The sequence below is a fragment of the Erythrobacter sp. YT30 genome (genome assembly GCF_001542875.1).
Classification (GTDB): Bacteria; Pseudomonadota; Alphaproteobacteria; order Sphingomonadales; family Sphingomonadaceae; genus Erythrobacter.
The window spans coordinates 1-115,343 of the sequence record NZ_LMAF01000003.1 but is presented as its reverse complement, the minus strand read 5'-3'; the positions used below and the strand labels follow the sequence as shown (position 1 = coordinate 115,343).

Annotated in this window: 108 protein-coding genes and 1 riboswitch (1 of these 109 running past the window's edge); of the genes, 44 read left to right on the top strand and 64 right to left on the bottom strand. The window is 57.0% G+C overall.

Translation table 11 applies throughout. The annotated features are described in order from the left end of the window. The 29 genes from AUC45_RS14315 to AUC45_RS14175 form a co-directional block, all read right to left on the bottom strand. Positions 1-291: the start of an NAD(P)-dependent oxidoreductase gene (locus AUC45_RS14315; protein WP_233998876.1), read on the bottom strand. It extends 627 nt beyond the left edge of the window; the window shows 291 of its 918 coding nt (coding positions 1-291); the start codon lies at positions 289-291; its stop codon lies beyond the left edge, outside the window. After that, complete coding sequence (proB, locus tag AUC45_RS14310) at positions 288-1,409, bottom strand: glutamate 5-kinase (protein ID WP_067604143.1); 1,122 nt, start codon at positions 1,407-1,409, stop codon at positions 288-290. The genes AUC45_RS14315 and proB overlap by 4 nt, the downstream gene beginning before the upstream one ends. A 4-nt stretch (positions 1,410-1,413) precedes the next feature. After that, positions 1,414-2,475: a GTPase ObgE gene (obgE, locus tag AUC45_RS14305; protein WP_067604142.1), complete on the bottom strand. Its 1,062-nt coding sequence runs from the start codon at positions 2,473-2,475 to the stop codon at positions 1,414-1,416. Positions 2,476-2,515: 40 nt separating this feature from the next. Next, entirely contained in the window at positions 2,516-4,468 is a 1,953-nt protein-coding gene (locus tag AUC45_RS14300) for a TonB-dependent siderophore receptor (protein ID WP_067604553.1), read from the bottom strand. A 121-nt stretch (positions 4,469-4,589) separates the two neighbouring features. Next, positions 4,590-4,799, bottom strand: a riboswitch (cobalamin riboswitch). 30 nt (positions 4,800-4,829) lie between these two features. Beyond that, complete coding sequence (locus tag AUC45_RS14295) at positions 4,830-5,717, bottom strand: hypothetical protein (RefSeq protein ID WP_233998874.1); 888 nt, start codon at positions 5,715-5,717, stop codon at positions 4,830-4,832. A gap of 261 nt (positions 5,718-5,978) precedes the next feature. Next, positions 5,979-6,707, bottom strand: a complete 729-nt coding sequence (locus tag AUC45_RS14290) for a Bax inhibitor-1/YccA family protein (RefSeq protein WP_067604549.1) — start codon at positions 6,705-6,707, stop codon at positions 5,979-5,981. Between the two features lie 174 nt (positions 6,708-6,881). Beyond that, positions 6,882-7,685 (bottom strand): pyrroline-5-carboxylate reductase, encoded by an 804-nt coding sequence (locus tag AUC45_RS14285; RefSeq protein ID WP_067604548.1) that lies wholly within the window; start codon positions 7,683-7,685, stop codon positions 6,882-6,884. Positions 7,686-7,722: 37 nt separating this feature from the next. Then, positions 7,723-8,229 carry a YbjN domain-containing protein gene (locus tag AUC45_RS14280; protein ID WP_067604141.1) on the bottom strand — a complete coding sequence of 169 codons (507 nt, stop codon included), beginning with the start codon at positions 8,227-8,229 and terminating at the stop codon, positions 7,723-7,725. Positions 8,230-8,408: 179 nt separating this feature from the next. Continuing rightward, on the bottom strand, positions 8,409-9,878 hold the full coding sequence (locus AUC45_RS14275) for an SPOR domain-containing protein (protein ID WP_233998872.1): 1,470 nt from the start codon (positions 9,876-9,878) through the stop codon (positions 8,409-8,411). Between the two features lie 120 nt (positions 9,879-9,998). After that, positions 9,999-11,759: a cell division protein FtsZ gene (gene ftsZ, locus AUC45_RS14270; protein ID WP_067604140.1), complete on the bottom strand. Its 1,761-nt coding sequence runs from the start codon at positions 11,757-11,759 to the stop codon at positions 9,999-10,001. A gap of 186 nt (positions 11,760-11,945) precedes the next feature. Then, positions 11,946-13,322, bottom strand: coding sequence for a cell division protein FtsA (gene ftsA, locus AUC45_RS14265; protein ID WP_082701200.1), 1,377 nt, complete (start codon positions 13,320-13,322; stop codon positions 11,946-11,948). Continuing rightward, positions 13,319-14,227 (bottom strand): cell division protein FtsQ/DivIB, encoded by a 909-nt coding sequence (locus AUC45_RS14260; RefSeq protein WP_067604138.1) that lies wholly within the window; start codon positions 14,225-14,227, stop codon positions 13,319-13,321. The genes ftsA and AUC45_RS14260 overlap by 4 nt, the downstream gene beginning before the upstream one ends. Then, entirely contained in the window at positions 14,220-15,209 is a 990-nt protein-coding gene (locus AUC45_RS14255) for a D-alanine--D-alanine ligase (RefSeq protein ID WP_067604136.1), read from the bottom strand. The genes AUC45_RS14260 and AUC45_RS14255 overlap by 8 nt, the downstream gene beginning before the upstream one ends. Continuing rightward, complete coding sequence (gene murB, locus AUC45_RS14250) at positions 15,206-16,177, bottom strand: UDP-N-acetylmuramate dehydrogenase (RefSeq protein ID WP_197409601.1); 972 nt, start codon at positions 16,175-16,177, stop codon at positions 15,206-15,208. The genes AUC45_RS14255 and murB overlap by 4 nt, the downstream gene beginning before the upstream one ends. 2 nt (positions 16,178-16,179) lie before the next feature. Beyond that, positions 16,180-17,610, bottom strand: coding sequence for a UDP-N-acetylmuramate--L-alanine ligase (murC, locus tag AUC45_RS14245; protein WP_067604134.1), 1,431 nt, complete (start codon positions 17,608-17,610; stop codon positions 16,180-16,182). Then, positions 17,611-18,918: an undecaprenyldiphospho-muramoylpentapeptide beta-N-acetylglucosaminyltransferase gene (gene murG, locus AUC45_RS14240; RefSeq protein WP_067604132.1), complete on the bottom strand. Its 1,308-nt coding sequence runs from the start codon at positions 18,916-18,918 to the stop codon at positions 17,611-17,613. Beyond that, complete coding sequence (locus AUC45_RS14235) at positions 18,915-20,126, bottom strand: FtsW/RodA/SpoVE family cell cycle protein (RefSeq protein ID WP_067604130.1); 1,212 nt, start codon at positions 20,124-20,126, stop codon at positions 18,915-18,917. Before AUC45_RS14235 ends, murG begins: the two co-directional genes overlap by 4 nt. Then, positions 20,123-21,508 carry a UDP-N-acetylmuramoyl-L-alanine--D-glutamate ligase gene (murD, locus tag AUC45_RS14230; RefSeq protein WP_067604128.1) on the bottom strand — a complete coding sequence of 462 codons (1,386 nt, stop codon included), beginning with the start codon at positions 21,506-21,508 and terminating at the stop codon, positions 20,123-20,125. The genes AUC45_RS14235 and murD overlap by 4 nt, the downstream gene beginning before the upstream one ends. Before the next feature lie 10 nt (positions 21,509-21,518). Beyond that, on the bottom strand, positions 21,519-22,589 hold the full coding sequence (mraY, locus tag AUC45_RS14225; protein WP_067604126.1) for a phospho-N-acetylmuramoyl-pentapeptide-transferase: 1,071 nt from the start codon (positions 22,587-22,589) through the stop codon (positions 21,519-21,521). Positions 22,590-22,609: 20 nt separating this feature from the next. Beyond that, positions 22,610-24,082 carry a UDP-N-acetylmuramoyl-tripeptide--D-alanyl-D-alanine ligase gene (murF, locus tag AUC45_RS14220; RefSeq protein ID WP_369815254.1) on the bottom strand — a complete coding sequence of 491 codons (1,473 nt, stop codon included), beginning with the start codon at positions 24,080-24,082 and terminating at the stop codon, positions 22,610-22,612. Next, positions 24,079-25,599, bottom strand: coding sequence for a UDP-N-acetylmuramoyl-L-alanyl-D-glutamate--2,6-diaminopimelate ligase (locus tag AUC45_RS14215; RefSeq protein WP_067604124.1), 1,521 nt, complete (start codon positions 25,597-25,599; stop codon positions 24,079-24,081). Before AUC45_RS14215 ends, murF begins: the two co-directional genes overlap by 4 nt. After that, positions 25,596-27,317: a penicillin-binding protein 2 gene (locus tag AUC45_RS14210; RefSeq protein ID WP_067604122.1), complete on the bottom strand. Its 1,722-nt coding sequence runs from the start codon at positions 27,315-27,317 to the stop codon at positions 25,596-25,598. Before AUC45_RS14210 ends, AUC45_RS14215 begins: the two co-directional genes overlap by 4 nt. After that, the gene (locus tag AUC45_RS14205) at positions 27,314-27,901 is read right to left on the bottom strand and encodes a hypothetical protein (RefSeq protein WP_082701199.1); all 588 of its coding nucleotides are present in this window, start codon (positions 27,899-27,901) and stop codon (positions 27,314-27,316) included. Before AUC45_RS14205 ends, AUC45_RS14210 begins: the two co-directional genes overlap by 4 nt. Further along, a complete protein-coding gene (rsmH, locus tag AUC45_RS14200) occupies positions 27,898-28,848 on the bottom strand; it encodes a 16S rRNA (cytosine(1402)-N(4))-methyltransferase RsmH (protein WP_067604120.1) in 951 nt (316 codons plus the stop codon). Before rsmH ends, AUC45_RS14205 begins: the two co-directional genes overlap by 4 nt. Next, positions 28,845-29,354: a division/cell wall cluster transcriptional repressor MraZ gene (locus AUC45_RS14195; protein WP_067604118.1), complete on the bottom strand. Its 510-nt coding sequence runs from the start codon at positions 29,352-29,354 to the stop codon at positions 28,845-28,847. The genes rsmH and AUC45_RS14195 overlap by 4 nt, the downstream gene beginning before the upstream one ends. A 395-nt stretch (positions 29,355-29,749) precedes the next feature. Further along, positions 29,750-30,415 carry a hypothetical protein gene (locus AUC45_RS14190; protein ID WP_156423894.1) on the bottom strand — a complete coding sequence of 222 codons (666 nt, stop codon included), beginning with the start codon at positions 30,413-30,415 and terminating at the stop codon, positions 29,750-29,752. Positions 30,416-30,575: 160 nt separating this feature from the next. Continuing rightward, entirely contained in the window at positions 30,576-31,004 is a 429-nt protein-coding gene (locus AUC45_RS15925; RefSeq protein ID WP_197409600.1) for a hypothetical protein, read from the bottom strand. 39 nt (positions 31,005-31,043) lie between these two features. Then, on the bottom strand, positions 31,044-32,066 hold the full coding sequence (locus AUC45_RS14180; protein WP_067604114.1) for a cysteine synthase A: 1,023 nt from the start codon (positions 32,064-32,066) through the stop codon (positions 31,044-31,046). Between the two features lie 41 nt (positions 32,067-32,107). Next, complete coding sequence (locus AUC45_RS14175) at positions 32,108-32,425, bottom strand: 2Fe-2S iron-sulfur cluster-binding protein (protein WP_067604112.1); 318 nt, start codon at positions 32,423-32,425, stop codon at positions 32,108-32,110. Positions 32,426-32,545: 120 nt separating this feature from the next. Here AUC45_RS14175 and AUC45_RS14170 point away from each other — a divergent pair, with 120 nt between their 5' ends. From AUC45_RS14170 to AUC45_RS14160, 3 genes are all read left to right on the top strand, one after another. Next, the gene (locus tag AUC45_RS14170) at positions 32,546-33,163 is read left to right on the top strand and encodes a DNA-3-methyladenine glycosylase (protein ID WP_067604110.1); all 618 of its coding nucleotides are present in this window, start codon (positions 32,546-32,548) and stop codon (positions 33,161-33,163) included. A gap of 139 nt (positions 33,164-33,302) precedes the next feature. Then, on the top strand, positions 33,303-35,381 hold the full coding sequence (locus AUC45_RS14165) for a S9 family peptidase (RefSeq protein ID WP_082701198.1): 2,079 nt from the start codon (positions 33,303-33,305) through the stop codon (positions 35,379-35,381). 102 nt (positions 35,382-35,483) lie between these two features. After that, a complete protein-coding gene (locus AUC45_RS14160) occupies positions 35,484-36,299 on the top strand; it encodes an SDR family oxidoreductase (RefSeq protein WP_067604108.1) in 816 nt (271 codons plus the stop codon). A 14-nt stretch (positions 36,300-36,313) separates the two neighbouring features. On the opposite strand, the gene AUC45_RS14155 is transcribed toward AUC45_RS14160, so the two are convergent. Then, positions 36,314-36,613: a 4a-hydroxytetrahydrobiopterin dehydratase gene (locus tag AUC45_RS14155; protein WP_067604535.1), complete on the bottom strand. Its 300-nt coding sequence runs from the start codon at positions 36,611-36,613 to the stop codon at positions 36,314-36,316. 74 nt (positions 36,614-36,687) lie between these two features. Between AUC45_RS14155 and ccmA the strand changes: the two genes are divergently transcribed. The 3 genes from ccmA to AUC45_RS14140 are packed head-to-tail and all read left to right on the top strand — an operon-like array spanning position 36,688 to position 38,592. Then, positions 36,688-37,281, top strand: coding sequence for a heme ABC exporter ATP-binding protein CcmA (gene ccmA, locus AUC45_RS14150; RefSeq protein ID WP_067604107.1), 594 nt, complete (start codon positions 36,688-36,690; stop codon positions 37,279-37,281). After that, positions 37,278-37,928, top strand: a complete 651-nt coding sequence (locus AUC45_RS14145; RefSeq protein WP_067604105.1) for a heme exporter protein CcmB — start codon at positions 37,278-37,280, stop codon at positions 37,926-37,928. Before ccmA ends, AUC45_RS14145 begins: the two co-directional genes overlap by 4 nt. Before the next feature lies 1 nt (position 37,929). After that, on the top strand, positions 37,930-38,592 hold the full coding sequence (locus tag AUC45_RS14140) for a hypothetical protein (RefSeq protein WP_233998862.1): 663 nt from the start codon (positions 37,930-37,932) through the stop codon (positions 38,590-38,592). Positions 38,593-38,962: 370 nt separating this feature from the next. Here the strand turns inward: AUC45_RS14140 and map are convergent, their stop codons facing one another. After that, a complete protein-coding gene (map, locus tag AUC45_RS14135) occupies positions 38,963-39,790 on the bottom strand; it encodes a type I methionyl aminopeptidase (RefSeq protein ID WP_067604103.1) in 828 nt (275 codons plus the stop codon). A 115-nt stretch (positions 39,791-39,905) separates the two neighbouring features. Here map and AUC45_RS14130 point away from each other — a divergent pair, with 115 nt between their 5' ends. The 5 genes from AUC45_RS14130 (at position 39,906) to glnA (ending at position 44,670) form a co-directional block, all read left to right on the top strand. Further along, a complete protein-coding gene (locus tag AUC45_RS14130) occupies positions 39,906-41,288 on the top strand; it encodes a M17 family metallopeptidase (protein ID WP_067604101.1) in 1,383 nt (460 codons plus the stop codon). 94 nt (positions 41,289-41,382) lie between these two features. Then, positions 41,383-41,751, top strand: a complete 369-nt coding sequence (locus AUC45_RS14125; protein ID WP_067604531.1) for a hypothetical protein — start codon at positions 41,383-41,385, stop codon at positions 41,749-41,751. A 12-nt stretch (positions 41,752-41,763) separates the two neighbouring features. Beyond that, positions 41,764-42,687, top strand: a complete 924-nt coding sequence (gene argC, locus AUC45_RS14120; protein WP_067604099.1) for an N-acetyl-gamma-glutamyl-phosphate reductase — start codon at positions 41,764-41,766, stop codon at positions 42,685-42,687. Positions 42,688-42,853: 166 nt separating this feature from the next. Next, positions 42,854-43,192, top strand: coding sequence for a P-II family nitrogen regulator (locus tag AUC45_RS14115; RefSeq protein WP_067604529.1), 339 nt, complete (start codon positions 42,854-42,856; stop codon positions 43,190-43,192). A 68-nt stretch (positions 43,193-43,260) separates the two neighbouring features. Beyond that, the gene (gene glnA, locus AUC45_RS14110; RefSeq protein WP_067604097.1) at positions 43,261-44,670 is read left to right on the top strand and encodes a type I glutamate--ammonia ligase; all 1,410 of its coding nucleotides are present in this window, start codon (positions 43,261-43,263) and stop codon (positions 44,668-44,670) included. Positions 44,671-44,737: 67 nt separating this feature from the next. Here the strand turns inward: glnA and AUC45_RS14105 are convergent, their stop codons facing one another. After that, positions 44,738-46,663 carry a bifunctional diguanylate cyclase/phosphodiesterase gene (locus AUC45_RS14105; RefSeq protein WP_067604095.1) on the bottom strand — a complete coding sequence of 642 codons (1,926 nt, stop codon included), beginning with the start codon at positions 46,661-46,663 and terminating at the stop codon, positions 44,738-44,740. Between the two features lie 299 nt (positions 46,664-46,962). Between AUC45_RS14105 and AUC45_RS14100 the strand changes: the two genes are divergently transcribed. Further along, positions 46,963-47,706, top strand: coding sequence for a hypothetical protein (locus tag AUC45_RS14100; protein ID WP_067604093.1), 744 nt, complete (start codon positions 46,963-46,965; stop codon positions 47,704-47,706). Next, positions 47,703-48,341, top strand: coding sequence for a lysozyme (locus AUC45_RS14095; RefSeq protein ID WP_082701197.1), 639 nt, complete (start codon positions 47,703-47,705; stop codon positions 48,339-48,341). Before AUC45_RS14100 ends, AUC45_RS14095 begins: the two co-directional genes overlap by 4 nt. A gap of 18 nt (positions 48,342-48,359) precedes the next feature. Here AUC45_RS14095 and AUC45_RS14090 read toward each other — a convergent pair whose 3' ends face one another. Both AUC45_RS14090 and AUC45_RS14085 read right to left on the bottom strand, forming a co-directional pair. Further along, positions 48,360-49,214, bottom strand: coding sequence for an arginyltransferase (locus AUC45_RS14090; RefSeq protein ID WP_067604091.1), 855 nt, complete (start codon positions 49,212-49,214; stop codon positions 48,360-48,362). Positions 49,215-49,445: 231 nt separating this feature from the next. Beyond that, positions 49,446-50,711 carry a threonine ammonia-lyase gene (locus AUC45_RS14085; protein ID WP_067604089.1) on the bottom strand — a complete coding sequence of 422 codons (1,266 nt, stop codon included), beginning with the start codon at positions 50,709-50,711 and terminating at the stop codon, positions 49,446-49,448. An 86-nt stretch (positions 50,712-50,797) separates the two neighbouring features. Between AUC45_RS14085 and AUC45_RS14080 the strand changes: the two genes are divergently transcribed. The 3 genes from AUC45_RS14080 (at position 50,798) to AUC45_RS14070 (ending at position 53,976) form a co-directional block, all read left to right on the top strand. Further along, on the top strand, positions 50,798-51,703 hold the full coding sequence (locus tag AUC45_RS14080) for an NAD(P)-dependent oxidoreductase (protein ID WP_067604087.1): 906 nt from the start codon (positions 50,798-50,800) through the stop codon (positions 51,701-51,703). A 6-nt stretch (positions 51,704-51,709) separates the two neighbouring features. Continuing rightward, entirely contained in the window at positions 51,710-53,353 is a 1,644-nt protein-coding gene (locus tag AUC45_RS14075; protein WP_067604085.1) for an amidohydrolase, read from the top strand. A 404-nt stretch (positions 53,354-53,757) separates the two neighbouring features. Then, the gene (locus tag AUC45_RS14070) at positions 53,758-53,976 is read left to right on the top strand and encodes a hypothetical protein (protein WP_067604083.1); all 219 of its coding nucleotides are present in this window, start codon (positions 53,758-53,760) and stop codon (positions 53,974-53,976) included. Between the two features lie 152 nt (positions 53,977-54,128). Here AUC45_RS14070 and tatC read toward each other — a convergent pair whose 3' ends face one another. From tatC to AUC45_RS14025, 9 genes are all read right to left on the bottom strand, one after another. Continuing rightward, complete coding sequence (gene tatC / locus AUC45_RS14065) at positions 54,129-54,968, bottom strand: twin-arginine translocase subunit TatC (RefSeq protein WP_067604525.1); 840 nt, start codon at positions 54,966-54,968, stop codon at positions 54,129-54,131. A gap of 7 nt (positions 54,969-54,975) precedes the next feature. Next, positions 54,976-55,398 carry a Sec-independent protein translocase protein TatB gene (tatB, locus tag AUC45_RS14060; RefSeq protein ID WP_067604080.1) on the bottom strand — a complete coding sequence of 141 codons (423 nt, stop codon included), beginning with the start codon at positions 55,396-55,398 and terminating at the stop codon, positions 54,976-54,978. A 69-nt stretch (positions 55,399-55,467) separates the two neighbouring features. Beyond that, the gene (gene tatA, locus AUC45_RS14055; protein ID WP_067604078.1) at positions 55,468-55,716 is read right to left on the bottom strand and encodes a twin-arginine translocase TatA/TatE family subunit; all 249 of its coding nucleotides are present in this window, start codon (positions 55,714-55,716) and stop codon (positions 55,468-55,470) included. 75 nt (positions 55,717-55,791) lie between these two features. Next, the gene (gene scpB / locus AUC45_RS14050; RefSeq protein WP_067604076.1) at positions 55,792-56,481 is read right to left on the bottom strand and encodes an SMC-Scp complex subunit ScpB; all 690 of its coding nucleotides are present in this window, start codon (positions 56,479-56,481) and stop codon (positions 55,792-55,794) included. Positions 56,482-56,486: 5 nt separating this feature from the next. Then, positions 56,487-57,293: a ScpA family protein gene (locus AUC45_RS14045; RefSeq protein ID WP_082701218.1), complete on the bottom strand. Its 807-nt coding sequence runs from the start codon at positions 57,291-57,293 to the stop codon at positions 56,487-56,489. Positions 57,294-57,373: 80 nt separating this feature from the next. Next, positions 57,374-58,396 (bottom strand): beta-N-acetylhexosaminidase, encoded by a 1,023-nt coding sequence (nagZ, locus tag AUC45_RS14040; protein ID WP_067604074.1) that lies wholly within the window; start codon positions 58,394-58,396, stop codon positions 57,374-57,376. A 118-nt stretch (positions 58,397-58,514) separates the two neighbouring features. Continuing rightward, complete coding sequence (locus AUC45_RS14035; RefSeq protein WP_233998860.1) at positions 58,515-59,246, bottom strand: SPOR domain-containing protein; 732 nt, start codon at positions 59,244-59,246, stop codon at positions 58,515-58,517. 61 nt (positions 59,247-59,307) lie between these two features. Continuing rightward, positions 59,308-61,053, bottom strand: a complete 1,746-nt coding sequence (gene argS, locus AUC45_RS14030) for an arginine--tRNA ligase (protein ID WP_067604070.1) — start codon at positions 61,051-61,053, stop codon at positions 59,308-59,310. A 90-nt stretch (positions 61,054-61,143) separates the two neighbouring features. After that, a complete protein-coding gene (locus AUC45_RS14025) occupies positions 61,144-61,806 on the bottom strand; it encodes a hypothetical protein (protein ID WP_067604068.1) in 663 nt (220 codons plus the stop codon). A gap of 98 nt (positions 61,807-61,904) precedes the next feature. On the opposite strand from AUC45_RS14025, the gene ispH reads away from it, so the two are divergent. The 3 genes from ispH to rnhA are packed head-to-tail and all read left to right on the top strand — an operon-like array spanning position 61,905 to position 64,366. Beyond that, positions 61,905-62,885: a 4-hydroxy-3-methylbut-2-enyl diphosphate reductase gene (ispH, locus tag AUC45_RS14020; protein WP_067604066.1), complete on the top strand. Its 981-nt coding sequence runs from the start codon at positions 61,905-61,907 to the stop codon at positions 62,883-62,885. A gap of 22 nt (positions 62,886-62,907) precedes the next feature. Continuing rightward, positions 62,908-63,876 carry a homoserine kinase gene (locus AUC45_RS14015; protein WP_067604064.1) on the top strand — a complete coding sequence of 323 codons (969 nt, stop codon included), beginning with the start codon at positions 62,908-62,910 and terminating at the stop codon, positions 63,874-63,876. Positions 63,877-63,913: 37 nt separating this feature from the next. After that, positions 63,914-64,366 carry a ribonuclease HI gene (rnhA, locus tag AUC45_RS14010; RefSeq protein ID WP_067604521.1) on the top strand — a complete coding sequence of 151 codons (453 nt, stop codon included), beginning with the start codon at positions 63,914-63,916 and terminating at the stop codon, positions 64,364-64,366. Between the two features lie 68 nt (positions 64,367-64,434). On the opposite strand, the gene AUC45_RS15630 is transcribed toward rnhA, so the two are convergent. The 3 genes from AUC45_RS15630 to AUC45_RS14000 all read right to left on the bottom strand — a co-directional run bounded on the left by AUC45_RS15630 (position 64,435) and on the right by AUC45_RS14000 (position 66,841). Then, on the bottom strand, positions 64,435-64,611 hold the full coding sequence (locus AUC45_RS15630; RefSeq protein ID WP_082701195.1) for a YegP family protein: 177 nt from the start codon (positions 64,609-64,611) through the stop codon (positions 64,435-64,437). A gap of 65 nt (positions 64,612-64,676) precedes the next feature. Next, positions 64,677-65,813 (bottom strand): FAD-binding oxidoreductase, encoded by a 1,137-nt coding sequence (locus tag AUC45_RS14005; RefSeq protein WP_067604062.1) that lies wholly within the window; start codon positions 65,811-65,813, stop codon positions 64,677-64,679. After that, positions 65,810-66,841, bottom strand: a complete 1,032-nt coding sequence (locus AUC45_RS14000; RefSeq protein ID WP_082701194.1) for an alpha/beta fold hydrolase — start codon at positions 66,839-66,841, stop codon at positions 65,810-65,812. The genes AUC45_RS14005 and AUC45_RS14000 overlap by 4 nt, the downstream gene beginning before the upstream one ends. Positions 66,842-66,941: 100 nt before the next feature. Between AUC45_RS14000 and AUC45_RS13995 the strand changes: the two genes are divergently transcribed. From AUC45_RS13995 to AUC45_RS13965, 7 genes are all read left to right on the top strand, one after another. Then, the gene (locus tag AUC45_RS13995) at positions 66,942-67,445 is read left to right on the top strand and encodes a prepilin peptidase (protein WP_067604061.1); all 504 of its coding nucleotides are present in this window, start codon (positions 66,942-66,944) and stop codon (positions 67,443-67,445) included. A gap of 89 nt (positions 67,446-67,534) precedes the next feature. Continuing rightward, positions 67,535-68,659 (top strand): Flp pilus assembly protein CpaB, encoded by a 1,125-nt coding sequence (gene cpaB / locus AUC45_RS13990; protein ID WP_067604059.1) that lies wholly within the window; start codon positions 67,535-67,537, stop codon positions 68,657-68,659. Between the two features lie 79 nt (positions 68,660-68,738). After that, entirely contained in the window at positions 68,739-70,295 is a 1,557-nt protein-coding gene (locus AUC45_RS13985) for a type II and III secretion system protein family protein (protein ID WP_082701193.1), read from the top strand. Positions 70,296-70,312: 17 nt separating this feature from the next. After that, positions 70,313-70,963 carry a CpaD family pilus assembly protein gene (locus AUC45_RS13980; protein ID WP_067604055.1) on the top strand — a complete coding sequence of 217 codons (651 nt, stop codon included), beginning with the start codon at positions 70,313-70,315 and terminating at the stop codon, positions 70,961-70,963. 3 nt (positions 70,964-70,966) lie between these two features. Beyond that, positions 70,967-72,250 carry a pilus assembly protein CpaE gene (locus tag AUC45_RS13975; protein ID WP_067604053.1) on the top strand — a complete coding sequence of 428 codons (1,284 nt, stop codon included), beginning with the start codon at positions 70,967-70,969 and terminating at the stop codon, positions 72,248-72,250. Between the two features lie 119 nt (positions 72,251-72,369). Continuing rightward, positions 72,370-73,341, top strand: a complete 972-nt coding sequence (locus AUC45_RS13970) for a type II secretion system F family protein (protein WP_067604051.1) — start codon at positions 72,370-72,372, stop codon at positions 73,339-73,341. 17 nt (positions 73,342-73,358) lie between these two features. Next, positions 73,359-74,357 (top strand): type II secretion system F family protein, encoded by a 999-nt coding sequence (locus AUC45_RS13965; protein ID WP_067604049.1) that lies wholly within the window; start codon positions 73,359-73,361, stop codon positions 74,355-74,357. Between the two features lie 59 nt (positions 74,358-74,416). Here AUC45_RS13965 and AUC45_RS13960 read toward each other — a convergent pair whose 3' ends face one another. The 3 genes from AUC45_RS13960 to AUC45_RS13950 form a co-directional block, all read right to left on the bottom strand. Continuing rightward, on the bottom strand, positions 74,417-74,911 hold the full coding sequence (locus AUC45_RS13960) for a MarR family winged helix-turn-helix transcriptional regulator (RefSeq protein WP_369815253.1): 495 nt from the start codon (positions 74,909-74,911) through the stop codon (positions 74,417-74,419). A gap of 11 nt (positions 74,912-74,922) precedes the next feature. After that, a complete protein-coding gene (locus AUC45_RS13955; protein ID WP_067604047.1) occupies positions 74,923-75,795 on the bottom strand; it encodes a crotonase/enoyl-CoA hydratase family protein in 873 nt (290 codons plus the stop codon). 134 nt (positions 75,796-75,929) lie between these two features. Further along, positions 75,930-76,829, bottom strand: coding sequence for a LysR family transcriptional regulator (locus AUC45_RS13950; RefSeq protein ID WP_067604046.1), 900 nt, complete (start codon positions 76,827-76,829; stop codon positions 75,930-75,932). Positions 76,830-76,934: 105 nt separating this feature from the next. Here AUC45_RS13950 and AUC45_RS13945 point away from each other — a divergent pair, with 105 nt between their 5' ends. Further along, the gene (locus tag AUC45_RS13945; RefSeq protein ID WP_067604044.1) at positions 76,935-77,693 is read left to right on the top strand and encodes an SDR family NAD(P)-dependent oxidoreductase; all 759 of its coding nucleotides are present in this window, start codon (positions 76,935-76,937) and stop codon (positions 77,691-77,693) included. Positions 77,694-77,766: 73 nt separating this feature from the next. On the opposite strand, the gene AUC45_RS13940 is transcribed toward AUC45_RS13945, so the two are convergent. Together AUC45_RS13940 and AUC45_RS13935 are read right to left on the bottom strand one after the other, a co-directional pair. Beyond that, positions 77,767-78,552 carry an SDR family NAD(P)-dependent oxidoreductase gene (locus tag AUC45_RS13940; protein ID WP_067604042.1) on the bottom strand — a complete coding sequence of 262 codons (786 nt, stop codon included), beginning with the start codon at positions 78,550-78,552 and terminating at the stop codon, positions 77,767-77,769. Between the two features lie 30 nt (positions 78,553-78,582). Then, a complete protein-coding gene (locus AUC45_RS13935; RefSeq protein WP_067604040.1) occupies positions 78,583-79,752 on the bottom strand; it encodes an acetyl-CoA C-acetyltransferase in 1,170 nt (389 codons plus the stop codon). Positions 79,753-79,911: 159 nt separating this feature from the next. Between AUC45_RS13935 and AUC45_RS13930 the strand changes: the two genes are divergently transcribed. The 4 genes from AUC45_RS13930 to AUC45_RS13915 all read left to right on the top strand — a co-directional run bounded on the left by AUC45_RS13930 (position 79,912) and on the right by AUC45_RS13915 (position 86,040). Next, positions 79,912-81,345: a putative 2OG-Fe(II) oxygenase gene (locus AUC45_RS13930; protein ID WP_067604038.1), complete on the top strand. Its 1,434-nt coding sequence runs from the start codon at positions 79,912-79,914 to the stop codon at positions 81,343-81,345. A gap of 422 nt (positions 81,346-81,767) precedes the next feature. Further along, positions 81,768-84,887 (top strand): TonB-dependent siderophore receptor, encoded by a 3,120-nt coding sequence (locus AUC45_RS13925; RefSeq protein ID WP_067604036.1) that lies wholly within the window; start codon positions 81,768-81,770, stop codon positions 84,885-84,887. A 101-nt stretch (positions 84,888-84,988) separates the two neighbouring features. Next, positions 84,989-85,381, top strand: a complete 393-nt coding sequence (locus AUC45_RS13920) for a hypothetical protein (RefSeq protein WP_156423891.1) — start codon at positions 84,989-84,991, stop codon at positions 85,379-85,381. A 110-nt stretch (positions 85,382-85,491) separates the two neighbouring features. Then, positions 85,492-86,040, top strand: coding sequence for a hypothetical protein (locus AUC45_RS13915; protein WP_067604031.1), 549 nt, complete (start codon positions 85,492-85,494; stop codon positions 86,038-86,040). Positions 86,041-86,143: 103 nt separating this feature from the next. Here the strand turns inward: AUC45_RS13915 and AUC45_RS13910 are convergent, their stop codons facing one another. From AUC45_RS13910 to clpB, 3 genes are all read right to left on the bottom strand, one after another. Next, on the bottom strand, positions 86,144-88,177 hold the full coding sequence (locus AUC45_RS13910) for a S9 family peptidase (RefSeq protein WP_233998859.1): 2,034 nt from the start codon (positions 88,175-88,177) through the stop codon (positions 86,144-86,146). Between the two features lie 114 nt (positions 88,178-88,291). Beyond that, on the bottom strand, positions 88,292-91,690 hold the full coding sequence (locus AUC45_RS13905; RefSeq protein ID WP_067604513.1) for a TonB-dependent receptor domain-containing protein: 3,399 nt from the start codon (positions 91,688-91,690) through the stop codon (positions 88,292-88,294). A gap of 411 nt (positions 91,691-92,101) precedes the next feature. Then, complete coding sequence (gene clpB, locus AUC45_RS13900; RefSeq protein ID WP_067604029.1) at positions 92,102-94,678, bottom strand: ATP-dependent chaperone ClpB; 2,577 nt, start codon at positions 94,676-94,678, stop codon at positions 92,102-92,104. Positions 94,679-94,887: 209 nt separating this feature from the next. Here clpB and AUC45_RS13895 point away from each other — a divergent pair, with 209 nt between their 5' ends. The 7 genes from AUC45_RS13895 (at position 94,888) to AUC45_RS13865 (ending at position 103,048) form a co-directional block, all read left to right on the top strand. Continuing rightward, positions 94,888-97,131 (top strand): acylase, encoded by a 2,244-nt coding sequence (locus tag AUC45_RS13895; protein WP_067604511.1) that lies wholly within the window; start codon positions 94,888-94,890, stop codon positions 97,129-97,131. Between the two features lie 150 nt (positions 97,132-97,281). After that, on the top strand, positions 97,282-100,161 hold the full coding sequence (locus AUC45_RS13890) for a pitrilysin family protein (RefSeq protein WP_067604027.1): 2,880 nt from the start codon (positions 97,282-97,284) through the stop codon (positions 100,159-100,161). A 207-nt stretch (positions 100,162-100,368) separates the two neighbouring features. After that, positions 100,369-100,665, top strand: a complete 297-nt coding sequence (locus AUC45_RS13885; RefSeq protein ID WP_067604025.1) for a hypothetical protein — start codon at positions 100,369-100,371, stop codon at positions 100,663-100,665. Between the two features lie 112 nt (positions 100,666-100,777). Beyond that, positions 100,778-101,446 (top strand): hypothetical protein, encoded by a 669-nt coding sequence (locus AUC45_RS13880; protein ID WP_067604023.1) that lies wholly within the window; start codon positions 100,778-100,780, stop codon positions 101,444-101,446. Positions 101,447-101,603: 157 nt separating this feature from the next. Further along, positions 101,604-101,945 (top strand): helix-turn-helix transcriptional regulator, encoded by a 342-nt coding sequence (locus AUC45_RS13875; RefSeq protein ID WP_067604021.1) that lies wholly within the window; start codon positions 101,604-101,606, stop codon positions 101,943-101,945. Positions 101,946-101,947: 2 nt separating this feature from the next. Next, positions 101,948-102,484: an SRPBCC domain-containing protein gene (locus AUC45_RS13870; protein ID WP_067604018.1), complete on the top strand. Its 537-nt coding sequence runs from the start codon at positions 101,948-101,950 to the stop codon at positions 102,482-102,484. Positions 102,485-102,499: 15 nt separating this feature from the next. Next, positions 102,500-103,048: a DUF4287 domain-containing protein gene (locus tag AUC45_RS13865; protein ID WP_067604016.1), complete on the top strand. Its 549-nt coding sequence runs from the start codon at positions 102,500-102,502 to the stop codon at positions 103,046-103,048. Positions 103,049-103,051: 3 nt separating this feature from the next. On the opposite strand, the gene gatB is transcribed toward AUC45_RS13865, so the two are convergent. From gatB to rpsU, 6 genes are all read right to left on the bottom strand, one after another. Continuing rightward, positions 103,052-104,548 (bottom strand): Asp-tRNA(Asn)/Glu-tRNA(Gln) amidotransferase subunit GatB, encoded by a 1,497-nt coding sequence (gene gatB, locus AUC45_RS13860; protein WP_067604014.1) that lies wholly within the window; start codon positions 104,546-104,548, stop codon positions 103,052-103,054. Further along, positions 104,541-104,699: a hypothetical protein gene (locus tag AUC45_RS15800; RefSeq protein WP_156423890.1), complete on the bottom strand. Its 159-nt coding sequence runs from the start codon at positions 104,697-104,699 to the stop codon at positions 104,541-104,543. The genes gatB and AUC45_RS15800 overlap by 8 nt, the downstream gene beginning before the upstream one ends. A gap of 1 nt (position 104,700) precedes the next feature. Beyond that, on the bottom strand, positions 104,701-106,182 hold the full coding sequence (gene gatA / locus AUC45_RS13855) for an Asp-tRNA(Asn)/Glu-tRNA(Gln) amidotransferase subunit GatA (RefSeq protein ID WP_067604012.1): 1,482 nt from the start codon (positions 106,180-106,182) through the stop codon (positions 104,701-104,703). Between the two features lie 99 nt (positions 106,183-106,281). Beyond that, positions 106,282-106,584 carry an Asp-tRNA(Asn)/Glu-tRNA(Gln) amidotransferase subunit GatC gene (gene gatC, locus AUC45_RS13850; protein WP_067604010.1) on the bottom strand — a complete coding sequence of 101 codons (303 nt, stop codon included), beginning with the start codon at positions 106,582-106,584 and terminating at the stop codon, positions 106,282-106,284. Between the two features lie 16 nt (positions 106,585-106,600). Further along, positions 106,601-107,239 carry an FKBP-type peptidyl-prolyl cis-trans isomerase gene (locus AUC45_RS13845; RefSeq protein WP_067604008.1) on the bottom strand — a complete coding sequence of 213 codons (639 nt, stop codon included), beginning with the start codon at positions 107,237-107,239 and terminating at the stop codon, positions 106,601-106,603. A gap of 126 nt (positions 107,240-107,365) precedes the next feature. Next, positions 107,366-107,572, bottom strand: coding sequence for a 30S ribosomal protein S21 (rpsU, locus tag AUC45_RS13840; protein ID WP_006834591.1), 207 nt, complete (start codon positions 107,570-107,572; stop codon positions 107,366-107,368). Between the two features lie 211 nt (positions 107,573-107,783). Between rpsU and crcB the strand changes: the two genes are divergently transcribed. The 6 genes from crcB to AUC45_RS13810 are packed head-to-tail and all read left to right on the top strand — an operon-like array spanning position 107,784 to position 111,540. Further along, positions 107,784-108,191: a fluoride efflux transporter CrcB gene (gene crcB / locus AUC45_RS13835; protein WP_067604006.1), complete on the top strand. Its 408-nt coding sequence runs from the start codon at positions 107,784-107,786 to the stop codon at positions 108,189-108,191. Further along, positions 108,188-109,357 carry an RluA family pseudouridine synthase gene (locus AUC45_RS13830; RefSeq protein ID WP_067604004.1) on the top strand — a complete coding sequence of 390 codons (1,170 nt, stop codon included), beginning with the start codon at positions 108,188-108,190 and terminating at the stop codon, positions 109,355-109,357. The genes crcB and AUC45_RS13830 overlap by 4 nt, the downstream gene beginning before the upstream one ends. Then, positions 109,357-109,950, top strand: coding sequence for an FMN-binding negative transcriptional regulator (locus AUC45_RS13825; RefSeq protein ID WP_067604002.1), 594 nt, complete (start codon positions 109,357-109,359; stop codon positions 109,948-109,950). Before AUC45_RS13830 ends, AUC45_RS13825 begins: the two co-directional genes overlap by 1 nt. 2 nt (positions 109,951-109,952) lie before the next feature. Then, positions 109,953-110,615 carry an HAD-IA family hydrolase gene (locus AUC45_RS13820; protein ID WP_067604509.1) on the top strand — a complete coding sequence of 221 codons (663 nt, stop codon included), beginning with the start codon at positions 109,953-109,955 and terminating at the stop codon, positions 110,613-110,615. Further along, positions 110,612-110,845 carry a hypothetical protein gene (locus AUC45_RS13815; RefSeq protein ID WP_067604000.1) on the top strand — a complete coding sequence of 78 codons (234 nt, stop codon included), beginning with the start codon at positions 110,612-110,614 and terminating at the stop codon, positions 110,843-110,845. The genes AUC45_RS13820 and AUC45_RS13815 overlap by 4 nt, the downstream gene beginning before the upstream one ends. Beyond that, complete coding sequence (locus AUC45_RS13810) at positions 110,842-111,540, top strand: ATP12 family chaperone protein (RefSeq protein ID WP_067603999.1); 699 nt, start codon at positions 110,842-110,844, stop codon at positions 111,538-111,540. The genes AUC45_RS13815 and AUC45_RS13810 overlap by 4 nt, the downstream gene beginning before the upstream one ends. Before the next feature lie 20 nt (positions 111,541-111,560). Here AUC45_RS13810 and AUC45_RS13805 read toward each other — a convergent pair whose 3' ends face one another. The 4 genes from AUC45_RS13805 to AUC45_RS13790 form a co-directional block, all read right to left on the bottom strand. Next, entirely contained in the window at positions 111,561-112,187 is a 627-nt protein-coding gene (locus tag AUC45_RS13805) for an ABC-type transport auxiliary lipoprotein family protein (protein WP_067603997.1), read from the bottom strand. A 7-nt stretch (positions 112,188-112,194) separates the two neighbouring features. After that, positions 112,195-113,148: an MlaD family protein gene (locus tag AUC45_RS13800; protein ID WP_067603995.1), complete on the bottom strand. Its 954-nt coding sequence runs from the start codon at positions 113,146-113,148 to the stop codon at positions 112,195-112,197. 99 nt (positions 113,149-113,247) lie between these two features. Next, positions 113,248-114,078 (bottom strand): ABC transporter ATP-binding protein, encoded by an 831-nt coding sequence (locus tag AUC45_RS13795; RefSeq protein ID WP_067603992.1) that lies wholly within the window; start codon positions 114,076-114,078, stop codon positions 113,248-113,250. A 3-nt stretch (positions 114,079-114,081) separates the two neighbouring features. Further along, positions 114,082-115,194 carry an ABC transporter permease gene (locus tag AUC45_RS13790; RefSeq protein ID WP_067603990.1) on the bottom strand — a complete coding sequence of 371 codons (1,113 nt, stop codon included), beginning with the start codon at positions 115,192-115,194 and terminating at the stop codon, positions 114,082-114,084. Positions 115,195-115,343 lie beyond the last annotated feature (149 nt).

Genomic DNA, 115,343 nt, shown 5'->3' with positions numbered 1-115,343 from the left:
GGCGGCAATCACATTAGCCGTACCTGTGACATTGGCTTTTTCGAATTCGGTGACATCCGGCGTGTTGGTAAGGCCTGCAATATGGATGACCGCGTCCGCGCCTTTACACAAATTGGCCAGAGCTTCCTCATCCTCAAGAGTGCCCTTCACCCATTCAAGGCCCTCGCGCGCTGATTGATCGCGCCGGGTGAGGGCACGGACAGAATGGCCCATCTTCAAGGCGCGATCGATTACCGCGCTGCCCACAAATCCGGTTGCGCCTGTCACGGCGAGCACCTTCGCCTCGCTCACGCTCGCACCATATGATCGCGATGCACCACAGCTGCGCGAGGAGCATAGCCGAGCTTGGCTTCCTGATCGCCCTGGCTGAGCCCCAGAATGGCGCGACATTCGGCGGCGGAGTATTCCACCAGTCCCTGACCCAATCGCTCTCCTTTGGGACCATGGAGGCTGACCAGCGCGCCCCGTTCAAACTCGCCAGCGACTTCAATAAGTCCGGCTGCGAGCAGACTTGCGCCTTTGCCGAGCGCCGCGACACAGCCTTCGTCCACACTCAATACGCCCTCAGGCGCAAGCCGTCCGCCGAGCCAGCTTTTACGCGCGTTATCAGCGCGCACAGGCACGAAGATAGTGCCACGACCAGTAAGGCGCACAGTATGGATCGGGCGTTGCTCTATTCCATTGATGATAGCGAGCATGATCCCCGCTCGCTCCGCAATGCGCGCGGCTTGGAGCTTGGCTTTCATCCCACCAGAGCCGAGGCCGGATGATGACCCCTCGCTGGCCATAGCGATAATTTCAGGCGTTACGCCTTCAACCAATTCAATCAGCTGCGCGCCGTCTGCAGATGGATCGCGATCATAGAGGCCATCAACATCGGACAAGAGCAGGACAGCATCCGCCCCCGCAGCCTGCGCGACACGCGCCGCTAGGCGATCATTGTCGCCAAAGCGAATTTCCTCCGTGGCGACGCTGTCATTCTCGTTGACGACGGGAACCGCTCCCGTTTCCATCAACCGCTCGAGCGTTGCGGACGCGTTTAGGTAGCGACGACGGTCCTCCAGATCATCAAGCGTCACCAGCATCTGCGCTGCGATCAGTCCGTGACGGTCCAGCGCTCCTGCCCAAAGCTGCGCCAAAGCCACCTGTCCCACGGACGCTGCAGCCTGCGCATCTGCAAGGCTTGCTCTCCCACCATTCGGCAGACCCAAGCGAGCAGCACCCAGCGCAATCGCACCCGAGCTCACCAAGATGATCTCAGTGCCATTCTCGCGCAGATCCTTCAGATCAAGGGTCAGCGCATCGAGCCAGCTGCGCGCTGGCTGTCCATCATTGACGAGCAGAGCGCTGCCTATCTTGACCACCAGCCGCTTGGCATTGGAAACATCTCTGAGGGACGTAATTGTCATTGAATCAGATGGGAGACCATTCTGTGGCGCCATCCTCGTCTTCGTCTTCAACCTCCACCGTCTTGGTCTCGGTCGATGTCCGATCTGGAAGATACGAGAGAACTGCGTCCATCAGTGCGTCGATGCCTTCTCCGGTCGCGCCTGAGACGCTGAAGACCTTTTCGGCACCTGCGGCGATCAATTCTTTGGCAAACGCGTCACCCAATTCGGCATCGGCAAGATCGAGCTTATTCAGAGCGACGAGGCGGGGTTTATCTTCGAGCCCTGCCCCATAGGCAGATAGTTCTTCTTCGACGATACGCATTGCCTCAGCAGGATCATCGCCAGCGATATCAATGAGGTGGATGAGCACACGGCAGCGTTCGATATGGCCTAGGAACCTATCACCAATCCCAGCGCCATCAGCCGCGCCTTCGATAAGGCCCGGAATGTCGGCAAGGACAAATTCGCGCCCCTTGTGCCGCACCACGCCCAGCTTCGGGATAAGCGTTGTAAAGGCATAATGCCCGACCTTTGCACCCGCATTGGATACAGCGTTGATAAAGGTCGATTTGCCAGCATTGGGAAGACCCACCAGTCCTACATCGGCAAGCAGTTTTAGCCGCAGCCACACCCACATCTCTTCTGCCGGTTCACCTGGCTGATGTTGGCGGGGAGCGCGATTGGTAGCGGACTTATAGGACGCATTGCCGCGCCCACCCATTCCGCCTTCGAGCAGGACAACGCGCTGGCCCACTTCGGTAAAGTCGGCGAGCACCTCTTCCTTGTCCTCGGATAGGACCTGCGTGCCCACTGGCACTTTGATCACCAGATCGGGCGCGCCCGCGCCGGTGCGGTCTCGGCCTTGTCCGTGATTGCCGCGCTTCGCTTTGAAATGCTGAGCGTAGCGAAAATCGATTAAGGTGTTGAGGCCCTGCACCGCCTCAAACACGATATCGCCGCCCTTGCCGCCATTGCCGCCATCGGGTCCGCCATACTCTACGTATTTCTCACGCCGAAACGAGACGGCTCCGGGGCCGCCAGCGCCTGATCGGACGTAGATTTTCGCTTGGTCGAGGAAATGCATGACGCGGCATGTATGCATTTCCCCGCCAGAAAGCGAGAGCTTAGAACCCCGCTTGTATTCCAATCAGTGCGGTTCGTCCCGGCGAGACGAAGCTAAAGACCTGCTCATATTGCTCATCCAAGAGGTTTTCGACCCGTCCAAAAGCGCTAATCCCATTCGCGATTTCCACCCTCGCGTTGAAATTTACGAGCGTGTAGTCATCAAGCGTGGTCTGTGGCGCAGGGAAGGCTCCGGTGCTGAAATCGAGATCACGAGCGTCGCCATTATATCTAACTGCGAGATTGGCTGAAAAGCGTTCTTTTGGCTCGGTCCAATTGAGCACTGCGCTTGCAATATGGTCGGGGCGGCGCACTTCTTCCGTGCCATCCTCTTCAGCATCGAGATAGGTGTAGGCTCCATTGAATGAGAAGCCTGCACCCAAGTCTGCCGTCACTGCGACTTCTACACCCTGCTGTTTGCTTTCTGTGTCACGATTGCCGGGGGTTGCGATAAATGTTGGCGGCGGAAAGGTCGTGAAGATTTCATTGTCGAGCTCCGCATTGAAGTAGGTCACAGAGATAGTCGCGTTCCCGTCCGCAAAACTCTGGTCGACGCCGATTTCCCAGCTTATTGACTTCTCGGGCTGCAAGTCCGGATTGCCAAGAAACATGCCGTCGAAAAAGCCGAACAGCTCATTGAGCGTCGGGTTTTTAACGCCTGATCCCGCCGCTGCTCTTACCCTGGTCGTGTTGGTGAGGCTGTATCCCGCTCCAACCCGAAATGTCGTTGCATCTTGGAACCGGTCATTGATGTCATGGCGAATGGCTGCGGAGAAATCGAACTCGTCTCCAGCGTAACGGTATTCACCGACTAGGCCGACATTCTCGACCTCGTTGCGATCATTGAAAGTCAAGACGTTGTTAAAACCCTCCTCTTCGTAGTCAGCCGCAAAGGTGATGCTGTGATCGCTTCCACCGAAGTTGTAGGCGCTAACATAGGACGCCTTAAAGCGGTCACTTTCGGTTCCGCTTGGAAAGCCGGCAGGCTGCACCGTATCGCGATTGGCATCAGTTATCTGGGCTGAGAGATCATGCGTCCATGATCCGTTGAGCGCTTCGAAACGGGCGCCCACCAAGGCCGAAAACGACTCATTTTCAAAGCGTGTCCCAGGGCTGTCGATGACCAGTCCGAAGGTGGGACTACCGAACGTGAAGTCTTGCTCGTTAAAGCGACCTTCGGTGGACGTGTATCGGGCGACAGCGCGAATTGTGACGCCATCGGTTAGCTCTACCGATCCCTTGCCCGAAAGCGTCGCGCTTTCGCGCCCAATGTCACGGTTGCCACCGCGCGCATTGGGTTCACCGTCTGTGCTGACCACAACACCGGACAATGCGGCATCCCAGCCATCGCCGAGAAAGCCGGCGCGGGCGCCGACGTTGAAAGTGGCATTGGTGCCAGCTTCGAGAAATGCCGAAAGGCCCTCCAAGTCGCGACCGCTTGCGCTTTGATATGCGACAACGCCGCCAATCGCATCGTTACCGTAAAGCGCGGATTGGGGGCCGCGCAGCACTTCGAGGCGGCTGCCAATTTCAGCCTGCAATGTGCCAATGTCAAATTCACCGCTTCCGGGGTCAGATACTTCTATGCCATCGACTAGAACAAGCACATGATTGGCCTCAGTGCCGCGGAGGCGAATTTGGGTCTGACCGGGAGTGGATGCGACCGCTACACCGGGAACATCACGCAAGACGTCTTCGATATTGCGGATTTGGCGTTGCTGGATTTGTTGCGGGGTTACAATTGTCGCCGAACCCGTAAATGTAGATGTGCGAACTCCATTCTTAGCTCGATCCGCACTTACCAAAATAAGGTTGGGTGAGATTAGCGCCTGCAGCGAGACAGCCCCGCTGTCCGAACTTGCCGAGTCCTCGATTGTGTCATCCTGCGCCGCCAATGGCGCGCTCCAACCCAGCGCACATACAGCCGCGCCGCAAAGCAATTTTGTAAATCTCATTTCTCGGATCCCTTCCGATTCAAGCGTCAACAAACACGCCGCGCGGGTCCACACCCACGCGCCGCACCAAGTCGTCGCTCGAAACGAAGGTTATCCGCGCCTCCCCAATCCCTGAGAGCGGCCACAAGCGACACGCGCCGGTCGGTCTCCTGGCTTGCGGGTCAAAGCTTTTGCTTGCGCCTTCCCGGATGCCTCAAAAAGGCCCAGTGGCTGCGCGCCCCATTGGAACGCGCGCGAAACAATCACTCACCGCTTACAGTTGCAGGGACAGCTGCGGAATTGTGCCAAAGGCACGCACCACATTCCCGTTACCGGCGTGTGCCAATTCGCTTACGATTGGATTGGTTGTAGCGCAACCCGCCTACTGATTGTCCGATCCCTCAGTCGGAAGAGGCTGACTGACGGGCTGGGAGACAAACCGAGTGTCCGCTGGAATAACCGGAACTTGCGTGCCTGTCTGCGGCTCTGCAACAAAACCAGATGTAGCAGTTGGCGTCGATAGCGTGGCGCCAGGATCTGCCGTACCGGTGCCAACCGTAGGGACCTCTACGCCGCGCGAGCGTGCGTTTTGAACCGCGACCCATCCTGGTTGGGAAGGACCGTATTGCGCACCATATTCTGCGTCCCAGCTGGCAGATTTCTGCTGGTACGCCGCATAGTCGTTGAAGAAGATCTCGAACGCCCGCTCAAGCTGTACGAAGTTATCGCGCGCAAACTCAGCGGGATCGACATCCGGTGCAGCGAGAAAACGGTTGGAAATATCCAGAGTCTCGCGGCAGAACGCGCCCCGTGCAGGCGGCAACGCAAAGAAGTTATATACGCCCGTCATCTTGTCTTCGCGAGCCATGATGGCAGCGCGCCGACTTCCCGCCTGGCTGCGATACACCTTATCGATGCGATCGTTGATGCGCTTCAATGGTCGCGCGTACTTCTTGATGTAAAGCGAGTAGCCATCGGTGATTGGATCAAACTGCGCAGTCGAACAGTTAAGCGCAGCGACATTCCAGCCAGAGCGGAAATGCCACACCAATTCATCATCGCTAAGACCCCGGTTGACGGTCAAGCGGCGACCATCTGCGCCAAGGGATGGGATATTCATGACATAGGCAGCACCGCTTGGCGGGATAGGCCGATACGGCACAGCTTTCACAACCGGGGCTGGCGGTGGTGACGGAGGAGGAAGCGGCACGGGTGCTGCTGCACAAGCTGCAAGAGCAGTCGTGCCCGCGGCGACAAAAGTAATCTTCAAGCCCGTCGCTTTGGACGCTTGGTTGGCTTTCTTCGGATGAATGGCTGTGTGCTTGTACATACTCGGCGACCTCTGTTTCCCCACACCGCGAACCATGTCGGGTTTATCCTTTATAAAGGGTGAATCTGATTGTATTTCTGGCACGGTAATCACACGGCGAGCCAAATAAAATGCCCGGGCCTCGCATTTGGAGACCCGGGCATTCGATTTTCGGTAGAGTGTGTTTGAGCGGCGTCAGTCGCCGAGCTCCTTACCTATGGCTTACTCGCGGCTGCCCAGGAAGTTGAGCAGGAACATGAACATGTTCACGAAATCGAGGTACAGGTTCAGCGCGCCCATAATAACGGCTTTGCCCATGAACTCGGTTCCGCGCAGATACTGGTACTGGTTCTTCAGCTTCTGCGTGTCGTAGGCGGTAAGACCGGCAAAGATTAACACACCAAGGCCGCTGATCACGAAAGCAAGTTCGCTAGAGCCAATAAACCAGTTCGCAACGGATGCGACGATCAGGCCGATTACACCCATGATCAGGAAGCTGCCCCAACCGGAAATGTCTTTCTTCGTGGTGTAGCCCCACAGCGATAGACCGGCGAAAGCAGCGGCAGTCGCAAAGAATGTGGTCGCAATTGATTCATTAGTGAAGACGATGAAAATCGTCGACATCGAAATGCCCATAACCACCGCAAATGCCCAAAAGAGGATCTGCAGCGTCGCTTGGCTCATTTTGTTGAGGCCAAAGCTCATCGCCAGCACAAAGCCAAGCGGAGCAAGCATCACGACCCATTGCAGCGGATTGCCAACGAATGCGTAAGTGAGGCCGCTTTCGGCCATGCCGAGAGCCACGAAACCGGTAACAATGACCGCGGTGCACATGTAATTATAGATTGAGAGCATATACTTGCGCAGGCCCTCATCATAGCTGACAGCACCGCCAGTGCGCGGCACCGAGCCGAAGCCCTGTTGGCGCTGAGTCTCATTCCAATCAGACATTTGGATCCCTTTCTCCTGAAACGGAGTCTCCATAAAACAGCGCGAACGCCCGCGCCATGCTCCAGCAATATCGGTGGTTTGCATGCCAATTTCAAGCAAAACCGACAAGATTGCAGGTGATTTATTCAGCTATACTTACCCGAAAATTAACAAGTTACACCTGAGCAAATGAGTTCAGTTCCTGTCCGCCGACAATTCAGCACCGCGATCACGGGTTTTGCGCAAGGTTTCCGTCAAAAGCCTCTGTAGTGCAGCGTTCTCATCCAGCACGTTTAGTCCTTCGCGGGTCATTCCGCCAGGACTAGCCACTTTGTCTGCAAGCACTCTAGGTGTGTCGTCTGAAGCCGAGGCCAGGCTTGCTGCTCCCTCTACCATGGCAAGCGCAAGCGATTGAGCCTGCGTTTCGTCTAATCCCAATTCGCGTGCAGCACCGGCGAGCGCATCAATGAAACGATAGACAAAGCCCGGACCTGATCCTGCAAGTGCGGTGGCGAGATCATACTGGGCCTCATCGTGCAGCCACACCGCTTTGCCAAGTTGATCGAACAGGGAAAATGCAGCCGCTTTTCCATCATCATCCAGACCGCACTCAGCAAGAATCACCGGCGATTTGTTCACCCGGCTGGCAAGGTTCGGCATGACTCTCACATGGGCTGACGCTTTGGGAAAAGCTTCGCGCAATTGGGCAAGAGTTATGCCTGCGAGCAAGGAATAGACCGGAACCCTGTTCGAGAGTTCCTGAAGGTCAGCTGCGGCTTCACCCATCTGATGCGGCTTGAAACCCAGCATGATCGCACCGTGCGGTGCACTTGCTTCGGCATCGGCGATAGATGAGTAGACGCGAACACCTTTGGGCCCCTCTTTCGCCGAACGATTAAGGATGTTGAATTGCGATGGCGACGCTCCTGCAGCCAGCCAACCTGCCAGCATCGCGCCGCTCATATTGCCATAGCCGATAATGCACAAAGGTGCTTCCATCGCGACGAGTTCTCCAACGAAGATCAGTGAAAGAGTATCAAGCCTCGCCCATTGCATCGACCATCGCAGCCTGCAAAGCCTCGCGTGGTGATTTGTCTCCCCACAGCACGAATTGGAATGCAGGATAAAAACGGTCACACTCGTCTATAGCGCTTTCGACCAGAGCCTGAGCCTGCGTTAGGCTTAGCATCCCATCATCGCCAAGCAGAGCGCCGTGCCGATAAAGCAGCACGTCGCCGCTCGACCATATGTCAAAATGGCCGAGCCACATTTGCTCATTCGCGAGGCTCAGCAATTCAAACGCATCGGCACGTTTCTCCTCCGCGATCCGTATATCGGGAAGGCACAAGAATTGCAGAACATTATCGTTTGCCCGCCAAATCGCGCGCAATTGATACTTGGCCCAGCTGCCCTGCACTTCGCCAGACATTTCTTCATCGGAAACCGATTCGCATTCCCATCCACGCGCTTCGAATAGCGCGAGGAGCATCTCGAGCGGGGCGGCATCGTCGTGAGCGGTCTGCTGGTGCTCGCGCGGGTTCATGGTGAAACGATCCGGGGCTGGTTGGCTATGCGGCCTTGGGGGGTGCGACTTTTCATATATGTGCCGAATGAACCTCTCCCCTGTTCATTGGCAATGCGGCAAAGCGGAGCGGCTGGGGAGAATTGATTTTGCTTGTTAACACCCTGTGCAAACTTTGATTTGGACGAAAGGCGAAAGCTTCAATCGAGTGCTTCGATTTCCGCGCCTTCTGGGCTTGTAAATGTGAAGGTATCGAGGCCTTTGCCTTTCAAATCATTGACCATCGCGCGTGCCTTCGCAGCGTTTTCGACCGGACCAGCAAGCAATCGGTTTGCTTCGCCCCAAGGCGTTACGTGCGCCTCAAATGGACCGAGGATATCCGGTGCCTGCCGTTTGATGCGGCGCCAGTCGAATTTTAGCGCGGCCACATCTCGGCCCGTCGCCACCTGGACCCAGAATCGACGCGGCGTGGGAGGCGGTGGCGGCGCAGCCTCCTGTTCGCGCGGGATATCGATCGTGTCCAGATCAACCGCATCAGAACGTGCGATCCGTGTACCGCTTTTTTCACCTATATCGGCAAAAGCATCGGCCACGTTCGGTTTCTCCTCGACTGCAGTTTGTTGAGGAGCAGCGGGCACCACACGCGATGGTGACGTGGAATAGACGACAGTTGGGCCTGTTTGCTTAGGCGGAGCAGGATCGGTTTCACTATTCTGCCCCTGCGGCTGGGTGCCGAGCGGCGCTCCTGCGGGTGCGAGACGAGCATCCGCGCCCGATGCTAGAGCGGGCGGCGAAGCTGGCGCTGCGTCCGCAACCACTTCATTGCTGTTCAACTGATATTGGGCAATTTCGGGATCTTCTCTGCCAATATCGGCCGCTCGCGGAAAAATACCAAGGTTGGCAGCCGCCGCCTGCTGGGCGCGCGTCAGGCGCGGCATATAGGCAAGGTACGGTGTCAAACGGCTCGACATATCCCGCGGCATCACTTCATTTACGATCGCTGCCGCGCGCGACTGCTCGCCTAATATTGCAAGGCCGAAAGCACGCGCGCGAAACGCCGCTGGATCACTTTTTTCGAGCAGCGGCCTCAATGTCTTTTCAAACTCACTGGTATTGCCGGAAATCGCTTGGCTAATCGCGAGACGTCGCCGCGTTTCAGAATCGTCGCTGCGCACAGCCAATGCTTGAGCGTAGTATTTCTGCGCATTCGAAAAATCGCCGACAAGGTCGTAGGCAAGGCCCCTATCTCGGGCAATCCCGATACCGCCTGACACGTCTCCTAGTGCGGCGATCTGATCATAAAGCCTCAAGGCCTGCACAGGACGGCCTGACTGCAGGAAGACCGAGGCAATACCATATTTCACTCTGGGATCCTGCGGAGCGATATCCTCAGCACGCCCGTAAAAACCCATTGCCGCATCGAGATCGCTAACCGCTAAGGATGCCCGACCTGCTGCTAACAATGCTGACAGATCACGGGGCTGGCGTGCCAAGCGCCGCAATGCTGCGCCAAGGTCTTGCACTTCTTCGGAACCGAGAGATTGGACAACAGGACGCGAGACCATTTCTTGCGCTTCTGCATCGCCAATTGGCAGCCCGAAGGTGATTGTTAAAGCAAGTGCCGAGATCGACAGGGTTTTCGCGAGATTTGGATGAAAGATACTTTTCACAGATTGAACGTTAACCAGAAGCGCAAAAACATGACAGCAATAACGGCTGGTTGGTGCGCCGAAGCGCACCGCAGCTAAGTCAGTCTGAGCAGATGGCCGGCAACAGACCGACTTCTCCGATTACTGATTGTTTTGACGCCCTAGGAAGCGAGGGATGCTGAGAGCTGGTGCGTCATCACCGTCCTCGTCATCGTCATCCTTATCGTCGCTTCCGGAGCTTCGCGACAAGTTCGCCATGCGCTCAAACAGAGTGCTTCCGCCTGAGCTTCCACCATCGCTGCCGCTCGAATTTCCAGAGCCGCCCGATCCGGCGTCGCCGTCAGCCGAACCACTTGCCTCATCACCGCCGAGCAAACCCTTGCGGCGACTGCCATCTGCCTTCGCTTCAACGGGCTTGTCTTCGGCTGCAAGTCGATCCGCATCAGCAAGCACGTCGCTCGTCTCATCGCCATCATCAGCATCTGAGAATTCGGCATAGCTCTCGCTCAATTCGAGAGCATCATCGCCATCGTCTTCGTCAGTTTCCGACAAGCTTGCGTTTTCCCGCGGACCAAGATCATCTGTGTCATTCGCATTGAAGTCGTAAGCGTCATCGTCTGCGCCACGCAGGCCAGCAAGCGGATCGACGATCTCATCGACGTCGTCATCGTCTTCGCCCATTTCATCGTCTGACTGCATTCCAGTGAGATCAAAGGGCTCAACGCCGTCATCCATGTCGTTTACTGGATCAGCCTCAGCGGCGATTTCAACGTCATCACCGTCGGAGGCATCGCTGCCAAAGGTTAGAGGAGCAATCGCTGGCTCTTCGGCTTCTGCCTCGATCTCGTTGTCGCTTGGTAAATCAAGGACCGGTCGCTTGGGAGCGCGTGCCGTTGAAAAAGCATTGGTCACTGGCCGTTCGGCAGCAGTCGCAGAGCCTTGCTCGATGCCCGTTGCGACAACCGATACACGGATCTTGCCGTCGAGGTCGGGATTGAATGCGCTGCCCCAAATGATGTTCGCATCTTCGTCGACAAGCTCGCGGATGTGATTGGCCGCCTCGTCAACCTCAAGCAATTTCATGTCTTCGCCGCCGATAATCGAAATGATAACGCCGCGCGCGCCCTGCATGCTCACGCCATCAAGGAGCGGGTTTGCGATCGCTTGTTCAGCAGCTTCCAATGCTCGGCTTTCGCCCTGGCCTTCGCCCGTGCCCATCATTGCTTTGCCCATTTCACTCATCACAGAGCGGACATCGGCAAAGTCGAGATTGATAAGGCCCGGCATGACCATCAGATCGGTAATCGAGCGTACGCCCTGCTGAAGCACTTCATCGGCAAGCTCGAATGCCTCTTTGAAAGTGGTTTCTGCCTTTGCCACCAGGAAAAGGTTTTGGTTGGGGATGACGATCAGCGTATCGACGTGATCCTGAAGTTCGTTGATCCCGGCTTCTGCTGCGCGCATCCGGCGCGTTCCTTCGAACAGGAACGGCTTCGTCACGACGCCAACAGTTAGAATGCCCATATTGCGAGCGGTTTCGGCGATCACTGGTGCAGCGCCCGTACCCGTGCCGCCGCCCATACCAGCTGCGATAAAGACCATGTTTACGCCTTCTAGCGCCTCCTCGATCTGCTTTACCGTTTCTTCAGCCGCAGCCTTGCCCACTTCAGGACGAGCACCAGCACCAAGGCCTCCGGTGATATCCGGGCCAAGCTGGATGCGTTTATCCGCAGGACTGGAGCTTAATGCCTGTGCATCGGTGTTGGCGACGATAAAATCGACGCCTTCAATATCGGAAGCAATCATGTTGGCGATTGCATTGCCGCCAGCACCGCCAATCCCGATTACCGTAATTCGGGGACGCATATCGTCGCTTGCTGCTGGTCCAATTGTGATGCTCATTGCCTAATCCTCCGGATGCGCGCGCACCAAAGGGGCATGCGCTTTTTGCATCCTATTCTTTTCTGACACATTCTTGACTACGCGGTTATACCGTTAAAATCCTTATCCACAGCGGGGCTTATCCCCAATAGGCCACACGTGGTCTGATCCAAAGCGTCGCGATCCTAGCACCGAAAGCAAAGGATTTCAGAAATATTCCCGCAGCGCTCTGATCAGCCGACCGAATGCGAATGGACTGCTCTCATTGCGCCCTAGCTTATAGACGCTGCTGGGCTGTCCACGCATGGATCGGATATCGATCGGATCATCAGCAGCATACAAGCAAAGCCCGGCAAGTGTTGTAAAACCTGGTGTCGCATGCGCTTCCGGTAGCCCACGAAGCGAAGGCGCGCGACCAATCCTTACTGGCATGCCGAGCGCGCTCTGCGCAAAGTCGGCGAGGCCAGCCAATTCAGCACCGCCCCCGGTGAGGACGACCTGGCCAGACTGTGCGCCAGAAAAACCCAGTGACCTCAGAGCTTTGCCAATCTCATTGGTCAATTGCGAAAGGTTCTGCGTAACAACAGATACAAGCTCCGCACGCGCAATACGCGGCGTGTTGTCCGATCCGCGTGTCGCCTCGACAGAGGCTCCCGGCGCGGGCGTTTCTTGCCCTTCATCATTAGGGCCAAATAGCGGAATCATTTCGCGGTGATCGCTAGGGCTGGCCATGGCCGAACCAGACACGCATTTAAGTCTTTCTGCCTGAAATCTGCGAATACCAAAAGCGCTTGCCACAGCATCGGTTATGCTGCCTGAGCCCATTGGCACAGAGCGCAGGCCTAATAGCATGCCGCCTGCGAAAACCGAAACATTGGTCACGTCGCAGCCTATTTCGACGAGCGCGACACCTAAATCACGCTCTTCCTCATCAAGGCACGCGTAACCAGAAGCCAAAGGCGAAGCGACAACACCTTCCACTTCGAGATGCGCGCCCTGCACTGCTTCCATCAGATTGCGGACAGGCGGACCATCAGCGAGCGTGACATGAACATCGACGCCGAGGCGCTCTGCATGAAGCCCCCGTGGGTTCGCAACGCCGTGAGCGCCATCTAAAGTGTAATGTGCAGGCTGCGCGTGCAGGACTGTCCGGCCACGGGGCTCTATCGTGTCGCGCGCTGCGAACAGCAAATGATCCACATCATCTTCTTCAATGCGACGTCCGCCAATCTCTATCTCGACCTTAGAGACATCACTTGTGAGTCCAGCGCCCGCACAAGAAATCCAAACACTGTTGACGCTCATCCCGGCATTCTTTTCAGCCCGCTCCACCGCATCGCGAATGGCGTAAGTGGCGCTGCGCATATCGGTGACATAGCCGCGCTTCACCCCTTGCGCTGCGCGGTGGCCGGAACCTAGAACCAGCAAATCGCCGTTCTCAGTCTCACCGATGATCATCGCAGAGATGCGGAAAGAGCCGATATTTACGGCTCCAAAGACCTTGGCGAGGCGCGCCTTATGCGCCTGAGCTGCTGAAGGAGCCTTCGATTGGTGAGACGTCTTTTTCTTTGCCGTTCCGATCATGAGTCACCTTCTGGGGCAAGAATGGTCTCGCTGCGACCCGGCACTCGCATGTAGACGCGCGGAGGATTGCGCATATCAAAGCTTACGACTTTGCCGCCGATCAAGCGGTTCTGACCATCCATGCGCGCGAACTTGACGAGCGCGCTAGATGCAATCTCGTGGCCTTCGGGAAGAGCGACGACCTGATCCGTGTTGAAGGTGAGATTCCAACGCCTGTTGCCCACCCATTCGGCAGCAGTCACATGCGGACCCAGCGCAGGCGCAGCAGCCAGCAATTGATCTAGCGAGCTTACCTGAGCGGCGGAGCCTGGCCCCGAAATCTTGAGCATATCCTCAGCATCTGCCTGCGAAATTGGTTCCAGCTCGCGGCCTGTAGGGTCAATCAGCATCAGTCTGTCGGGCCGCACAAGAACGGCATGCGGTTTGCGCTCCACAATATCTATGACCAGTGTATCGGGCAGCTGAAGTGACACGCGCGCGTCCTTCACCCACGGCAGCTCAAGCAATTCTGTGCGAAGAGCTTCGATCTCGACATCAGGCATAGATCGACTTTGCTGACCCAACGCGCGAGCATAGACCTCGCGCTCATCCATGCGCTCTGTGCCCGTGACGCGGACATGGCGAACTTTGTACCCGGCATCAGATGCCATCACGGAAACGTGAGCCCGCGCCATCGCAGGAACACCTGCGAGATTGGCGATGAAGAGCGCAAGAGCGAGACCGCCGGCAATGATGCAGGCAAGCCAAATGCGGCTCCATTGCTCTTCAGTAAAGGGCAACACCCCCATCGCGGTATCGAGCACGCCTGCTGTCTTCGCCTTCGCACGTCGCGCATTGGCGCTGCGATTGCGCGATTGCGCAGCACGGCGCACGCCTTTGGATTTTGATCGGGTGATCTTAGCCATGGGCTGCCTCCTGCGATTGGACGTCTGTCTTGGCTGGTGAGTGGACGCGAAGAGCCTCTTGCACGATCATATGGACCAACTCAGCGTAATCGATACCGACATGCTTTGCCTGCTCAGGAACAAGGCTGAGCGGCGTCATGCCCGGCTGTGTGTTGGTTTCCAGCACGAACAGGCCGTCTTCGCCTTGCTCTTCATCCCAGCGATAGTCAGTCCGGCTGGTGCCATGACAACCTAGGATATTATGCGCCTTGATCGCATACTCTTCGCACAAAGCCGCGACATTGGGCGGGATCTGCGCGGGACACACGTGTTGGGTGCGGCCTTCTGTGTACTTGTGTTCGTAATCGTAGAAACCCGTCTCGATGATGAGTTCAGTAACGCCCAAAGCGCGCGGACCATCTACGCCATCAATCACTGCAGTGGTCAATTCGCGGCCCTTGATGAAAGGTTCGGCGAGAAGCTCTGCAAACTCTTGCCATGGCCCCTCAGCATCCCGGGCTATTGGATTGCCAACATTGGAGTCCTCCGTGATGATCGCCACGCCCACCGACGATCCTTCGTTGACCGGCTTCAGCACATAGGGGCGCGGCAGAGGATCGCGCTCGTAAAGCTCATCTGATGCGACAATCCGACCACCCGGCATAGGAATCCCGTGCGGGACCAACGCCTGCTTGGTGAGCTGCTTATCAATTGCGATCACGCTCGTAGCGAGACCTGAATGCGTATAAGGAATGCCCATCAGATCGAGCATTCCCTGGACGCTGCCATCTTCGCCAGGCACGCCATGAAGCGCGTTAAACACGACGTCGGGTTTGGTCTCTGCGATGCGCGCGGCCACATCACGGCACATATCAATCGGGGTGACGCGATAGCCCTTCATTTCAAGCGCATCGGCAACACCATTGCCGGACATAAGCGACACTTCGCGCTCATTCGCCCAACCGCCCATCAGAACTGCGACATGGGTGGGAGCAACGCTCATGGTCTGCCCACCCGCTTGATCTCCCATTCGAGCTGAATGCCTGAATTAGCGTAGACTTTCTCGCGCACAATTTCACCCAACTCTTCAATGTCGGTGCTGGTCGCATCGCCTGTGTTGATGAGGAAATTGCAGTGCTTTTCAGAAACCTGCGCACCGCCATGCTTGAACCCGCGAAGACCTGCGGCATCAATCAGCTTCCAAGACGAATGCCCTTCCGGGTTTTTGAAAGTGGAACCACCGGTCCGGCTGCCGATGGGCTGCGCGTCTTTGCGCTCGGATGAAATGCGGTCCATTTCAGCTTTGATCGTATCGGGATCACCGGGGAAGCCTTCGAACCGTGCAGCAACGACCGTCGCCCCGTCAGGCAATGCCGAGTGGCGATAGCTGTACTGAAGATCAGCGTTGCTGAGAGTGACGAACGATCCATCGGGCAGGATCACATCGCACTCGGTCAATACGTCACAGGTTTCGCGCCCGTAACAGCCGCCATTCATCTTAGTGACGCCGCCAACAGAGCCTGGAATGCCCGTGAAGAAAGCGAGCCCATCGATGCCAGCCTTCGCTGCCCGCCGCGCAACAATGCTGACGGGAGCAGCCGATCCGGCCTCTAATGTGGTTTCGCCAGTGGTCTCGACGTTCGAAAATTCCTTGCCCAGCTTCACGACTACGCCGGGTACGCCGCCATCGCGGATGATCATGTTTGAACCAACGCCGAGAGCCATCAGTGGCATGTTGCCATCCAGATGCGCGATAAAGGTTTTGAGATCTTCCAAATCAGCTGGCTCAAAAAGCCAATCGGCCTTGCCGCCTGTCTGAAACCAGACATGTTTTGCCAGCGGCGCCTCGCGCGTCAGCCGCCCCCGAATGCTCTCCACTGGAACCGGGGCACTGGCTTCGCCTTCGACATCACAATTGGGCGCCATGCCTGTGTCGCCTTGAAATACATCGCCGGGCTGATCGTGGGTCATTCTCATGCGGCCTTTAGTGAATCGACCGCGTTGCCAAGACCAGCCGCCCACTTGGTGATATCCCCCGCGCCGAGACATACGACGATATCTCCAGCTGCAATTTCATTTGCGAGTGTTGCGGCTAGGTCATTCTGGCTTTCGATTGTCGATGCAGAACGGTGTCCGCGCGATTTTAGCCCCGCAACCAACGCGGCGCTATCGACGCCCTCGATCGGATCTTCACCTGCCTCATAAACCGGGGTCACATAAACACTATCGGCATCGCTAAAGCATGACTGGAACTCATCCATCAGATCGGCAAGCCGGGTGTAACGATGCGGCTGAGCTACTGCGATGACGCGCCCCGACGTATCGGCAACAGCTTCTCTGGCTGCGGATAGGACTGCGGTGATTTCGACTGGGTGGTGCGCGTAATCGTCAATCACTGTGGCGGAGCCGCCCGCGCATGCAATTTCGCCAACCTTGGTAAAGCGCCGCCGAACGCCTCCGAAACTGCTAAAGCCGGTGCGGATCACATCGTCGCTACAACCCATTTCAATCGCAACTGCTATCGCAGCAAGCGCGTTCTGGACATTGTGGCGTCCAGGCATCGGCAGATGCACACCTTCGATCCGCCGATCTTCTTCACCGCGCTGGCGCACCATCACGTCAAACGTGTTGCCGCCGGCCGAGGACCGGATGTTGACCGCGCAAATATCGGCTTGGAGGGAAAAGCCGTAAGTCACAACCTTGCGATCGCGAACTTGGCCAATCACCGCCTGTACTTCTGGGTGATCAACGCAAAGGATCGCTGCGCCATAGAAGGGCACGTTTTGGATGAATTCAAGAAACGCCTTCTTCACCCCGTCGAAATCGCCGTAATGATCAAGGTGTTCGGGATCGATGTTGGTGACTACCGCGATTGTGCCATCGAGCCGCAAAAAGCTGCCATCACTCTCATCCGCCTCAACCACCATCCATTCGGAGTCGCCAAGACGCGCGTTTGAACCGTATTGCTCGATGATCCCGCCATTGATGACGGTCGGGTCGATCTCGCCTTTATCGAGCAAGGCCGCAATCATGCTCGTCGTCGTAGTCTTGCCATGCGTGCCAGCGACAGCAACTGTAGACTTAAGCCGCATCAATTCGGCAAGCATCTCCGCGCGGCGAACCACGGGAATACGATTTTCGAGCGCTGCTGCGACTTCGGGGTTTGTGCGGCGCACCGCAGAAGACGTAACGACAACCGCAGCACCTTCGACATTTTCCTTCTCATGCCCGATGTGCACAGAAATTCCACGCTTGCGCAGCCGTTCGACGCTTGGGCCTTCCGCGATATCAGAGCCTTGCACAGTATATCCGAGGTTGTGCATCACTTCGGCGATACCGGACATGCCGATACCGCCAATGCCGACAAAGTGGATGACGCCAATTTCGGTGCCGACGCCTCTCATTTATCGCGCTTCCTCGGTGGAAGCATCGCGTGCAGCCTTGCGCGTTGCGGGCTGAGTGGCAGCGCTTGTCTGTGCAGATCGCGGAGCCGTTTCGCCAACGCGGATCACATCCATCAGATCAATGCCGCCCATGCTTTCCACGAGATCAGCCAAATCCTTGGCCGCATCAGGCCTCCCGCAGTTCCACGCGGCATGCGCGGCATTGGCAAGGCTACCAGGGTTCTTGGCCATCGCCTGAATTTGGAGGCAGATATCCTTCGAAAGCTTGGCGAAAATCTCGCCCTGTTTTGCCATCAGCTTGTTTCCGTCTTCACCCATGGGACGCGGATCACTTACCGTTTCGGCGGGCTGACGGATCATGCGCGCTCCTCCCGCCTGCACCATTTCACGGGTGTTCGCAGCCTGGTGGTCATCGGTTGCAATCGGCAGAGGGATGAGGATCGCTGGGCGGCCCACAGCAGTCAGTTCTGCAATAGTGGAGGCGCCCGCGCGTCCTATGAACAGATGCGTATCGGCGAGCCGTTCGTGCATGTCCTCAAAATAGGTGCCGAGTTCGGCGGGGATGTCATGTTCTGCATAGCGTTCCCGGACCGCGTCCAGATCCTCAGCGCGGCATTGCTGCGTGATTTGAAGGCGTTTGCGCAAAGGTGGCGGAAGCATGGCGAGCCCGTCGGGCACGACTTCAGATAGAATGCGCGCGCCCTGACTGCCGCCAGTGATCAGCACCCGCAGCAGACCTTCTTCATGCAGCGCGGGGAATTCTTCCGCCCGCAGAGCAAGCACTTCCTCACGAACCGGGTTTCCAACAAGATGCGTTTTGTCGAGGTATTTGGGCTTCAGCCGATCAACATCGGGATAAGAAGTCGCAATCGCATACACCCGCCGGGCTAGCAACCGGTTCACCCGGCCCAGCACGGCGTTTTGTTCATGCACCACGCTCGGTACTTTGGCTGATGTGGCAGCCAATAACGCTGGCAGAGCCGGATAGCCTCCGAAACCCACAACAGCGGAAGGCTCAAAACTCTCAAACAAGCGCAGCGCCATTCGCCGCCCTTCGAGCACCGCGCGCACTCCGCCAATCCATTTCAATGGGTTCTTGCCAAAGCGGCCCGCAGGCAGAACGTGCGCAGTCAGGCCTTCGGGCTTTCCGGGAATGCTCGCACCGCGTTCATCCGTGATCAGCGCGACGTGATGTCCGCGTGCTTCCAATTCTGTGGCCAATGCGAATGCCGGAATAAGATGTCCACCCGTTCCGCCTGCGGCCAGCACGAAATGCCGACTTGAACCTGTCGGGGTTTCGCTGTTCATGCGCCCTCCTTGCGCTCAAAGAAATGCTTGAGCCCTTTTGTCTCGCGCTCAAGATAGGGATTGCGCCGCGTAATCGCGAGCAGCAACCCGAAGGTGAAGCATACGGCGAGCGTTGAGGAACCGCCATAGCTGATGAGCGGGAGCGTCATTCCCTTGGAGGGGAACAGTTGGAGATTGACGAGCATATTGATGAATGCCTGGCCACCGATCTGGGTGGCAAGGCCCACCCCGGCGAGCATCGCAAACAGATTATCCTCATCGACAAGGCGCAAGAGCACTCGTGTGAGGATGGCAAGGTACATCAGCACGACGAGCGCACAGATAATCAATCCAAACTCTTCGCCGATTACGGAAAAGATGTAATCAGTGTGCGCTTCTGGAAGGCTCATCTTGCGAATGCCCAGCCACAGCCCGCTTCCAGTCCACCCGCCCGCGAGCAAAGTTCGCTGGGCAAGATCTACCTGATCAAATGCCGTTCCTCCGCCAAGGAATGCATCAATGCGGTAGCGCGCATTGTCGTAGAAGAAATAGGCTGCGGTTATCAGTCCAATCCCGCTCGCCATCAGCGCGCCGATACGCGCAATCGAAACGCCCGAAAGGAGGATCATTACAAACCAGATGCCACCGAACAGGATTGTCGCGCCAAGGTTCGGCTGCAGCATCAAAAGCCCGGCAACCAAGACCATGATCGCACTCACAAAGGTAAGCACCGGCAGATCAGGATCGCGCAAGCGCAGGCTCATGATCCAGGCGAGGATCACGACAAAGCCTGGCTTCAAGAATTCGCTTGGCTGCAGGGACATTCCCACTTCCAGCCACCGGCGCGAGCCGTTGCGTTCTTCCCCAAAGATCGGGACGAAGAAAAGCAAAATCAGCATTCCGACGCCCAGAATGATACCGATCCTGCGTGCCTCCTCACGGTTCAAAAAAGACACCGCTATCATCAACACTAGGCCAAGCGCCTGAAATACGATGTGGCGTTTAAAAAACGCGAATTCAGCAACTTCATATTGATCTGCAGCAGCTGGCGATGCGGCAGCAACTGCGACCGTGCCAAACCCCATCAACAACAAGACAAGAACGACCAATCCCTTGTCGATCTCACGCCACCATAGCCGTCCGCGATTGTTCCAGAACCTGCTAATGGACAGCCCTGCGTAATCGGATGGTTCGGCTGCAGGCGATGCAGGGGCTTTGAACGCGCTCATGCCGCTTCATCCTTCAATGTGTCTGCCGCACAGATATCGGGGCGATCAGCAAATACGCCGACCAACTGACGGAAGTGCTCGCCGCGCTTTTCGTAGTCGCGGAACTGATCAAAGCTTGCGCAGGCGGGCGAAAACAGCACCACGTCGCCAGGCCGAGCGGCATCGCGCGCGCGGCTGACGGCTTCGCTTACCAATTCGCAGCGCTCAACACTGGCATGCGGGCTGATCAAATCGGCGAACATCGGACCTGCCTCGCCCACGGTGTAGGCCGCTGCGATCATCCCGAGTTGCTGCGCGCAATCACCAAGCCCTTCCTCTTTCGCTAGACCGCCAACAATCCAATGCACGCGCGGCGTGCCTTCATTGATCGAAGGATCGGGAGGAAACGCTGCCAAAGCGGGCGCGGTCGATGCCGTGTTTGTCGCCTTGGAATCGTTGATGAAGAGAACGCCGTCCTCTTCGCAAACGATCTCCATCCTGTGAGGCAGGCTTTGGAAGCGCGGAAGAGCGTGCTGCCACTGCGCGGGCTTCACGCCCAATTCTTCGGCAATGGCTATAGCTACCGCCGCGTTTTCAAGATTGTGCGGTCCCTGCAGCGCTGGCCATTGCGGCTGATACTTGGCAATTTTTTCGAGATCGGCCGACACTACGCGCCCCGATGGACGGCGCTCTTTCTGCGTCTCGTAGATTGTGCCGACAGGTTCTTGCAGTAAACCGACCACCGCCAGGCCTGACGCCGACTGCATGTCAAAAAGTCGCTCTTTTGCGGCAGCGTATGCGGCAAAGCCATCATAGCGATCGAGATGATCGGGAGTAATATTGGTCAGCGCAGCTGCTTCGCAATCGAGATTGAAGGTGAGATCGATCTGATAGCTGGAAAGCTCGAGCACATAGACGCCCACGCCATTCTCGTTGGGAGCAAGCGGCTCCTGTCCCAAAATTGGATCACCGATATTGCCGCCCAAAACGCTGGGAATGCCTGCCATTTGCAGGATATGATGAACGAGCGCGACCGTCGTTGATTTGCCATTGGTGCCTGTCACGCCCACAACCTTGTGCGGCAGCAGCTCTGGCCGGGCGAGCGCAAACAGCTCGATATCACCGATAACGGGTACATCGAATTTGGCGGCATGTGCCGCGATGGGGTGCGTGTTCAGGGGCACGCCGGGCGACACGACGACACCTGCATAGCCAGTGAGATCAAGCTGGAGCGGATCGGCGAGTTCGCAGCGCCCTTCAAACGGCTCGCGCGCTATATCCTGCCTGTCCCATGCGGTGACCTTTGCGCCGCTTGCCAGCAAAGCCTCTACCGCTGCCGCGCCTGAACGCGCCAGGCCGAGTACGGCATAGCGTTTATCAGCAAAGGCACTGGCAGTGATCAATCCGTTTTCCCTATCTCAATTTCAGCGTGGCAAGCCCGATCAGTGCAAGGATGATGGCCACGATCCAGAACCGGATCACGACCTTGCTCTCGCTCCACCCGAGCTGTTCGAAATGGTGATGAATGGGCGCCATGCGGAACACGCGCTTGCCTGTCCGCTTGAACCAGAAAACCTGGATGATGACGCTCAAGGCTTCGAATACGAAAAGACCGCCGACAATTGCCAGCACAACTTCGTGGTGTGCGGCGACAGCAATAGCTCCCAATGCGCCGCCAAGTGCAAGTGACCCGGTATCGCCCATGAAAACAGCAGCAGGCGGCGCGTTGAACCACAGGAATGCGAGCCCCCCTCCCATGATTGCTGCGCAGAATATCGCCAGCTCACCCGCGCCCGGCACGTGCGGAATGCCAAGATATTCAGAAAAATCCGCGCGGCCGACGAGGTAGGAGATGATCGCGAATGTCCCCGCAGCGATGATAACCGGCATAATCGCTAGACCATCCAAACCGTCAGTGAGGTTCACCGCGTTGCCAGCGCCAACCATCACGAAGGCTGCAAAGACGTAGTAAGCTGGGCCAAGCGGTATCTCCACATCCGAAAAGAAAGGGATGTATAGGTTCGTGTTTATCTGGCTGACGATGATATAGCTCGCCACGCCAGCAACCACGAACTCCATCAGCAGGCGCACCTTGCCCGAAAGGCCAGCATGGCTGTTCTTCGTGACTTTGTCATAATCGTCGAGAAACCCGATGATTCCGAAGCCCAAAGTCACCGCGAGACAAGCCCATACAAATGGACTGCGCAGATCCATCCAGAGGGTTAGCGATAGTGTCAGCGCCACCAGGATCATCAAACCGCCCATAGTGGGCGTTCCCACTTTCGCGAGATGCGTTTGGGGGCCGTCTTCGCGAATTGGTTGCCCCTTGCCCTGCCGCACGCGCAGCATGTTGATGAATTTGGGGCCAATGATGAGTCCGAAAATCAGCGCTGTCATCAACGTCGCACCAGTGCGAAATGTCTGATAACGCACAAGATTGAAGATGCCTTCAAAGCCCATCCATTCGGCAAGGAGGTAAAGCATTCAGATCCCTCGGGCCGCGCTCATTTTTGCGCGCTCGTAAAGTGTGACACCAGCCGGCCAAGCCCCATGAAATTCGAACCTTTGACAAGAACGGCATCGCCTCCTGTCATGCCAAATTCTTCGAGTGCCAAGATTGCTTGATCAGCATCATCGCAATGCGTGAACGACGGGGCAAAGCCAAGCGAATCGGGGGTTCCTTTCCCCAATTGCGCTGCGAGGGCGCGCATGCCTTCTCCGACCAGAATTGCGTGATCAATCTTGGCTTCGGCCAAAGGAGCTGCAAGCTGGCGATGGAATTTGTCTGCAAAGTCGCCAAGCTCACCCATCGTGCCCAAAACGGCAATGCGGCGCGTGGCGGGGGTTTGTCCAAGGCTGGCGAGAGTTGCGCGCATGGATGCAGGGTTGGCATTGTAGCTTTCATCGATGAGCAACACTTTCCCACCATTCGCGGCAATCTGAAAGCGCGCTCCGCGGCCTTTCAAACCGCCCATTTCAGCCATTGCGAGGCCTGCGCTGGCGAGATCGCCGCCTGCTGCGCGCACGGCCACCATGACGCCGAGCGAGTTGCCGATCCAGTGTTCCCCGGGTTCGGCAATCGTGTAGCAGAGCCGCGTGTCACCAAGGTCGGTCGTGATCAGCGCGCCGCCATGCGGCTGGCGTATCGCATCAAGCAACCGAACGTCTGCGTTCTCGCTGCGCCCAAAGGTGACGGTTTTGACACCCAACGCGCGGGCATGACCGATCAGGCGATCAGCCATTTCCGTGTCAGCCGGGATTACCGCGGTGCCGCCATCAACGAGGCCGGTAAAGATCTGAGCTTTCTCATCCGCAATCGCCTCGATTGAGCCGAGATTTTCGATATGCGCAGGCGCAATCGTCGTGATGAGAGCGACATTCGGGCGGACATGCGCGGACAGAGGGGCAATTTCGCCAGCATGGTTCATTCCCATTTCGAACACGCCGTACCGAGCGCGCGCTGGCATGCGGGCCAGACTGAGCGGAACGCCGACATGATTGTTGTAGCTGCGGACAGAGCGATGCGCCGCGCCCCGACCTACGCGATCTAGACTGTTGAAGATCGCTTCCTTCACGCCCGTCTTTCCAACGGAACCAGTCACAGCAATTCGCACGGCATCGCTGCGGTCTCTTGCCGCGTGCGCCAAATCATGCAGCGCCTGTGTTGTATCCCTTACGAGGACATGCGGGAAATCGATGGGCCGATCGGTGATCGCAGCGACAGCACCCTTGGCAAAGGCTTGCGGAATAAACCGGTGCCCATCCATGGCATCGCCCTTGAGCGCCACAAACAGGTCGCCCGGACGCACATCGCGGCTGTCCATTTCGACACCGGCAGCCTGGAATTGATTACTAGCAACGCCGCCCGTCGCAGCCGAAATCGATGCCGCATCCCACAAGGCAAGCGGCAATGCATCGCGCGCATCGACCGGCCATGAATGCAAGGCGTGATGAAGCGAAGGTTGGATAGCGTTCACGAAAGAGCCTTTCCGGCCTCAGCGGCGCATTCGCGCGCCACCTGAACATCATCAAAGGCTAGCACTCGCATGTTTTCTCCTGACCCGATTATCTGGCCTTGTTCGTGGCCTTTGCCGGCGATGAGGACGATATCTGCCGCTTCTGCCGCTTCAATCGCAGCCGATACAGCACGGCGCCTGTCGCCAATATTACGAACGTCTGCGCCATCAATACCGAGCGCACCGCCCATGATCTCTCCGCGAATGTGAGATGGATCTTCGCCGCGCGGATTATCATCCGTAACAATAACAAGGTCCGCAGATTTGGCTGCAACTTCGCCCATGGGCGCACGCTTGCCGCTGTCTCTATCCCCACCGGCGCCGAACACAACGATCAGACGGCCACCTTTATCAGCATCGACATGAGGCCGAAGCGCCGCGATCGCCGCTTCCAACGCATCGGGCGTATGCGCGTAATCGATGTAAACTGGCGCCCCCTTTTGCGTGATCACGGCCCGCTCCAACCTACCTCGCACAGGCTGCAATCGAGAGAGCGCGTCAAACACTTGCGCCTTATTTGAGCCGGTCGCCAGAGCGAGCCCGGCAGCGCACATCGCGTTTGCCGCTTGGTAAGCTCCGATCAAAGGCAGTTTGACGGTGCTTTCTTCGCCTGAATGTTCGATCGTCAGTGTCTGACCCAGCTGGGTGGGAACGCGGTTGACGAGACGAAGGAATGGGTCAGCTCCATGCTGCGATGCTTCACCGACGACGTGCAATGGATTGCCACATTTTTGTGCGTGCTCAATCGCTTTCGCGGTCCATTCATTGCTGTCCGCACCCCGCCAGATGATGATCGGCGCACCCGGCTCAATGACTTCGTTAAACAGCCGCATCTTAGCCTCGAAATAGGCCTCCATCGTGCCATGATAGTCTAGGTGATCGCGGCTAAAATTGGTGAAGGCACACGCGCTTACCGGCACGCCTTCATTGCGGTACTGGGAGAGGCCATGGCTCGACGCTTCATAGGCGACATGTGTCACCCCTTCGCGCTTCAGTCCGCTCATATTGCTGAGGAATGTGACGATGTCCGGCGTCGTCAGCCCGGTCGAGACACTGCCGTCAGGTGTCGTCACGCCCAACGTTCCGATGCTGGCCGCACTTTCGCCGCACATCCGCCAGATCTGCCGGGTCATTTCTGCGGTGGACGTTTTGCCATTCGTGCCTGTTACGGCGACGATTGTTTCCGGCACTGGTGAGAAAAATCCGCTCGCAATCTGCGCAAATGTCTGGCGCGGCTCTTCGCTGGCGACGTGCAAAGCTCCCTCGACTTGAGCTTCAGCTCTGGCAACAACGGCGACGGCCCCGGACGTCACAGCATCCGCAATCACATCTTCTGCATTGAATTGTGCGCCGCGAAACGCGCCGAACACTGTGCCGGGTGCAACTTTGCGGTGATCAATCGCAAATCCCGTAACTTGCGTATCCCCTGCCCCATCGCTGCCTAACCCAGCCCGATCCATCAGCGCGGCAAGCTTCACTTGCGACCCTCCACCAGATAGCGAAGATCGGAGATGTCGACATCACGCCGCTCGTCTGGCCGCACGCCGAGAATGGGAGCGATCCGGGGCACCAGCCGCCCAACAATCGGCGCAGCGTTGAACGCAGCCGTCCGCTGGAAAGAGCTTGCCGCCGTCCCGCGCGGTTCATCGAGCACGATCACAATCACATATCGCGGCGCATCCATCGGGAACGCTGCGGCGAACGAAGCAATCAGCGATGTCTTGCGATATCCGCCCGCGCCCGCTTTTTCAGCCGAACCCGTTTTGCCGCCCACCCTGTATCCGGGGGCATCGGCATTGCGGCCAGTGCCGTACATCGAGATCATCCGCAGAAGCTGGCGCATGCGCGATGAGGTAGAGGATTTGAACACTCGGCGTCCGCGCGGCACGTCTTGCGGTTCCAGTTTGTGCAAGGTCGCTGGCCGCCAGATGCCACCATTCACCATAGCGGCATAGGCACTCGCCAAGTGCAGCGGCGTCACGGCAAGACCATGGCCATAGCTGACTGTCATGTTCGTGAGCTTGCTCCAGCGACCGCCCGGCCAAAGCGGCTGTCCTTTTGCAGGCAGTTCGATGTGCGGCCGTTGATCCATCCCCAGATCGATCATCGATTGGCGCAGCTTTTGTGCGCCAAGCTCATTCGCAACGCGCGCAGTCACCGTGTTTGACGAATACACCAGTGCTTGCGGCACGTTGAGCGTGTCACCCTTGGGCTTCAGATCGCGGATTTTGCGACCCGACATCTCGACAGTCGTCGCATTCCAGGGCTTGCCCATGTCCCGAACAACACCAGCATCAATGGCAGCAGCAATGCTGATCGGCTTGAAGGTGGAGCCGAGCTCATAAACCTGATTGGTCACACGATTCATCATGTTCGCCTGACCTTCGGCATCGATCCGGTTAGGATCAAAGTCGGGAAGCGAGGCGAGCGCCATTACTTCTCCCGTGTCGACATCAAGGATGATCCCAGCCGCGCCCAAAGCGTTGGTCGCAAGCATTCCGCGGCGCAACTCATCCTCGAGCGCACCTTGCGCGCGCACATCAATGGACAGCGCCACCGGTTCATGGCGCAAATCGGGATCCGCGAGCTGATCGTTGAGCACTTGCTCCATACCAAGCCGACCGCTCTTATCCGATGCCACGTATCCAAGTACATGCGAGGCAAGCGTTCCTTGCGGATAGTGTCGATCGGTTTCGCGCGGAATCTGGAGTGCAATCTCACCCAGCCCGTAAACCTTGTTCGCATCCTCGGGCAGGACCCTGCGGCGCAAGTATCCCGCCTTTCCGGCCTCAAGCCGGCGCACGGTCCGGCGCTCATTAAGATCGGGGAAAATCTCCTTGAGCGATGCAGCGACCTGTGCTGGTTCATTGATCAGCGGAGAGCCGCCATCACCCATCGCCTTGGGATCAAACCACAAGGCGTAAGCCGGAAAAGCGCGCGCCAATGGCTTTCCATTTCGATCAGTGATCTCACCGCGCGGAGGGAGCAATTGTTCCGCCAGGCTGGAGTGCGACTGAGTGTGCCCGCCAAACCCGAGATAAGCGATGCGTATCAAAGCGGCAGCGGCCACCAGTGTAAAGATTATCGCAATCCACAAGACACGCCAACGCGCGGTCAAAAGCGATTGATATCGCAAATGAACCAGCTGGACGCGGCCTGCCTCGATTGCTGGCCGAGGCGCTGCGAAAGCGCTCATTCGGCTACCTCGCCTGCCTGAGAGGAAGAACCATCGGCAGAACCGAAGTTCACCGCAAGCGGCGTCTGCGCATTGGCGGCGCGGATGGGTGACGCTTCAATAAGAAAATTGCCGAAAGCTTCCGTAAAAGCAGCGCCAGGATCAGCCTCTTCAACCGCGGCAGAAGCCAAGGTCACAGGTTCGCCCGAAACAGGCGACACCATTGGCCCAGTGTCAATCGGCTGCGCATCAAGCTCGCCCGTGTCGGCCCGCGCAACCCTGATCGGGCTGGGAGCATCAGGGCCAAGCGGCTGACCAAGGCTTGCAAGTTGGCGTTCGCTGTCAAAATACTGATCAGCGCGCGGTGCTTCGTATCCAAACTCGATGTGGTTCCAGTTGGAAAGCTGGCGCTGACTGGCCCTCGCCTGAAACTCGGTTTCCAGCATCAGGTTTTCGCGTTCCAGCGCGACAATCTGGCGTTCGGCAAGCAAGACTTCGCTTTTGACCGCGTGCGTGCTGAGGCTGAGCAGCGCAAACAGCCCAACGCACATCGCCAGTGCTGCAGCCCAGCCGATTTGGCGCTTGCGTGCATCTGTGACGATCATTGAACTGCTCCTTCGACTGGCGCGCTGGTGCGAATGGCGGTGCGCAGGATGGATGAGCGCGCGCGCGGATTGCGCTCGATCTCTGCGTCACTGGGGCGGATGGCTTTGGAAAGGCTGGTGAAAGTCGGCGCGGGACCGGGCTTTTCGCCTGGCAAATGGCGCGACACAGCGCGGCCCGCGCCTGATGCTTCACGAAGGAAACGTTTGACGATGCGATCTTCCAGACTGTGAAAGCTGACGACAGCAAGAACACCGCCTTCTTTCAAAAGAGCCTGCGCAGCTGCAAGGCCAGCGCGAAGCTCGCCCAGTTCGTCATTCACATGGATACGGACCGCCTGGAAACTGCGCGTTGCAGGGTCTTTCTTGTCGTGGGGCTTGTGACCCAAGGCGCGGCGCACCACGCGGGCAAATTCGCCGGTTGTCTCAAGCGGGCGCGCCGCCACAATCGCGCGGGCGACGCGGCGCGATTGGCGTTCTTCGCCGTATTCATAGAGGACATCGGCAATCGCTGCTTCATCGGCGGAATTAAGGAAATCTGCAGCGCTTTCACCCTCCTGGCTCATCCGCATGTCGAGCGGACCATCAGCCTGAAACGAGAAACCACGCTCGCCTTCATCAAGCTGCATGGACGAGACGCCAATATCCATCACCACAGCATCGACGTGGGGAACGCCAATCGCGGTAAGCTCGTCGCGCATTTCGGAAAAGCGATGAGGGTGAAGCGACAACTGTCCGTTCCACTTGGCGACTATAGCTTCGCCTGCCCGAATGGCATTGGGATCACGGTCAAAAGCATAAACCCGCGCACCTTTTTGGAGCAGCGCAGTTGAATAACCACCGGCACCAAAAGTCGCATCGACGACTGTCATGCCCGGCTGAGGCGCAATTGCAGCGATCACCTCATCTAAAAGCACCGGGACGTGCGGTTGCACTTGGGATGCGCTCATTTCGCACCTCCCTTCTTCGCAGCCTTCGCCTCAGCTTCTGCTATCAGATCTTCACAATCGGCCTGAAGGTCTTCCCATTCAGCGGGCATGTTCGCGAGCTCATCAGGTGCCCAGACGGTGAAAAAGCGTCCGCCGCCGTGAATGAAAATGCCATCTTCTATTCCAGCACGCCTGCGCAGCATGTCGGGCATGACGAAGCGGCCGCTGTCGTCAAAGGGGAGCTTCTTGTATCCGAAGAGGCGCAGGGCGCGCATTTCGCGATCGAAAGGCTGACCAGAAGCAACCGCGTTTTTCTCTTCACGGTCAAGCTGGTTTTCCAATTCATCGTGGCGAGACAGGCCAAAACCGACAAGACATTTCCAGCGATCATGTTTGGCGAGACAAAGGATTTTCTGCCCGCCAGAGCTTTCCTTCACCGCCTTGCGAAAGTCCGGAGGCAGGACAAAGCGGCCCTTATCGCCCGCGGGCGAATAGGCTTGACCACTGTATCCTCCAAAATCCGACACTCGAACTTGTCCCCGTATTCGCTCGTTCGGCTGCTTTTCGCGCGGCCCTTCTCTCCCTTCGACACGCCTTCCCCGTCGCCGCCCCCGCGCGAACGGGAGCAGCGCGCAAACCCTGAACGGGTGCGCACGGCAAACAGACATGTTTGATGGAACCCGGTATTATCCGGGAAGCAGGCGAGTGAAAAGGGGTTTTCACGGGAAATCACGGGATTAAATGGTAAATTATTGATTTACCTAGATTTCATCTTGTGAACATATCTCCACTATTCCCTCAAACATCCGAGTAATCCCGTAAATTCCCCGGATAATTCGCAATTTCGCAGCCTAATCCCGCTTCGAGTCTCTCAAGGAAACGCGATTTCCCGCACGCTTCCCGCAATATCCCCGAAGCCTGATCAGGGTGTCCGATCAAATGCATAGCCGAAAAGTGCCGTCATGGCTTCGAAATTCTCACCAGCCAATTCGCGATGTTCGAACAAAGCTGCGTCCCCAAGCAGAGTAACGCGCCCTTCCCCCACTTTGCACCGGGCGATGTGATCGTCAGCGGAAAGCTCGCACTGCGCTGCATCGGGATCGACACTGCTCCATTGCGAAGCGACTTCGATCGTGAGCGGCGTTCCCCCAAGATCGACAGTCGAGGTACCTTCCTCGATTGTAGACGGTTCGTCGAAGATCACTTCCAGGCCCCAACGCGCCACCACGGGCGGAATGGCGACAAGCGAGGTATCCATTGGGCGGCGTGGATCACCCAGAGCCAAATCATAGTGCCCTGTCAGCAACGGATCGACCAGAATGAGTGCCTCGCCACCCTCGCGCACCCATTCATCCAGCGCGACATTGTCGGACGGGGTCAGTGCGCGCGGTTGAATTATTGCTAGACGGTCAAGGCCTTCCAGGGGATCGGTAGCAGCAGCGCTTTCATCAGGCGCTGACAGCGTATCGAGCGGAAGTATCGCGTAGCAAGACGAAAGCGCTCCCGCTTGCCAAGGCGCATTTACTGCGCCGCTGGCGAAATCGGCGATATCGGCATCCAATGGCCAAAGCAGCGGAAGGCTTGTCACCAAGCCTAGCGAAGGCAGAGGCTCCGCAGCCTCACACATGACAGTTGTAGATGAACTTGCGCCTTCGGCATGATGCGCATCGTGTGAATGATCAGAAGCATTCGAACACCCAGCCGAACATCCCAACCAGAAAAAGGCCAGAAAAGCCTTTGAAATGAGATTATTGCGGCGGTTCATCCGGCTCGACGTCCGGCGTATCAGGAACCTTGCCGTCTTCTGCAAAAAGTGGGGCTTTCAGACCTCCATCGTCCTCAGTTTCTTCAGGTTCAGCCGGAATATCGGGAACAATGCCCGCATCTGCCAATGGGTCTACCTGCGAAGGCGCTTCGGTTGGTTCTGTCGTTGGGGCGGCATCGGGCACCACTGCCTGTTCCGCCAATTCAGCCTGCGTGCCGATAATACTCGCAAGACCCACAAGCAGGATCATCGTGCCTATCCCGAGCAGCCCGGCCTGCAGCCGCTGCATCGCCTGAGTGCGCGTCCCGCCAAGCGGCATTGTGCTGGGAGCAGAATTCTCCATGGCCGAAGCCTGTAGGTCGTCGCCCTGAATGTCAGCTAAATCGCCGCCGATAAGCTTCCGTTCTGCCATGACCTGTGCCTAACGCGCCACAGAGCGATTGTCGATGCACTAGGCCGATTGGGTTTGGGAAAGCCAATCGAACACGGGCAAATCCTTTGAAGCAAGCCATTCCGGATTGTAGAGCGTTGAAAGATATCGAAAGCCCGTATCGCAAAGGATTGTCGCGATCTGGGGCTTGTCGATGCCTTCGCTCACCAATTGCTTGCCCAGCGCTATTGCGCCAGCGATATTGATGCCGCTGGAAAGCCCGAGACAAAGCCCTTCTTCGCGCAGCAATTTTTCAACCCAGACAATCCCTTCCTCATCAGAAATTCGAAACTGCGTGTCGATGGGAGCATCTTCGAGATTGGCGGTAATTCGGCCCTGCCCGATCCCTTCCGCGACCGAGGAGCCTTCGCCTTTCAACTCACCATGGGCGTAGTAATTGTAGAGCGCAGCGCCATGCGGATCGGTCAGCGCGATGCGGATATCGGCATTCTTCTCTTTAAGCCCCATACCAACGCCGGCAATGGTTCCGCCTGTACCAGCCGCGCAGGTGAAGCCGTCGATATTGCCGCCTGTTTGCTCCCACAATTCCTGCGAAGTGCCTTCGATATGCGCGCGGCGATTGGCGACGTTATCGAATTGCCCGGCCCATATCGCGCCGTCTGTCTCCTCAGCCATGCGGCGCGAGACATGCTGAAAATGTGCAGGATCGGCGTATTTGGTTGGCGGGACGAGGACCAGCTGCGCCCCTAAAGCCCGCAGTGTATCCATTTTCTCTTTGGATTGGTTATCCGGCATCACGATGATCGTCTTGTACCCGAGCGCATTGGCAACCAATGCGATGCCAATACCGGTGTTCCCCGCGGTCCCTTCGATCACGGTTCCGCCCGGCTTCAAATCCCCGCGCGCTTCTGCATCGCGGATCATGTAAAGCGCCGCGCGATCTTTGACTGACGAGCCTGGATTGGCAAATTCGCATTTGCCCCAGATATCGCATCCAGCTTCTTCGCTTGGCCCTCTGAGCCGAACGAGCGGAGTGTTGCCGATCAGAGCGAGCGTATCGCCAAATGGTTGAGTGATGTTCATGAGGGCGGATTACGCGCTCAATACCGCCCCCGCAAACAACTTTAATCTTCAGGCGAGATAGTCACCTTCATGCCCGACAGTTCCTGCGTCAGCGGGATCTGACATGACAGCCGCGATGTTTCGTTGCGGTGATCGGAGGATTCGAGCAGATCGTCCTCGTCTTCGCTCATTTCTGGCAGCTTGTCCTTGAAGGCAGGATCGACATAGACGTGGCAAGTCGCGCACGAACAGCAGCCGCCGCACAGTGCCAGCAGCTCATCAAAGCCATTGTCGCGAACCGCTTCCATCACGGTGAGGCCATCTTCGACCTCGATCTCGCTTGTTTCCCCCTCGCGATTGGTGACGACCAGCTTCGGCATAGGTTTCCTAAATCCTTCTTGAAACGATTGAGCGCAAGACTCGATTGCCTTGCGCTCTTGGAATAATGCGCTGCTCAGCTAGGGAGTTCCTCAAAGAAGCGCAACCTAGAGGAATGAAGAGTGGGCCTGACTGCTGAGACGATCCGGCGCGAGATGGATGCGCTAGCAGCAAAGGACAAACGGGTGGGTGATGAACTGGCGCGCATCGGGTATCCGGAACCGCGCATCAGGGATCGAGGGTACAAAACCTTGCTGCGCACCATTGTCGGCCAACAGGTCTCCGTCGCAGCGGCAAGTTCAATGTGGAACAAGCTGGAAGCGGAATTGGGCGAGGATTTTACGCCCGCATGCTTGCTCAGCCGTGATTTCGACACGCTGCGCGCTTGTGGCCTGTCACGACAGAAACAGGGCTATGCGCGAAGCCTGTGCGAACTCGTTGAAGCGGGCGAAGTGGACTTTGAAGCGCTGCCATCGGGCGATGAAGACGCGATTGAAACACTCACTCAGATCAAGGGGATCGGACGCTGGTCGGCTGAAATCTATCTGCTCTTTGCCGAAGGGCGCACCGATATCTGGCCCGCAGGCGATCTGGCCGTTCAGGAGGGAGTGAAGCGCCTTTTAGAGCTCGACGAACGGCCTCAGGAAAAAGAAACCCGCACTCTCGGCGAGCAATGGCAGCCCCATCGCGGGGCCATGGCGATTTTCACATGGCATTTCTACGCTAACCCCGCGCTCTAATCTCGCAAGACCAACTGCTTATCCAGATCGATCAAACACGGTTGCGATACCGGGGTAATTGCGTATCACTTGCGCAATACACCGGAGGCATTCCCCGCCGCTTTCGGTTCAAACCTTGAATAGGAGAGGAACCCCGCCAATGTTTGGACTTTCAAAAACCGCTCGGCTGCTCGTCACAACCACGGCCGCTTGCGCCCTTGCGCTGCCCGGCATCGCAGCCGCAGACAATCACGCTCAATCAAACACCGGAGCATCGATGACAACGACTTCAGAAGCCGCACCCTTGATCCCGCGCGACGCGCTGTTCGGCAATCCGACCAAAGCACAAGGTCGCCTCAGCCCTGACGGGACCATGCTGAGTTGGCTCGCCCCCCATAACGATGTGCTCAATATCTGGGTCGCTCCGCGCGATGATATTGCGGCCGCCAAAGTCATCACCAATGCGGAAGATCGCCCCATTCGCGATCACTTCTGGTCGCCTGATGGCAAGAGTGTCGGGTACATTCAGGACAAAGGCGGCGATGAAAACTTCCTGCTCTACATGATCGATATTGCAAGCGGCGAAGAGAAGCTGATGACCCCGTTTGAAAACACGCGGGTGCAAATCGTCGGGGCATCGGAAACGATCAAGGACAAGCTGCTGATTGGCGTCAACAATCGCAACCCGCAGTTTCATGACGTGCATATGCTTGATCTCAACACGGGCGAGCTTGAGCTTGTCTATGAGAACGAAGGGTATGCCGGTTTCATGGCAGATGACACGCTGACCTTGCGCATGGCGTTTCGCCAGAATGCAGAAGGCGGCACAGACTACTTCAACGTGGTCGATGGCGAAGTTGAAGAAACAGCGTTCGAAACCACCGCAATGGAAGATTCGCTGACAACTTCTCCAGCTGGCTACACCACCGACGGCTCAATCCTTTATTGGCTCGACAGCCGTGGACGCAACACTGCAGCGCTGTTTGCGCAAGACACCGAAACGGGTGAGAAAACGCTGATCGCCGAGGATGCAAAAGCCGATTTGGGCGGGACAATGCGCGACACCAAGACAGGTGAAATCCAGGCCTATTCGGTCAATTATCTCAAGAACACATGGACCGCGATTGACGACGATATCGGAGCGTCGCTCGCATTCCTCGATGATAAGCTCGAAGGTGATTTCGGCGTTTCGAGCCGCACCGATGATGACAGTATGTGGATCGTCTGGAACGACCCTCTTACCGCTCCATCGCAGACCTTCATCTACGACCGGGAAGCAGAAACGCTCACCCCGTTCTACACCACGAGGCCAGAGCTTGAAGGCGCGCCTCTCCAGCCGATGCACCCGGTTGAAATCACCAGCCGCGATGGCTTGACGCTTCCTTCTTACCTCACTTTGCCGCCGGGCAGTGACAGCGATGGCGATGGTCGTCCTGATGAAGCCGTACCGATGGTCCTGCTTGTCCATGGCGGCCCGTGGGCGCGCGATGATTATGGCTTTTCCAGCGGCGTCCAATGGCTCGCGAACCGAGGCTATGCCGTGCTGCAAACGAACTTCCGTGGTTCAACAGGCTTTGGCAAAAACTTCCTAAATGCCGGTAACAAGGAATGGGGCCTGAAGATGCACGATGACCTGATCGATGCAACCGATTGGGCCATCGCCGAGGGCATCACCACTGGAGACCAGGTAGCAATCATGGGCGGTTCCTATGGCGGCTATGCGACCTTGGCTGGCCTGACTTTCACGCCTGAGAAATTCGCATGCGGTGTTGATATTGTTGGCCCGTCAAACCTCGAAACGCTGCTCGGCACCATTCCGCCATACTGGGCGCCGCTGGTGAAGATTTTCCATGAACGCATGGGCGATCCGAACACCGAAGAAGGCCTTGCTCTGCTGAAAGCAGCTAGCCCGCTTTATAAAGCGAACGAGATCACAAAGCCGCTTCTAATCCTGCAAGGCGCCAACGATCCGCGCGTGAAGCAATCGGAAAGCGATCAGATCGTAGGAGCCATGAAAGAGGCAGGTATTCCGGTGACTTATGTGTTGTATCCGGATGAAGGTCACGGCTTTGCAAAGCCCGTCAACAACATCGCCTACACCGCGATCACCGAGAACTTCCTAGCTACGTGCCTTGGCGGACGCAGCGAACCGATTGGCGATACGGTGTCCGAATCCACCGCCGAAATCCTTGAGGGCGCTGAGCACGTTCAAGGCTTGGAAGAAGCGCTGGGCGCATAATCCAGCCCACAACAAATCCAACTGACATGCGTGTCAGTGGCTGACAAAATGCGCGCGCGGGTCTATTGATCTGCGCGCGTAGTTTTTTGGGAGAGGGATCGTATGAGCGCACAAGAACAGCGCCGCGCTATTTTCATTTCGGGCGGTGCATCCGGCATTGGCCGCGCCATTGCGCGCCATTTCGCTGAGCGCGGCTGGTTTGTCGGGATTGGTGACGTCAACGAAGAAGGCATGGAAGATACGCTCGGTCTGATCGAGGGCGGCTTTAAATACATGCAAAAGCTCGATGTACGTGACCGGGACGAATGGGAAAATGTGCTCCAGGCTTTCTCCGTCGCTGCCGGCGGGGGCGTAGATGTCGTGGTCAACAATGCAGGCATCGGCACTGGCGGTCCGATCCACGAGCTTGGCGTTGACGAAATCGATCGCTGCGTCGACATCAACATTCGCGGCGTCCTTTATGGCGCGCAGGCTGCGTATCAACATCTCCTCAAAACCGCGCCCGGATCGTGCCTCGTGAACATTGCGAGCGCAGCTGGCATCGTCGGAGGATCGGGTATGAGCGTTTACAGCGCCAGCAAATTCGCCGTACGCGGTATTGCAGAGAGCCTCGATGCGGAATGGGCGCCTGACGGCATCAAGTCCTGTTCAATCTGCCCCAGCTTTATCGAAACCCCGCTCCTTGAAGGAACCGGGCATCGAAAATCCAACGAGTCTGTACGCTCCCGCGTTCAGGCTGCTGGCCTTGAAATCACGCCGGTCGAAGAAGTTGCGCAAACAGTTTGGGATGCGGTCCACGGCGATGAACTGCACTATCTGGTCGGCAAAACCGCCAAGAAGATCAGTTTTGCAAAGAAATGGATGCCGGGTCGCGTTCGCAAACAGCAGCGTCAGGCGGCGAGCCTTCTGGGACGATAAACGTCCGAGGCACTCTACTCGCCGACAAGCCTGTCCATCGCTTTCACCATGTTCACATCACGCTGCGACAAACCGTTCGCATCGTGTGTGGTGAGCGTCACTTCAACCTTGGCATAAACATTGAACCATTCGGGGTGGTGATCATGACTTTCCGCGATCAGGGCAACGCGGCTCATAAAGCCCCAGGCTTCCGAGAAGTTTTCAAACTGGAACGTCCGCGTCACTGCTTTGCCATCGCGCGCGCTTTTCCATTCAGGATGGTCCGATAAAAGGCGGGCGCGTTCATCATCACTGAGCTGGGTCACAGATACCATTGGGAATGCTCCTGTTTCGCCGCGCCAATCGTCGCGGTTGTTTGCAGCGATGCTTTTGCCTAACGCGCTTGGCGATGCAAGGCTCTTCGCCCCCTTCGCTGATCGCAAGCGATCTCGCCTCTCGGCGCGGGGACCGTGTGCTGTTTCGCGGGCTGTCAGTCGAACTTGGCCAAGGCGACGCGCTTCATGTGACGGGCGCAAATGGCTCGGGCAAGACTACACTCATGCGGACACTGGCAGGCTTGATGACGCCGTTTGAAGGGGGCGTTGAAACTGCAGGTGCGATAGGCCTTTTGGATGATCGCCCTGCACTAGATCCAGACCTGCCACTTGGGAAAGCGCTAGCATTCTGGGAGCGGGTGGATGGCTGCGCCGACCCAAATGCGACTGTCCAAAAACTCGGTTTGAGCACGCTTCTCGACGTGCCGATACAATACCTCTCAACGGGCCAGAAAAAGAGAGCCGCGCTTGCCAGTCTGCTCAATCGCAATGTGCCCATTTGGCTTCTGGATGAGCCCTTGAGCGGCCTCGATAAGGGCGCGATTGGACTGGTGAATGCGCTGATAGGTGAGCATTCGGCGTCGGGCGGGATTGCGGTCATCGCCTCGCATCAGGAACTCGCTATTGAAGGCATGAGGTCACTCGCAATCGAGGATTACGCACGATGATCGCGGCCCTCCTTCGCCGCGATCTCGCGCAGTTCTTTCCCTTCACGGGAAGCGGCGCGGCATTGCCATTGGTGTTCTTCCTCGCTGTCGCCATGCTTTACCCGTTCGCGGTTGGGCCCGATGCCAATGTGCTCACAAAGACCGGAGGCGGTGTTGTGTGGATTGCGGCCCTGCTCGCTGCCATTCTCCCGGTTGAAAAACTGGTGCGCGCCGATATCGAGCGGGGCATGTTCGACCAATTGCGGCTTCGCGGAATGGCGGAAGAAATGATGATGGCGGTGCGCCTTTTAGCGCATTGGTTGAGCTTTGGCCCACCGCTTATCCTGGCTGCCTTTCCGGCCGCCGCGCTGCTTGGCCTTGATGGACCGACACTCCATCTCATCCTGATCGGCCTGCTCGCCGGGACGCCCGGCCTTGCAGCCATCGGGCTGATAATTGCAGCTCTCACGGCAAGCCTTCGAGCTGGCGCTGCCCTGTCAGGCTTGCTGCTGATCCCCCTCGCCCTTCCCCTCCTCATTTTTGGAGCGGGCGCCTTGGCGAGGCAGGACGTCGCCAGCCTCGGCTTTGCAGGAGCGATCTCGCTCGGCCTCGTTGCCATCGCCCCCTTTGCCGCAGGCGCTGCTATCCGTGCAGCACGCGAAGTGTAGTATGCGGGCGCCCGAGAACCACCGCCGAGCCAACCTCTTGATGAGCCGGATCGCGCTTGGCCTGCTTGTCTTTACGATCATCGCATTTGGAATGAAGGCGTATTTCCATCCCGAAGTGCGCGTCCGCTACATCCCCATCGTCATTCTGCATGCAGGAGTTATGCTGACCTGGCTTGCGCTGCTTGTTATCCAGCCGCTGTTGATCGTGACCAAGCGCGTAAAATGGCACAGAACGCTGGGCGCAATCTCGCTTGGATTGGTCGGGGCAATGGTCGCATCGGGCGCCATTATCGCGGTCAATATCGGCCGCGAATTGGGGCGACCCGAAGTGACTGTGGTCAACATCGCAGCATTTGTGACCTTCTTGCCGCTTTATTTCCTCGCCGTGAACTATGCGCGTTCAAAGCGCGTCCACGAACACCGCCAAGCGATGCTGATCGCCACCTTGGCGCTGATGACACCAGCCTATGCGCGCGTGGTGCAAGTGATGGAATTACCCGATCCGGTCGCAATCGGCGTTCAAGTGCCGATCACCGTAGTGATTGCGTGCGCTTACGATTGGGTCGTCAAAGGCCACATCACCCGCGAGGTTATGTGGATGCTGGCATTTTCGGTGGCCGTCATTTTCGTGATGGTGGCGGTGTTGGCGATCTGGTTTTTGTAGCGAGCCGGGCCCAGTCTCGCTTTCCTACACCTTTTGCTATGGCTACCCAGCAGCCACAGCTCCAAGCCAAATTTGCAGAGCTTCAGACAGGCTCTTTTAAATCGTCGATCCCCATGTGCATCTGCGCCCTTTTCGCGTCTGTTCGCTTTCGCATGCAAGCGAACGACTGCCGCAACCCAAGCTCATTTTCCGGTGCGCGACCCGTGTCCGTCACCAGTCGAAATGAAGTCTATTGATCTGAAAAACAGCGATATTTCTGCTGTGACACAAGGTGACAGAGTGTAACCTTTGTCACCTTAGCATGACAAATTCTGTCCCATATCGAGACACTTTCACCAAGTTGAAAGCCGAGAAATCCCTGGCACAAATCTCAGCTGTAAGGCGGCTTGTGCCGTCCTGTCGGGCTCTTCGTGAAAATCTCGTTCCCGTCCTCGGTAATCGCGATTGAGTGCTCGAATTGCGCGGACAAAGACTTGTCCCGCGTCACTGCTGTCCAACCATCATTCAGCACTTTGGCCCAAGGCTTGCCGAGATTGATCATTGGTTCAATCGTGAAGAACATGCCCGGTTTCAATTCAGGCCCAGTACCCGCCTTTGCGGCGTGAACCACTTCAGGCGCGTCGTGGAACAACCGTCCCAGGCCGTGCCCGCAAAACTCGCGCACAACGCCATAACGGAACTGCTTTGCATGCGCCTCAATCGCTGCGCCGATATCGCCGAGACGAGCGCCCGGTTTTGCCGCTTCAATACCGAGCATCATGCACTCATAGGTCACATCAACCAGACGCTTTGCCTTGATTGACGGTTCGCCAGCAAAAAACATCCGGCTGGTGTCGCCGTGCCATCCATCGAGCAAGGAGGTGACATCGACATTCAGGATGTCGCCCTCTTTCAGCACCTTGTCCGACGGAATGCCGTGACAGATGACATGGTTGATCGAGATGCAGCTTGAATGGGTGTACCCGCGATAGCCAAGCGTTGCGGGAACAGCGCCCGCGTCCATCATCATTTCGCGAATGCGCGTGTCGATGCTTTCGGTGGTGACACCGGGCTGCACCCAATCGGCCACTTCATCAAGGATGCGCGCCGAAAGCTGGCCGGCGCGGCGCATGCCTTCGAAGCCTTCTTCGGTGTGCAGCTTGATTGTCCCGTCGCGGTAGACGGTGTCGTTGCTTTCTACGAGTTGGTATTCTTGCATGACCGATCAGATAGCGTGTCAAACGCCCAATTGCGAGGGGGCTTTGGTGCGCTTCGGCGTGAATTTGAGCGATTTGAAGCGTGACAAGCGCCGAGCGCGCATTAATTAGCCTCCCATGACTGACATAGCCGACCTGATCCAGCCCGATCGCGGGCAAGACGCCACGACAATCCACCTCGTTCCGCAAGCTGATTGCGATGAGTTTACAAAATCGCTTTCCGCAAGCCAGCGCGCGCAATTGTCGGCGCAGAAATTTGATGGCTCCCCCGGACAGGTCGCTATCATTGGTGACGGTGATGCGTTCATGGCTGCGGGCGGTGTTGCCAATGGCGAAAGCCTGTCGCCCTATTGCCTCGCGGCTCTGGCAGATCGATTGCCTGAGGGTACATATCGCCTCGCTGAAGGTGATCCGGGTGCGGCGATGTTTGGCTGGTTGACGGCGCAATACCGCTTCACCCGCTATCGCGATGAGGAAAAGCCCACCGGTCCGCGTGTCCTGCTGACCAAGCAGGTCGGCCAAATCGACGCGATCCGCGCCGAGGCCGAGGCGGAAATGTTGGTGCGTGATCTCGTCAACACTCCGGCAGAGGACATGGGGCCTGCCGCATTGCAGGCGGAATGCGAAAAGCTCGCCAAGGTGCATGGCGGCGAATTGAATGTCGTCAAAGGCGATGCGCTAGAACAGGGCTACCCCATGGTGCACGCCGTAGGCCGAGCTGCCGCGCGCCATCACGCACCGCGCATTATGCATCTCACATGGGGATCAGAAAATGATCCCGTGCTCGCGATTGTTGGCAAAGGCGTGTGCTTCGATTCCGGCGGCCTCGACATCAAACCGGCGGCAGGCATGCGGCTGATGAAAAAGGATATGGGAGGCGCAGCGCATGCGATCGCGCTTGCTGGGCTTATCATGAGTGCAGGCTTGAAAATCCGGCTTCACCTGCTGATCCCCGCGGTAGAGAATGCGATCTCCGGTCCCGCCTTCCGCCCAGGCGATGTCCTTTCCAGCCGAAAAGGCCTGTCGGTCGAGATACACAACACCGATGCTGAAGGGCGGTTGATCCTTGGCGATGCGTTGACTCGTGCAAGCGAGCAAGAACCAGATCTCATCATTGATTTCGCGACCCTCACAGGTGCGGCTCGGATCGCGTTAGGACCGGACTATGCGGCAATGATGGCGCGCAAAGACGACACCGCCAACGCGCTGATCGAAGCGGGCAAAGCCAATGGCGATGAACCCTGGCGCCTACCTTTGCCTGAAGCGTACCGCGAATACCTCAAGTCAGACATCGCTGATATCGTCAACGCGCAGTCTAATCCCTATGCCGGCGCGAGTGTCGCGGGACTGTTCCTCGATAAGTTTGTGTCGGATGGCACCGACTGGGTGCACTTCGACACGTTCGCCTGGCGTCCTTACGCAAAGCCTGGACGAGCAAAGGGCGGAACCGCCTATGGCCTGCGGGCAAGCTGGCATATGCTGAAAAGCCGGTACGGCTGATCCGTCCATCCTGAGGACAGACAAAGGCGCTTGCTTGCTCGCTCGCAACCATCTCGCTAAGCGCCGGGATGTGGGGGCGAAGGAAACGAAGAAAATGAGCGGCGCAAGCAGCCAAACGACATCGTATAGCGTCCCCAGCGGGGTCCTGGGTCTTAGGGGCCCCGTCGCGAAGCCTGCACCGGGCACCCTGCCTCTGCGCGGCGATCTTGCTCACATGGCTCTCGCCGGACGCCACTTGGCAGCGCATTATGTCATCCCGAATTCACGCACTGCAGGCGATGCAGGCGCGGACTTCTTAATGGCCCCGCGCGAAGATGCTGACATCGTCTTTTCCTTGAACGCTGGCGATCTGATCGAAGTGCTTGACACTGAAGGTGATTGGGCATGGGGCTGTATCGGTCCTGATGGACCAAGCGGCTATTGCAAGCTGAGTTCGCTTGCGCCGGAGGCGACTGACAGCTAGCCCGCTGCCATTATGGCGACACGCATCTTTATCGATGGAGCAGCGGGAACAACGGGTCTCGAAATTCGAGAACGGCTGGCAGGTCGCACCGAGTTCGAATTGGTCCTCCTGGACGATGATCGCCGCAAAGATGAATCGGCACGCAAGCAAGCTCTGCACGAAGCCGATATTGCGATCCTTTGCCTGCCCGACGAAGCAGCCCGCGATGCGGTGAAACTGGCCGAAGGATCGGGTACACGCATTATTGATGCGTCAAGCGCCCACCGGGTTGCCGATGGCTGGACTTACGGATTTCCCGAGATCATCGGAAACGAAAAGATCGCGAACGCACAACTTGTCAGCAATCCGGGATGCTATCCGACAGGCTTCCTTGCGCTGATTGCCCCTTTGGTCCGCGCTCGAGTAATCCCAGCCGATTGGCCTTACACAGTGAACGCGGTGAGCGGATATTCGGGTGGCGGCAAAGCTTTGATCGAGCGCTTCAAAAGCTCACCACAGATCGCGCATCGTTCCTACGGCCACGAATTGGCGCACAAGCATCGCCCGGAAATGAAGCTGCATGCGGGCCTCGATCACGGAGTTCTGTTCGCTCCAGCCGTTGTTCCTGCCTACCGCGGAATGCATGTCGAAGTGCCGCTTCATCTCGGCGCGATGGAGGGCGACCCAGAAGCCGACACTCTCAGGACGACACTGCAAGAACACTACGCCAATTCAAACATCGTCACGGTGGCAGATATCGCGCCGTCGGAATTGCTGCTCAACGATGACGCGGAAGCTTTTGACGGTATGACGTTGTACGTCTGCGGAAATGAAGGCGGATGGAACGCGCGTCTCATCGCCCGACTTGATAACCTGGGCAAAGGTGCAAGCGGGGCCGCAATTCAGAACCTCAACATCATGTGCGGCCTGCCAGAAACGACCGGTTTGCGGCTCTAACTTGCAAAATCTGCCTATAATTTAGGCAAATGGCCAAGTTGTGATGAGCGGTGTTGCACCTGCTAACACAATGTTGCTACTTCGCTAGGCACATTGAGCGATTCCTTTCGCGAAAGGAGTGGCTGGCACGCACAAAAAATCGGCGGGCCAATTTGCGGGGAATTACGTGAAAAAGATCGAAGCGATCATCAAACCTTTCAAACTCGACGAGGTGAAAGAAGCGCTGCATGAAATCGGAGTATCGGGCATCACTGTCACCGAAGCGCGCGGATTTGGCCGTCAGAAAGGCCACACGGAACTCTATCGCGGCGCAGAATACGTTGTCGACTTTCTACCAAAAGTGAAACTCGAAGTCGTCATTTCCGATGATCAGGCAGAGCGCGTGATTGAAGCTGTTGCCAATGCAGCGCAGACCGGACGCATTGGCGATGGAAAAATCTTCGTGAGCACGATCGATCAGGCTCTCCGCATCCGCACTGGCGAAACTGATGACGATGCAATCTAAAAGTTGAATTCCGTTCGCCCAATCCGGGCACCACCAACCTCTCAAACTACCAGCTGGAGAATACAAGAATGGCTAGCGCAAAAGACATTGTTAAACAGATCAAGGACGATGAGATCGAATGGGTCGATCTGCGCTTCACCGATCCCAAAGGCAAATGGCAGCACCTCACCATGGCATCGACCGCGATGGATGAAGATGCGCTCGAAGATGGCCTGATGTTCGATGGTTCTTCGATTGAGGGTTGGAAGACGATCAACGAATCCGACATGATCCTGAAGCCCGACATGGAAGCGACTTACGTCGATCCGTTCAGCGCAACGCCGATGCTTTCCATTTTTTGCGACATTGTGGAGCCGTCCGATGGCCAGCTTTACGGGCGCGACCCGCGCTCGACTGCAAAGCGCGCAGAAGCCTATCTGAAGTCGACCGGCATCGGTGACACAGTCTATGTTGGGCCTGAGCCTGAGTTTTTCATGTTCGATGATGTCCGTTTTGAAGACGGATATGCAGGCAGCGGATTTGCCATCGACGATATCGAATTGCCGACCAACACTGGCAAAGAATACGAGATGGGCAATATGGGCCACCGTCCACGCGAGAAAGGCGGATACTTCCCAGTAGCGCCTGTTGACAGCGCCATGGACATCCGGGGCGAAATGGTTGCGACCATGATGGAAATGGGCCTCAACATGGACAAGCACCACCACGAGGTGGCCGCTGCCCAGCACGAGCTCGGCATTACATTCAGCACGCTCACGAAAACGGCTGATCAGGTGCAGGTCTACAAATACGTCGTGCAGCAAGTTGCGCACGCTTATGGCAAGACAGCGACATTCATGCCTAAGCCAATCAAGGAAGATAACGGTTCGGGCATGCACACGCATATGTCGATCTGGAAAGGCGGCGATCCGACCTTTGCTGGCGATGAGTATGCCGGCCTTTCAGAGACATGCCTCCATTACATCGGTGGTGTCATCAAACACGCGAAAGCGATCAACGCATTCACCAATGCAACGACCAACAGCTACAAGCGTCTGGTCCCTGGTTTTGAGGCGCCAGTTCTACTCGCATACTCAGCACGCAACCGTTCAGCATCATGCCGTATCCCGTATGGCGCGGGCGAAAAAGCCAAACGCGTAGAATTCCGTTTCCCTGACGCGTTGGCGAACCCGTATCTCGCGTTCTCCGCCCTGCTCATGGCGGGCCTCGACGGGATCGAGAACAAGATCCACCCGGGCGATGCGATGGACAAGAACCTTTACGATCTGCCACCAGCAGAGCTTGCTGAGGTGCCAACCGTTTGCGGATCGCTTCGTGAAGCCTTGGAATCGCTGGAAGAAGATCACGAGTTCCTTCTCAAAGGCGACGTCTTCTCAATTGATCAGATTGAGGCCTATGCTGAGCTCAAATGGGAAGAGCAGCTGCGTCTTGAAACAACGCCAGCTCCGGTCGAGTTTGACATGTACTACAGCGCTTAAGCGCAATTCACCCCACCGGGGTTCTACAATAGAAAGGGCGGCTAACCGAGAGGTTGGCCGCCTTTTATTATGCTGTGCGCACGATGCTTTCGTCGGTGCCTCGCGAGATCAATTCCACAAGGTCTTCTGCCTTCATCGGTTTGGCGAACAGATATCCCTGGACCAATTCCGCCCCTGCACGCTTTGCCATGATCAGCGAGATTTCATCTTCCACGCCCTCAAGCAAGCAGTGCACACCCAACACGCGCGCCATGCCAACAAGCGAAGCGAGCACTTTTTCAGCCATGGGATCGCCCGGGTTTTCGACAAAGGATTTGTCGACTTTGAGCCGCTTAATCGGGAGAGAACGAAGATAGTTGAAGTTGGAATAGCCCGTTCCGAAATCATCAAGCGCGATTGAGAAGCCAAGGATTGACAAACGATCGAGATTGGCGGCCGCTTTCTGGATATCTGCCATCATTGCGGTTTCAGTTACCTCGAATTCAATCCGCGATGGATCAACTCCGTGCTCCCTGACAATCTCGATCACCGCATCGATCACGGGATCGGACAGCAGATCATGGCCTGAGAGGTTAATTGAAATCGGAATCGAGTGCTTCCAGGATGACAATTCGCAAAGCGCCTTTCTCACGACCACCAGAGTGATGTTCGCCACCAGTCCGCTTTCCTCCGCGATTTGGATGAAACGCTGCGGCGGGATGGGCCCAACTTCTGGATTGGTCCAGCGCGCCAACACTTCTGCGCCGACGACTTCGCTCGTACCCAGCTTGAATTGCGGCTGAAACACGACGCTAATCTCTTTTTCGAGATCGGCGCTGCGAAGTGCGTTCTCAATTCGAAAGCGGATTCCCGCTTGCTCTGCATAAACTTTGTTGAAAACTACAACCCGGTTTTTTCCCTGCTTCTTTGCGGCCATCAAAGCGTAATCGGCGTTGCTGATTTGGGATTCCACCCCTTGATCAGGATCGACATTTAGACAGCCAGCTGAGCATGAGATCAGGATCTGGCGCCCATCAACAAGATAGGGTTTCGCGATTTCGTTCAACAGAGATTTGCAGCGGTCAACAACCGAAGCCTCAGCGAGATCGCCAGATAGGATCATGTTGAATTCATCGCCGCCCATTCGGCTCACATGCGCATTACCTCCAGAAAAGCTTCGCAGGCGATCAGCGACAGCGACCAACAATTCATCTCCAACCAAATGCCCGTGGATGTCATTCACTGCCTTAAATCCATCCAGATCCAGCAGGATAAGCCATCCCGGGGCAGGTTTCCGATTTTCTTGTCCGCGGACCTGCTCATTGAACAAGGTGAAGAAGGCGCGTCTGTTGGGCAGTCCGGTAAGGCTGTCTGACAGCGATTCCTCACGCAGTTTCGCGCTCATATCTTCCGCATGAACTAGTCTCTCGCTCGCTTTGAGGTTTGCTTCGGCAATCCGAGCAATTGCTTTTCTCAAATAGAACGCGATCGCGAGCGAAGACGTCGCCGCTCCGAACGTCAGGAAACCATAAGCAGAAAGGGTTTCACTATCGAGACGACCGGCGAATGCCCCCATGGCAGCAAAGGCGAGAGCAATGGAAACCAGAGGTTGTCTGAAACTCGTGCTTGAGAGCGCAAACAACATCGACATGATGATGAAATAAGTCAGTTTCTCGGGCAGAAATCCTATGCTCAATGCAACGTAGACATTTGCGATCACTATAGAATTCATCGCAAGCAGCATGCACTCAATCGAAAAACCCGACACAGGGCCACGCATGCGCCACGCGAAGTAGCTGGCCAGTACAGTGGTGACGACTGTTAGCGATTGAAGACGAGTATAATCGGAACCAGCCTCCATGCTCAGCCAGTTCAGCGCCACCATGCACGCATAGTAGAAAGCGTACACTGTGAAATACCCAAACAGGATCGGGCGATAAATCTCGCGCACAGCCGCTTTGACTGATCTGGCTTCCGGCTCCAGATCAGCGCTTTTGGGCATCCCCCATTTCATGGTGTCGGCGTTAAAGCAGGCCGGTTAACAATCAGTATTCTCAACAGATTTGAGGATCAGTCATCTCCGCCTTCGACACGGCTCCCGGCGATATCATTTTCCTACTCGATCCTTTTCTGCCTAATACGTTGGCCCATCCCGCTTTGTCCTTTGTCGCGCCGGACATCGCATCTTGCCTTCGCCCATGTCTCATCGGGTAAAAAAGGCGTCGATCCGGAGAGGCATTGATCATGACAACAATCGCAGTGAAGCGAGCTTATTTCTATCGTTCATTCCAAGCTCTAGCTTCGATTTAGTCGATGGCCAGCACAGCTCCTTATGTCGGCCTGATGGATCGCATCGTCAGGCTGATTGACAAGCATCCGAGGCGTGCAGTTATTGCGCTCCCCGCTTTGGCAGCCGTGGCCTTTATGGCCTTCGTTTTCTGGCAAGGGCCAACCTTGATCGGCGCCCACGAAGCGCGAAAAGACCGCGAATTTCGCCAGGAAATTCTGCGCGAGGAACGCGAGAGGCGTGCCCAGGCTCACGCAATCGAGGTCGATGAGCTTGTCCGCCGGCGTTTGCTACATTTGCGACTGCGCTCCTCGTCTAGCCGCGCCGTAATCCGAGCATTGGTTTTCGATATCGATCATTCCGAACAAATTATCGGTATTGTTGATGTGTTTGAAAGCATGGATATCCGCACCGAAGAAACGGGCATCAGAACGCGACCTTTGCCGCTCAGCGCGATCCGCCGATCGCTCAATTACATGTTGGCGAGTGACATCCCACGCTGCATTGCGCGAAATGTCGAAGACCACGAAGACCCTGAGCTCAAAGCCTTTATGTACGCCGGAAACTTAAAAGCTTCGGTCGCATGTCCGCTCAAAACTCTCGATGGCCGACCGATCGGGCTTCTGGCCGTCAGTATCCGCACTTCTATTGAGGAGAACGATCTCGTTGAACCGATGACGCGGGATGCGGCTCTCGAATTGGGCGCTGTTTTGACTGAGGCGGCGTCATTCAAAGCAGTTATCAAAGGTAAGAAGGAAGCCATAGAATGAGCGCGAGAAAACAAGTCTTTAATGCCGTGCGCAAGATCATGGGCCGCGGCTTCAGACAGAACGAGATAGCAGAACTGGATGTCGCACTTGACGATGCTCTGGTCGAGCCCACGCAGCCAGTGGAGCAACAACCCGGAAGGTCTTGCGAAGGTCATGTGCGAGTGACGACGATTAGCGCCGCTGGCATCGATCTCATCAAGAGTTTCGAGGGATGCGCGCGGAGGCGCTCAGATGGCATGATCGAAGCCTACCCCGATCCGAGAACCGGCGGAGAACCGTGGACGATTGGCTGGGGTGCCACCGGGATGGGCCTCGACGGCCAGCGTATTGGTCCGGGCACGACCTGGTCACAAGAGCAATGCGATGTCCGCTTGGAGCAGGATTTGGTCCGCTACGCCTCAGATGTTGCGCGAGCCTTAGGCAATGCACCAGCCACGCAGACCCAATTCGATGCCATGGTCAGCTTTCATTACAACACCGGAGCTATTGGCCGGGCAACTCTCACGAAGAAGCATATTGCCCGCGACTACGCAGGCGCAGCGCGTGAGTTCGATCGTTGGAATAAGGCTGGCGGGCGAGTGCTTAATGGCCTTGTGCGCCGACGCGCTGCAGAGCGCAGGCTCTTCGAAAGTTAGCGCTTTAGAAAGCCTGCTTTAGTAAGTCTTGCTTGTTGTGAAAGGAGCAGGCTGGCCATCTTTGCTCAGCCCCTCTCCCAACGCATTTTGCTTTGATTTGCGCGGAGCTGTCGCCTCGGCGATCAGTTTGGATTGCTCTTCTTTCTCCATCCGCTGCCAGCCTTCACGTGTCAGCTTTTCAAGCGGACGATAGCGAACCTTATACTGCATGCGTGGAGAGCCATCGACCCAATAGCCGAGATAAACATAGGGAAGGCGATCGTGAGCCGCGCGGCGAATATGATCTAGGATGATAAAATTCCCAAGTCCGGCGCGCCCTTCGTGGGACGGGTCATAGAAGGAATAAATCATCGACAGGCCATCACCCTGACGATCTGTTAGACAAGCGCCGACCAGTTTGCCGGGCTCGCCATCTTCACCCGGTTCGCGGTATTCGACAAGAGTGCTGGTGACCGGCGTGTGTTCAACCATGTCGGCGTAATCGAGTTCATCCATCGCCGACATGCCGCCATCGGGATGCCGAACAGCGAGATAACGCGAGAGAAGATCAAACTGTTCTTCGGTGGCCCAAGGGCGGCATTCGGTCACCACCAGGTCCGAATTGCGTTTGATATCCCGTTTTTGAGTGCTTGATGCTCTGAATTCATTCGCCACCACGCGCACAGATACACAAGCTTGGCAATCCAAACAGCTTGGCCGGTAGGCGACAGTCTGACTGCGACGAAAGCCAATCCGGCCGAGCGCCTCGTTCAGCTGATCCGCATGCGCACCCTTCAATTCAGTGAAGACCTTGCGCTCTTGCTTACCCGGAAGATACGGGCACGGAGCAGGGCTTGTCACGAAAAAGCGGGGGAAGCGGATGGGGGCCGTCACGAGTTGAACGAGTTCCTGTGTTGCGAAAGAATCGCGGGTTCGTTGTTAAGCCAATGTTATGCCTTTTCGTTTGCGCGGGTAAAAGACCCTTAACCACGAAACACGGTAAATATTGTCTTACTTTACACAAGACTCGACCTTGTCCGCACCATTGCGGTGCAAAGCGGGACAGTCACAAACGCAATTCTGAATTCGCTATCCGCGAACATACTTAACAATCGCAATGGCGGATCAGTTGAGCTCGACCGATTCCACCGTGTAATTTTTGGCCCGCAATGCTTCGATCAGCCGCTCGACCTGGCTCGCATCGCGCGCCTCGCATTCGATATCGGTGATAAGGCCTTTCGCAGGCAGCGATGTAAAAATGCGCTGGTGATAGATTTCGATGATGTTGACATTGTGAGCATCAAACAGTCGCATGACCTTGAACAATGCGCCCGGCCGATCCTGTAAAGTCACCCGTAAGCGCGCAAGTCTGCCTTGCCGCGCCAGGTCACGCAGCAGCACGTTTGCGAGCAAACGCGTGTCGATATTGCCGCCACACAGCACCAGGCCAATTTTCTTGCCTTTAAAGCGGTCAGGATTTGAAAGGACAGCGGCAAGTCCCGCAGCACCCGCCCCTTCTACAACGGTCTTCTCGATCTGGAGCAGCAGCGAAACCGACTTTTCCAAGGCCGGTTCATCGACGAGAAGGATATCATCGACACGTTCGGCAATGACTTTTGCGGTGAAGGCTCCTGGCCGTTTGACCGCGATGCCTTCTGCCAAGGTGTCACCGCCGCAGTCCCGGTCTTCTCCCTTGATCCGCGAATACATGCTCGGGAACAGACCTGCTTGCACGCCGACCATTTCGATATCAGGATTGATGGCCCGCGCGACCGTCGCCATGCCCGAGATCAACCCGCCGCCGCCAATAGGTGTGACAAGGCAATCGAGATCAGGTTTCACATTGAGCATTTCAAGCGCGACCGTACCCTGCCCCGCTGCGATAAGCGGATCATCAAAGGGATGGATGAAAGTCAGCCCGCGCTCCTCTTCCAGTTGCCGCGCATAGGCATGAGCGTCATCGAACGTCTCCCCCTCGAGGACGACATTTCCGCCGACACTTTCGGTCTGCATCACTTTGACGGTAGGGGTGGTGCGAGGCATCACGATGGTCACCGGCACACCCAAACGCGTGCCATGGTACGAGAGCCCTTGGCTATGATTGCCAGCGGATGCCGCGATCACGCCGCGCTTCTTTTGCTCATCACTGAGGTGGAGGAGCGCATTCAACGCCCCACGTTCTTTATAGGCGGCCGTGAATTGGAGGTTTTCAAACTTCAGCCAGATATCCGCACCGGTGATCTCTGACAAAGTGATCGAATGCATCATCGGCGTGTTGACAACAGAGCCCCCAATCCGCTCAGCGGCATCGCGAACGTGATCGATCGTCAAGTCAGACGGGTTGGCCACGCTTTCGCGCGGCACGTTTCCAGCGGGCAGAGGTGCAGTCATATCGCCTCAGCGATTAGGCGTTCAAATCCGCAAGGGCAAACCCTATCCGTTGGCAACGCTCAGATTAGGCTTTAGGCATCACTCGCATGAGCGAAACCAAAACAGTGGCATTTATCGGACTTGGCGTATTGGGCGGGCCCATGACGGGACATCTGGCTCGCGCCGGCTTTGCCGTGCACGCTTACAATCGTTCACCTGAAAAGGCTGATTATTGGCGCGGCAAATGGGCCGAGCAGGCATTAGATGTCATTCTCCACCTCGACCCAGCAGCCACGGCTCAAAACGCCGACATCGTTTTCATCTGCGTTGGGAAAGACGAGGATGTTGAGGAGGTAGTTCGCGGCTCATCGGGCGTTTTCGAGAGGATGAAAGATGGCGCGATGCTGGTCGATCACACGACCACTTCAGCGACCCTAGCCCGTGATCTAGCCGAAGAATGCGAGAACCGCGGCTTCGATTGGCTGGATGCGCCAGTCAGCGGAGGACAGGCTGGCGCAGAAAACGGCCAGCTCGCAATTATGTGCGGTGGCAGTGTTGCCGCGATATCGCGCGCGCGACCGGTAATGGAAAGCTATGCCAAGGCGATCACGCATGTCGGCCCTGCGGGAGCCGGTCAGACTGCGAAGATGGCAAATCAAATGTGCATCGCGGGAATTCTGGGCGGCCTATCTGAAGCCGTCCGGCTGGCACAGGGCGCTGGGCTGGATCTCGATAAGACTTATAAGGCCATCTCAGGCGGTGCTGCGCAAAGCTGGCAAATGGACAATCGCTGGAAAACGATGACCGCCGATAAGTTTGATTTCGGGTTTGCCATCGACTGGATGCGCAAGGATTTGGGATACGCCCTGGATGAAGCCAGACGTCTTGGCCTGTCATCTCCCATCACGGCGCTAGTTGATCAATTCTATGCCGATGTTCAAGCGGCAGGCGGCAGTCGTTATGACACCAGCGGGCTGATCACCCGGCTATCCAAATCGACCAAACAGGACTGATATCACATGCAATTTCTGACGCGCGCTGCACTCTGTGCCTTGGCGCTTTCCGTCTCATTCCCCGCTTTGGCCGACACTTTAGTCGATAATGTCGATGGCATCACCGTCGATGATGCAGGTGAGATCAAGAGATTCACTGGAATTGTCTTCGACGATGAAGGCAGGATCACGCAAGTGCTAGAACGCGGAGATGACCGCCCAAGCACCGATTTCGCAGTCGATGGTGACGGTCGGGTCATGCTGCCCGGCATGATTGATGCGCATGTTCATGTGATGGATATAGGTTTCGCCGCGCTCACGCTGGATCTATCCGACACGACAAGCCTTGAGGGCGCCCTTGCAAAAATCAAGCAATTTGCTGAGGAAAATCCCGGACGACCGTGGATCTTGGGCCGCGGTTGGAATCAGGAGAAATGGGGCCTTGGCCGTTTTCCCACCGCTGCTGAACTAGACAGCGTCGTATCTGATCGTCCCGTGTGGCTGGAGCGAGCCGACAATCACGCAAACTGGGCCAACACAGTGGCGATGGATCGTGCAGGCATTAGCGCCGCGACGATGGATCCTGAAGGCGGAAAGGTCATCCGCGATGCCTCTGGCAATCCAAGTGGCGTTTTCGTCGACAACGCAATCGCGCTCGTCGGCGATAGCGTTCCAAAGCCCCGCCCTGCCGATCGCGACGCTGCATTTACAAAAGCACAAGAAGTGCTTCTGACGAATGGTATAACTGCCGTTGCCGACATGGGTACGCCGATGGAGGATTGGCAGACTTTCCGGCGCGCGGGCGATCTGGGCACACTCAATATTCGCATCATGTCCTACGCCGACAGCATTGAAGCAATGGAGTTGATTGGCGGTCCCGGTCCGACGCCGTGGCTATATGATGACAAGTTGCGGCTCGTGGGCGTCAAGCTGTACTTAGATGGAGCATTGGGCTCACGCGGTGCGGTGCTGAAAGAGCCCTATAGCGATGCGCCGAACACGCGCGGCCTCCCTCTTTTGACACCAGCACAACTTCGCAATCGAATGAGCCGCGCGGCGCTCGACAACTTTCAGACCGCAATCCACGCGATTGGCGATGCAGCAAACGCCGACGTATTGTTCGCGATCGAAGAATTGAATGAGACGTACAAGGGTGATCGTCGCTGGCGGATTGAGCATGCGCAAATCGTTGACCCTGCCGATCTGCAAAAGTTTGGCGAATACGGCATCATCGCCTCAATGCAGCCACTGCACCAAACCTCGGATCGAGAAATGGCTGAAGCGCGACTGGGTCCCAATCGCTTAGGCGGAGCCTATGCGTGGCGCAGTGTCCTCGAAGCAGGCGGACAGCTAGCCTTCGGATCAGATGCACCCGTTGAACCCGCCGATGCTTTTGCCGGAATTGCAGTTGCGATCAGCCGGGTGGATGAAAACGGGGAGCCCTTTGGCGGTTGGCGCGCAGAGGAGACGGTGAGCCGAGAAGACGCTCTACGTGCATTCACCGCTGACGCAGCATTTGCTGGCTTTGCAGAAGGTCGATTTGGACGATTAATAGTCGGCGAACGCGCCGATTTCCTCTTGGTTGACCGCGATCCGTTTCTCAGCTCCCCTGGCGAGATACGTGAGACCGAGATCGAGCAGGTATGGGTCGGGGGCAATCGGGTACGTTAGTGTTGCGAGAAACTTCACTTTTATCACGTCAATCAAGAGAAGTTGGTGATAAACCAACCATGCAACTCGTCTACGCAAGACCACGCATTACACTGTTTTATGTGGCGCCGTTCACCTTTTTGTCATACTTTTTATCAAAAGAGCGCGCTGGCGCTTGGTTAGTGAATGCCTAACAGTCATGATCTGGTGCAATTGATGCAATTGTGCAACTGCACAAAAAAAGGTTGCTGAAGGTTTGGCCTGTTAACTGTCTTCACGGACTCAGGTTGTATAGAGTATTGAAAACACACCGTCTTTTTGACAACCCTAGGGATGGTGCGTTACAAAAAGGGGGTTGTCACAATCGCTGGGCAAGTTTATTCGAAACCTGGCAACACAAAAACGATCTCATAGGAGACCACTAAATGAAGATCCGCAATCTCGCTCTGGCGACTGCAGCAGTTTCACTTGCTGCTACGCCGGCTATCGCAGAAGCCGCATTTGAGCGTTCGGCCGCACCGGTCGAAGGTGAAAGCGGTCTCGAAGGTTCTGGCATCATCATCGCCGTTCTGGCGGCTGCTGCTGTCATCGCCGGTATCGTCATCGTTGCAGACGATGATGATGATGAGGCTGTGAGCCCATAAGGGTTCTGAGATACACTCATTAAAAGAGGCTCCTTTTGGGGCCTCTTTTTTTGTCAACAATCCTGATCTGCAAGTGACAATCGTCGGTATAGCAAGCGGCAAATCGCTGACCTTGATAGGATATTGTGCGTTGAAACTATGGCCAGACCTGCTTAGTCAGGCAGCGCTCCCTCGCCAGGCTGCGCATCAGCCTCGTCGCCGCTGATCTGTTCATCCTCAGACGGTTCCTCAGTCTTTGGCATGCCAGCCTCTTGAAAGCGCATCAGGATCAGCGATCCCTCGAACAAGAGCAGTAGCGGCACCGCCAGAATGACTTGGCTTCCAGGATCCGGCGGCGTTACGATCGCCGCCAAAGCCACCACGGCCACAATGACATAGCGCCTCGCGCCGATTAACTGCGCGCGGGTTACGATTCCTGCCCGATTGAGAAGGAGCAATAGCACCGGCAAAAGGAAAGTAATCCCGAAAGCCAGGATGAACTGCATCACCAGATTGAGATAATTGCCAGTGCCTGGCAGCGCCTCAATATCGAGACCGCCAACTTCGCCCTCAAAGCCCAAAAACCAGCGGAACGCGGTTGGCATCACCACATAGTATGCAAGCGCCGCGCCTGCGGTGAAGAGCACCGGCGTAGCAATGAGGAAGGGTAGGAATGCCTTCTTTTCTTTTGCGTAGAGTCCCGGCGCGACGAATGCCCATAACTGGTTTGCGATGATCGGAAAGCTGATAAAGAAGCCAGCGAACAACGCGACTTTCAACTCGACAAAGAACGCCTCGTAGAGCTGAGTGTAAATCAGCTTGCCCTCGCCTTGGGGAAAGGCAGCGGTCAACGGACGGACCAGGAAACCGAAAATCTCATCGGCGAAGTACAGGCATCCGGCAAATGCGATAGCAAGCGCGATTATTGAGCGCAGAAGCCGTGTGCGCAGCTCAATCAGGTGATCAAGAAGCGGAGCGCGGGTCTCATCTATATCGTCAATCTTCAAGACCATGGCGCGCTTATTTGCTGCCCCCTGCGTCTTTGGCCGCGCTTTGCTGCGGCTCGTTGGCAGCATCACCATCGTCAACCGTTTGATTGTCAGCGGACGGAGAAGCGGGCACATCATCGGCAGCAACAGGATCAACCGGAGGAGCAACGGGCGGAGGTCCTGTCATCACGGGCTCACCTGCTTTCGATTCGGCTGAAACTGCGGTGCGCTTCATGATCTCCTCATTTTGCGCTTTCCACTTCTTCTCCATGTCATCCAGCTCAGCCTCGCGAACCATCGCATCGATCCCGGTGCGGAAATGCGCGGAAACGCGGCGGATTTGTCCGATCCAACGCCCGACGGTGCGCATGGCGAGCGGCATGTCTTTCGGGCCGATCACAAGAACGGCGACGATTATGATGACAAGGATTTCAGCGGCGCCGAGGTCAAACATGGGGGATGAAGGCCCTCGCCTCTCCTATCTTTGCAGCGCTGCCGACCAGTCCGGCAAGCCGGCTAGATATCACTGCGACGTGGTGTTTTCGCCTTTTTTGGTCGTTTCGGACGAAGTGGCAGATGGATCGGCTGGTTTGGCTTCGATCTGGGCATTCGAAGCGGGAGTGCTTTCGCCATCGACTTCTTCGTTCATGCCCTTTTTGAAGCTGGAAATGCCCTTGCCGAAATCGCCCATCATCTCAGAGATGCGCCCGCGACCGAACAGGACAAGAATTACCACCGCGATAATTGCGATTTGCCAGACACTAAGACCCATGGGGTTTCTCTCTCGTTAAACCGTGTGATGTCAATATAGGGGTAAAACCCCGCCTATGCCAGTCGCGTTAGGCGATCATGGTTCATTATCAGTTACCGCATCTGAATTTGCATTGCATTCCGCGCCAGTTTCGCTCTCGTCTTGCGTGCCCTCAACACCGGCCATCCGCTCTTCAAGCGCTTCTTCCAAGGCATCATCAACGGGATCGAGGAGTCCGGCTGCCCGCAATTCATCCATGCCGGGCAGATCACGGCGGGTGGCGAGGCCGAAATGATCGAGAAAGCCGGGAGTTGTCGCGTAGATCACTGGGCGGCCAGGCACTTCGCGACGGCCAGCAGGCTTGATCCAGCCCGATTCGAGAAGCACGTCGAGCGTGCCCTTCGCCGTCTGTACACCGCGAATGCTCTCGATTTCGGCGCGGCTCACCGGTTCGTGGTAGGCGATTATGGCGAGCACTTCGGTGGCAGCGCGGCTCAGACGGCGAACTTGTTCTCGCTCCCGCCTTAAGAGATGGGCGAGGTCAGGGGCGGTTTCGAAGTGCCAGCGTTTTCCGCGTTCGACGAGGTGGATACCGCGGTCTTGGTAGTGGGCTTTAAGCGCAGATAGAGCCTCGCGTACGGCGCTATGCTCCAGATCGCCTAGATGCGCACTAAGTGATTGTATTGTCAGAGGTTCTTCTGACGCAAACAGGGTTGCTTCTACGCTACGCGCAATGTCATCGGGCGTTGCCCCTTCGGCCTCTGCGCGTTCCACCTCTTCTTCCATTGTAATCACCCGGCAGCCCCCTCTTTCAACCGTCTGATCCGCATCGGCGCAAAGGCTTCTTCCTGAGCGATCTCAGCCCTCCCCAGCCGCGCCAGCTCAAGCGCAGCGACAAAACTGGACGCAAGCGCAGATTTGCGCAGTTCCGGCTCTGCATGCGGGGGCAGGAAGTCGCGAATGTCCATCCATTCGAGCGTCACCCCCAGCATCGCGGAAACCCGCTCCAATGCGCTGTCCAATGTCATCACAGGGCGATCAGCCACGTGATAGATTTTCGGCGCCGTGCGGGCTTTCACCTGTCCATATGCTTGAATGATCGAATAAATATCGCTCGTCCAAACCGTCTTGCGATCGGTACGCAATCCCTCCGGCGCGCCGCGCAGGAATATGTCGCGCCCAATCCGATCACGCGCCATCAGTCGTGCCGCGGATTCGCGCATTGCGCCGAGGCGCTGCAGCCGCAATTGCAAACGCAGGGCCAGCTCTTCCGGGCTCGGATCCTCTTGTTCTTCCTTGGGCAGAAGCAGCGATGATTTGAGATAGGCCAGCCACGCTGCCATCACGAGATAATCGGCGGCGAGTTCCAAACGCAGGCTTTCTGCGCGCTCTATGTAGCCAAGATACTGATCGACGAGAGCAAGGATCGATATCTGGCGCAGGTCAACCTTTTGCCGGCGCGCCAGATCAAGCAGCAGATCGAGCGGGCCTTCCCACCCATCAAGCTCCAGATAGAGTTTGTCGCCGCCAGCAGCTTCGGTTTCAGTATCGCCCGCTTCGACGAGGTCTTCTTCCGCGCCATCTTCGGGCCACACCATAACCGATGCATCGGGATCGGCAGAGATATCGCGGTTTATATCCAGCGCCTCATCATGCGGATCACTGCCGTGCGGCGCGCTCATGCGGGCTCTCCCACAAGGGCGAGCAGCGCATCGCGTTTGGCAAGCAATTCGCCGTGCTCTCCAGCCATTTCATCGGCGACAATCGTGCCTTCAAGCGCGCGATCCAGCCGCGCTTTTGTGGCATCTCCCATCGCTGGCAGAACGTTGCAAATGCCGATCATATCGTCCATCTTCGCCCAGCAATTGAGCACGATATCGCAGCCTGCGGCATGGGCACGGGCAGAGCGTTCAGGGATCCTGCCTTCCAACGCTTCCATGTCGATATCATCAGTCAGCAGCAGGCCTTCAAACCCGATTTCGCCCCGGATGATATCGCGGATGATCGTTTCAGAAAGCGTAGCGGGATTTTCCGCATCCCACACCGGAAACAGCAAGTGCCCCGTCATTCCGATAAGCGCGTGATTGAGCGCGCGGAATGGGGCAATGTCGGCTTCCAGCTCCTCAGCGCTTTCGTGCACTGTCGGCATTTCTTTATGCGTGTCGACCGTGGTGCGGCCATGGCCGGGCATATGCTTGATACAGCCAACAACGCCGCCCTTTGCAAAACCTTCAAGCGTGACCCGCCCTAGCGCCGCGATCTGCATTGGATCAGAGCCAAAGGCGCGATCGCCGATCACATCATGTGCGCCCGGCTGGCGCAGGTCGAGCGGTGGATGGTAATCAACCGTGATGCCCATGGCGGAAAGCTCCAGCGCCATGGCATGCGCATTGACCCGCGCCGCCTCAATCGCGCTTGCGGGGGCTAGATCGTAAAGCTCTGCAAACGCTTGAGCCGCTGGATAGGCTGCCCATTGCGGTGGACGCAGGCGGGCAACTCGGCCGCCTTCCTGATCTATCGAAACCAGCAGATGATCGCGCCCATGAAGCTCACGCAATTCATCGGTCAGCGCGCGCAATTGTTCGCGGCTTTCACAATTGCGACCGAACAGGATGTATCCTGCCGGATCGGCATCGCTAAAGAAATCGCGCTCATCAGGCGTCAAAGTGAGACCGGAGCATCCGAAAATAGCCGGAACCATCAAGGCAGACTTGCAGCAAGGGGGCAGTCAGGCAAGCGGGCTAACGCTCCACTATGGGGAAAAACGCGTCCAATTCAGGTGGAAAGCGCCATAAACGGCGGCTCTCACACCCTTCACATCACGGTTTTACAGCGCACTCAAGTCCATCCGCTTTGATCGCGTCGCACAGGGCGTTGGCTTCTGCTCGGCTGGAGGTAGGGACCTGAAGGCGATAGACAGTGCCGATATCCACCTTGGCCTGCACAATGCGATAGCTCTTACCGCTCAGCGTTTCGCTGCTGCGGCTGAGATCGCGCCAGCCCTGCTCGGCCCTTGCTCGATTGCCATAGGCGGCGAGCTGTACGGCAATACCGCCGCCACTCGACGCAGCTGAGGAAGTGGAAGCAGAAGCAGTGGCAGTTTCGGTTGCAGGTGTTTCTGTCGAGGGAGGGGTCGCATCCCCTGCCCCGTCTTCAGAGCCAGCGCTATCGGCCATCTGCCCGTCGCGCGTTTCACCTTCGCCCACGGCTGGCGCGAGATTGCCGGTGCCTTCAAATTCCTTGCCGCCGGGATCCTCCGGGCGTTCCTTGATCGGACCGGCTGGCGCTGAAATCGTGCTGCCATCGGGCACGGGCGCTGAACTGCCCGATCCTTTGGTAAAGAACCACACAGCAAGAATGATGGCCGCTGCCAATGCGAGCAGAACGGCGAGAAAAGTCATCACCTGAATGCTGTCGATGCCCGACGCAGCTGCTTCATCCTCATCGGATTCGAGCCAGGGCAGGCTTTCATCAGCCGTCAGATTAAGCTCTTGTTCGGTCACAGAGACTTCCTCACTAGGGATTTCCTCAAATTCCGCGTCTACTACCACTGTCCTTGCGCCCCCCCCAATGGCACCAGGCATGGTCAAACGGTTGAAGACCCCAGAGCGGTTACATCGCTTCTACGGCGTCTACACCTAACACACCTAACCCATTTCGGATCACTTGCCCGATCGCTTGCCCGAGGAAAAGCCTTGCACCCGACAATCCCACATCCTGTTCCAGCTTGAACCGCTTTTCAGGTTGTTTGTTACCCATTGTATAAAATGAGTGCAGCTCTGATGCCAGATCGTACAGATAAAAAGCGATCCTGTGCGGTTCGCGCGCTTTGGCAGCGGATTCGATTTCGCGCGGGAATTGTGCGGCGCGTTTGATGAGCGCGAGTTCTTCCTCGCCCAGCCGTGCAATTTCGGCAGGATCGGGCGAGATGCCTTCCTCTGCCGATTTGAGCACTGTCCGGTTAAGCCGGGCGTGCGCGTATTGGACATAAAAGACCGGATTGTCCTTCGATTGCTCCACCACTTTGGCAAAGTCGAAATCCATTTGCGCTTCGGGTTTGCGTGTGAGCATGGTGAAGCGGACTACATCCTTGCCGACTTCTTCGATCATGTCCGCGATGGTAATGAAATTGCCCGATCTTTTGGACATTTTCACAGGCTCGCCGCCGCGCATCAATTGCACCATCTGGACCAGTTTGACATCGAACGGGGTCGGCTTACCCTTGCCTTCGGAAAGCGCCGCAACCGCTGCCTTAATCCGCTTGACAGTGCCCGCGTGATCCGCGCCCCAGATGTCAATCAATTCATCGGCATTTTCAGCCTTTTGCATGTGATAGGCGAGATCGGCTCCGAAGTATGTCCACGCGCCGTTTGATTTCTTGATCGGCCGGTCCTGATCATCGCCATACTTGGTTGAGCGGAACAGCGGCAGTTCCACTGGCTCCCAATCTTCTGGCGGGGCTTTGCCTTTGGGTGCTTCCAGTACGCCGTCGTAAACAAGATCATGTTCGCGCAGCCAGGCTTCGGCTTCGTCCGGTTTGTCCGCCGCGTGGAGCGCGGCCTCTGATGAAAACACATCGTGATGAATGCCGAGCAGCGCCAGGTCTGACCGGATGAGATCCATCATCCGCGTGACTGCTTCGGCCCGGAAAATGGGCAGCCAGTCTTCTTCGGATGCGTGCTGGAACCTGTCGCCAAGTTCGTTTGCGAGCGCCTTTCCGACGGGGATCAGGTAGTCACCGGGATATAGGCCCTCGGGTATTTCGCCGACATCTTCGCCGAGCGCTTCACGGTACCGGATATGTGCTGACCGGGCGAGTACATCGACCTGCCCGCCTGCATCGTTGATGTAATATTCGCGCACGACATCGTGGCCTGCAAATTCGAGGAGGCTCGACAAGGCATCCCCCACCACCGCACCGCGGCAATGCCCCATATGCATAGGGCCGGTGGGGTTAGCTGAGACGTATTCGACATTCACCTTGGTATCGGCGCCCATCGAAGAGCGACCATAATCATCGCCCAGTATGTGAATCAGTTTCAATTCATCGAGCCAAACCGATGAATCGAGACGCAAATTGATAAATCCCGGCCCTGCTATCTCTGCGCTGGTGATCGCCGGATGATCGGCGAGCTTCGCCGTGATCTGCTCGGCGAGCGCGCGCGGATTGGTCTTTGCCTGCTTGGCCAGAACCATCGCGGCATTGGTCGCAAGATCGCCATGCGATGGATCGCGCGGCGGCTCTACCGCGACATTCTTGAACGATGTATCCGCTGGCAGCACACCGTCATCGACGAGTGCGCTCAATGCGGTTTCAATGGTGCCGGCGAACGCGGCGTATAGGGTCTGATCTGACATAAATCATGTATGCTCCCGCAGATTGCAGGAGCCTCCTCGAAACAGTTCCTCCCGACTTTGCGGGGGATCACGGGTTTTTCAAGAGTGGCGTTAGCGCCGAACGTTATAGCCCAGCTGGTCCTCGGTCAGCTGGAACCCGATCAGCATTTCAAATCGGGTGCGCTGAATGGCTGCTCTCACATCGGGCGCGGTCAGCGGGTCGAGTGCGGCTTCCGGATCGCCTGGTCGTCGTTTGCGCGTGATCTTCTCGCGAATATCTTCGGGCAGTGTCGCAGCGGCCTTGTCCACGAATGATCCTGCCTTCGCGCTGGCTGATGCCCGCTCTTCACCGTCGGCGAAGCTGAGCGTCACCTGCCCCACCCGCTTTGTCACAACGGCGCTGCCGCCGCGAATGACGCTGACGAAGTAGGGGAGCGTGACAGTGCGCGCACCGCGCACATCCTTGCGCTGGGCGACGACATCAAATGTCGCCTCGCTGTAGATCTTTTCGGCAGTGTCATCGCAGGTCGAACGCAGATTGGTGATCGCAGCGCTCATATCGAGATTGCTGAAAGTCGCATCGCCTGCCGTTCGGAATGTGGTGACATCGCCGGTGTAATCGGGAATGCCGACCTGCGGACAGCTGGAAAGCACAGATGTGATCCCCACACCCTGATTGACCACCAATTCGCCTTCGCGCGCGCAGCCAGTCACCGCAGCTGCGAGGCCAAGGGCAATACCAATACGAGCACCAGATTGTGCGAGCGAGACCATCTATTCGCCGTCCTTACATTCGATCCAATTTGCCGGGACAACCCGGCCTTGCGACATGTCCCTAGCGGGGCAGGTCACAAAGCGCTAGAGGGGCACACATGAATGCGCCCTTTCAAGATTCAGCCTCTGCCCCGAAAGCGCAAGGCAAACCGCTCAACCTTTTGATCGCCGCCCCGCGCGGGTTTTGCGCCGGTGTAGACCGAGCGATTGAGATCGTGGAAAAGGCGCTCGAGAGGTACGGCGCGCCGGTCTATGTGCGCCATGAAATCGTCCACAACAAATATGTTGTCGAAGGGCTGAAAGCCAAAGGCGCGATTTTCGTCAAAGAACTAGACGAGGTTCCCACCGATGCTCCGGTGGTCTTCAGCGCGCATGGCGTGCCCAAATCGGTGCCCGCAGAGGCAGAGCGGCGCAACATGATCTATGTCGATGCGACATGCCCGCTTGTTTCCAAAGTGCACCGCCAGGCCGAGCGGCAGCTGGAAAAAGGCCGTCACATTATTTTCGTCGGCCATGCCGGACATCCCGAAGTTATAGGCACGATGGGCCAGGTCGAACCGGGCCAAATGACGCTGGTCGAAGACCTTGAGGACGTCGACAAACTTCCTTTCGATAGCGACGAGCCACTCGCCTATCTCACGCAAACGACGCTGTCGGTGGATGACACGCGCGAAGTGATCGACGCGCTCGAATGGCGTTACCCCAATATCAAGGGACCGAAAGCGGAAGACATTTGCTACGCGACGTCCAACCGTCAGGCAGCGGTCAAGGAATTGGCGCAGGATTGCGATCTGGTGCTGGTCGTCGGCGCGCCCAATTCGTCCAATTCGCTGCGACTTGTCGAAGTGGCAGAGCGGCTGGGAACGCCCGGCAAATTGATCCAGCGCGCGGATGAGATTGATCCTGCATGGCTCGACGGGATCGACACAATCGGGCTCACGGCAGGGGCATCTGCGCCGGAAGTTCTGGTGCGCGAAGTGGTGGATGCGCTGGCGGCGATGCGCCCCATTCAGGAACGCACGATCACGACGGCTGAAGAAAAGATGGTTTTCAAGCTGCCACGCCAGCTCACCGAATAACCCGCACACTTTGCGAAAGAACATGGCCGTCTACACGCATTTGAGCGCCGAAGACTTAAGCGAACTCATCAGTCATTATGATGTCGGTGAACTCGTTTCGGCAAAGGGCATTGCCGAAGGCGTGTCGAACTCCAACTGGCTCATCGAAACGCGCAAAGGCACGGCCAATTCGCGCTACATCCTCACCATGTATGAGAGGCGGATCGAGCTTGACGATCTGCCGTATTTCCTCGGGCTCCTCGATCACCTTTCGGCGAAAGGCTGTCCTGTTCCGCGCACGATCCACGATGAAACCGGCGCAGAATTCCGCATGGTAGAAGGCAAAGCGGTTGCGCTGATTGAGTTTCTCCCCGGCGTATCGCCCACCCGCCCCACTCCCGATCAGACACGCGCGCTCGGCGCTACCTTGGCGCAGATGCACCTTGCCAGCGCCGATTTTCCGCTAAGCCGTCGCAACACGATGGGCTTTGCCGATAATCTCGCCGTGCTGGAAAAGTGTGGTGCGGACGGTCTTGCCTCGATCCACCCGGATTTGCCCGATGTGCTTGGCCCTGCTCGGAATGCAGCTGCGCTTGATCTGTCTGCGCTGCCAAAGGCTCAGGTACACGCCGATCTCTTCCCGGACAACGTCCTTATGCTGGACGACAAAGTCACAGGGATGATCGATTTCTACTTTGCTTGCACCGATTGCATGGCGCTTGATATTGCTGTCACTCATGCGGCGTGGTGTTTCGATCCGGACACCGGAGACTATCTGTCCAATTGTGGGACGGAATTTCTTAATGCCTATGAAAGTATAAGGGAAATTACACAGGACGAACGGGCGTTGTTCGCAGAAATTGCCAAGGGGGCATGTCTTCGGTTTGTTGCGAGCCGCGCGGAGGATTGGTTAGAAACACCCAATGATGCGCTGGTTACGAGGAAAGACCCCGTCGAGTTCGTCCGAAGATGGCGATTCTACGACGAGCACGCATCGCACCTCTTTGCGTGAAACGCGCACGCCTTTCAAAATGACTGACACGAAACCGATGAAGAAAGTTGCGATCTACACCGACGGCGCGTGCAAGGGAAATCCGGGCCCGGGCGGCTGGGGCGTGCTCTTGAAAATGGGCAAGCACGAAAAAGAGCTGTCGGGCGGCGAAGACGACACCACCAACAATCGGATGGAAATGACCGCCGTCATCAAAGGGCTGTCCGCGCTGATCGAGCCGTGCGAGGTGGAGCTTTATTCCGACAGCAAATACGTGCTCGATGGCATCACCAAGTGGGTTGAAGGCTGGAAGCGCAATGGCTGGAAAACGGCGAGCAAGAAACCGGTCCGCAATTCCGATCTATGGCACGAATTGATTGATGTCGCCGGGCGGCACGAAATTGAATGGCACTGGGTAAAGGGCCATTCGGGTCATCCGGAAAATGAGCGGGTGGACAAGCTTGCAAGCGATGAAGCCGAAAAGGTCGGCATCGAAGACGGCGAAGACTAATCTCAATGCAAAACGGGCGCACCATCATGGCGCGCCCGCTTGGGTAGCTTTTGTGAAGGCTCAGCCGATCAGCTGTTGTCTTCGATCGGCGCGTCAGGGCCGTTTTTCTTGATCGAATCAATCGCGTTTTGCGCGGACGATTTGCTCGAATACCCCTGGGTCGAGAACATCACTTCGGAATTGTAGCTGAAGCGGACACGGAATTCGCCGGACTTGTCTTTGTAGATTTCGAACTTGTGAGCCATGGTGTTCCCTCTCTTATTGGACGTTACTGCTCGGGCTTGCACCTTACAGATTGGAACTGGCTTGGCTAGAGTGCCTGAGTCGCAAAATCGCGTTGGTTTACAAGCTGAAACCTCTCGGGCGAATACATCGCCGGATCAATCGCTGCCGTCATGGCGTCAGGTGATTGTCCAAGCATGATCTTAGCGCCAAGTCGGGCTGCGGCAGGCGCGGTCTGGATGCCAAATCCGCCCTGGCCTGCAAACCAGATGAAGCTATCGACTTCGCTATCAGGCCCGTAAACCGGCAAACGATCAGGAGCGAAACTGCGAAGGCCGGCCCAGCGCCGCTCCACCGCTTCGATCTTCCAGTCCGTGACCGACTGAAACCGATCAATCGCTAGCGCCACATCCATCTCTTCGGGCGCGGCATCGCAAGGGTCGGTCGGGATTTCATCGTGCGGACTGAGCCATAGGCGGCCATTATCGGACTTGAAGTAAAATCCGCCATTGATGTCGAGCACGAGCGGCAGGTCGGCGGGCGCTTCTGGTGCAACGCGGAGTTGCGCGACCGTGCGGCGCTTGGGATCAATCCCCAGTGGGCGGGCCCCTGCAAGCTTTGCCATCGTGTCAGCCCACGCCCCTGCCGCGTTGACGACGCGAGCCGCGCGGTGGGTGTCCCCGCTTTCGGTCGTGATCTGCCAAACATCATCTATCCGGGCGAGGTGACTGACACGCGAGCGGCACACAAGGTGTGCGCCTGCTTGTTTCAGCGTCTTGAGATAAAGCTGGTGCAGCGCGGCGACATCGATATCGGCGCAGGCTGGCTGCCAGATGCATTCAGTCCATTCCTCGCGCGCATGCGGAACGTGCTGCATCAAGGTTTCGCGCCCGCCCCGCGCGATCGTGACGCCTGTTCCCTCAAACCGGTCCATAAAAGCGTCAAGCCCGCCCGCATCCTGCGCCCTACCCACATAAAGCGCGCCGCGTTCCCGCAGCAGATCTTGTTCGCGCAGGAAGCGGCCTGATGCACTTGTCAGCGGAACGACGCCCGGCCCGCCATAGCACTCCTCCCAGAAAGCTGCGGATCGACCGGTCGAATGATAGCCCGGCGCATCTTCGCCTTCGAGAACAAGAACGCTGGCATAGGGGGCAAGTTCAGCGGCAATGCTCGCGCCCGCCATTCCGGCCCCGATGACCGCAAAATCGTAGATGGGATCACTCATGCAGGAGTGGTCTCCAGACGCGGGGCAACGCGGCCCAGGAAGTCATCAACGCCCTCCAGCATGCGCCCGCGCACCTCGTCCACTTCGCGCAGGATTTCATGGCGCGCTTCGTTTCCGAACGCGATCAGTTCGCCATTGGGCAGCCTTTGCGCGGCGCGAAGGTTGGCGGCGTGGCTCACCAGCTTGTCGTTAGAAGTGGTGCAGATCAGCACTGGAGTTTCGACTGCCTCAAGCGCGCCCGGTTCTTCCAATCGCCTGCACGAATCGTAAGCCCGCTCCAGCCAACCCCAGCTTGCCGGGCCCATCGCGATTTCAGGGCGATTGATGCGCCACCACAGCTCATCCTCGTAACGATCGTCATCATGCGTCAAAAGCTTGATACGCTCTTCGGGGATATCGCCGGGCTTCTCTCCACCCTTCCATGCCGGACGAGTGGGCTCGCCTATGCGCGTCATCATCTTGGCAACACTGTGGAGCATCGCCATCGGAAGCGGCGGGCCTGCCATACCAATCATCGGCGCTGAAAGGACGACTGCGTCAGGCAGCGGCGCGATCACCTTATCGACCAGCGCTCGCATAACGATATGCCCGCCCATGGAATGCGCAGCGAGGATGTGCGGGCCGGGCGTTTCGGCAACAAAATCGGCCCACAACGCTGCGAGATCTGCCGTCCATGTCGTAAAATCATCGATATGGCCGGTGGTCGCATCTTTACCCAAACGGCCACTGCCCGTCTGACCGCGCCAGTCAGCCGCAGTGACGCGCCAACCTTTCAAATGCCATTCGTGCAGCGTTTCCAGATACTTTTCGTAAAAGTCCCCTCGCCCTGGCATGTAAAGGATCGATCCGCGTGCCGGGCTCTCGACCGCTGGCCAATCAATGCGCCGGATCGCGTGCCCATCGCGCGCATTCCAAATCGATTCTGTAGCAACCTCTGGTATTGCCCGCCGATCAATCACAGCACCGCTCACTGACTGTGGCTTCAAATCTGAGTTATTCTGCGCTGACACGTCGTGAATATCGTCCATCGGGTTTTGGTTACTTTATAGTAAGCACTGACCTGTAGCACCCCCAATCAGAGTTCGCGAGCCGCACGGGCGCACGAGCATTTTTGGGGGCTACATACAGATGCTGTATCTTCACTACGGATTGCTGATTGCGCTGGCAATTGGGCTCTGCGTTGCAGCCTTCACCGACATAAAAAGCCGCCGGATCGCCAATTGGCTGAATGGCGCCATTGCGCTTGGCGCGCCCTTGTACTGGTGGGCAAGTGGCATGTCGCTGTGGCCTGATGTTGCTTGGCAATTAGGGTTTGCGCTTATCGTTACCGCGATCCTGCTCGGCATTGGCTATATCGGATACACGCTCGGCATCACGATCCTTGGCGGCGGCGATATCAAGCTGCTGGCCGCGCTCGCGCTCTGGATTACCCCCCTCAATTACATGACGCTGCTTATCATCATGGCGATGGTTGGCGGCCTTCTGGCGATCTATTTCGTCATCCGCCGCGTCGTCTTCAAACCCAAGACACCGGGCCAGCTCCCTTACGGAGTCGCCATTGCGGCCGGGGCGCTCTGGGTCATCACAATCGACAATTATGACACACTTTTTCTCGGCGCCATGTCGGGATGAACCTGATTTTAACCGTTTCGGTCTTACGAATTGAAACCATACCCGCCCGCACATCAACCAAGGGCATTTACGAAGGGGCTTGATTAGCCATGGATAGGAAGAAGCTGGTTTTGCTGCTCGGAGCACTGATCATTGCGGTCGGTACAGCGTTTGCAGCGCGCACCATGTTCGCCGGGGGAACGGCTGCACCAGAGGCGGTAGCCGCTGAGCCTGTAGGCCCCAAAGTACTTGTGGCAAAATTGCCATTGCCTGCTGGCACAATCATCACAGCAGAAGCACTGGAATTCCAGTCATGGCCTGAAGGTCTTGTGCAGGATGCCTATTATCTGGAAGGCGAATCGGACGTGTCGGGCCTCCTTGGCACCGTTGTACGCGATCCGCTGACTGTTGGTGAACCCGTGACCCAAGGCACTTTGGTTAGCCCTGGCGATCGCGGCTTCCTTGCTGCGGCGCTTGGCCCTGGCATGCGTGCTGTGACCGTTCCCGTGTCTGCGAAAACCGGTGTTGCTGGCTTTGTCTTCCCAGGCGACCGAGTTGACGTTGTTCTTACGCAAACGGTTCCTGGCGAAGGCCGTCCGCTCAATGCGGCAGAAACTGTTCTTCGCAATCTGCGCGTTCTCGCAACTGACCAGTCGACCGAGCAGTTCGTCAATGAGAACGGAAAAACGCAGGTTCGCGCTTTCCGTACTGTGACGCTCGAAGTTACTCCGAAGCTTGCTGAAAAAGTCACCGTCGCGATGACCATTGGTCAGCTGACGCTTGTCCTGCGTTCGATCGCGGACAACCAGGCTGAATTGGAGCGTGCGATCGCATCTGGCGATATCACGATCCCTGAAGATGCGTCTCCTGAAGAAGAAGAGCGTATCCTGCGTGCAGCGATGGCTCGCCCCGCAGATAAGGGCACGACTTTCGCAACGGGTGGTGATGTCTCTCGCTTCCAGCGCAAGACGGTTCCGCCGAGCCCTGAAGAAGTTGAAGCTCGTGAACGCGCCGAACGCGCAGCCGCAGCAGCCGATGATCGCCGTGCCGGCGCTCTCAACGGAACTGCAGGGCCAATCGGTCCGAAGGTTCGCGTGACCCGCGGTCAGAGCACTGCTGAAGTGGTCGTCGATCCGCAGGCCGGTTCAACCGCATCGCTGATCAGCAGCCAGTCCAACGGCGTGCGCAACGCTGGTCAGACTGTGCCTGCAGTGACCAGCTCGCTGATCCGCTGAGACCAGAACAATGACGAATTTGTACTCACGTTTTCACGCCGCAACTGCGGCAAATGAGAAACCCATTGGGGGGCGAAAAATGAAACGCCAACTTACTTCAAAGATGCTGATGGCCAGTCTGGCTGTTGCACCGCTGGCAGTGATGCCGACAAGCACCGCAACAGCGCAGCAGGTTGTTCGTCCAGCACAGGATATCGTTCTGTCGATCGGCAAAGGCGAACTGGTAACAGTCCCCGGCGCAATGGCTGACGTGTTCGTCGCCAACGATTCGGTCGCTGACGTCCAGATCAAATCGCAGCGTCAGCTGTACGTGTTTGGCCGGGCAGGCGGTGAGACGACCATCTATGCGAGCAATGCCCGCGGCGATGTGATCTTCTCTGCCAATATCCGCGTGGGTTCAAACATCGACAGCATCGATCAGATGCTTGCTCTCGCCATGCCAGAGGCAAAAGTCAGCGTGGCGACCATGGGCAGCAACACCGTGCTTTTGACAGGCACAGTGGCTGCACCTGAAGATGCATCAGAAGCTGAGCGTCTGGTTCAGGCATTCCTTGGCGACGGTGTAAATGTCATCACGCGGGTGAAAACCGCGACGCCGCTTCAGGTGAACCTCAAAGTGACCTTTGCTGAAGTCAGCCGTTCGCTTGTCCGCGCTATCGGCGCCAACCTTACAACAGCCGACTCCACCGATGGCTTCCAATTCGGCATCGGCACCGGCCGCGGGGCACTCACACAGTACACTCCTGGTGGCCCCGCTGGTGTAAACGTGACAGCCGGTGCCGAGGGCACTTCTGTCATCACCACAGCTGGCACGACAGTGGCTGGCCTTGGGCAGCTTTTCGGTCTTGACCTCGCTGGCACTCTCGATCTGTCTGAGACAATCGGTCTCGTGAACACGATCTCGGAGCCCAACCTTACGGCGCTTTCGGGTGAAACGGCGACCTTCCTTGCCGGTGGCGAATTCCCGATCCCGATCAGTCAGGGTTTGGGCAACGTCGCCGTGGAATTCCGCCAGTTCGGTGTTAGCCTTGCCTATACGCCGACGGTTCTTTCCAATGGCCGGATCTCGCTCCGTCTGCGTCCCGAAGTTTCCGAGCTTTCAAGCTCAGGTTCGGTCACGCTCAACGGATTTGAAATCCCAAGCCTTACAACCCGTCGCACCGAAACGACCGTGGAATTGGGCTCTGGCCAGAGCTTCATGATTGCTGGCCTGATGAGCAACAACTCACAGAACTCGCTCGAAAAGACTCCTGGTCTTGGCGATGTGCCAATCCTTGGCAATCTGTTCCGTTCGCGTTCGTATCGCAAGGGCGAAACCGAGCTGGTGATCATTGCGACGCCGTATCTCGTGAAGCCCGTCAGCGCGCGCGACATCAAACTGCCAACCGATGGCTTCCATGCGGCGAACGAGATTGATCAGCTGCTCCTCTACAAAAACAACAAGGGTGTATCCGGCGAAGAGCGCCCCGGTCCGACCGCTGTTGGGCAGGACGCACCTAATCCATCAACAACCGTAGGCTCAGCCGATCCTGCAGCAATTGTACCAAGCAACGCAGCCAAAAAGCCGCGTCGCAGCGAGAACAAGCGCAAAAAAGACCGGCAGGCCGACGCCGCTAAACCCGGCTTCAGCCTCTAAGGAAAAGGGAAAGTACGATGTCTCACACAAAGAGAAACAAAATTGCGGCAGCGCCCGCACTCGCACTCGCCCTTTCGCTGGGTCTTGCTGGATGCGGCGGCATGCCGACCAACACCACGGTTTACAGTGAAAAGCAGCCCGTTGTTGAGCGGAGCAATTTCACTCTCGACGTGCGTACCAACGCTTCGGGTCTGCCAATCACCGAACAGCAACGTCTGAACGGTTGGTTCGAAGCCATGGATCTTCGTTATGGTGATCGCATCACCATCGAAGACCCGGGCCAGAACCCGGCGGTGGCAAGTGCGGTCAACGATCTTGCAGGCCGCTATGGTCTGATCGTGAATGCCACTGCGCCTTCAACGTCTGGATTTCTTGAGCCAGGCGCTGCACGCGTCGTCATCACGCGTTCGACTGCATCGGTCCCTGGTTGCCCAGATTGGTCTGCAAAGTCAGACATGAATTACGCGAACGCGACCAGCCCCGGCTATGGCTGCGGCATCAACAGCAACCTTGCTGCGATGGTCGCCAACCCGGAAGACTTGCTCGAAGGTCAAACGGGTTCGAGCGAAACGCTTGTCGCCACTTCGAACAAAGCAATCACCACATTTCGTGAAGCCGAACCGACTGGCTCGGGCGGCCTTCAAAACGCAGAAGCCGGAGGAAACTAAGTCATGAATGCTCCATGGAAATCAGGTCTTCCCGGCAATCGCGATCCGTTCGCGGCCTATATCTGCGACGATGCTGCGCTGGACGTTCTGCGCCCTGTCGTCATCGAAATGGGCTGGCAGCCGGAAAAGTGCAACAAAGGCGGCCTGCGCAACGCGGTGCAGTCGCTTTCGGTTAGCGCGAGCCCTGCCATTCTGGTTGTTGACCTGTCGGAGAGCGGCGATCCGCTCAACGATATCAACGCTTTGGCCGAAGTTTGCGAACCAGGCACCGTCGTGATTGCGATTGGCCAGGTCAACGACGTGCGCCTCTATCGCGATCTGCTTTCGAGCGGCATCCACGATTACCTGCTGAAGCCATTGTCGGCACAGCAAGTGCACGATTCGCTAAATCAGGCTCTGGCCGTTTTCAATTCGCCCAAGTCAGGCGAAGGCGAAGCGGTAAAACGCCACATCTCCACCGCGGTTGTGGGCACACGTGGCGGCGTGGGCGCATCGACGCTTGCGACATCGCTTGCGTGGCTGTTCAGTGATCACCACCAGTCACCCACTGCCCTTCTCGATCTTGACGTGCACTTTGGCACTGGCGCGCTCGCGCTTGATCTTGAGCCCGGCCGTGGTCTTACCGACGCGATTGATAACCCAAGCCGTATCGACGGCCTGTTTATCGAACGCGCTATGATCCGTGCGAACGACAATCTGTCGATCCTGTCAGCCGAAGCGCCCATCAGCCAACCGCTGATGACCGATGGTTCGGCATTCGTGCAGCTTGAGGAAGAATTCCGTCAGGCTTTCGAAATGACCGTTATCGACCTGCCGCGCAACATGCTGATCAACTTCCCGCATCTGCTGGCTGACGTGAACCTCGTCCTTGTGACTTGCGAACTCACATTGGCATCTGCACGCGACACGATCCGCATCCTGTCCTGGCTCAAAGCCAATGCAGCCCATGCGCATCCGATGATCGTTGCAAACAAGGTGCAGCCGAGCGTTGCCGAAATCAGCAAAGCCGATTTCGAAGCATCGATCGAACGCAAGATCGACTTTGCCATTCCTTATGATGTGAAAGCGGCATCGAACGCAGCCAAGCTTGGCCAGGTGTTCGTCGAAGCGAACGCATCAAGCAAGGCATCTGCAACGATCAAGCAGCTTGCGGAACGCGTCATGGGCGCCAGCGAAGAAGATCTGGAATCGATCACCGAAGAGAAGAAATCCCTCCTCGGCGGCTTCGATTTCAAATCTCTCCTCGCAAAGAAAGACAAGTCGCAAGCCGAAGAACCGGCTGAATAAGAACAGGGGATGTGGCCGCGTGCCGGCAGGCACGTGGCCGCAATCCTCAAACGTGGGTGGGGCCAGTCGCGCTTTGCCCATAGCCAACCAACGATAGGGATACGGCAGGACAATTCATTATGGACGTCTTTGAGACCCTGATCATCACGCTTGTGATCTTTGCCATCCTGGTGGGCGGCTATCTGCTCGTCAGCGGTTCTGGCGCGGGTAAAGCGCAGAAACGCCGCTTGGAAGCGATCAATTATCGCCACTCCGACAGCACCGATGCCAAAGTGGAATCGCAGCTGAAAAAGGCGATCGCGCAGCGCAAGCCCAAAACCTATCAGGTTGCCGGATCTGGCTCGCGCACTGAAGCACTCGCCATGCGGCTGGATCGCACAGGCAAAGCCTGGACCGTGTCGCAGTACATCTACACATCGCTTGGCATCGCGCTCGTCTTCGGCGTGCTGATCTTTATCCAATCGGGCGCTCTGCTTCTTGCTGCTGGTGTTGGCCTGTTTCTCGGCGCTCTGATCCCGCACTTCGTAGTCGGCTTCATGATCGGCAAGCGTACGAACCAGTTCAACTCGAAGTTTCCCGACGGCATTGAATTGCTTGTTCGCGGCCTTCGCTCCGGTCTGCCTGTTACGGAAACCCTGTCGGTTGTCGCACAGGAAATTCCGGGCCCGGTCGGCGTCGAATTCAAAGGCATCGTTGAGCGCATCAAGATCGGTAAAACAATGGAAGATTCGCTTCAGGAGACCGCAGATCGTCTCGGCATTCCTGAATTCAACTTCTTCTGCATCACGCTCGCCATTCAGCGCGAGACAGGTGGTAACCTGGCTGAGACTCTGTCGAACCTTGCCGACGTGCTTCGCAAGCGTTCGCAGATGAAGCTGAAGATCAAGGCGATGAGCTCTGAATCAAAGGCGTCTGCCTACATCGTGGGCTCGCTCCCCTTCATCGTGTTTGGCCTGATCTACTGGATCAATCCCGATTACATCGGCGGATTCTTCTACGAAGATCGCCTGATCGTGGCCGGCCTTGGCGGCTTGGTCTGGATGGGCATCGGTGTCTTCATCATGGCCAAAATGGTCAGTTTCGAAATTTGAGCCGGGGCTAGAATATCATGCTTGAACAACCAGCCGGCCCAACAATTCTTGGCTTTGATGTCATCCTTATCGGCACCATCCTTGCCGGTTTGGCGGCCTTTGCCGTGGTCATGGCGATTTACGCTGCGGTCACGATCAAGGACCCGATGGCAAAGCGCGTCAAATCGCTGAACGAACGCCGCGAACAGCTCAAAGCTGGCATCGTGACGAGTTCTGCGAAGAAACGCGCAAGCCTGGTTCGCAAATCCGATACGACCGACAAGGTCAAAGACAGCCTGGGGAAAATGAATGTTCTCCAGCAGAGCCAGATCGAAGAAGTTCAGCAAAAACTGGCCCATGCCGGTTTCCGCAATAAGGAACTCGCGGTCATCATCATCGGTTTGCGCGCGATTCTGCCAATCGTGTTCGGCCTTATCGGCTTTGTGCTCTTTTACTGGGTCGATTTCTTCGAATTCGGCGATGGCTCAATGAAGAAGCTGTTCGGCTTCGCTGCTCTGGTTTTCCTCGGATACAAAGGCCCTGAGCTGTACCTCAGCAACAAGGCTTCAAAGCGCACGCTTGAAATTCAACGCGGCCTTCCAGACGCGCTCGATCTGCTCGTGATCTGTGCCGAGGCTGGTCTTACCGTTGATGCCGCGTTCAACCGCGTCGCAAAGGAACTGGGCCGCGCGTACCCCGAATTGGGCGATGAATTCGCGCTTACCGCGATTGAGCTATCCTTCCTTTCGGAACGGAAAATGGCGTTCGACAACCTTGCCTACCGGGTCGATCTCGAGGCGGTTAAAGGCGTGGTGACCACCATGGTCCAGACCGAACGCTATGGTACGCCGCTGGCTTCTGCCCTGCGCGTCCTGTCGGCTGAATTCCGGAACGAGCGCATGATGCGCGCTGAAGAAAAAGCCGCGCGTCTGCCTGCGATTATGACCATTCCGCTGATCATGTTCATTCTGCCCGTCCTGTTCATCGTGATCCTTGGACCGGCGGCCTGTGACATCTCGGATGCTCTCATCAAATAGCGAGCAACCGACACCGCAAAAAACAAAAGGGCCGGCGCATCAACGCCGGCCCTTTTTCGTTATCCGTTTTGCGCGAGCGCCCCGGCTCGTTGTCGCAGCCGTTCAAGCATGGCGCGGAATGCTTCCCTTTCATCGGGTTCCAGCGCTGCCATCAATTCACGCTCTATCGCTTGCGCCAAAGGCATCACTTCAAGATGAATGCCCCTGCCCTCTGCGGTAAGCGCCAAAAGATGCGACCGGCCATCCTCCACATTGGGAAGCCGTTCAATAAGCCCGCGATCCTCCAACACTTTGCAAGCGCGATTGACGGCGACCTTATCCATCAAGGTGACTTCAGTGAGCTCGCGCTGGGTCACCCCCACCCGCGTTTCATGGCGATTGCCCAGAACCGCCATGATCCGCCATTCCGGGATCTTCAGTGCAAATCGGTTGCGGTAACGCTCTGCGATAACGGCGCTAACCGCGTTTGACGTGACCGACAGCTGATAGGGCATGAAGTCTTCAAGCTGCCCGTTTTCCGGCTTGGATGCGGATTTGTTCAAACTGTCGCTCACTCGGATCTCGCTTATTCGTATTTCGCTTCGGGCCACCAGGGGTAGAAATCTGGCATGTCTTCGCTGACTTTGCCGGGATAGACCGGATTGCGCTTTTCAAGGAAGCTCGCAATGCCTTCCTGCGCATCTTTGCCGCGCGACAATTTGTAGATTGCCCGGCTATCGATCTTGTGCGCTTCCATCGGGTGATCGGTGCTCATCAAACGCCACATCATCGCCCGCGTCATCGCAACGGAGATTGCAGAGGTGTTGTCGGCGATCTCCCGTGCGAGCGTTTGGGCTGCGAAGATGAGCTCCTCGGGATGATGCACGGCTTTGATCAACCCGCCAGCTTTCGCTTCTTCCGCATCGAACACGCGCCCTGAATAACACCATTCGAGTGCCTGGCTGATCCCGACAATGCGAGGCAGGAACCAGCTCGACGCTGCCTCTGGTACGATCCCGCGCCGCGCGAAGACAAAACCGAAACGCGCATGGGACGCAGCGAGGCGAATATCCATCGCCAGCTGCATCGTCGCGCCCACTCCAACAGCGACGCCATTACACGCAGAAATGAGCGGCTTCTTGCTTTCAAACAGCCGCAAGGTGAGCAAACCGCCCCCATCGCGGACCCGTTCATCGGACAAATCATCGACCTGCGCGGCGTCAGAAAAAACCTGCCCACCGCCCTCTGGCGTCAAATCCGCACCAGCACAAAATGCCTTCTCCCCCGCGCCGGTAAAGATCACCGCGCGAACATCATCATCCGCATCGATATCATCCATCGCCGCGATGATCTCTGCACCCATCGTCCGGGTGTATGCGTTCATTTTCTCCGGACGATTGAGAGTGATGGTGGCGATGCCATTCGCCTTGTCGACGAGGATTTGGGTGTAGTCAGTCATTGTTTGGTCTCACGTTTCTCTCTGCGAGGATTACCGGTTGGAACCAGCCTGTCATCGCTTTTGATACCGAATTTCGAACGCATTGGCATAGGTCATTTAATCAGCAGGGCTTCTCCCCGGAAAAGCGGGATGGATCAGCGAAGCGACGGTTCATTGGCAGCCGCTTTTGCCATGCGGTCAGCAAATTCGCGAACCTTGGCGGGCAAAAAATCTGATTGGGGCCACAGCACGTAAAATGGGAAGGCGTGCAATTCCCATTTGGGCAAAACCGCGATCATCCTTCCATCTGCGATATCGTCCTCAAACGCCCAGAGCGGTCCATGGTGCAAGCCGGCACCTCCCAAGACCAAGGACCGGATCGCCGTCACGCTGTTCGCCGCGACGCGGCCAGTGACTTCGATCGTTTTCTGCTTGTCCTTCCAGGTAAGTTCTATCGACAGACGGCGCTGACCACCGCGATAAAAAACGAACGGATGTTTTGCGAGTTGCTCAGGACTGCGGGGCAGATCGTTTCGCTCCCCATATTCCGCCGAAGCGACAATCACGCGGGGGACAATCCCGATGCGCTTTGCGATCAAGCTGGAATCGGACAGCCTCCCAATCCGGACAACTGCATCCAATCCAGCTTCGGTCAGGTTTTCAAAATTGCTTCCCAGCACGAGTTCAATGTCGAGATCGGGCGCGCTGTTCAGCAATCCCGCAACCACCGGCGCGACAAACCGAGCGCCAAAATCAACCGACGCACCGATGCGCAAGCGGCCGCGAGGTTCATCGATCAAACCCGCCACGTCGGATTCAAGAGCGAGCCGCTCGTCAAGCAGCCTTCGCACACCCTCGTAATACCTGCGCCCCGCCTCGGTTGGGACAGAACGCTTTGTTGATCGGCGAAGCAGTTTGGCCTGCAGGCGATCTTCCAATGCGCTCACCTTTCGGCTGACGGAAGACGGATCAATGCCAAGCTCCATCGCGACCGACCTCAGACTTCCCGCCTCCACGACGCGGATGAAAATCTGATCGAGACTATCTTCGTGCATATTCCGCAATTAGCAAATGCAGAATATGTGTCTACCGACATTTAGATGATCGCTACATATCTCCTGCATCGCCAGCGCGGCTGGTCACACACAAGGAGAATTACGATGACGAACGCAACCCAACCCATCCTCATCACTGGTGCAAGCCGCGGTCTTGGCCGTGCAATGACACTCGCATTGGCGTCCCGCGGTCGCGATGTGATCGGCACCTACAGAAGCAGTGCAGACGAAGCGGCAAATGTCGCAAAGGAAGCCGAGGCGCTTGGCGGCCGTGTCGTGATGCTACCCTTCGATGCGGAGACAACCGACACCGATAGTTTTGCTGGCGAAGTGAAAGCGGCGCTTGCCGAATTGGGCAGCGACACGCTTGGCGGCCTCGTCAACAATGCGGGCGCAGCGCACTATGCTCAGCTTGCTGACACTGATCTTTCGGGGCTGGACGCTATGTACCGCTTGCATGTCCGCGCGCCGCTTGCATTGACGCAGAGCATGCTGCCTTTGATCACCGATGGCGGCCGGGTCCTCTTCGTTTCGTCCGGCCTGGCCCGTTTCGCACTGCCAGGGTACGGCGCCTATGCTGCAATGAAAGGCGCAATCGAAGTCATGGCGCGTTACGCGGCGAAGGAATTGGGCGCTCGCGGTATTCGAGTGAACACGATTGCACCCGGCGCGATTGAAACCGATTTTGGCGGCGGCGCGGTTCGCGACAATCCAGAAGTCAATGCGCACGTGTCTGCAATGACAGCGCTGGGTCGCCCCGGCCTTCCCGAAGAAATTGGCGACGCGGTAGCCGCGATCCTTTCCAATGACATGCGTTGGATGTCGGGCGAACGCATCGAGATTTCAGGCGGCCAAGGCCTCTGATATTATCCCCGAATGCAAAAAGCCCCCGCTGTCGCCATGACAGCGGGGGCTTTTGCTACTTGGTTTTTCAGTCTTAGCGCGGAGCCATCCGGATCGCGCCGTCAAGCCGCACGTCTTCGCCGTTGAAGTATCCGGTTTCGATCATGCACATTGCAAGCTTCGCGTATTCTTCCGGGTTACCCAAACGCTTGGGGAATGGGACCGATGCGGCAAGCGCTTCTTTCACTTGCGGCGGGGCTGCATTCATCAGCGGGGTGTTGAAAATGCCGGGAAGGATCGTGTTTACGCGGATGCCTTCGCGCATCAGGTCGCGCGCGATGGGAAGCGTCATGCCGACAACGCCGCCTTTCGACGCCGAATACGCAGCTTGGCCCATTTGGCCGTCTTCTGCCGCAACCGAGGCCGTGTTGACGATCGCGCCGCGTGCGCCTTCATCGTTCAACGGGTCAAGGCTCATCATGCCAGCGGCTGATTTGGCAATGCAGCGGAATGTGCCGATCAGGTTGACCTGAATGACAAAGTCAAAAGCGCTGATCGGGAAGTGCTTGATCTCGCCCGTTTGCTTGTCGCGGCTGGCGGTTTTGATCGCATTGCCGATGCCTGCACAATTAACGAGGATGCGCTCTTGCCCGTGTGCTTCACGGGCCTTGGCAAAGCCTGCATCGACTTCATCATCGCTGGTGACGTTCACTTTGCAGAACACGCCGCCGAGCTCTTCGGCCATCGCGTTGCCCTTTTCCTCGTTCATGTCGAAGATCGCGACTTTGGCGCCTTTGGCAGCAATCGCGCGCGCAGTGGCCGCGCCGAGACCGGAGGCTCCGCCGGTAACGACGGCGGGGGTATTTGCAGATACTTCCATTACAGTGTTCCTCTTGGATCGTGAGTATTCTTAAACGCTTTCAACAATGGTGACGTTGGCGACGCCGCCGCCTTCGCACATGGTCTGGAGGCCATATTTCTTGTCGTGCCGTTTAAGGGCGTGGACAAGCGTCGCCATGAGTTTCGTACCCGAAGCACCCAGCGGGTGGCCGAGCGCGATTGCGCCGCCATGAACGTTCAGCTTTTCAGGATCAGCACCAGTGTGCTTCAACCATGCGAGTGGGACCGGAGCAAAGGCTTCGTTGACTTCATAGAGGTCAATGTCGGCCATTTTCATGCCTGCCCTCTCGAGCGCCTTGTCCGTTGCGAACAGTGGTTCTTCGAGCATGATGACCGGATCGCCCGCGGTAACGGTCAGATTGTGGATGCGCGCCATCGGGGTCAGATTGTGGCGTTTCAGAGCCTCTTCCGACACGACCAGAACAGCCGATGATCCATCGCAAATCTGGCTGGCTGATGCAGCGGTGACCATGCCGTTGGGATCGATCAGCTTTACGCCCGCAATCCCTTCAAGTGTGGCATCAAACCGGATGCCTTCATCGACCGTGTGCGTGTCTTCGCCTTCAGGCGTTTCGATCTGAATGGGCACGATTTCGTTTTCGAACGCGCCCGCTTCGGTCGCGGCAATCGCTTTCTTATGGCTTTCGAGAGCAAACTGATCGAGCTCATCCTTCGTCATGCCGTGCTTTTTGGCGATCATCTCAGCGCCCATGAACTGGCTGAACTGAATGCCGGGAAACTTCTCTTCAAGGCCGGGTGATTTGTAGTGGCCAAGCCCTTCCTTCATGTGCAGCGTCGCGTTCGATCCCATCGGCACGCGCGTCATGCTCTCAACGCCGCTGGCGATCACAACATCCTGCGTTCCGCTCATCACGGCTTGCGCTGCGAACTGGATCGCTTGCTGGGATGAACCGCACTGCCGATCAATCGTCACAGCCGGAGTGGATTGCGGAAGCTTTGATGCGAGGACGCCCATGCGCCCGACTTGCATGGCCTGTTCACCAGCCTGGCTGACGCAGCCGGTCACCACATCGTCGATTGCATTAGGATCAATGCCGCTGCGATCCACGACCGCATCGAGGCTCTTCGCCAACAGGTCCACCGGATGCACGCCGGCAAGGCGCCCTCCCCGTCTGCCGCCTGCGGTGCGAACGGCATCAACGATATAGGCTGTAGTCATTGTGAGAGGTTCCTTCCCGTTTACGTAAACGTTTTGTTTGGCCACTGACTATGGGAGCGCGAAGCGGGAATCAACCGCTCAAAATGATGTTCTGGCCGTGCGCGCCGCGTCACGCTACGGCACGCGGGCCCAACGCCTTGCCAAAGAGTCTCGCCCGCAATGTCCAATCCCGCCTCTGACAGCCAAATCGCCGAGTGGGACGCGATGGTTCGCAGCGCAAATGCAAAGCGCAAATCAGGCGACGTGGCAGAAGCAGCGCGCGAGTTTGACGGTGTTCTGGCAGCCCATCCTCGCCATCCAGCCGCCCTTCATGGCAGGGCTCGCCTCGCCCTGGCGCGAGGCGAGGCCGATGCTCTGAATTGGTTCGATAGAGCACTCAAAGCAGACCCCAGAAACGCCGATCTCTGGCTCGGAAAAGCGCAGGCGCTGGACGTCGCAGGCGATGCCAAAGGCGCACAGATCATCGCCAGACAGATATGCGAACAGGCGCCCGGATTTATCGCGGCACTGGAATTCCTGGCCGGATTGAGGATTGCCTCGAACGAGGATGATTTTGCGCAGGATTTTCGGATTGCTGCCAAGCGCATTCCGCAGGATCCCAATATTCCTGCGACCCATGTCGATGCGCTTGCGGGGCTGGATTATGCTGGCGCGGCAGCTGATGTGGCTCATGAGGCAAGGCAGCGTTTCCCGAATGAGCCGCATTTTGCCCTGCTTGAGGCAGCAAATGCGAGCGCTTCAGGGCAATGGGATCGCGCAGAAACGATCTTTGCGGACTTGAAAGACGACCGACCGGCACGCTTGATACAAGAAGCACGCCACCGCGTAAGGGCAAGCGATTGGTCGAGCGCGCAGGCTCTGCTCGAACGCGTACTTGCCCAAGCTCCGTGGAGCATCGCCGCATGGGCGTTGCTCTCGATCATCTGGCGAAAGACAACAGATGATCGCGCTGAATGGCTACACGAGCAGACGGGGCTGGTGCAGTTGCGCCCTCTCAAAGCTCGCGTGGGTCTGCTTGAAGAAGCAACCGACATGCTGCGAACACTGCACAAAAGCAGCGCCATGCCTCTCAGCCAGTCCTTGCGTGGAGGCACTCAAACACGAGGCGTTCTTTTCCATCGTAAGGAGCAGGTGTTTGCAGAGTTACAAGAGGCAATCCGGACCACACTGGAAGAGTACCGACGTGAATTGCCGTTAGCAGACGGCGCGCACCCTTTGCTCAGACATAGAGATAGTCGATGGACACTTGCCGGGTCGTGGTCGGTCCGATTGGCTGGCGGCTCATCGCGCGCTTCAGCCAAAGGCGATCATCACGCGTCTCACATTCATCCCAGTGGTATCATTTCGAGTGCGCTGTATTGCGCCGTTCCTGAGGCAATTGAAGACGATAGGGCGAAGCAAGGATGGCTTGAGCTGGGCCGTCCGCCAGCCGATTTGGGATTGGATCTCAAACCGGTTCGAACGCTGAAACCAGTTGAGGGACACCTCGCCCTTTTCCCCTCTACGCTTTACCATGGCACCACTCCATTTACGGCGGAAAACAGCCAGGGCCGCATAACGACGGCCTTTGATGTCGTTAGTTATGCGACTTAAATGACACAAAATTGGTCTTGGCCCGTCAGATTTCGGGGAGTTTTCACATCAAAATGGGCGGCACTTTTTTGCAGATCGATTTAACAACTCGGTAACTTTGCATCACTCTCCCACCGCGAAAGCGCAGCAAAAGCGTCGTTTCAGATTACTGACAGTTTACAGTGTTGCACCGACGCTACACGGTTATCCGATTTTCCAAAATTGGCGCCACTTGGGTTTCCTTGCCCACCTAAATTGGCCATTTCAGGGTCAGAGGCAAAGATTTGATGCGATTTTGGGTGCTTAACGCCCTGATTTTCATCGAAAATTGTCCCAAACCAGGCGGGATTTTGCAGGGGTGTCTTAGGGCAAAGTTGCGAAATTTCGCCACGTATGCGTCAGGCGGGCGACCGTCTGATCACCATAACAAGGGTACATTACCAATGAAAAAGACCACACAATTGCGACTGAGCGTTGGGTCGGTTGCTGTAGGCCTCGCGCTCGCAGCTACGCCGTCTTTCGCTCAGGATGCGGACGTGACCGAGGAAGAAGAAGCATCGGTCAGCTCCGAAGGCATCATCGTGACGGGTTCACGCGTCACTGACCCCAACCTGCTGCTTTCCAGCCCGGTTGCAGCTGTTGGCGAAGAAGAACTGACACTGCGTCAGACCAACGTCGCTGAACAGTTCCTCCGCGAACTTCCCGGCGCTGTTTCCAGCATCGGCGCCCAGGTTAACAACGGCAACGGCGGTGCATCATTCGTCAACCTGCGTGGTATCGGCTCGGTCCGTAACCTCGTCCTTCTCGACGGTCGTCGTTTTGTCCCTGCTGACGAAACTGGCCGCGTTGACTTGAACAACATCCCGCTCGCAATCATTGAGCGGACCGACATCCTGACCGGTGGTGCTACCACCACTTACGGTGCTGATGCTGTGTCTGGTGTTGTCAACTTCATCACCAAGAAAGACTTCGCAGGCGTTCAGGCTGACTTCACCAGCCAGATCACCGAAGAAGGCGACGGCGAGCTTTTCCGTGCGGAATTGACCCTCGGCGCAAACTTCGATGATGGCCGCGGTAACGCTGTTCTCAGCATCGGCTATCAGGATCAGTCAGCCGTATTTCAGGGCGACCGTGACTTCTCCGTCTTCAACGTGAGCTCGTTCTCGGGCAACCCCGGCGGTTCGTCCAACTCGGTACCTGGCAACTTCGTGTTCACCGGCCCGACCAACCCGGCCACCGTCTGTGACATGATGGTATTCCCGGACGAAGCAAACTGCCCTGCAGGCACAAGCTTCGCTGGTGAGCCTTTCGGTACAGTGACCGGCCAGATCAACAATGACGGTACGGACATCACACCAGGTGTGAACAGCGGCGCAGGCCCGTTCAACTTCAACCCGTTCAACATCTTCCAGACACCGTTTGAGCGTTACAACATCTACGGTGCTGCGAACTATGAGATCAACGACAACGTCGAACTCTACTCGCAGGCAGTGTTCTCGAAGCAGACCGTTTCGACAATCATTGCTCCTGGTGGTTCGTTCTTCAACACCTACCAGTTGAACCTCAACAACCCACTTCTGCCTGACGCAATCGCTCAGCGCTTTGGCGATGCTCTGGGCCTGTCTGCTGCGGAATTCACCGCTGCTCGTAACACCCAGTTCGGCCCTACTTTGGCTGACGGCTCGCAAAACCCCGATTACGTCCAGTTCGGCACACAAATTCGTCGTCGTACGGTCGAAATCGGCACGCGTGATTCTGACTTCACCACCACTCTTTTCAACATCGTGGTTGGTGCTCGCGGAAACATCACCGACAGCATCGAATATGATCTGTTCGCCACCTACGGCGAATCCGAGCGTATTCAGCGTCAGTCGGGCTTTGCTCGTCTGAGCCGCCTGCAACAGGCATTGCTCGCAATTCCAGATGGATCTGGCGGCGCAGTGTGTATCGATCCGTCTTCGGGTTGTGCTCCTGTTGATCTGTTCGGCCCTGCTGGTGACCTTGGTTCGCAAGCGTCGCAAGACTTTGCCTTCAACCTGACACAGCAAGTTATCGATACTTCATCGATCGGCACTGTTCAGGGTACAGTCTTTGGCGATCTGCCGATCACCCTGTTCGCAGAAACTCCAGTGAACTTTGCCGTTGGTGCGGAATATCGTGAGTTCACCACCAGCCAGTTTGCTGATGAAGCATCGCAGTCTGGTCAGGTTGTTGGTGGCGGTGCCGCTGACCCGAACTTCGACGGTTCTTATGACGTGTTCGACGTATACGGCGAACTTATCATTCCGATTGTCGAAGGTGCTTCCTTCGCAGAGCAGCTGACCCTCGATCTTGGCGCTCGTTACTCGAACTACGAGCTTTCAAGCAACGAGTTCACCTGGAAAGTCGGCGCGACTTGGGAGCCTGTACCAGGCTTCTCGATCCGCGGTAACTTCCAGCGCGCGGCGCGTGCACCGAACATTGGTGAGTTGTTCTTCCCGGTCATCACCGGTCTGGACAACCTTGCCCTTGATCCATGTGCAGGTAACGCCCCGACAGCAGACCCGGCTCTTGCCGCTGTCTGTATCGCTCAAGGCGCACCAGCTGCGATCGTCAATGCCGGTTTGATTAACCAGCCACCAGCTGGTCAAATCAACACCACTACTGGTGGTAACTTGCAGCTCGACACTGAGCAGGCTGAAACCTGGACGCTTGGCTTCATCGCACAGCCAGACTTCCTGCCTGGTCTGACGTTCACGGTTGATTACTTCAACATCTCGATTGAAGACGCAATCGGCTCACCAGCTATCGGTGACATCATCGGTGGCTGTTATCAGAGCGGAAATCTGGACTTCAACACCAACGAATTCTGTCAACTGGTTGTGCGTAGCTCGACCACTGGTGAAATCGCGGGTGCTGTGAACGAAGTTCCAGGTCTTATCCAGAATCTCACCAACCTGGGTGTGATCGAAACCGACGGTATCGACGTTCGTTTGAACTACGGCACTGAGCTCACCGACAACATTTCGTTGAACCTCAACTTCGAAGGTACGTGGACGAATTCGAACACGTTCCAGGCGATTGCTGGTGACCCGAACTCTGTTGTTCGTGATTGCGTAGGTTTCTACTCTGTGAACTGCGGTAACTCAGCTGGTGAAATCCAGCCTGAGTTCGTCTTCAACCAGCGTACAACGCTCAACTTCTTTGATGACTACTCGTTGTCACTGCGTTGGCGTTTCCTGAGCGGCGTTGATTACGAGCCGCTTCAGTTCCAGGCAGAACTCGACGCTGCTGAGGCTGATCCAGATGGTTGCCCTGATCCACTCGGTGCGGACCCAGGCGGCTGTATCGTCCAAGAAGAGTTCCGCAGCATTCCTTCGGAAAGCTACTTTGACCTGACGTTCCAGTGGGATGTGATGGAGAACCTTCTCTTCACGCTCACCGCGACCAATGTCTTCGACAACAAGCCAACCATCGTTGGTTCGAACATTGGTACGACCGCGTTCAACTCGGGTAACATCTACCCGTCGACGTACGATCCGCTGGGTCGTCGTTACAGCGCGAGCGTCCGTTTGAGCTTCTAATTATTTGATTAGACAACAAGAACAGGAAAGGGCGGGTTTTCGGACCCGCCCTTTTTTTGTGCCTGCCTCTGTGATACTCCATCACCAAAGGAGGTGTCCCCATGATTTCAAGAACTGCTAATATGTATCAGAAGCTTACGATCGTCGCTCTGGCATCAGCGCTCGCTTTTCCAAGTTTGGCGCAAGAGAGCGAAGTCGAGCAGGCCTCAGAGGAAGCCGAGCAAGTGGGACCCGAAGCAGTCGAGGCTGAACCGGTGGCAGACCCAAACATCGACGTGGTCGAGGAAAAGCCGGCCAAGAAGGAAAAGATCACTGACAGGTCACACCCCGATTATGTCCGGTGCAAAAGCGAGTCCGTCATTGGATCGCGTGCTCGGCGTAAGCGCACTTGCATGACAAATCGCGAATGGGCGCTCGTGTCGCGGCGCGGCAACGAAGCAACTCGTGATTTCGTTCAGGACAACCAGCCAGGATTTCTTCCTGGTTCAAATTGATCCGGTAGGGCGTTGTGAGCAATAAGATTTCGCTGTTTAACCGAGCTCCGCATCGTACCGCTCAACAAAGGCCCGGTCAGGCTCCAGAGCTTTAGAATAAGAGAAAAAGCATGAAACGATCACTCCAATTTGGTCTGGCAGCCAGCTTGGCGGCTTTGGGCTATTCTAGCGCAATTGCGCAAGATCGAAGTGATGAAGGTATTGGAACGAGTCCGCTGATCGGCAAGCTTGAGACTTGCACCGCAATTGAGAACGATGCTGAACGTCTCGCTTGCTTCGACCGTGAAGTTGGCACTCTCGTTGGAGCGAGCAATAAGGGCGATGTGAAAGTCGTCGATTCAGAGCAGATCAGCGAAGCGCGAAAGAAGCTTTATGGCTACTCACTGCCCGATGCGGGCATCTTTGAAGCCGCTACCGAAGAGGAAAGAGAAGAGAACAAACGTCTCGTCTCAACCATTACCCGCGTGCGCAAAGTCGGATCGAAAGAGTGGCACTTTTGGATTGAGGAAGGAAACGCCAAGTGGCGGATCAAGAACAACTCGATCCGCGCTCGGGCTCCTGAAGTTGGGCAATCGGTCGAGTTCAAGCCGGCCACGATGGGCACGTATTGGATCAGGATTGACGGCCGCAAAGGCGTGCGTGGCAATCGCATCGGATAAACCGCCAGCGCCTTTTGCTAGCTCTCTTAATTGAAGCGCTAAAAGAAAGCCCGGCCTACTCTGAGTAGGCCGGGCTTTCTTTTTCAATTCCTTGCAGACGATCCTATAGCCCTCCGGGGCCGCAATCGTTCGCCAGGTAGTCCAGCATCTTTGTGTAAAGCTGCTGCTGGTGATTGAACATTAGCGTGTTCCCGAAGTGATCGGCACCTTCGAGCGTAACAAACTGACCCTGCTTACCCGCGGCTTCGAATTTCTTCTTATAATCCCTGAAGTGATAATACATCACGCGGCGATCATTGTCGCTGTGGATCATGAGCAGCGGGATGTTCACCTTGTCGACTTCGTTGATGGGATTGATCCCGATCGTGCCGCGGCGCTTTGACCATTCATCAAGCGCTTTGAGATCTCCGTCGCGGCGACCCAGATACTGCTTTTCAGCATCTGCAACGCCGTTCACTGCGATCGAGCACTGATAGAGATTGTCATCGCGAGCAGCCGCCACAAGTGCAGCATAACCACCGTAGGACCAACCGAAGAAAGCAACACGGTCAGGATCAGCGAGGCCCTGTTCAATCAGGTACTTAACACCGTCATCCTTGTCGTCCTGCATGGCCAGACCGTGCTCGCCATATCCGGCGTCAAAGTGCTTCTGACCCCACCCGGTGGAAATCCGGTTCTCTGGGTGCAGGACCATGTAGCCGGCATTCGCAAGCATCTGTCCCATTTCGTCATACGAGACCATGCCGTTTACGTGCGGCCCGCCATTGTGCTGCACAATGAGTGGGAACGGTCCCTCACCCTTTGGCACTGTCACATATGCCGGGATTTCGAGCCCGTCGCGCGCAGTGTAGCGGATGTAACGCACTTCGTTGAGCTGCTCTGCGCTCACAAGCGGATTGCTGCTTCCGAGCTTTGCCAGTTTGCCGTCCTTGACCATCCAGTATGACACTGGATCGCGGGGGCCGACATTGCGGACGATCATCGTATTGCCATCTGTCGAACGGCTTGTGATCGTGACGTTGTGTGCATACGGGATTTGCTGCTGGAGCGCTTCGTAAAGAGCTTTCTCGTCCTCATCGAACCAGTGACGCTCCATTTTCGCGCCTGGATAGCGAGCGGCAACAAGCTTGTCATTGCCCGGTATGGAGTGGGTCTGAATTCCCATCACATCTGATTGCTCAGGCTTGAAAAGCAGCTTGCCAACAGTGCCCGAATTGAAGTCAAATTCATACAGGCCCGCCTTGTCATCGCCATTGCGGTTATCGATCAGATAGCCAGTGCTGGGATCGCCGTCTTTAAAGCCGGCGATGCCGTGGAAGCCTGCGAGCACGCGATAGAGATTGTTGGTATCCTCGAAATCCATTTCCTGGAATTTCGTCCATGAGCTATCGCCAGGCTTGCGATAATACTCGCGCAGGATGTTGTCGTTCTCGAGAGTACGCGTGTAGCGGGGATTGCCGTCACTGTCCCACAGCAACACTTGAGGGAACTTGCTATTCCCTCTGAGGACGAGCGAGCGGGAAGCACGATCCAGATTAAACTTATAATAGGCACGCGGACGAAACGCTTCGAACGGGTCAACACCGGTAGGATCTGGGATTGAGTTAGCGTCCGACACCAGAATGTTTTCTGGATCGTTCGGCAGCGTATTCACAACGCTGAACGTACCTTCGAGAGATTTGAACTTGTTCTTCTCAAGGTTGTAGGAATACCCAAGATAATCCCGGATATCCGCTTCCGGACGTTTTACCTGGCTGCGATTGACCTGCCAGGCCGTGCCAAAGATGTAATTGTTGCCAACCCACTGTGCGCTGATGATTTCCATCGGCTTTGCATTGAGGCGGCGGATTGGCTCACTAAGATCGTCGGTCTTGTATATCTCGAGAAGGTAGTCGCCTTCGCGGCTTTCAATCTTGTGCACCAGTACGTGCTTGCCATCAGGCGAGACTTGGACGGCATTCACAACACTGCGCAGGGCCCAGACATCAACCGGGACGGAGGATTGCGCTTGTGTTTCGGCAGGTGCTGCCGCGATGCCGAGACCCAGCACAGAAACACTGGCCATTGCGGCCATTAATGGGGCTTTCAAAAGCTTCATGAATAAATCTTCCAGTTCATAGAAAAATCGGAGGTTCATGTGAGCCGCCTAGCCTCCCGTCCAGCAGCTCGAACCTGCGCAGTAAATCAAAAAAGGGGCCTCTCGGCAAGTGCTGAGAAGCCCCAATTTTCAGTCAATTTTTGTAACTTTCGATCAGAAACGGTAAAGAATCTGAGCGAAGAACTCACGGCCATCAATGTTATAGCCGTTGCCGAGTGGCACGTTCGAAATGCTTGTGACGAAAGCCTCATCATCGACCTGCGGCGGTGCGCGGTCAAAGATGTTGGTCACACCAGCAATAATGCGGATGGTGTCATTGTCCCAGCGCACCGAAGCAGTGTGCTCGAACCACTCGTCAACAAAGCCGACGTTGCGGCAGAAGCGTCCGTCACCTGCCACGTTGGCCGTGCCATCACCCAGACACGTGTCTGAGAAGAAGCCGGTGCCGCGATTACCAAAGGCATCATCGAACTCATCGATCGCAGATTCGTCTTCCTCAACATCACCGATGTAGCGTGTCTGCCAGGTGAAGCGGAAATCTTCCCAATCGACGAAGAACGTCGCACGGCCAGTCCAACTTGGGAAACCAAACTCGCCAGCCAAATTGTTCTCGGTCAGGTTGCCTTCGGCATCGATGAACAGAATTGAACGCTCAATGAGGTGGTTGGCCCGGAGCTCAAGCGACAGATCGAATGTTTCGCCACCGATCAGCACGTCCTTAGCAAAGGTTGCGTTCAAATCGATGCCGCGAACAGCCTCTTCGTTAAAGTTCAAGAAGCCTTGGAACACGTCGCTCACCAGCATCCGACCAGTTGGATCGGTGCCGATCCGGTCACAGAACGGGCTGCGAATACCATCTTGCCGCGTGAAACAGTCATTGACGATGAACTGCACGCCCGGCTCGACAATCGCGTCGCGGATCTGAATGTCATAGTAGTTGAAGTTGAAAGAGAACTCGAACCCGCTCGCAAAGCTTTCTTCAAAAGCAAAGCCAGTCGTGATCGAGGTTGAAGTCTCAGGGTCGAGATCAAGTGTACCACCCGAGACAACTTCCGGGCTTGGTGTGCGGAAAGTGTTCTGCCCAAGATCATCGATACCAACCATCGTTGGGTCACGCCCTTCACGGAGGCAATTAGCCAGCGTTTGTGGATCGCGCGTATCGAGATTGGCCTGATAGCTGGGCAGTGTTCCTGCGGGAGCACCAGGAGGCGTTACAAAGGCAGCGTCCGGAACTGCACAAGGGTCCGTAATAGTCAGGAAGCCTGTCTGGTTGGCGAGGAAGTTCTCACGCAGGTTCGGCGCACGGAACGAGGTTCCGTAGTTGAACTTGAGGAGAAGGGGCGAAACTGGGCGCCAGCCGCCTCCGATGGAGAACGTACCGTTTGTGCCGTAAAACTCTTGGTCCGTAATACGGCCCGAAAGCTTCACATTGAGTTCTTCGACCAGTGTTTCACCAGCGACCAGAGGTACATCAAGTTCACCGAAGACTTCACGGATCCAAGCTGAACCCGTTGCCCCCGCATCTGACGAGCGTGCAAAGAACAAACCGTTAGACGTGATGAAATCTGGTGTGGAGTCGATCGAGTCTTCGCGCCATTCGGCGCCAACCACGAGGCCAACCGGACCGGCAGGCAGGTCAAACAGATCACCTGTGACAAAACCACTGATGAAAATCTGCTCGTAGGTGGTGTCAAAGACGCTTTGGTCGAACACGTAGTCACGCTCAGCTGCGGTGGCAAAATCACCGATTGGTGCACCCAGCACGCTCTGGTTGAACAGGTCCACAGCTGTACAGCCGTCAAGCAGACCCGGTGCCGCCAATGAAGGGTTGGCCAGAGCCGAGGCGTCACATGGTGTGATCGACAGAGGCGATCCGGAGCCGATTGCGATGTTCTGGTTGTAGTCGTCGGCAATGCCGTCGCCGTTGTTATCGACGATACCATCGCCATTAAAATCAGCAGTCGGGTCAATACCAAGTGCTAACGCCAGGCGGTCTTCACGAATGCCCGAGACACTGTTCCGACCTTCAGCGCGCGAATAAACACCTGCAATTTCGAATGTCCACGAGGATCCGATAAACGGAAGATCACCGCGAACACCCAAGACGCCGCGATATTGCTCTTGAGTGACGTCGAAGTTGTTCCGGTCACCCGCAATTGAGGCGATAGGAAGCGTCGAAATGCTGCCAGAACCGGGGTTGAATAAACCGCCAAGCAGCGCGTTGTCAGCTGCGAAACAATCCGTCCCATTCGGGCTGGCAATGTTACAAGGGTTGAACACGTTGTCAGCAGGCACGAACGGGAAAATCTGAGGGATATTGCTGTTCGGGCTGACAATGTCAGCACGGGTGTATTGCGCCTCGAAGAACGGCGTGATGTTAGCTTCACCGGGGAAGGTGTATTCACCATAGGCAAAGACGTTGATCAGCTCTTGTTCAGGCACGAACGTCTGATCGAGGTTCGCGCCGTTTAGGTTCACGTTCTGGAAGTCAACGTCACGAACGCCATCGCCATCAGTGTCGAGATCCTGACCGAAAGCGTTGGTGCTCTCACCAAAGTTCAGTCCAGGGATGTTTGCAATGTTGCCGTTGGCCGGGAAGTAGACTGAGCCGAGGAACGTTCCTGGAATGAAGATACGACCGGAAATACCGTCGATAATCGCATCTCTTTCCGAAACAGTCACACCCGGCGTACGGTTGCGGACGATAGCGTTGTCGCGAAGGCCGGTGGTAAATCTGTTGCCGTCCTCATCGACCTCAACGTTGACTGTGTCGTCTGCGAGGAAGTCACGGTCTTTCAGTGCAATCTCATCACGGAAAGAGTATTCCGCACCGATACCGAAAACGGCACGGTCTGTGTTAAAGCCCCATGCCGCGCTAACGATAAAGTCGTCGCCACCACCTTGTGTGTTGACGTTACCGTTCGCCTGCAGCTCAAGACCGTCAAAGTCTTTGCGCAGAATGATGTTTGCAACACCTGCGACAGCGTCCGAACCATAAACCGACGAAGCACCGTCGAGCAGCAGGTCATAGCGGTCAACAAGCGTCGACGGGATCAGGTTGATTGAAGGGCTGGTCGGAGCACCGCCCACACCGCCAGGCGCAAGGCGCCGGCCGTTGACGAGAACCAGAGTACGATCAGCGCCAAGGCCGCGAAGGTTGATCGTCTGTGATCCGGGGCCGTTATCGAGAACGAAGCCAAGGAAGGTCGCGTCGATCTGTGTACCAGCCGCAGCTTCTGACCGTTGCAAAATCTGTGCGGGGTCGAATGCACCAACTGCCTGTTGGTTCTCGGTTGTCAGAACCTGAAGTGGCGAAATCGAGGTGTAGGTGTCGCGGACAATACGCGAACCGGTAACGGTGATTTGACCGCCCGATGTCGAGCCGGAAGCATCGGTACCAACATTAACCTGCTCTTCTTCCCCTTCTTCCTCTTCTTGTTCCTGAGCCTCGGGCTCTTCATCCTGAGCGTAGACCGGGCCCGCTACCACGAACGCGATAGCCGATGCTGAGAAGGCGAGCGCCTTCATCGAATTACTGTGAAACTTTTTCATGATCACTCCAGTTGCGACAACCGAAGCCTTGCAGTGCGTCCAATCTTCCGATCTTGGAATGCTTACACTGGCGCATTCCAAACGGCCCCTGATCTTCACGCGACAAAGCCCCTGCGATGTCGGATAAGTGCAATAGTGACGTTTTGATGTCAAAGCAGCCTGACGAACTCTGCCACTTTTAGCGGGGCTGTTGCGTTAATCCCACATTCACTCATTAGAGCTGGCAACAATCTGACGATTTTACTTTTCGCACATAACAAAAAGAGTGGTCTGCGCGAAACAAACCACTCTTCATGCTGTTTTCATGCTCCGGCCTAGCGGGAGCGAAACAATAAGCTTTTGCCCGGGAAGCCATGGAAGATACCGGAAAAAGCGAATCCCGATTCTCTCAGGGCGGCAAAACTACCGTGCCTATTGCACAGTCATCTTGAGTTCGCCGTCGCCTTCATCGACCGTCAATGTCGTGCCGTCCGGGACAGTCCCTTCGAGAAGCATCTCAGCCAGCGGATCCTGCAGGTATCGCTGCACTGCCCGCTTTAACGGTCTCGCGCCGTAAACCGGATCGTACCCTACCCTGCCAAGCCAGCGCAGAGCCGCATCGGTCAAATCGAGCGTGATCTTGCGATCGTCGAGCAGTTTCTGCACTCGTTTGACCTGGATTGCGACAATCGGCGCCATGTGTTCCATGGCGAGGCGGTGGAACAGGATGATCTCATCCAACCGGTTGAGGAATTCGGGGCGGAAATGACCGCGCACCACATCCATCACCTGATCCTCGACATCGGCAACCTTGCCATCGTCGGGAAGATTGGAGAGAAACTGACTGCCAAGGTTCGAGGTGAGAATGATCAGCGTGTTGCTGAAATCGACCACCCTTCCCTGACCATCGGTCAACCGGCCATCATCGAGCACTTGCAAAAGCACGTTGAAGACATCGCCATGCGCTTTCTCGACCTCGTCGAAAAGCACCACCTGATAAGGGCGGCGACGCACGCTTTCGGTTAGCACCCCGCCTTCGTCATAGCCAACATATCCCGGAGGCGCGCCAATCAGGCGAGCGACCGAGTGCTTCTCCATGAATTCCGACATATCAATGCGGACCATTGCGCTGTCATCATCGAACAGGAATCCGGCGAGCGCTTTGGTCAGCTCCGTCTTGCCGACACCGGTGGGGCCTAGGAAAAGGAATGAGCCCAATGGCCGCCCAGGATCCTGCAAGCCGGCACGCGCGCGGCGAACCGCTTTCGACACCGCTTCGATAGCTGCGCTTTGCCCGATAACGCGCTTGCCGAGGATATTCTCCATATCGAGCAGCTTCTCGCGCTCGCCTTCCATCATCTTTTCAATGGGGATGCCGGTCCAGCGGGAGACAACCGATGCAATGTCTTCCTCGGTCACTTCCTCGCGCAGCAGCGCATCTTCGTTGAGGTCTTCCGCTTCTTCGAGCTGCTTTTCCAATGTCGGGATCGTGCCATAGGAAAGCTCACCCGCTTTTGCGAGATCGCCGGTCCGCTCGGCCTGTTCGAGCTCAAGACGCGCGGCATCCAATTGCTCCTTGATCTTGCCCTCGGCATCAATCTTGTCGCGCTCATTCTGCCAGCGCGTGGTAAGTTCGGAGCTTTCCTGCTCAAGATTTGCAAGTTCCTCACGAAGAGCCTCCAAGCGCTCTTTCGAGGCCTTGTCGTCCTCCTTCTCGAGCGCCGATTCTTCGATCTTCAGCTGGATGATCCGGCGATCGAGCGCTTCGATTTCCTCAGGCTTTGATTCGACTTCCATGCGGATACGGCTGGCCGCTTCATCCATCAGGTCGATGGCTTTGTCAGGAAGGAACCTGTTCTGGATGTAACGATCGGAAAGACGTGCAGCGGCCACAATAGAGCCATCGGTGATGCGCACGCCGTGGTGCAGTTCGTACTTGTCCTTGATACCGCGCAGGATCGAGATCGTGTCCTCGACCGAAGGTTCTTCGATGTAGACCGGCTGGAAGCGCCGCTGAAGCGCGGGGTCTTTCTCGACGTATTTCTGGTATTCATCGAGCGTGGTTGCACCAATGCAGTGGAGTTCACCGCGGCTAAGCGCAGGCTTCAACAGGTTTGAAGCATCCATGGAGCCTTCCGAAGCCCCTGCGCCGATCAGAGTGTGCATCTCATCAATGAACAAGATGATCTGGCCATCGGCGTTCTTCACTTCATCGAGTACCGACTTAAGCCGCTCTTCAAATTCACCGCGATACTTCGCACCCGCAATCAACGCGCCCATATCGAGCGACATAAGCGTGCGACCTTTAAGGCTGTCAGGCACATCGCCATTGGCTATGCGCAGAGCCAGCCCTTCGGCAATCGCGGTTTTACCCGTGCCGGGTTCACCGATCATCGCAGGATTGTTCTTGGTTCGACGCGCAAGGATCTGGATCGCGCGGCGGATTTCTTCATCGCGGCCGATCACGGGATCAAGCTTGCCATCGCGCGCCGCCTGCGTCAGATCGCGGGCGAATTTCTCCATCGCATCATAAGAGCTTTCGGCATTGGCGCTGTCTGCGGTGCGGCCGCCGCGCAATGCTTCAATCGCGGCATTCAAAGTCTGCGGCGTGACGCTCGCGGCCTTCATCGCTTCGCCAGCCGCGCCCGGCGCCATTGCGAGCGCTGTCAAAACACGCTCGACCGCTACATAGCTATCGCCCGCTTTATCAGCGAGCTGTTCTGCCTGGTCGAGCACGCGCACGGCGTCATTGTCGAGGCCCGGCGTCTGCTGCGCGCCGCCGCCTGTGACGACGGGGATTTTGCCAAGTCCATCGTCGACTGCGCTGACGGCAAGCGCCGTTTCGCCGCCTGCGCGCTGGATCAGGCCAGCCGCCATTCCCTCCTCGTCTTCGAGAAGAGCTTTCAACAGGTGCAGCGGGGTAATCCGCTGGTGATTCATGCGGATGGCGACCGTCTGTGCGGATTGCAGGAATCCTTTGGCGCGGTCGGTAAACTTTTCGAGATTCATGTGATGAGACCCCTCATGTGACTTTCCCTCTCGATATAGTGTTGCATTTTAGCAACACAAGTCCTTACCGATTGCTTTTGTCGAGTGTGTTTCGCGAACGAAACCTCAAGCAGAGCGGTGTGTTACTCGGATAGGTGGGTGACGCCAAGCCGCTTGCCAAGGGGGCAATCGGGCGGCACACATTCAGCCAAGAGAATTCGGAGAGATTGATGGTTAAATGGTTGGGGCGCGGCGCGTTTGCGCTGGTGATTGTGATGATCGCTGCATTTGTGGCGCTCGCAACTTGGGAGCCGCTGTCAGCCGACGAAGCTACGTACTCGCCGGAAAGCTGGACTACGTACGAAGCGGAGATCATTCGAGACGAATACGGCGTCCCGCATATCTATGGCAAAACCGATGCCGATGTCGCTTTCGGAGTGGCGATTGCGCATGCAGAGGATGATTTCTTCACGCTGCAAGACGTGGTTGCCATGTCGCGCGGCCGATACGGCGCGATTGCGGGCCAGGATGGGGCGCAATTCGATTATGTCTATCATCTGCTCGATGCGCGCGGCACGGCGGAGCGTAAGTATCAGGACCTGCCCGATGATACGCGGGCCTTGTTTGAAGCCTACGCAAGCGGATTAAACCAGTTTGCCGAAGACAATCCGGACGAGGTGAAACTGGGCAATCTCTTCCCGGTGAATGGCGAAGATGTTGCTGCCGGTTTTGTGCTGCGCCAGCCGTTCTTTTTCGGCCTTGGCAATGTGATCGGGCCGCTGGTGGCGGGCGATCCCCTGCCGCGCGAATTCGGCCCAGACATTCCGGGTTTCCCCCGTGATCCAGCGCCTGCGGACCAGAGGGCGAGCGACAATCAGGCCAATCTGCTCCACCCCTTACCGATGGGCGAAGATGCAGCGCTCCTTGGCTCAAACGCATTTGCTGTTACGCCGGAAAGATCAGGCGGCCCCACCACCCTTATTTCCAATTCGCACCAACCTTTGCGCGGCGGGGTCGCCTGGTATGAATTCAGTGTTGAAAGCGAAGAAGGCTGGCATTTTACCGGAGCCAATTTCCCCGGATCGCCCTTCCCTTTCCTCGGCCACAATGAGCATCTGGGATGGACCAACACGGTGAACCGCCCCGACATGGCCGATGTCTACAAGCTCGAAGTCAATGAAGCGGGCACGCAATACAGGCTCGATGGCGAATGGCGCGATCTGGAGCGTAAGACGGTGACATTGCCGGTGAAGATGGGGCCGGTCACCCTACCGATCAGCCGCGAAGTTCTGCGCAGCGTCCATGGTCCGGTGATCCAGAACGAGAATGGCTATTTCGCCATCCGCTATGGCGGGATGGACAGCGTCGAGCAGCTCGACGCGTATTATCGGCTCAACAAGACCACCAATCTGGAGGAGTGGCAGGAGCAAATCGCGCGCATGGCGATCCCGTCGACAAATTTCATCTACGCCGACAAGGAAGGCAATATCGCCTATGTCTACAACGCGGCAATCCCTGACCGGCCTGAGGACGTAGACGCAAATTGGCGCGGGGTTCTGGATGGCAGCCGATCCGATCTCATCTGGGATGGTACGGTCGAATATGCCGAGATACCCAAGCTCATCAATCCCGCATCCGGCTGGATCTACAATGCCAACAATGAACCTTTCACCGCGGCAGGCGATGGCAGCGATCTGGACCCTGACGCGTTCTCCCCCGTGCTCGGTGTAGAGCGCAAACAGACCAACCGATCATGGCGCGCGTTCAAGCTTTTGAGCGAAGCCGATGGCCCTCTGGATCGTGCGGCACTTGAGCGGATCAAGTATGACACCGGCTATGAGCGGCAAGGCTATATCGATAGGCTTTGGGACGAGATTGAAGCCATGGAAATGCCGATCCGCATGAAGGATGCTGGCGGACGTGTCGCGCGGTTGAAAGAGGCGCGTGAATTGCTGCTCGATTGGGATTTTACAGCTGACAACGAAGGCCCAGCTGATGCCCTCGCCTATCTGTTGATCCGCGATTTCATGTCTGCCGAATACCAGAACAAGCCGTGGCCCGATGTTGAACAGAAGGTCGCTGAGGCGGCCGATCATCTGAACACGCATTTCGGCAGGATCGATCCGCCCATGTCCGAAGTCGTGCGGCTTCGCCAAGGGGGTGTCGACCTTCCTCTCGATGGCGGCTCCGACACATTGCGCGCAGCAACCACCTGGAAATTTGACGAGGATGGCAGGGCTAGCCTCGTCCATGGCGACAGCTTTATCCAATGGGTGGAATGGCCCGCCAATGGTGGCAGGGTGTTATCGCGCTCCATCCAGCCATTTGGTTCTGCCATCACCCGGCCCGACAGTCCTCATGCGACTGATCAGATGCAGTTGTTCGTCGATCACAAACTGAAGCCCGTCTATTTCTGGCGCGATGACGTGGAGGCAGCGGCGAAGTCGCGCAAAACCGTCACCAATGCGCGCTGATTGGGGAACCACCCCAGGGTCATGGCCATATACCCTTTATCGAATTGAATGCGCTGTTCGTCGAAGGGTCGAACGCGCTGCTTGACCATTGCGGGCGACTGCGCTCGCACCTTGCATAACCCGGATCGCAACACGGAGCATTGACCACTCATGACTTTCACATCAGCCGCCAGATCGGCAGCGCGCTTTTCCGCGTCCAGCCTTACCGCAATCGCAATCGCAATCGCAGCGCCCATAACGCCCGCTTTCGCCGATGATCACAGCGAAGCCGCAGCAAGCGAAGCGACAAACGATCTTGCCGCGCTGGTTGATCAGGTCGCCATTCCTTACGAGAAATTCCAGCTCGAAAACGGCCTCACCGTCATCGTTCACGAAGACCGCAAAGCACCCATCGTTGGCGTGGCTGTATGGTACAATGTCGGCTCAAAGGATGAGCCCGAAGGCAAGACCGGCTTTGCCCACCTGTTCGAACACCTGATGTTCAACGGCAGTGAGAACGCTCCCAACGATTACTTTCAATACCTGCAGGAAATGGGCGCGACCGACTACAACGGCACAACCAGTTTCGACCGGACCAACTATTTCCAGACCGTCCCCCGCCCCGCCCTCGAACGCGCGCTATGGCTCGAAAGCGACCGTATGGGATATCTTTTGGGAGCGGTCACACAGCAAAAGCTCGATAACCAACGCGGGGTTGTCCAGAACGAAAAACGCCAGGGCGATAACCGTCCCGGCGGTCTCGTTTTCTACGAAATTCTCGACAAGCTTTATGGCGAAGGCCACCCCTATGGCCATTCAATAATCGGCTCGATGGCTGATCTTGATGCCGCGAGTATGGACGATGTGCGCGGGTGGTTCCGCGACAAGTATGGTCCAAACAACGCGACCCTCGTGCTGGCCGGCGATGTCTCCGCTGAAGAAGCGCGACCCCTTGTCGAAAAGTGGTTTGGCCCGATTGCGCGCGGCCCGGTGAACACGCCTGCCGCAGCAGAAATCGCCCCTCTCAGTGAACCTCAGCGCACCGTCATGAAAGATCAGGTCGCAGCGACACGCCTCACCAAATACTGGCCCGCCCCCGGCATGAACGATCCAGATGTGTTCGCGCTAGAAATGGGCGCATCGGTGCTGGGCGGTCTGTTCTCAAGCCGCCTCGATCAAGTGCTCGTCCGCGAAGAAGAGCTTGCTGTCAGCGTCTTTGCTGGCCTTGCCGATTTCCAGCGCGTGGGATGGCTTTCAGCTGGTGCAGTCGTAAAGCCAGGCGTTGACCCAGCCGTGCTCGAAGCGCGCCTTGAGGAGGTGATTGCCGAGTATCTTGCGACGGGACCAACCGAGGAAGAACTCCAGCGGGCTGCCACAAGCCAGCTTTCCAGCACCATACGCGGACTGGAACAGGTCGGCGGATTTGGCGGCAAAGCTGTCACTCTCGCCAGCGGGGAAGTCTTCAGCGATGATCCCGACTATTTCAAGAAGCGCCTCGAAGCATTCGCCACGATGACACCGGCCAAAATCACTGCAGCGCTCAACGAATGGATGGACAAGCCTGCATTCACCCTCGTTCTTGAACCGGGCGAGCGTGAAGGCGAATATGAAGAGGCTGGCAGTGTTGAAAGCGCTAGTGATGCGGCTGAAGATGAGGCCGCCGAAGACACGCTAACCGTCTCGGTCGAACGGCCAGCACCGCCCATCGACACCGTGGCCTCGCTCGATTTTCCCGAAGTCCAGCGCGCAATGCTCGCCAATGGCATGAAGGTCACCTATGCGCGCCGCACGGCCGTTCCTGCGACTTACGTGACGATGGAATTTGATGCGGGCGATGCGGCAGATCCGGCCGGCATGTCGGGCCTCGAAGATCTGACCATGGCCCTCTTCGATGAAGGCACCGATAGCCTCTCATCGCAAGAAATCGCCGAAGAGCGCGAGCGTTTGGGCGTCAACATCTCTGTTGGCGGCACCGCTGACCGATCCGAATTCACCTTATCGGCCTTGTCACCCAAACTGGTGCCCGCGCTCGAACTGATGTCGGACATCATTCGCAATCCCGCTTTTGACCCCAAAGAACTCGAGCGCGTTCGCGCGCAGACGATCACCGGGATCAATCAGCAATTGCGCGATCCGGCGAGCATTGCCCGGCGCACCATGGCGCCTGAGATTTTCGGTGAAGGCACGCCTTATGGTTCGTCCTCAACAGTCGAAAGCGTCAGCGCGATCACCCGCGAGGATTTGACCACCTTCAAGGACACATGGATCCGCCCCGACAATGGCGAGGTTTTCGTGATCTCCGATCAGCCACTCGCTGATGTCGTCGACGCTCTCAACACCGCATTCGGCGACTGGAACGCGCCTGACATCGCCAAGGGTGAAAAGACCTTTGCCGCTCAGGATGGGCCTGCTGGTGAAACTGGCCGCATCATCCTCGTCAATCGCCCGGATTCGCCGCAAAGCCAGATTATCGGCGCGCAATTGACCGACCTTGCAGCGAGCGATCCCGACTATGTCGATTTCACCAATGCCAACAATTCACTCGGCGGCAATTTCCTCGCGCGGCTCAACATGAACCTGCGCGAGACGAAGGGCTGGAGTTACGGCATCCGTGGTGGCCCGCAAACCTTCGAGAACGCTGTCGTCTACGCGATCAGGGGCGGAGTGCAGGCCGACAAGACGGGCGCATCCATTTCAGAAATGATCCGCGAAACGAGTGAATTTCTCACCACCAATGGCGTGACCGAGGAAGAGCTGGAGCGCAACGTCGCCAACGAAATCGGCGAATTGCCGGGTCGTTTCGAAACTTCGGGCAGCGTGCTCGGAGCACTGCGTCGCAATGCGCAGTATGACCGGCCGGACAACTACTACGAAACGCTGGTTGGCAAGTACCAGACCCAGACCACCGAAAGCCTCAACGAAGCGGCACGCAGCGCTCTCGACATTGAGGATTTCATTTGGGTCGTTGTGGGCGATGCTGAACAGGTGAAACCGCAGCTGGATGAGCTCGGTATGCCGGTTGAAGTGCGCGAATTGCCCGCGACCGAATAAAAGGTGGGAGCCAAGTGACGTTACGGCTTTGAGAGAGGGCACACGCTCCCCTCTCAAAGCCCGCCCATTCCGCCCCGATTGTGGTTGAAGCCTGCTGACACACGTGTAAAAAACCCGCCTGAGTTTCACGGGCATTTCCCGCCCGCATCGCTCTTAACAAAGACCGCGCAAGGCTTTCCGGCCACTGGCGCAATGAAGGAGATACAAATGTCTGTTGATGGTACCTACAACACCACCGTGAAAAGCCCGATGGGCGATCAGTCCGGCAAATTCACCGTCGTCACCGATGGCGATACGTTCACCGGTAAAATGGAAGGCGGCATGGGCTCGATGGATGTCGAAGAAGGCAAAGTCGACGGCAACACGCTCACCTGGAAAATGAACATGACCGTGCCGATGCCAATGACGCTGGAATGCGAAGCGACTGTCGAAGGTGACACGCTCGCTGGCAACGTCAACGCAGGCGCATTCGGCGCAATGCCGCTGACAGGCGAAAAAGTGTAAGCGACACTCAAACCGCAGCTAATAGTGAGATTAAGCGGTCGTCAGGGTCAGGCCCAGGCGGCCGCTTTTTTCTGTTTGTCTGATTTGGGAAGTAGATAGGGGGCTTCAACCAATGCAACAATTCATCCGCGTTTCCACAAGAGCTCTAGCAGCGGCAACTCTGCTTGCGGGCACTGCACTTTCAGCTCAAGAACCTACGGATTTGCCAGCCGATGGGGAGGTTTGTGAACTGCACGTTTGGGCCGCTGAGGATTTCCTGACTATTGCTTTTGGCGATGGTTTGGGGGGAATGCTCTACACCGCTCTTCAGAGCTTCGATGGCACCGAAGAAGCTGGCTTCAAAGACATAGCAAGCGCCACTTTCCAGCTTGAAGCAATCGTGGAAAGCGATCCTATCGACAAACTTGGGCTTCCTGAAAACACCAAGATCATCACGCATACCGAAACTGAAGAGCGCAAGGTAAGCAAGAAGCGAAAGGAACGCCGAACTGACTCAACCGCACAATGCTACTTCGAGTTGCATACTTGGCGGCACTACCTCGTTGAGGACATTGTCTGGGGTGATCGTTTCACCACAGAGTTTGACCTGCGCAGCTACTCAAATTCAGCCGAATGGGATTTCCGATATCGCACCTCTGGTGGAAACAAGCTGACAGTTTTCCCGATCAAACCAGAAGATGATCTCAAGGAAGTGGCGAGCGAAGTTCGCACCGCAATTGCCGGGAACTTCGATGAATACGCAGAAAAAGCAAAGCGCAGGATCGCAAAGAAACTTCGTTGATGTGACCACGGAACTACGTGGCGGCATTGGAGCAAACTTGCCGCCACACCGTTCAAATCGCTTCAGTTCATCTTTCAAAATTTGATTCACCACCTGCGGGTTTGCTTTGCCCCGATCATCATTTGACTCTCGCCTCAATATGTAATTATGTAATTACATGATTACCGATTCGGAGATGGACGGAGTGTTCCAAGCGCTTGCTCACGCAACGCGGCGCGAGATCTTGGATCACCTGCGTGACGAGCCCGGCATTCCCGTGGGGCAACTCGCAAAGAAATTCGACGTCAGCCGGATTGCAGTGATGGCGCATCTCAGCGTGCTTGAGCGCGCAAATCTGATTGTCAGCGAAAAGGATGGGCGCACGCGCAAGCTGTATCTGAACGCGGTCCCGATCCAGCAAATCCATCAGCGCTGGACCGACAGTTTCAGTGAGCATTTTGCCTCGCGCGTCACAACACTCAAACAGGCTGCGGAACAAGCAGCGAAACAGGGGGAATGAGGATGTCGGAAAGAGCCGAAAAAGCGATCTACAAGGTGTTTATCGCCGCACCGGTTGAAACGGTGTGGCGCGAACTGGTCAAAACCGACGAGGTCTTGCCATTCTTCTTTGGGGCTGTGTGCAAAACCACGGGCAAGCTGACGATTGGCGCGCCCATGGCCATGGAAACACCCAATGGAAAGTATCGCAGCGTGGTGGGCACCGTGCTCGATTTTGATCCGCCACGGCGCTACTCGCACACGTTCAAGTTTACCGGATATGATGACCCGCCCTGCACCGTGACATATGAGCTGCAACCCGTCGACGGCGGCACAGAATTCTCGCTCATCACAACCAACGTCCCTGCTGGAACCAAGACCGAAAAAGGCATGGCACAGGGCGGCAAGATGATTGTCGAGACATTGAAGTCGGTGGTTGAAACCGGCCAACCAAAATTGGGTACGCGCCTTCTGCTTGGGGTTATGGGGCTTTTTCAGCCTCTCACACCCAAACAGTCTCGGTCGGAAAACTGGCCGTTTGATAAGATCACGAAATTCTGAAGCGGGAGAGATAAGATGGCATCACCAGACGAACAGCTCGCAACCATGCTTGCCAACATTCCGGAGAAGACCGGCAAGAAGCTCGACGAGTGGCTCGCGATTATCAAGCAGAGCGGTCTTCAAAAACACGGAGAAATCATGAAGCTGCTCAAGCAGGACCATGGTGTGACCCATGGCTTTGCAAACCTGATCGTCGCCAAGTCGAAAGAGACAGGTGACGAAGGCGATGTTGATCTCGTGGTCGCACAATATTCAGGCGCGAAAGAGGCGCTGAAGCCGCTTTACGATACCATTACCGCTTATGTCGAAGGGCTTGGCCCAGATGTCGAAATCGCGCCCAAAAAAGCCAGCGTGAGCCTGAGGCGCAAAAAACAGTTTGCGCTCGTAACACCGGCAACCAAGACACGAATTGACCTTGGCCTCGCGCTCAAAGGGGATGAGCCAGCAGGACGGCTCGAAACCTACAACGCAATGTGCAGCCACCGGGTGCGCCTCGAAAGTGAGGCAGACTTCGATGATGAGGTCAAAGCGTGGATGAAGGAAGCATACAGCCGCGCAGGGTGACGCTTAACCCAGCTTGTCCTTGAGGATCTGGTTCACGACCTGCGGGTTGGCTTTGCCCTGCATCGCTTTCATCGTCTGGCCGACAAAGAAGCCGAAGAGCTTGTCTTTTCCGCCTTTGTACTGCTCGACCTTGTCCTGATTGTTCGCAAGGATATCGTCGATGGCAGCTTCAATGGCACCGGTGTCGGATACCTGTTTGAGGCCCTTTGCATCAGCGATTGTGGCTGGATCGCCGCCTTCTTTAAGGACGATTTCGTAGATTTCCTTGGCCTGACCGCCGCTGATTTCGCCCTTGTCCTGCATGGCGAGGATCGCGGCCTGCGCCTCTGGAGTGGAGTTTGAAAGATTGGCCTCATCGCCGAGGCCTTTCACCACGCCGGGTGCCACAGATAGCGCCCAGTTCGCAACTTGGGTCGCGACCTTGGTTTCGGGCTTGCCGATGGCGGATGCTGCGGCCGTGAGCAGCGTTTCAAACCGCGCGAAGGTTTCGACTTCGGCGGTAAGCTCGCGCGCGTTGTAGGGTGTAAGGCCAAGCTCGGTTTCATACCGCACGCGCTTCGCATCGGGCAGTTCAGGCAAACTGGCGCGGCAGTCCTCAAGGAAGTCATCTTCGAGCACCAGCGGCAGCAGGTCGGGATCAGGGAAGTAGCGATAATCGTGCGCGTCTTCCTTCGAACGCATGGTGCGCGTGGTCCCGGTCGCGACATCGAAAAGGCGCGTTTCCTGATCGACCGTGCCGCCTGATTCCAGCACATCGACCTGACGGTTCGCCTCGTATTCGATCACTTGCATGACAAAGCGCACCGAATTCACATTCTTCGTCTCGGTACGGGTGCCAAATTCTTCGCCGGGCTTGCGCACCGAGACGTTGACGTCCGCGCGCATCGAGCCTTCTTCCATATTGCCATCGCAGCTGCCGACGTAGCGCAGGATCGAGCGCAGCTTGCGCACATAGGCCCCGGCTTCGGCAGGCGAGCGCATGTCGGGCTTGGAGACGATTTCCATCAGCGCGACGCCCGAACGGTTGAGGTCGACATAGGACATGGTTGGGTGCTGATCATGCATCAGCTTGCCCGCGTCCTGTTCGACGTGAATGCGCTCAATGCCGATGGTCTTGTCTTCCGGGATGCCGGTCTTCTCGTCCGCCTCGATTAGCAGCGATCCCTCGCCCACCAGCGGGTGGTAAAGCTGGCTGATCTGATAGCCCTGCGGCAGGTCGGCATAGAAGTAATTCTTGCGGTCAAAGCGTGACCATTTGTTGATATCAGCCTCGATTGCCATCCCGGTGCGCACTGCCTGCCGAATGCATTCCTTGTTCGGCACAGGCAGCATCCCCGGCATCGCCGCATCGACGAGACTGACCTGGCTGTTGGGCTCCGCTCCAAACGCGGTCGAAGCGCCCGAAAACAGCTTCGATTTGCTCGTCACCTGCGCATGGACTTCGAGGCCGATTACAACCTCCCACTCGCCCGTTGCACCCTGAATGCGGTAATCAGTCATCACTCTTCTCGTCTCTAGAAAGCTCTTCGCCCGTCTCGCTGTCAAAGCGCGCTTCGCCGGCATCGATTGTCTTGGAAAGAAACATCACAAGCCCGCCCAAAAGGACGAAGCAAACCATGAAGATGGTCGCGTAGATGATCTCTCCAGACATCCTACCACCACTTCTCCGGAGCCGCTTCGAACCCGGCGCGCTGCTGGATGGCGAGACCTGCGTCCAGCACGCCTTGCTCGTCGAATGCCTTTCCAACCAGCTGCAAGCCGAGCGGCAAACCATCAGGATTGAGGCCCGCAGGCACGCTCATTGCAGGCAGGCCAGCCAGCGATGCAGGCACGGCGAACACGTCGTTCAGGTACATGGTCAGCGGATCATCGTTGAGACTGCCCAGCGGGAATGAAGCGGTGGGCGTCGTCGGCGCGAGGATCAGATCGCAATCCTCCCACGCGCGGTCAAAATCGCGCGCCACCAGCGCCCGCACCTTTTGCGCCTGCGTGTAGTAGGCATCGTAGAAGCCCGCTGACAGCACATAGGTGCCGATCAGAATGCGGCGCTTCACCTCATCCCCGAACCCTTCGGCGCGGGTGGCGGCGTACATGTCCTGAAGGCCAGCGCCCTCGGGCAGATCGCACAAACCGTATCGCACGCCATCATAGCGCGCGAGATTGGACGATGCTTCGGCAGGGGCAATGATGTAGTATGCGGGCAGCGCGTATTTGGTGTGCGGCAGCGAGACGTCGACGATCTCAGCGCCCGCATCCTTGAGCATTGCCTTGCCCTGCTCCCAGCTGTCGAGGATCGCAGAATCGGTGCCGTCCATGCGGTATTCCTTGGGAATGCCGATGCGCTTGCCTTTAAGGTCAGCCGACAACGCGCCTTCCCAATCGGGAACGTCGCGATTGAGCGAGGTTGCATCCTTGGGGTCGTGCCCCGCCATTGCGCCGAGCATGATTGCGCAATCCTCAACCGAACGCGCCATCGGGCCGGGCTGGTCGAGCGAGGAGGCAAACGCCACCACGCCCCAGCGCGAACAACGGCCATAGGTCGGCTTGATCCCGCAAATGCCGGTAAAGGCGGCCGGCTGACGGATGGAGCCGCCGGTATCCGTGCCAGTCGCGGCAGGCGCAATGCGCGCCGCTACCGCGCTGGAAGACCCGCCAGAGGAACCACCCGGCGACATCGCGGCATTGCTGCCCGCCTTTTGCCAGGGCGATACGACATTGCCGAAATAGCTGGTCTCATTGGAAGAGCCCATCGCGAACTGATCGAGATTGAGCTTGCCGAGCATGCCTGCGCCCGCATCCCACAATTTCTGGGAAACGGTGCTCTCATATTGCGGCGAGAACCCTTCAAGGATGTGGCTCGCAGCGGTCGTCTGCACGCCGTGCGTAGCGAACAGGTCCTTCATGCCGATCGGCACGCCGCCCATCGCGCCCAGCTCTTCGCCCTTGGCACGCTTGGCATCGACCGCTTCAGCAGCGGCCAGCGCATGATCGGGCGTTGCCACGATAAAGGCGTTCAAGGCGCTCGCAGCGTCGACAGCAGCGTTAAAGCTCTCCGCCACTTCGCGCGCGGTGAAGTCGCCGGATGCGACGCCATCGCGAATGTCTTTAACGCCGAGTTGGGTAAAATCAGTCATCAATCTCTTCCGTCATCCCAGCAAAAGCTGGGATCGCTATCGGTAAAGCGCCATACTTCGACAGATCCCAGCGTTCGCTGGGATGACGATGCATTGGCATCACTCAATCACCTTGGGCACGCCGAAGAAGCCGTGTTCCGCAGCCGGCGCATTGGCGAGCACATCGTCGCGTTTGCCGCCGCCCGTCATGGGATCAGCATCAATCACGTCTTCGCGCAATGTCAGCTTGTCAGCGATAACGGCCGCCATCGGCTCAACTTCGCTCACATCGACCTCGCCCAATTGTTCAACCCAATCGAGGATGTTGTTGAGTTCTGGCACCATTCGTTCAAGCGCGGCATCATCCATATTAATGCGCGCCAGCTTGGAGATTTTGGCGACGGTTTCTTTGTTTACGGACATTGGGTGCGTCTTTCGATCAGGGTCCGGGTGATTGAACGGGCGGAGGTCCAGGGACGTTTTGTGCTGGCGGCGGGCCACCCGCCGGGCCGCCAGCAGGACCACCGGGGCCACCAAGTCCTTGCGGATTTTGCGCTTGGATCGCCTGCTGCATGATGTTGATGCGGTTTTGCAGCTGCTCTTCATTGAAGAAATCGACCATCTCGACTTCAAAAATCAGGTCAGCATTGGGCGGGATCGAGCTACCGGGAGGAGGCGTTGCGCCATAACCCATGCTTGCCGGGATATAGAGCTTGTACTTGCCGCCCTTCTTCATCTGCTGAAGACCCTCGAAAAAGCCATCAACGACCGCGCCTTTCTGAATTTCGAAAGCGGTGCCTTCGGGAAAGATGCCAGGGATCGGAAGCTGTTCAGGCCGCCACTTGTCAAACTCTTCGCCGGTCGAAGCCAAAGTGCCAGTGTACTTCACAAAGGCCAGATCGCCTTCCTGCGCGAAATCACCTTCTCCTTCGACAAGGGTTTCGACTTCCAACGTCTTCGGGATGGCCGCCCAGGCAATGCCAGCGCCCACAAGAATGGCTATGAATATGCCAAGCCACAATTTCGTCAGCGATCCTTTCGCCACCGGCTGGATCGGAACACGAGTTACTTCTGCCATTATTGATCCCTAAAAAATGCCATCCCAAATGGTGCAGCGCCAAAGCAAAAGGGCGCGGAATGAAACCGCGCCCTAATGGCTTATCATAGAGGGGCGTTCAAGCGTATTTCCGCTTGAGCTCCGCCATTATTTGATGCCGTCGCGTTCCATGCGCTTACGCTCAAGCTTGCGCGCGCGGCGCACAGCGGCAGCCTTTTCACGGGCGCGCTTTTCGCTTGGCTTTTCGTAGTGACGACGCAATTTCATCTCGCGATACACACCTTCGCGCTGAAGCTTCTTCTTAAGAGCACGGAGAGCCTGATCGACATTGTTATCGCGAACCATGATTTGCATAAATGAACACTACCTTTTCAAAACGCGCATTGGCCGCTCGAAACCCGCGGCATTGCGCGTAAAATTGACGCTAAAAAGGGCGCGATTCCCGCTTGGAACGCGCTCCGAATGGATGCTTGATAGCGCAAAGTAGGGTTTTAGGCAAGATAGTGAACGCCTTCGGGCCTCCTCGCGCTAGGCAGAACGCAAACCCGGCGCTAAGGCGTTCGCCATGAGCGCGGCTTCTCTGTCTCCCATCCTTGCATCCATTTATGTCGGCGTTGGCGGAGCTGTGGGCGCGGTTGGGCGCTATCTTTTGGGCAGCCTGCTCCTCAAATTCGGCTCCGCCACCACAGGTTTCCCTTGGGCCATCCTGACTATCAATCTGCTCGGAAGCCTCATGATGGGCCTGCTGTTCGGATGGCTTGCCCAACCTGGTGAGGAAGGCGAAAACTTGCGGCTTTTGCTGGGTGTAGGGATGCTGGGCGGCTTCACGACATTCAGCGCGTTTAGCCTTGAAATCATCCTGTTGATCCAACGGGGTGCCTTTGGGCTCGCAGCAATTTACGTGGGCGCATCGGTGTTGGGAGGAGTGGCGGCGCTTTTGCTCGGTCTAATCATCATGGGGGAACTTGGATGAGCAAAACCTCCTCCAATGATGTGCGGCAGTTCACCGTTTCTGACGATGATGATGGGATCAGGCTCGACCGCTGGTTTAAACGCAATCTGCCGCAAATCGGCTTTGCCACAGTGTCCCGCTGGGCGCGAACTGGGCAAGTGCGGGTGGATGGCAAACGCACCAAGCCCGAGGATCGTCTAACCGCTGGCCAAACGCTGCGCGTACCTCCCGGCGGAAAAGGCAAACCGGGCGGAAAACCGCCTCGCAAACGCCGCGAATTGACGCCTGAGGACATTGCCGAGGCGCGCGCCATGGTTATCCGCGAAACGCCCAGCGCCCTCGTGCTCAATAAGCCGCCAGGCCTTGCGACCCAGGGTGGCAGCAAGCAGAACCGGCATGTTGACGGACTGCTCGATGCGTTTGTCGATGATGACGAAACACCCCGCCCTCGCCTTGTCCACCGGCTCGACAAGGACACATCGGGCGTTTTGCTAATTGCGAAAACACCGGGCAGCGCTGCCTCTTATTCCAAGCGTTTTTCAGGCCGCAGCGCGCGCAAAGTCTACTGGGCTTTGGTGGTCGGTCGGCCCGAGGTTTCCGAAGGCACCATTGACGCACCGCTTGCCAAACAGCCGGGCACGGGCGGAGAGAAGATGCATGTCGATGAGGAAGGCGGAGCGCCGGCCAAGACGCGATACCGCGTGGTTGACCGCGCGTCTGACCGGGCGAGCTGGGTCGAGCTTGAACCGCTCACCGGGCGCACACACCAACTTCGCGTCCATATGGCGGCGATAGGCCACCCGATTGTGGGTGATGGCAAATATGGCGGGCCCGATGCGTTTCTAACGGGCGCCATCAGCCGCAAAATGCATCTCCACGCGCGCCGTCTCATTATCGGAACTCCTGAATCGAAAGGCACAGGCGGAAAGCTCGACGTGACTGCCGATCTGCCCGAACATTTCGCCGCTTCGATGGAGGCCTTGGGGTTTGACATCAGCGACAGCGATGCCGCCCCCATGCGCGATGAAGCGCCCGAACGCACGCCTGCGCAAAAGAAGCAGGCCGCGCGTCAATACGCCAAGCAATACCGCAAGGATCGACGCGGCGAACGCAGATCACGCACGACATCCAAGGGCACAGCCCGCAAAGCGGCCAAGCGCGGCGGTAAGCCAAAAGGGCGCCGGTAATGCATCCCAATCCGCTTTTCAGAAGCGAGGATCACAAACGGTTTGAAATGCTGATCCGCGAGACCGGATTTGGAATGGTGTTCATGACCACGCCCGATGGCCCGCGCGTGGCACATGTGCCGGTGCTGTCCCACGGGGGCGGCGATATCCGCTTTCACCTCGCGCGCAGCAACGCTCTAACCCCGCACCTCGATGGAGCGCGCGCGCTTATCACCGTAAATGGGCCAGACGGCTACATTTCACCGCGCTGGTATGACAACCGCGATACGGTGCCGACATGGGATTATGCCGCGCTCGAAATGGAAGGCAGTGTGCGGACTCTATCCGATCCCGAGCTTGAGCAATTGCTGCACGATGTCATCACCACTTTCGAAGGGGACATACCGGGCGACAAATGGTTCGCTTCCGAATGCAGCGAGCGAGTTTGGTCTGGCCTGTTCAGAGGCATTACCGGATTTGGCATGACGGTCGATAAATTGCGCCCAACTTTCAAACTGTCACAGAAAAAGAATGAGGCAGAACGCACGCGAATTGCTGCGGGGGTTGAGGATGCTGGCAATGCAGCGCTTGCCAAATGGATGCGGGAAGCCTGATCATGACTAGGCTTGCCGTTTTCGATTGCGATGGCACGCTTGTCGATGGGCAGGCAGATGTATGCTGGTCGATGGAGCAGGCCTTTGATCGCGCTGGGCTGCCTGCGCCGGATGCAAACCGGGTGCGCCGCCTTGTGGGGCTGAGCCTGCCCGTGGCCGTGCGCGAGCTTGCGCCCAATCTGGCGGAGGAGGAAGCGCGCGAAGTCGTCGGCAACTTCAAGACGATCTTCCGCAACCGCCGCGAGGAAGGGCTGCTGCATGAACCACTTTACGATGGAATTGCCGATCTATTGCACGCGCTCCACGGCGATGGGTGGAGCCTCGCCGTTGCTACGGGCAAATCGGATCGCGGGCTAACCGCCTGCCTTGCGACGCACGGCCTCACCGAGCTTTTCGTGTCCCTGCAAACAGCCGACCGACACCCCTCAAAACCGCATCCGGCAATGCTGGAGGCCGCATTGTTCGAAGCGGGCGCTGATCCCCGCGACACGGTGATGATCGGCGATACGAGTTTCGATATGCACATGGCGGTTGCAGCCCGTGTCCCGGCAATCGGCGTTGCCTGGGGATACCACGCGCCCGAAGAACTTCGCGGCACTGGTGCGGAAAGAGTGGCGGAACACGTCGACGATTTGCGCGCCATGCTGATAGGTGGCGGACGATGACAGATCAGCCCTCGCCCGATCCAGATGCCGATAAGCGCGCCGTGCGCCGCTTTGCGATCCTCAACGCTGTCCGGATCGGGTCGCTGCTTGCCGTTATGGCCGGAATTGCCGGCGCTCAAAATGTAATTGCGATGCCGTTTCCCCTTGCCGTCGCTCTCGCACTTGCCGGATTTCTCGGCTTCTTCTTTGGCCCCTATTATTTGGCGAAGTATTTCAAAGGCAAACAATGAAACGGTTCTACGACACGGTCGCCATCACCGAGCGTGATGGCGGTTGGCAGGTCACGCTCGATGGACGCGGGATCAAGACGGTGAAGACGGCAGAGCAGATTGTGCCGACACGCGCACTTGCCCAGCAATTGGCCGAGGAGTGGGAGAACCAGGGCGAAAAGCTCGATCCATCGCGGTTTCCCATGCGCGATATGACGGATTATGCGCTCGACATCGTGGCGGAAACACAGGCGGAGATCGCCGAAAAGCTCACCGCCTATGGCGATACCGATACGCTGCTCTACCGCGCGGATCCCGATGAACCTCTCTATCCGCGCCAGATGGAAATCTGGGAGCCAATCGTTGCTGCATTTGAAGCGCGTGAAGGCGTCGGCTTTACCCGAATCAGCGGCATCATTCACAAACCGCAGGCAGAGGCGACCCTGACACATTTGCGCGAACGGTTGGAGGCGCAGTCCCCCTTCGCGCTCGCCGGGATCGAAGCAATGGCAAGCCTTGCCGCCTCGCTTATCGTCGCGTTGACGGCAGCAGAAGGCCATCAGGGACCGCTGGCTCTATGGGAGGCGGCGAACCTTGAGGAAGAATGGCAAGCTGAACAATGGGGCCGCGATGAAGAGGCGGATGAGCGCCGGGCAAAACGCCAGCAAAGCTTTCTGACGGCGCACCTGTTCGTTCAGGCAGCAAGCGAGCGATAACACCCGCCAATATCAGTCGGTCAATTCGTAGCGGCGACCCAGGCGGCCACCTCGCCTGCCACAGTGTTCGCCGTGCGATTGAGCGCATCGCCCACTTCACCAGGCTCTGCTGGGACACCGCTTTCGCTGGCTTCAAACCGCTGCGAAATCACCGCGCCATCAGGGATCGAAACAACGGCATCGAATTGCACAAGGACGGAACCCGTCGCAGCGTCATAGCCCATTTCGCGCAGAGTACCGCGCACGATCCGGCCTGCAAGAAGCGGCGTATCATCGCTGTCGAGCACAAGTGCGCCTGTCTGCGTGCGTAGGGTTTCGCCGAGCAATCGGCGGAACAGCCGCGCAGGCTTTTCCACCCATGTCGCCTGCTGGAGATAGGCGATCTCATTGTCAGATACCGCCACGGGCACGCGCAGCACATCAAGCTTGGCAGGGGTTTCGGGGATCAGGACGGCAATCGCCTCTTCGCCCTGTTCGCCCCCAGCGCGCGCCGTCGTGCCAATGGGTGCACGCTCATTGGCTTTCAGCGTCAACAAACTGGATACCGGCTCACCGCCGCCACCAAGCCCGACATTGACGCAACCCGTCAGCGTAGCCGCGGCAAATGCGCCGAAAATACTGGCCCGAAAGACCTTACGATTGCTCATTTCAAAGCTACTCCTCGGGCTCGTAATCGGGAAGTGTCTGCCCGCCGACCAGCGATCCGACGCCTTCGCTTTCCAGTCTTTCCGTAATCGCACGAAGACTGCGCGAAGTGGTACGCAAATCCTGCAGGGTTGCCTCGGCTGCAGGCAAAGTGGTTTCCCGCAAAGCGCGCGCTGCCGGCCGCGTGTCCTCAAGCGTTGCCGCCAAAGATGCCGCCGCTTGATTGGCAGAAGCCAATGTCCCGCGCAGCTCTTCCGACAAGGCAGAGCCTTCCTCGTTGATCAGCTTGTCGGTTGTCAGCGTGACCTTTTCAAAGGCATCGAGAGCTTCGCCCGCTTCTTTCAAAGCCACTTCAAGCTCTGCAAATGTCCCTTCGAGACGAGGTGCAGCATCGGCCAATTCTTTGGTCAGACGATTGGAATTCTGCAGGATCCCGGCCAGCTCTTCCTGGTTTTCAGGGCCCAGGATGATGTTCAACTGCTCTGTCAGTGTCGCGAGGCGTTCGAGAAGCAAAGGGGCGTTTGCGACAATTTCACCAAAGCCGCCTCTTCCCGCAGGAATGATCGGGCGGCCTTCGGGGCAAGCGGTTGTCTCACATGTGATCGCAGGTGCATCCTTACGCGCGCCATCAAGCAGAATGGTGGAAACGCCCGTAAAGCTCGCCTGAATGGTAGCGGTAGTGCCCACTAGAATGGGCACGTCGTCCTTCACTCTGACGCGAACGCGCACGAATTCCGGATCGTCTTTGGAAAGAGCAATATTAGCCACCTGACCCACGGGCACGCCTGCAAAGGAAACTTCTGACCCATTCGCAAGGCCCGAAACGCTCTGCGCAAAGAGAATATCGTATTCGCGCTGTTCACCCTGGCCCAGGCGCGCGATCCAGATGATGAAAGCCGCCAATGCCGCCAGCAGCACCAGCGTCACTGCGCCCACCCAAAGGTGATTTGCCCGCGTTTCCATTAGAATAGCCCGCCCATCGAGGTGTCTATGGACGCGAAAGCTCGTCTGTGTCCATGCTCATACCTATGCTTTTGCATGATTTGGGATTTTGAAATGCCGTCACGCATGTTCACCTGCCTTATCCCGATCATGCGTTGCCAGTGCAGAGCGTCCGCGCGGACCGTTAAAGTAATCCTCAATCCAAGGATGGCCGGTTGCGATCAATTCTTCAATCGTGCCAACGGCAATCACTTTCTTGTCGGCGATCACCGCCACCCGGTCACATATCTCGTAGAGTGTGTCGAGATCGTGGGTGATGAGGAAAACAGTCAGGCCAAGCGTTTCCTGCAGCTCTTTGGTCTGCCGATCAAAAGCGGCAGCGCCAATCGGATCGAGCCCTGCGGTTGGTTCATCCAGAAATAACAGTTCGGGATCTGTTGCGAGAGCCCGCGCAAGGCCAGCGCGTTTTTTCATTCCCCCAGAAAGCTCTGACGGAAATTTGGCAATCGCTTCTTCGGGAAGACCGGACAGCAGCACCTTATACCGCGCTATGTCACGTCTTAGCTCATCATTGATGTCGGGGTAGAATTGCCTGAGGGGAACTTCGACGTTCTCACCCACCGTCAGCGTGGAGAATAACGCCCCGCCCTGGAACAAAACGCCCCAGCGCCGCCGCACGCCGATCTTCTTGTCAAGATCGACCGCCGTGATTGTCCGCCCCAACACGTCAATCCGGCCTTCGGTCGGGCGCTGCAATCCGATGATGGAACGCATAAGGACCGATTTTCCGGTGCCAGAACCGCCAACAACACCCAGAATCTCGCCGCGCTGAACTTCCAGATCAAGGCCGTCGTGCACTCGAAAATCGCCAAACTGATTGACGAGGCCTTTCACCACGATCGGAGGATCATCGCAAAACCTTGGATGCGTATTGGCTGGATCATCGACCATCGCTTATCCCCAACCAACTTCTGTGAAGAAGACTGCGAAAAAGGCATCGAGAACGATCACGGCAAAAATCGCTGAAACCACAGCCAATGTGGTGCGAAGGCCCACTTCTTCCGAGTTCCCTTTCACTTGCATGCCATGATAGCACCCTGCCAGCGCGACGATCAGACCGAACACCGGAGCTTTGATAAGTCCAACCCACAAGTCGTGCGTGGGCACAACCTCCTGTATCCGCGACAAAAAGGTGAAGAAGGGAATGCCGAGCGAAAACTGGCCGATAACGGCGCCGCCCAAAATGCCGACTATCGCTGCATAAAAACCCAGCAGGATCATCATAAACGTGCAGGCAATGATGCGTGGGATGACGAGGCGCTCAATGGGCGAAATGCCAATTGTGCGCATCGCATCGATTTCTTCCGTAAGTTTCATTGTCCCGATCTGCGCGGCAAAGGCGCTGCCCGAACGGCCTGCGACCATGATCGCTGTCATCAAGACGCCCAATTCGCGCAGAGTAATTCGACCAACGAGGTTTACCGTCAGCGTTTCAGCGCCGAACTGCGACAATTGCACCGCGCCCTGCTGCGCTATGACAATACCGATAAGAAAACTCATAAGCCCGATGATCGGGAGCGCGGACACTCCCACGAGTTCCATTTGGCGCACGATAGCGCGGCCCGGAAATCGAGACGGGCTGCGGATGAGCGAACCGAAGCCAACGAGAATAGCGCCCAAAAAGCTGATCACTCCAAGCAAGCCGGATCTAGCTTCGTAGACCTTTTCTCCCATAGCACGCGGAACGCGCTCCCATACGGGCACACGCGCTGGCGCGAGATCAGCGTCATTGGCTGCGTTTTCGACTGCGTGAAGGAGTCTTTCAGCCTGACTGCTGGCTCCGGTTATCTCCGCTTCATGCTGCGCTGCGAGCCGGCAAGTGACCCACGCGCCAACAGTATCGATTTCCTCGACCTTGCTGAGGTCAATTGTGCTCAAATTTTCACTGAGCGCATCAAGCTCGTCATCGATCTGGCCGACCGAAGACACAAGCAACGCTCCCTCAAAGGCCAATCCAGTGCCCCCGGCCCCATCTTCAAAGAGGGAGAAATGCGCAGTCCCGTCCATCGAATGCGCGGTATGCGGATAATGTCACATATTCTCAAGAGGAAGAGCGCGATGGCATGTTGAGATGTTGCGAAGGCTGACGTGTCTTGGCATGGAGTTTTTGTAAAGGTACGCCTTCGACATCCGTCGAAGGCTTGCCGTAGCCTCCC

Bases quoted from the DNA above. Each gene is read 5' to 3' on its own strand.
- AUC45_RS13800 (WP_067603995.1), bottom strand. From the start codon at position 113,148: ATGGAAACGCGGGCAAATCACCTTTGGGTGGGCGCAGTGACGCTGGTG.
- AUC45_RS14095 (WP_082701197.1), top strand. From the start codon at position 47,703: ATGAGCGCGAGAAAACAAGTCTTTAATGCCGTGCGCAAGATCATGGGC.
- cpaB (WP_067604059.1), top strand. From the start codon at position 67,535: ATGGATAGGAAGAAGCTGGTTTTGCTGCTCGGAGCACTGATCATTGCG.
- AUC45_RS13975 (WP_067604053.1), top strand. From the start codon at position 70,967: ATGAATGCTCCATGGAAATCAGGTCTTCCCGGCAATCGCGATCCGTTC.
- AUC45_RS14260 (WP_067604138.1), bottom strand. From the start codon at position 14,227: ATGGCTAAGATCACCCGATCAAAATCCAAAGGCGTGCGCCGTGCTGCG.
- AUC45_RS14175 (WP_067604112.1), bottom strand. From the start codon at position 32,425: ATGCCGAAGCTGGTCGTCACCAATCGCGAGGGGGAAACAAGCGAGATC.
- ccmA (WP_067604107.1), top strand. From the start codon at position 36,688: ATGCAAGGCTCTTCGCCCCCTTCGCTGATCGCAAGCGATCTCGCCTCT.
- AUC45_RS14070 (WP_067604083.1), top strand. From the start codon at position 53,758: ATGAAGATCCGCAATCTCGCTCTGGCGACTGCAGCAGTTTCACTTGCT.
- AUC45_RS13880 (WP_067604023.1), top strand. From the start codon at position 100,778: ATGCAACAATTCATCCGCGTTTCCACAAGAGCTCTAGCAGCGGCAACT.
- AUC45_RS13885 (WP_067604025.1), top strand. From the start codon at position 100,369: ATGTCTGTTGATGGTACCTACAACACCACCGTGAAAAGCCCGATGGGC.
- AUC45_RS13875 (WP_067604021.1), top strand. From the start codon at position 101,604: ATGATTACCGATTCGGAGATGGACGGAGTGTTCCAAGCGCTTGCTCAC.
- AUC45_RS13935 (WP_067604040.1), bottom strand. From the start codon at position 79,752: ATGACTACAGCCTATATCGTTGATGCCGTTCGCACCGCAGGCGGCAGA.
- rsmH (WP_067604120.1), bottom strand. From the start codon at position 28,848: ATGAGCGCATCCCAAGTGCAACCGCACGTCCCGGTGCTTTTAGATGAG.
- tatB (WP_067604080.1), bottom strand. From the start codon at position 55,398: ATGTTTGACCTCGGCGCCGCTGAAATCCTTGTCATCATAATCGTCGCC.
- rnhA (WP_067604521.1), top strand. From the start codon at position 63,914: ATGAAGAAAGTTGCGATCTACACCGACGGCGCGTGCAAGGGAAATCCG.
- murG (WP_067604132.1), bottom strand. From the start codon at position 18,918: ATGAACAGCGAAACCCCGACAGGTTCAAGTCGGCATTTCGTGCTGGCC.
- AUC45_RS13790 (WP_067603990.1), bottom strand. From the start codon at position 115,194: ATGGACGGGACTGCGCATTTCTCCCTCTTTGAAGATGGGGCCGGGGGC.
- AUC45_RS14165 (WP_082701198.1), top strand. From the start codon at position 33,303: ATGTTTGGACTTTCAAAAACCGCTCGGCTGCTCGTCACAACCACGGCC.
- ispH (WP_067604066.1), top strand. From the start codon at position 61,905: ATGAATGCGCCCTTTCAAGATTCAGCCTCTGCCCCGAAAGCGCAAGGC.
- AUC45_RS13980 (WP_067604055.1), top strand. From the start codon at position 70,313: ATGTCTCACACAAAGAGAAACAAAATTGCGGCAGCGCCCGCACTCGCA.
- map (WP_067604103.1), bottom strand. From the start codon at position 39,790: ATGCAAGAATACCAACTCGTAGAAAGCAACGACACCGTCTACCGCGAC.
- tatA (WP_067604078.1), bottom strand. From the start codon at position 55,716: ATGGGTCTTAGTGTCTGGCAAATCGCAATTATCGCGGTGGTAATTCTT.
- AUC45_RS13905 (WP_067604513.1), bottom strand. From the start codon at position 91,690: ATGAAAAAGTTTCACAGTAATTCGATGAAGGCGCTCGCCTTCTCAGCA.
- murB (WP_197409601.1), bottom strand. From the start codon at position 16,177: ATGACCCACGATCAGCCCGGCGATGTATTTCAAGGCGACACAGGCATG.
- AUC45_RS13815 (WP_067604000.1), top strand. From the start codon at position 110,612: ATGACAGATCAGCCCTCGCCCGATCCAGATGCCGATAAGCGCGCCGTG.
- AUC45_RS14015 (WP_067604064.1), top strand. From the start codon at position 62,908: ATGGCCGTCTACACGCATTTGAGCGCCGAAGACTTAAGCGAACTCATC.
- gatB (WP_067604014.1), bottom strand. From the start codon at position 104,548: ATGACTGATTACCGCATTCAGGGTGCAACGGGCGAGTGGGAGGTTGTA.
- AUC45_RS13955 (WP_067604047.1), bottom strand. From the start codon at position 75,795: ATGACTGACTACACCCAAATCCTCGTCGACAAGGCGAATGGCATCGCC.
- AUC45_RS13795 (WP_067603992.1), bottom strand. From the start codon at position 114,078: ATGGTCGATGATCCAGCCAATACGCATCCAAGGTTTTGCGATGATCCT.
- AUC45_RS14300 (WP_067604553.1), bottom strand. From the start codon at position 4,468: ATGAGATTTACAAAATTGCTTTGCGGCGCGGCTGTATGTGCGCTGGGT.
- AUC45_RS14100 (WP_067604093.1), top strand. From the start codon at position 46,963: ATGGCCAGCACAGCTCCTTATGTCGGCCTGATGGATCGCATCGTCAGG.
- AUC45_RS14105 (WP_067604095.1), bottom strand. From the start codon at position 46,663: ATGAAATGGGGGATGCCCAAAAGCGCTGATCTGGAGCCGGAAGCCAGA.
- AUC45_RS13925 (WP_067604036.1), top strand. From the start codon at position 81,768: ATGAAAAAGACCACACAATTGCGACTGAGCGTTGGGTCGGTTGCTGTA.
- AUC45_RS13865 (WP_067604016.1), top strand. From the start codon at position 102,500: ATGGCATCACCAGACGAACAGCTCGCAACCATGCTTGCCAACATTCCG.
- AUC45_RS14130 (WP_067604101.1), top strand. From the start codon at position 39,906: ATGACTGACATAGCCGACCTGATCCAGCCCGATCGCGGGCAAGACGCC.
- AUC45_RS14140 (WP_233998862.1), top strand. From the start codon at position 37,930: ATGCGGGCGCCCGAGAACCACCGCCGAGCCAACCTCTTGATGAGCCGG.
- AUC45_RS14235 (WP_067604130.1), bottom strand. From the start codon at position 20,126: ATGAGCGCGTTCAAAGCCCCTGCATCGCCTGCAGCCGAACCATCCGAT.
- crcB (WP_067604006.1), top strand. From the start codon at position 107,784: ATGAGCGCGGCTTCTCTGTCTCCCATCCTTGCATCCATTTATGTCGGC.
- AUC45_RS14155 (WP_067604535.1), bottom strand. From the start codon at position 36,613: ATGGTATCTGTGACCCAGCTCAGTGATGATGAACGCGCCCGCCTTTTA.
- AUC45_RS13915 (WP_067604031.1), top strand. From the start codon at position 85,492: ATGAAACGATCACTCCAATTTGGTCTGGCAGCCAGCTTGGCGGCTTTG.
- argS (WP_067604070.1), bottom strand. From the start codon at position 61,053: ATGTCAGATCAGACCCTATACGCCGCGTTCGCCGGCACCATTGAAACC.
- argC (WP_067604099.1), top strand. From the start codon at position 41,764: ATGGCGACACGCATCTTTATCGATGGAGCAGCGGGAACAACGGGTCTC.
- AUC45_RS13890 (WP_067604027.1), top strand. From the start codon at position 97,282: ATGACTTTCACATCAGCCGCCAGATCGGCAGCGCGCTTTTCCGCGTCC.
- AUC45_RS13895 (WP_067604511.1), top strand. From the start codon at position 94,888: ATGGTTAAATGGTTGGGGCGCGGCGCGTTTGCGCTGGTGATTGTGATG.
- AUC45_RS14290 (WP_067604549.1), bottom strand. From the start codon at position 6,707: ATGTCTGATTGGAATGAGACTCAGCGCCAACAGGGCTTCGGCTCGGTG.
- AUC45_RS14005 (WP_067604062.1), bottom strand. From the start codon at position 65,813: ATGAGTGATCCCATCTACGATTTTGCGGTCATCGGGGCCGGAATGGCG.
- mraY (WP_067604126.1), bottom strand. From the start codon at position 22,589: ATGCTTTACCTCCTTGCCGAATGGATGGGCTTTGAAGGCATCTTCAAT.
- AUC45_RS14075 (WP_067604085.1), top strand. From the start codon at position 51,710: ATGCAATTTCTGACGCGCGCTGCACTCTGTGCCTTGGCGCTTTCCGTC.
- AUC45_RS13970 (WP_067604051.1), top strand. From the start codon at position 72,370: ATGGACGTCTTTGAGACCCTGATCATCACGCTTGTGATCTTTGCCATC.
- AUC45_RS14125 (WP_067604531.1), top strand. From the start codon at position 41,383: ATGAGCGGCGCAAGCAGCCAAACGACATCGTATAGCGTCCCCAGCGGG.
- AUC45_RS13920 (WP_156423891.1), top strand. From the start codon at position 84,989: ATGATTTCAAGAACTGCTAATATGTATCAGAAGCTTACGATCGTCGCT.
- AUC45_RS14280 (WP_067604141.1), bottom strand. From the start codon at position 8,229: ATGAACCCGCGCGAGCACCAGCAGACCGCTCACGACGATGCCGCCCCG.
- gatC (WP_067604010.1), bottom strand. From the start codon at position 106,584: ATGTCCGTAAACAAAGAAACCGTCGCCAAAATCTCCAAGCTGGCGCGC.
- AUC45_RS13870 (WP_067604018.1), top strand. From the start codon at position 101,948: ATGTCGGAAAGAGCCGAAAAAGCGATCTACAAGGTGTTTATCGCCGCA.
- AUC45_RS14210 (WP_067604122.1), bottom strand. From the start codon at position 27,317: ATGAGCGCTTTCGCAGCGCCTCGGCCAGCAATCGAGGCAGGCCGCGTC.
- AUC45_RS15925 (WP_197409600.1), bottom strand. From the start codon at position 31,004: ATGGCAGAACGGAAGCTTATCGGCGGCGATTTAGCTGACATTCAGGGC.
- AUC45_RS15630 (WP_082701195.1), bottom strand. From the start codon at position 64,611: ATGGCTCACAAGTTCGAAATCTACAAAGACAAGTCCGGCGAATTCCGT.
- glnA (WP_067604097.1), top strand. From the start codon at position 43,261: ATGGCTAGCGCAAAAGACATTGTTAAACAGATCAAGGACGATGAGATC.
- ftsZ (WP_067604140.1), bottom strand. From the start codon at position 11,759: ATGAGCATCACAATTGGACCAGCAGCAAGCGACGATATGCGTCCCCGA.
- AUC45_RS13820 (WP_067604509.1), top strand. From the start codon at position 109,953: ATGACTAGGCTTGCCGTTTTCGATTGCGATGGCACGCTTGTCGATGGG.
- rpsU (WP_006834591.1), bottom strand. From the start codon at position 107,572: ATGCAAATCATGGTTCGCGATAACAATGTCGATCAGGCTCTCCGTGCT.
- AUC45_RS13985 (WP_082701193.1), top strand. From the start codon at position 68,739: ATGAAACGCCAACTTACTTCAAAGATGCTGATGGCCAGTCTGGCTGTT.
- AUC45_RS14180 (WP_067604114.1), bottom strand. From the start codon at position 32,066: ATGAACATCACTCAACCATTTGGCGATACGCTCGCTCTGATCGGCAAC.
- AUC45_RS14255 (WP_067604136.1), bottom strand. From the start codon at position 15,209: ATGAGCGTTGCTCCCACCCATGTCGCAGTTCTGATGGGCGGTTGGGCG.
- murC (WP_067604134.1), bottom strand. From the start codon at position 17,610: ATGAGAGGCGTCGGCACCGAAATTGGCGTCATCCACTTTGTCGGCATT.
- AUC45_RS13950 (WP_067604046.1), bottom strand. From the start codon at position 76,829: ATGCACGAAGATAGTCTCGATCAGATTTTCATCCGCGTCGTGGAGGCG.
- AUC45_RS13810 (WP_067603999.1), top strand. From the start codon at position 110,842: ATGAAACGGTTCTACGACACGGTCGCCATCACCGAGCGTGATGGCGGT.
- AUC45_RS14160 (WP_067604108.1), top strand. From the start codon at position 35,484: ATGAGCGCACAAGAACAGCGCCGCGCTATTTTCATTTCGGGCGGTGCA.
- AUC45_RS14205 (WP_082701199.1), bottom strand. From the start codon at position 27,901: ATGATCGTCACAGATGCACGCAAGCGCCAAATCGGCTGGGCTGCAGCA.
- gatA (WP_067604012.1), bottom strand. From the start codon at position 106,182: ATGACTGATTTTACCCAACTCGGCGTTAAAGACATTCGCGATGGCGTC.
- AUC45_RS13995 (WP_067604061.1), top strand. From the start codon at position 66,942: ATGCTGTATCTTCACTACGGATTGCTGATTGCGCTGGCAATTGGGCTC.
- clpB (WP_067604029.1), bottom strand. From the start codon at position 94,678: ATGAATCTCGAAAAGTTTACCGACCGCGCCAAAGGATTCCTGCAATCC.
- AUC45_RS13825 (WP_067604002.1), top strand. From the start codon at position 109,357: ATGCATCCCAATCCGCTTTTCAGAAGCGAGGATCACAAACGGTTTGAA.
- nagZ (WP_067604074.1), bottom strand. From the start codon at position 58,396: ATGGTTCCGGCTATTTTCGGATGCTCCGGTCTCACTTTGACGCCTGAT.
- AUC45_RS13945 (WP_067604044.1), top strand. From the start codon at position 76,935: ATGACGAACGCAACCCAACCCATCCTCATCACTGGTGCAAGCCGCGGT.
- AUC45_RS13845 (WP_067604008.1), bottom strand. From the start codon at position 107,239: ATGGCAGAAGTAACTCGTGTTCCGATCCAGCCGGTGGCGAAAGGATCG.
- proB (WP_067604143.1), bottom strand. From the start codon at position 1,409: ATGACAATTACGTCCCTCAGAGATGTTTCCAATGCCAAGCGGCTGGTG.
- AUC45_RS14025 (WP_067604068.1), bottom strand. From the start codon at position 61,806: ATGGTCTCGCTCGCACAATCTGGTGCTCGTATTGGTATTGCCCTTGGC.
- AUC45_RS14045 (WP_082701218.1), bottom strand. From the start codon at position 57,293: ATGGTGTGGCCCGAAGATGGCGCGGAAGAAGACCTCGTCGAAGCGGGC.
- AUC45_RS14285 (WP_067604548.1), bottom strand. From the start codon at position 7,685: ATGGAAGCACCTTTGTGCATTATCGGCTATGGCAATATGAGCGGCGCG.
- AUC45_RS14080 (WP_067604087.1), top strand. From the start codon at position 50,798: ATGAGCGAAACCAAAACAGTGGCATTTATCGGACTTGGCGTATTGGGC.
- AUC45_RS13940 (WP_067604042.1), bottom strand. From the start codon at position 78,552: ATGGAAGTATCTGCAAATACCCCCGCCGTCGTTACCGGCGGAGCCTCC.
- AUC45_RS13930 (WP_067604038.1), top strand. From the start codon at position 79,912: ATGTCCAATCCCGCCTCTGACAGCCAAATCGCCGAGTGGGACGCGATG.
- AUC45_RS15800 (WP_156423890.1), bottom strand. From the start codon at position 104,699: ATGTCTGGAGAGATCATCTACGCGACCATCTTCATGGTTTGCTTCGTC.
- AUC45_RS13830 (WP_067604004.1), top strand. From the start codon at position 108,188: ATGAGCAAAACCTCCTCCAATGATGTGCGGCAGTTCACCGTTTCTGAC.
- AUC45_RS14145 (WP_067604105.1), top strand. From the start codon at position 37,278: ATGATCGCGGCCCTCCTTCGCCGCGATCTCGCGCAGTTCTTTCCCTTC.
- obgE (WP_067604142.1), bottom strand. From the start codon at position 2,475: ATGCATTTCCTCGACCAAGCGAAAATCTACGTCCGATCAGGCGCTGGC.
- AUC45_RS14000 (WP_082701194.1), bottom strand. From the start codon at position 66,841: ATGGACGATATTCACGACGTGTCAGCGCAGAATAACTCAGATTTGAAG.
- AUC45_RS13910 (WP_233998859.1), bottom strand. From the start codon at position 88,177: ATGAACCTCCGATTTTTCTATGAACTGGAAGATTTATTCATGAAGCTT.
- AUC45_RS13805 (WP_067603997.1), bottom strand. From the start codon at position 112,187: ATGAGCAATCGTAAGGTCTTTCGGGCCAGTATTTTCGGCGCATTTGCC.
- tatC (WP_067604525.1), bottom strand. From the start codon at position 54,968: ATGGTCTTGAAGATTGACGATATAGATGAGACCCGCGCTCCGCTTCTT.
- ftsA (WP_082701200.1), bottom strand. From the start codon at position 13,322: ATGATCGGAACGGCAAAGAAAAAGACGTCTCACCAATCGAAGGCTCCT.
- AUC45_RS13965 (WP_067604049.1), top strand. From the start codon at position 73,359: ATGCTTGAACAACCAGCCGGCCCAACAATTCTTGGCTTTGATGTCATC.
- AUC45_RS14085 (WP_067604089.1), bottom strand. From the start codon at position 50,711: ATGACTGCACCTCTGCCCGCTGGAAACGTGCCGCGCGAAAGCGTGGCC.
- scpB (WP_067604076.1), bottom strand. From the start codon at position 56,481: ATGGAAGAAGAGGTGGAACGCGCAGAGGCCGAAGGGGCAACGCCCGAT.